Here is a 114,033-nt window from a genome sequence, read left to right as displayed (position 1 = left end):
CGTCGGCGGCAGTGGACGGGATGTTCTCGTTGGGGTTGCCGGAATCGGCCACGAAGCGCCCTTTCTGGCACAGCACAAGCCAAGCCCCCGGCGGTGGCCGGAGCGGCTGCGTCGTTCAGCGATAGTCAGCGTTGCTCGGTGTGTCCCACAAGTGGGGCGGGATTAGCTCTCAGTCTACCGGTAGCGCTGACAGTGATGGGGGTTTGCCGGTACCTGAGTCCTCATGTGCCGCCCTGAACCGGCCTCTGCCGACTCCCCGTATGCGTCCCGGGGCTCCAAGAGGCTTACAGCGGCACTCAGCGCTTCCGAGCGTCAACCGGGTGTCAACCCCCGGCCGGCGTGCCCGCGGTCTCACCCGTAGGTGTCGCCGGGACCCTTGCTTCCGGGGGCGCGCAGGGGGCCGTAGCGGCGGGCGGGACCGCCGGGGCCGAGGACCTTCAGGAGGCGTACGGTGCCGTGCCCCAGGTCCTCGTTGAGCCGCGCCACCAGCTGCGGAGCGAGCAGCCGCAGCTGCGTCGCCCAGGCCGTCGAGTCGCACTGGACGGTCAGGACGCGCTCGTCCTCGTCGTACTTCTGGGGCACACAGTGCTTGGCGAGGTCGTCGCCCACGATCTGCGGCCAGCGGCCCATGACGCCGCCGACGGCGGCCGGGGCCTCCCAGCCGCGCTCGGTGATCAGCCGGTTGATGGCCGCCCCGAGCGCCAGGGGGTCGCGGCCGTCGGCCCGCGCCCCGGACCGCAGCCCGCCGCGCTTGGCCTGCTTCTTTTGCTGGGCGGCCGCCCCGCGCGCGCGTGCCTGCTCCTTCGCCGCGCGCAGGGCCACGCGCGCGAGGTCGACGCCGGACGGCTCGGGCGCCTTCTTCGGGACGTCCCCCGCAGGCGGGTTCTCGCTCACAGCCGCTCCACCGTGCCCTCGGACACCGCGTACCGCGTGCCCGTCAGGATGCCCGGCACGTCGTCGTCGACCGCCGCGGTGACCAGGACCTGCTCGCCGGGAGCGACCAGCTCGGCGAGGCGCTCCCTGCGCCGTGCGTCGAGCTCCGCGAAGACGTCGTCGAGGACGAGCACCGGCTCGTTCCCCTCGGCCCGCAGCAGGTCGTACGAGGCCAGGCGCAGCGCCAGCGCGTACGACCAGGACTCGCCATGGCTGGCGTACCCCTTGGCCGGCAGCTGGCCGAGCTTGAGGACCAGGTCGTCGCGGTGCGGTCCGACGAGGGTCACGCCCCGCTCGATCTCCTGCTTGCGGGCCGCTTCGAGGGCGGTCATCAGCTGCTCGTAGAGCTCTTCGCGCGCGTGCCCGTCGATTTCGGGCGAGGACGGCTTGTACTCCAGGGCGAGCGGGCCGCCGCCGGGTGCCAGCTGCTCGTACGCCTTGTCGGCGAGCGGCTGCAGTGTGGCGATCAGGTCGAACCGCTGCGCGAGCACCTCGGCGCCCACGCGCGCGAGGTGCTGGTCCCACACGTCGAGGGTCGACAGGTCCATGGTCCGGCCGCCGTGCCGGCGCGCGAGCGCTGCCGACTTCAGGAGCGTGTTGCGCTGCTTGAGGACACGGTCGTAGTCGGAGCGGACGCCGGCCATGCGCGGGGAGCGTGCGGTGATCAGTTCGTCGAGGAAGCGGCGGCGCTCGCCGGGGTCGCCCTTGACGAGTGCGAGGTCCTCCGGGGCGAACAGCACGGTCCGGACGATGCCGAGCACGTCACGGGGTCTGACCTGCGAGGACCGGTTGATTCTGGCGCGGTTCGCCTTGCCGGGGTTCAGTTCGAGCTCGATGAGCTGCTGGCGCTCGCCCTGCCGGACGGCGGCCCGGATGACGGCGCGCTCGGCGCCCATGCGGACCAGTGGCGCGTCCGAGGAGACCCGATGGCTGCCGAGGGTGGCGAGATAGCCGACGGCCTCGACGAGGTTGGTCTTCCCCTGCCCGTTCGGGCCCACGAAGGCGGTGACGCCCGGATCGAGAGGGACCTCGACCCGGGCGTACGAGCGGAAGTCGGCCAGCGACAGATGCGTCACATGCATGGTCGTTCGCCGACCTCCCCCAAGGTGTGGAGCGGGTGTGGATTACTGCGGTGCTTCTGTACGGCGGTTTCCGGCCGGATCACTTCTTCTCGACGGCGTGGCCGCCGAACTGGTTACGCAGGGCCGCGATCATCTTCATCTGCGGCGAGTCGTCCTGGCGCGAGGCGAAGCGCGCGAAGAGCGAGGCGGTGATCGCGGGCAGCGGCACCGCGTTGTCGATGGCCGCCTCGACGGTCCAGCGGCCCTCTCCGGAGTCCTCCGCGTAGCCGCGCAGCCTGTCCAGGTGCTCGTCGTCGTCCAGCGCGTTGACCGCGAGGTCGAGCAGCCAGGAACGGATGACCGTGCCCTCCTGCCAGGAGCGGAAGACCTCGCGCACATCCGTGACGGAGTCGACCTTCTCCAGGAGCTCCCAGCCCTCGGCGTAGGCCTGCATCATGGCGTACTCGATGCCGTTGTGGACCATCTTCGCGAAATGGCCCGCACCGACCTTGCCGGCGTGGACGGAACCGAAGTCGCCCTCCGGCTTGAGGGCGTCGAAGATCGGCTGGACCTTGGCGACGTGCTCCTTGGCGCCGCCGTACATCAGCGCGTAGCCGTTCTCCAGGCCCCAGACACCGCCGGAGACGCCGCAGTCGACGAAGCCGATGCCCTTGATGCCCAGCTCGACGGCGTGCTTCTCGTCGTCGGTCCAGCGCGAGTTCCCGCCGTCGACGACGATGTCGCCGGGCTCCAGGAGCTCGGCGAGCTCGTCCACGGTGGCCTGGGTCGGGCCGCCGGCGGGCACCATCACCCACACCACGCGCGGGCCCTTGAGCTTGCCCACAAGCTCTCCGAGGCTGTGGACGTCCGCGAGGTCCGGATTGCGGTCGTATCCGATGACGGTGTGGCCTGCGCGGCGGATGCGCTCGCGCATGTTGCCGCCCATCTTGCCGAGACCGACGAGACCGAGCTCCATCAGGTGGTTCCTTAAGTTGCGACCGGGCGTGAGGTGGTGCGTGAGGCGCTTCCGCACCTGTCTCCGAGCCTAAACCCGGACTCTCACGCACACCTGTGGGCATAGCCGCTCAGGCGAACGCCCGGCGGCCATGCCCGGTGGAGCGTCAGCCCGACAGCCGCACCGGCATGATCAGGTACTTGTACGCGTCGTCCGCCTCGGCGTCCACAGCGGGCCTGCCGCTGAGGAGGGCCGGCTTCGTGGAGGTCGTGAACGAGAGCTGGGCGACCGGGGAGTCGATCGCGCTCAGACCGTCCAGCAGGAACGTCGGGTTGAAGGCGATCGAGATGTCGTCGCCCTCGAGCTGGGCGTCGACCCTCTCCACAGCCTGTGCGTCGTCGCTGGAGCCGGCCTCCAGGATGAGCACACCCTGCTCAAAGCTGAGCCGCACCGGGGTGTTCCGCTCGGCGACGAGGGCCACACGCTTGACGGCCTCCACGAAGGGGGCGGTCTCGATCACGGCCACGGAGTTGAACTCCGTCGGGAACAGCGTGCGGTACTTCGGCAGGTCGCCCTCGAGCAGACGCGTCGTGGTGCGACGGCCGGCGCCCTCGAAGCCGATGAGGCCCTCACCGGCGCCGGAGCCCGACAGGGCCAGCGTCACCGTGTCGCCGCTCGTGAGCGCCTTGGCGGTGTCCAGGAGCGTCTTGGCAGGCACCAGGGCGACCGCGGACGCCTCGGGGTCCTCCGGCTTCCACAGGAACTCGCGGACCGCGAAGCGGTACCGGTCGGTGGATGCCAGGGTGACCGTGTCGCCCTCGATCTCGATACGCACACCCGTGAGCACCGGAAGGGTGTCGTCACGGCCGGCCGCGATGGCCACCTGCGCCGCGGCGGAGGCGAAGACCTCACCCGGGACGGTGCCCGTGGCGGTCGGCATCTGCGGCAGCGCCGGGTACTCCTCCACAGGAAGGGTGTGGAGTGTGAATCGCGAGGAGCCGCAGACCACGGTCGCTCGTACACCGTCTGTGGAAATCTCCACCGGCCGGTTCGGCAGGGCACGGCAGATGTCCGCCAGGAGCCGGCCGGAGACGAGGACGGTGCCCTCCTCGTCGATCTCCGCGTCGACCGAGACCCGCGCCGAGACCTCGTAGTCGAAGCTCGAGAGGCTCAGTGCGCCCTCCTCGGCCTTCAGGAGAAGGCCCGCGAGGACAGGCGCAGGCGGTCGGGCCGGGAGGCTGCGCGCCGCCCAGGCCACTGCCTCCGCGAGTACATCGCGTTCCACCCGGATCTTCACCGTAAGCCGCCTCCTGCTGTTGCTGGCTGCTCTCGCCCTGCGTTGGTCTTCGGTCTTCGTCGTCTGACTCGGTGTCGCTCAGCTGCCACATGGGAAGGACACCGGGGAACAGTCTGACGTACGGCGCTGACAGTCGTTGCCGCTCGGGTCAAGTCGTGCCGGTCCGCAGTCGGGCTCCGAGGACCAAGTTGTGCACAGCCCCCACTTCGATGCGGATTCCCAGCTCTCTCTAGTTGGTCTTAGTAGTAGGGGCTGTGGAAACCGTGGATAACTGCCTTTTCGCAGGTCAGAGTCGGTTTTTTGTCCACCGGGCCTGTGGGCGCGAGCGGTGGACAACCGGGGTTCTCTGTGGACGGGGAAAAGTTCTGCACACCCGATGCACAGGCAGGGGCTACTTCTCCCCAGGGCCGTCCCCAGCTTTACCCCGGTTCCCCACAGCCCAACCACACCCCTTGATGTGACGGCTTTCACTCGGCCCGGTGATCGCGCCCTTCGTGTTGCCGAACAGTGGACAGCCGTGTGGAGAAGCCCCCGATTGCTGTGCACAAGGGCCCCTGACCTGTGGGTTCGCAGTGGACAACTCCCCTCACGTCCTGTGGAGGAAAATCTTGTCCACAGCCTGTGGAGATCTTTTGTCCACGGATCCACAGCCGTCTGACCTGGTCTGATGGTCATTCAGACAAGAGCCCTGTGGATACAGTCTGGACAACTTGGCAGTCCCCAGGGTGTGGACGCAAGAAAGTCGGCACATCTGTGGAGAACACCCGTAACCAGGCGCGGGAATCGAACACCGCCGTCCGGCCACAACGACGAAGGGCGCCCCGGGAGCTCGTCCCGGGGCGCCCTTCGAGGCGTTCAGAGGGGTCTGACGGCCGTGTGAGAGCCGTCTGAGGGGGCAGCCCGGGCCGGCTGAGGGCAGCCGAGGGCAACTGGGCCGGCCTGAGGGCAGCCGAGGGCGGCCTGTGGCCAGGCAAGAGCGACCTGTCAGCCGTTCTTGATGCGGTTCGTGAGCTCGGTGACCTGGTTGTAGATCGACCGCCGCTCGGCCATCAGCGCGCGGATCTTGCGGTCCGCGTGCATGACGGTCGTGTGGTCGCGGCCGCCGAACTGCGCGCCGATCTTCGGCAGCGAGAGATCGGTGAGCTCACGGCACAGGTACATGGCGATCTGGCGTGCAGTCACCAGGACGCGGCTGCGCGACGAGCCACACAGGTCGTCCACGGTCAGGCCGAAGTAGTCGGCGGTCGCCGCCATGATCGCCGTCGCCGTGATCTCTGGTGCCGAGTCCTCGCCGCCGGGGATGAGGTCCTTGAGGACGATCTCCGTCAGACCGAGGTCGACCGGCTGCCGGTTCAGCGACGCGAACGCCGTGACCCGGATCAGCGCGCCCTCCAGCTCGCGGATGTTGCGCGAGATGCGGGACGCGATGAACTCGAGGACCTCCGGCGGAGCGTTCAGCTGCTCCTGCACCGCCTTCTTACGAAGGATGGCGATTCGGGTTTCCAACTCAGGGGGCTGGACGTCCGTGATCAGGCCCCACTCGAACCGGTTGCGCAGCCGGTCCTCCAGGGTCACCAGCTGCTTGGGCGGCCGGTCGCTGGAGAGGACGATCTGCTTGTTCGCGTTGTGGAGCGTGTTGAAGGTGTGGAAGAACTCCTCCTGCGTCGACTCCTTGTCCGCGAGGAACTGGATGTCGTCGACAAGAAGGATGTCCATCTCGCGGTACCGCTTGCGGAAGCTGTCGCCCTTGCCGTCGCGGATCGAGTTGATGAACTCGTTCGTGAACTCCTCCGAGCTCACGTACCGCACGCGCGTGCCGGGGTACAGGCTGCGCGCGTAGTGCCCGATCGCGTGCAGCAGGTGCGTCTTGCCGAGCCCCGACTCCCCATAGATGAAGAGGGGGTTGTACGCCTTCGCCGGCGCCTCGGCGACGGCGACCGCGGCCGCGTGCGCGAAACGGTTCGAGGCACCGATGACGAAGGTGTCGAAGAGGTACTTCGGGTTCAGTCGCGCGGTCGGCTCGCCGGGACCCGACGCGGGCGCGGGCTGCGCGGCCAGTGGTCCGGGGGCGCCACTGGGGACACCGCGTCCGCCGCGGCCGACGTCCTGCCCCGGACGGCCACCCATAGGGCCTTCGGTGAGGTCACGGCGTTCGTGCCGGCCGTGCCGCCCCGGACGCTCGGGCATCTGCTGCTCGTACCCGGACCGCTCGACCTGCTGGTCGTAGCCGTTGCGGTCGGACGGCTGGTCGTATCCCGACCGGTCCGGCTGCTGGTCGTAATTGGCACGCTCGGACTGCTGGTCGTAGGGCGACCGTTCCTGCTGCTCGTAAGGAGAGCGTTCCTGCTGCTCGTAGGGGGAGCGCTCGTTCTGCTGCTCGTACGGGGAGCGTTCCTGCTGCCGGTAGTCGTGCTGCGGCTGGGGCGGGTTCGCGTACGGGTCGCGCTCGGGGAAGCCGAGGCGGGGCTGCTGCCAGCTGTACTCGTCCTGCGACCGCGGCCACGCGCCCGGCTCCGGACGCTGATAGTCCGGGTAGGCGGGGCGAGCGGTGGGGAGCTGATCGGCGCGGCCGGCCTGGGACTGGTCGCCGCGCGGGCCCTGTCCGTGGTCGTCCGCGGCACGCCGCCCGTACGGCTCGTAGGGCTCGTGGGTCTGGCTCTGTCCCTGGGCCGGCGGCAGCTCGGGCTCTTCGTAGCGGTGCTGCTGCACGGGGGGCGCGGACGGGACGGGCTGTTCGCCGACCGAGTCGTCGACGGTGATCGCGATCCGGATCGGGCGGCCGCACTCGCGGCTCAGCGTGTCGGCCACGACCGGCGCGAGCCGTCCCTCGAGTACGCCCTTCGCGAACTCGTTCGGCACGGCGAGAAGGGCGGTGTCGGCGACCAGCGCGAGAGGCTGGCAGCGCCTGATCCAGTGCTCGTCCTTCGTCTCGACGCCCTGCCCGCGGCCCTCCCCGAGGAGCTGCTCCAGGACTCGTGGCCACACTGCGGCAAGATCGGCAGGTACGTCAGCCACAGGGCACGCTCTCTCGCAGGTCCCACGAAGGTGTGGTTCTGGGACGGGTCGGAAGAAAATCGGGGTGGGGCGGTGAGAAGGGAACGAATCGGAGTTCAGCCACGGTAGTCAGGGCAACCGGTGCGGTTCAAGTTGTTGTCCACAGGCTGTGCACAGTGTCCCTCACCCGATGCCGGTTTGACCGGATGGCGTAGCCGCGCGTACCGTGACCAGGTCGAGTTGTCGATGGCTGCTGCCGCCTGCCTCCGATGGGCAAAGATCACGATCTGTGATTGTGAAGCGGTGCACTCGGTGCGTATACGCGAGCTTCTCGTGGGCGCACGGTGACAGCCAGGCGATGTCCCGCCACCACACGATCATTTCTGGAGCCCCCGAGTGAGCAAGCGCACCTTCCAGCCGAACAACCGTCGTCGCGCCAAGACCCACGGCTTCCGCCTGCGGATGCGCACCCGTGCCGGCCGCGCGATTCTCGCGAACCGCCGTGGCAAGGGTCGCGCCAGCCTGTCCGCCTAATCGCGTACAGGTCATGACGTGCTGCCTACCGAGAATCGGCTGAGGCGGCGCGAAGACTTCGCAACCGCGGTACGCCGAGGACGCCGGGCCGGTCGCCCGCTCCTCGTCGTCCATCTACGTAGCGGTGCAACGGACCCGCACGCGCCTGGGGAGAGCGTTCCCCCGACGCGTGCGGGTTTCGTCGTGAGCAAGGCAGTCGGTGGAGCTGTCGTACGTAACGCGGTGAAGCGCAGACTTCGCCACCTCATGCGCGACCGACTCGCACTGTTGTCCCCCGGTAGCCTGGTAGTCGTACGTGCGTTGCCTGGCGCGGGTGACGCCGACCATGCACAGCTGGCCCGAGACCTGGACGCCGCCCTTCAGCGGCTGCTGGGAGGGGGCGCGCGATGAAATACCCGCTGCTCGCTTTGATCAAGCTCTACCAGTGGACCATCAGCCCTCTGCTGGGGCCTGTGTGCAAGTACTACCCGTCGTGTTCCCACTACGGCTTCACAGCGATCGACCGCCACGGTGCGATCAAGGGAACAGCTCTCACCGCCTGGCGCATCCTCCGGTGCAACCCGTGGTCGCTCGGCGGTGTCGACCACGTTCCGCCGCGCAAGCGTCCGCGGTGGCACGAAATGCTGCGTAACGCCTGGCGCGAACGCAAGGGCGGGCCTTCCGCCGCCGGCGCGCCTTCAGAGTGTGGCCGCACCAGCCCCTCGAGCCCCGCCGCCGAGACCCCGTCCCATGCTCAAGGAGCTTGATTAGTGGACACGATTGCCAGTCTCTTCAGCTTTATCACGACACCAGTTTCGTGGGTCATCGTCCAGTTCCACTCGCTGTACGGGGCGATCTTCGGCCCTGACACGGGCTGGGCCTGGGGCCTGTCCATCGTGTCCCTGGTGATCCTGATCCGTATCTGCCTGATCCCGCTCTTCGTGAAGCAGATCAAGGCCACTCGGGCGATGCAGACACTGCAGCCCGAGATGAAGAAGATCCAGGAGCGCTACAAGAACGACAAGCAGCGCCAGTCCGAAGAGATGATGAAGCTGTACAAGGAGACGGGTACCAACCCGCTCTCCTCGTGCCTTCCCATCCTGGCGCAGTCGCCGTTCTTCTTCGCCCTGTACCACGTGCTCAACGGCATCGCCACGGGCACCACGATCGGCGTCATCAACAACGAGCTGCTGGCGAGCGCGCGTAAGGCGCACATCTTCGGCGCCCCGCTCGCGGCGAAGTTCACGGACAGCGCCGACAAGGTCACCTCGCTCGGCGCCACGCTGACCGACGTCCGTGTCGTCACCGCGATCATGATCGTCATGATGTCGGCGTCGCAGTTCTACACGCAGCGCCAGCTGATGACGAAGAACGTCGACATGACGGTGAAGACGCCGTTCATGCAGCAGCAGAAGATGCTGATGTACGTCTTCCCGGTCATGTTCGCCGTCTTCGGTATCAACTTCCCCGTCGGTGTCCTCGTCTACTGGCTGACCACCAACGTGTGGACCATGGGCCAGCAGATGTACGTCATCCGCCAGAACCCGACCCCGGGCAGCAAGGCCCAGGCCGCGTTCCTGGAGCGTCTGCTCAAGCACGTCACGCACGCCGAGAAGACGCGTAACCGCCGCGAGCGTGCCGTCGTGAAGGCGATCGTCGCCAAGGGCCGTGAGCGCAACGAGTTCGAGCGCAAGTTCATCAACGGTCTGACCAAGGTGAACCTCGCCGCGCAGGCCGACGGCACCGTCGTCCAGAGCGCCGTCGGCACCATGACCGAGGACGAGGACGGGACTCAGACCACGGGCGGTGCGCCGAAGCGGCAGCAGCCCAAGCGCCAGTCCAAATCGCAGCGCCAGCACGGCACCGCCCAGGCCACCGGCAAGGCCGAGTCCGAGGCATCGGAGCCCACGTCCCTCGAGAAGAAGGACGACGCGGAAGACGCCGAGCCCGAGGCCAAGCCGGCGGGCGGCAAGCCCGCTTCCGGTACCCCTGCCCGCAGCAAAGCCAAGTCCGGACAGCGCAAGGGTCCGCAGCGGCCCAAGTCCCCGTCCAAGAAGTAAGAAGGAGTCCATCCCGTGACGGAAGGCACCACCTCCGCCGCTCCTGAGGGCAGCGACACCCTGACTCGCCTCGAGCAGGAGGGCGAGATCGCGGCGGACTACCTCGAGGGTCTGCTGGACATCGCCGACCTGGACGGCGACATCGACATGGACGTCGAGGCCGACCGCGCCGCCGTCTCGATCGTCAGCGATGCGAGCAGCCGCGACCTGCAGAAGCTGGTCGGGCGCGACGGTGAGGTCCTCGAGGCCCTCCAGGAGCTGACCCGCCTGGCGGTCCACCGGGAGACCGGGGACCGCAGCCGCCTCATGCTGGACATCGCCGGATACCGCGCGAAGAAGCGTGCCGAGCTCTCCGAGCTGGGCGCCAAGGCCGCGTCCGAGGTGAAGAGCCACGGTGAGCCGGTCAAGCTCGACCCGATGACGCCCTTCGAGCGCAAGGTCGTCCACGACGCCGTCAAGGCCGCCGGCCTGCGCAGCGAGTCCGAGGGCGAGGAGCCGCAGCGCTTCGTCGTCGTGCTCCCTGCCTGAGCGACTCGTCGCTCTACGGCCCCGTCTGTTCGCAGGCGGGGCCGATCTTTGTCAGCCTGATAGTCAGCCACCCAACGGGGTAGCGCGGTACGGAAGGACGGTCCACGTGACGGAGGCAGCAGAGCTTCCCCCGGCTCCTGAAGAGGCCCGAGCGGTATTCGGCGAGCGTTTCACGGACGCGGTCCGGTACGCGGAGCTGCTGGCCGACGCGGGGGTGCAGCGTGGTCTCATCGGTCCCCGGGAAGTCCCCCGGTTGTGGGAGCGGCACATCCTGAACTGCGCCGTGCTGTCCGAGGTCGTGCCGGAAGGCGTGACCGTGTGCGACGTGGGCTCCGGTGCGGGTCTGCCCGGCATCCCGCTCGCTTTGGTCAGGCCGGACCTGAAGATCACCCTCCTGGAGCCGCTGCTGCGGCGCACGAACTTCCTCACGGAGGTCGTCGAGCTCCTCGGGCTCGACCATGTGACCGTGGTGCGCGGGCGTGCCGAGGAGGTCCTCGGCAAGCTGACTCCTGTCCATGTGGTGACGGCGCGCGCTGTCGCCCCGCTGGACCGCCTGGCGGCGTGGGGCGTTCCGCTGCTGCGGCCGTACGGCGAGATGCTGGCCCTCAAGGGCGACACCGCCGAGGAGGAGGTCAAGAGCGCGGGGGCCGCCCTGAGCAAGCTCGGCGCGGTGGCCACCTCGGTGCTGCACGTCGGTGAGGGCGTGGTGGATCCGCTCTCGACGGTGGTCCGTGTCGAGGTCGGCGAGAGCCCCGGCGGCGTGCGCTTCGCGGCGAAGCGCGCCAAGGCGGCTCGCGTGGGACGGGTCCGGCGCCGGCGCTGAGTGTGTTCTGGGCGACAGTTCTTGTCGCGCGACTACGGCCGCTCGAGTCCTCGTGACTCGGGCGGCCGTCGCTTTTGGCGTGATGCTTGTCTCGTAAGAGGGGGCGCTGGAGCTGGTGTGGCGGCCCTTGGTTCTGCGTGAAGGCTGCCGCTGCGCGGTCCTGGGGACCTGTCGCTGATCCGTCCTGGCGACGACCTGTACTCCGTGAAACCTGCCAAACGTATGTATGTCGGGGTGTCGCACGGGTGCCGACCGGGCCGCGGTGCATCGTGTTTCACGTGAAACGTCGCTCACTGTTGCACGGCATCATCAGTCGCGGTCGCGCAGCGGCCGCACCCCGCGACCGTAGGCCTCTTGGATCCCTCGAACCGGGCACGGAGTTGTCCACAGGGGCTGTTTCCTCCACAGAAGACAGGACCTCGCTGGTTCACGACCCCGAAAGCATGGGAGGCTCTGTTCATTGCGAGCCTGAAGTCGAGGAGAGTGAATCCTTGCGGTCCGACGCCAACATCGCGGGACCGATGACCGATCCGGTCCCCGGTCCCCGTACCGAATCGGCGGGGGAGGATGTTTCACGTGAAACACCGCCCCCGATGGACGACACCCCTATCGGTCGTGCTGCCCAACTGGCCGTGGAAGCCCTAGGTCGTGCAGGCGAGGGCCTGCCACGACCCGAGCAGACCCGCGTCATGGTGGTCGCCAACCAGAAGGGCGGGGTCGGCAAGACCACCACGACGGTCAACCTGGCGGCCTCGCTGGCGCTGCACGGCGCCCGGGTCCTGGTGATCGACCTGGACCCGCAGGGCAATGCGTCCACAGCTCTGGGGATCGACCATCACGCCGAAGTCCCCTCGATCTACGACGTGTTGGTCGACAGTAAGCCGCTCTCCGAGGTCGTTCAGCCTGTGGTCGATGTCGAGGGTCTCTTCTGCGCCCCCGCCACCATCGACCTCGCAGGTGCGGAGATCGAGTTGGTGTCGCTCGTGGCGCGTGAGAGCCGACTGCAGCGGGCGATCCAGGCGTATGAGCAGCCGTTGGACTACATCCTCATCGACTGCCCTCCGTCGCTCGGTCTGCTGACGGTCAACGCCATGGTCGCCGGCGCCGAAGTGCTGATCCCGATCCAGTGCGAGTACTACGCACTCGAGGGTCTGGGGCAGCTCCTTCGGAACGTGGATCTGGTACGCGGGCATCTGAACCCTGATCTGCACGTGTCGACGATCCTGCTCACCATGTACGACGGCCGGACCCGGCTGGCGTCCCAGGTCGCCGACGAGGTGCGCAGTCACTTCGGTGAAGAGGTTCTGCGGACGAGCATCCCGCGCTCCGTGCGTATCTCCGAGGCGCCGAGTTACGGGCAGACCGTGCTCACCTACGATCCGGGATCGAGCGGCGCACTCTCCTACCTCGAGGCGGCGCGGGAGATGGCCCTGCGCGGGGTCGGCATCCGCTACGACGCTCAGCACGCCCATGCGGGCACTCAACTTGACCAGCACAGCACGGTGGAGGGTATCCAGTGAGTGAGCGACGGAGGGGACTGGGCCGTGGCCTCGGTGCGCTGATCCCAGCAGCCCCCACCCCTGAGAAGACGGCATCCGCGAGCGTGATGGGCGGGGCCTCCGGCTCGCCTTCCGCCGCGCCTGTTCTGACGGCGGAGCGCGGAGTGGCGGCGGCGAAGGTCGCCTCGCTGCCGCAGCCTCTTGTTTCACATGAAACAGAGGACTTGTTCGGCGGTTCCAAGGATGCTCTGGAGGCGCCGGCGGGAGCGTACTTCGCTGAGCTTCCGATCGACGCCATCGTGCCCAACCCGCGCCAGCCGCGGGAAGTGTTCGACGAGGACGCCCTCGCCGAGCTCGTCACGTCGATCAAGGAAGTCGGCCTGCTCCAGCCCGTCGTCGTGCGGCAGCTGAGCGCGTCGCGCTTTGAACTCATCATGGGAGAGCGTCGCTGGCGCGCCTGCCGTGAGGGCGGTCTGGAGCGCATCCCCGCGATCGTGCGGGCGACGGACGACGAGAAGCTTCTCCTCGACGCGCTTCTGGAGAACCTGCACCGCGCTCAGCTGAACCCGCTGGAGGAGGCTGCCGCCTACGACCAGCTCCTGAAGGACTTCAACTGCACGCATGACCAGTTGGCCGACCGGATCGGTCGTTCGCGGCCGCAGGTGTCCAACACGCTGCGGCTTCTGAAGCTCTCGCCGGCCGTGCAGCGCCGGGTGGCGGCAGGTGTGCTGTCGGCAGGGCACGCGCGCGCCCTGCTCTCCGTGGAGGACTCGGAGGAGCAGGACCGTCTCGCTCACCGGATCGTCGCCGAGGGTCTCTCGGTGCGAGCCGTCGAGGAGATCGTGACCCTGATGGGCTCACATCCCACGAGCACCGCGCGGTCCAAGGGGCCGAGGGCGGGAGGGCGTCTCTCGCCGGCGCTCAGCGAACTCGCCACGCGGCTGTCCGACCGGTTCGAGACGCGGGTGAAGGTCGACCTCGGGCAGAAGAAGGGCAAGATCGTCGTCGAGTTCGCCTCCATGGACGACCTGGAGCGCATCATCGGTCAACTCGCCCCGGGAGAGGGACCTGTGCTTCAGCACGGAGCGCCCGAGGGTGAGGGCCAGGAGGACGAGGGCTAGTCCCGTTCGGCGTAAGTCTCAGCAGAGCAGGCCGTGTCCGGTGTGTACCGGAACACGGCCTGCTCTTTGCTTTCTGTCGGTATCGATGGAATCGCTTCGTGGATACGATGCGACAGGGAAGAGCGCATCCTCCAAAGTCACCTCATTCGGGAGGCTGGTCGTGCAATCGGTGAGTCGTGCCGGGCTGATGACCGCGGGTCTCGGGCTGGGCGCGGTCGGCGGATTCGTCGGCAGCCTGCTCAGGGAACGGAGCGCTCTGACGGCTGCCCGTGACGCGGCGGGCGAAGGAAGTGAGGAACTGCCTTCATGGGGCGTCGGCTCGTACCGCTCACACTGGACAACCTTCCGGACCTTCCCAAGCGCTGCCGGTCGTGTGTCTTCTGGGAGCTGGATCCGGTCAGCGGCCAAGCCGCGATAAAGGCGGGAACTCCAGGGCTGGAGAAGGAAGCCTGGATCTCGGCTGTCCTCCTGGAGTGGGGCTCCTGCGGACGGGTCGTGTACGTGGACGATGTCCCGGTCGGCTTCGTGCTCTACGCCCCGCCGGCGTACGTTCCCCGCGCGACCGCCTTCCCCACGAGCCCGGTCTCACCCGACGCGGTGCAGCTGATGACCGCGTGGATCACCCCCCGCTATCAGGGACAGGGGCTCGGCAGGGTGATGGTGCAGACCGTCGCCAAGGATCTGCTGCGCCGGGGGTTCAAGGCGATCGAGGCGTTCGGTGATGCGCAGTGGAAGGAGCCGGCCTGCATCCTGCCCGCGGACCATCTGCTGGCCGTGGGCTTCAAGACTGTGCGGCCTCACCCTTCCTATCCGCGCCTCCGCCTTGAGCTGCGTACGACGCTCTCCTGGAAGGAAGACGTCGAGCTCGCCCTGGACCGGCTCCTCGGGGCGGTGCAGAAGGAGCCCGCGCTCCGTCCTCTGTGAGCCCCCTTCAGCGACTGCGGTCACGCAAACGGGCCAACCCGGATGGGTTGGCCCGTTCGTGTTTCACGTGAAACATCGCCGCCGCCGTGAAGCCGCGTGTTGATCAGTCGGCGATGAAGTCCTCGAGGTCACGCACGATGGCGGCCTTCGGCTTGGCGCCGACGATGGTCTTGGCGACCTCGCCGCCCTGGTAGACGTTCAGCGTCGGGATCGACATGACGCCGTACTTCGCGGCGGTGTCCGGGTTCTCGTCGATGTTGAGCTTGACGATCTCGATCTTGTCGCCGTACTCGGCGGCGATCGCCTCGAGGGACGGCGCGATCTGACGGCACGGACCGCACCAGGCAGCCCAGAAGTCCACGAGTACGGGCTTGTTGTTCTTGAGGACGTCCTCGTCGAAGGAAGCGTCGGTCACGTTCTTGAGAGTGCCGGCCACGGCGGGCTCCTTAGTTGCTGTGGTGATGCGGTGGGGCGGGGAGGGTTCAGACGGCGGTGGCCGCAGCGGTCTCGCTGTCGGCGAGAGCGGCGAGGAAGCGCTCGGCGTCGAGGGCGGCGGAGCAGCCGGTACCGGCCGCGGTGATCGCCTGCCGATAGGTGTGGTCGACGACGTCGCCGGCACCGAAGACACCGGTCAGGTTCGTCCGCGTCGAGGGGGCCTCGACCTTCAGGTAGCCCTCGTCGTCCAGCTCGAGCTGGCCCTTGAAGAGCTCGGTGCGCGGGTCGTGGCCGATCGCGATGAACAGGCCGGTGACCGGGAGCTCGGAGGTCTCACCCGTCTTGACGTTGCGCAGCGTGAGGTGCGAGAGCTTCTGGTCGCCGTGGACCTCGGCGATCTCGCTGTCCCAGACGAACTTGATCTTCGGGTCGGCGAACGCGCGCTCCTGCATGGCCTTGGAGGCGCGCAGGGTGTCGCGGCGGTGGACGATCGTCACGGACTTGGCGAACCGGCTGAGGAACGTCGCCTCCTCCATCGCGGTGTCGCCGCCGCCGATCACGGCGATGTCCTGGTCCTTGAAGAAGAAGCCGTCGCACGTCGCGCACCAGGAGACGCCACGGCCGGAGAGCGCGTCCTCATTCGGCAGGCCGAGCTTGCGGTGCTGGGAGCCGGTCGTGACGATGACGGCCTTGGCGCGGTGCACGGTGCCCGCCGTGTCGGTGACGGTCTTGATCTCGCCCGTCAGGTCGACGGAGATGACGTCGTCCGGGATCAGCTCGGCGCCGAAGCGCTCGGCCTGGGCACGCATGTTGTCCATGAGCTCGGGGCCCATGATGCCGTCCTGGAAGCCGGGGAAGTTCTCCACCTCGGTGGTGTTCATCAGGGCGCCACCCGCGGTGACTGCGCCCTCGAACACCAGCGGCTTCAGCGACGCGCGCGCGGTGTAGAGCGCCGCCGTATAGCCGGCGGGCCCGGAGCCGATGATGATCACGTTACGGACGTCGCTCACGGCTTGATTCCTCGTCTCTGCGGGACTGCTGCGTACTGCCGGGGGAGTCCGTCTCCGGACTCTCACCCCACCCAACGGATCCTACGGGGCGCGCATTCCCGCCGTGTCCGGGAGCACACGCGAAGTGTGCGCCCGGGAGCCGTCAGCGCCGGGCGTAGGAGTGGGTCAGCAGGAGTTTTCCGGGGGTCGAGGAGGCCTGCTTCACACAGGCCGCGTCGATGACGTAGGCCGAGACCTGTGAGGGATCCGACTCGTGAGGCAGCACGACGAGGTAGGCGGTGGTGCCCTTGTAATCTCCCCGCTCCACGGCGAGGGCGGGGGTCTCACGACCGGTGCCACGCTGTATGCAGTCCGGCACCGTGACGGCCTTCCCCCGCATCGGGGAGTTCGACCGGGGAGTCTTGGGCGCTGTCTGCTGGATGTCCACGGACGGGTTCGATGTCGACGACGTCGACGAGTCGGTGGGGGCCGAGGAGTTCTCCGTCAGAAGGTTCTGTACCTGGTCTTCGAGCGTCTTCTCGGAGAAGGAGAGCGCGGAGCTCGCCCGCCGGGGCACGCCACTCTCGGGGGCGCCGGTGGGCGTGCCGCCGTTCTGGAGGAGTAGCACTCCCAGGCCGATCGCGGCCGCAGTGAAGACTGCCCCGAGAGCGGCACCACGACGACGCCGGGAGCGCGTCCGGCCGCCCCGCCCCGGACCCGTCGCGGCACGGGGACGACCGGAAGGCCGGTCCGCCGAGGTGCTCGGCGAGTCGGCAGACGATGTTTCACGTGAAACGGCCGACACGGACTGAGGCTCATCGATGACGGCGCCCGGCCTCTCGGCGGCTTCCGGTTCGTCGGCGTCCTCGGCGGGGACGGAGGCACTGGTGTCGAGCAGCGCCTCCGCTGCGAGTGCCGCGTCGATGCGGCCCGCGATGTCGGCAGGCATGTGGGGCGGGCCCGGGAGTGTGCCGAGCATGCCGCGGATCTCCTCCAGGGAGGCGTAGACGTCGGCGCACAGCTCGCAGCCGTCCAGATGCTGCCGGACGTCCGCGGTGCGGGACGGGGAGAGCAGGCCCTCGGTGAGTTCGGAGATCTCGGAGACCTCCGGGTGCTCGGCCGTGTCGGTCGTGGATGTCACGCTCGCCCACCTCCGCCCTTCACGGCCGCTGAATCACTTGGTCCCGCTCCGTCCCGGGGCCCTGCTGCCGGTGGGACGGATGTCCCCTGCGTCCGGTTCCTTCCGGGCGGCTCCGGGGACGGGTTCTTTCCACTCGTGCTGTCGTCGCTGTCGGTCCGCAGATGGGTGACCAACGGCAGGAGTCTGGCTCTGCCGCGCGCGCAGCGGCTCTTGACCGTGCCGGTGGGCACGCCGAGCACACGGGCGGCCTCGGCCACCGGGTAGCCCTGCATGTCGACGAGGACGAGCGCGGCACGCTGGTCGGCAGGAAGGGTGCCCAGCGCTTCGAGGAGCTCGCGGTGGAGGGCGTTGCGCTCCGCGGGAGCGGCCGCCGACTCCTGGGGTTCGAGGAGCTGCTCCAGGCGCTCCGTGTCCTCGACGGGAGCGGTCTTCCGGGAGGCGGCCTTGCGCGCCCGGTCGAGGCAGGCATTCACGGTGATGCGGTGCAGCCACGTCGTGACGGCGGACTGCCCGCGGAAGGTGTGTGCCGCGCGGTAGGCGGAGACCAGGGCGTCCTGGACGGCGTCGGCCGCTTCCTCCCGGTCGCCCAGGGTGCGCAGGGCCACGGCCCACAGCCGGTCACGGTGCCGGCGTACGAGCTCACCGAAGGCGTCCTTGTCGCCCGCGACGTGGCGGGCGAGGAGGTCCTGATCGCTTGCTTCGCCGTAGGCGGCGTCGTCCACTTTCGAACCCCCTCCCCCAGGTGGGCCCTCAGCCGGTGAACTTCACGTCGGTGAGAGCCTGCTTGTAACCCGCGCCGTAGTAGCCGTCGGATCCGGACTTCGGCAGGGCGGTCAGCCATAGGAGCACGTACCGCGTCTTTACCGGCTTGCCGGCCTTGATCTTCGCGGTGGTGCCCGACGTGGTGCCCGTACCGATGCTCTTCATGGAGTCGATCGATGCCGAGGGCGACAGCGAATCGGCCGCGTACAGGACGACCGTCGTGTGGTCGCCGCCGTACTGAAGAGCTATCGACGCGGCCGAGACGTCCTTGGCCGAGCCGAGGTCGTAGACGATACCGACGCCGGGCTTGTAGGGCGCCAGCTTCGGGCCGTCGTTGTAGGTCTTGGTGCGCCAGAACGTCTTGCTGTCGCCGTCGTACGTGTTCGCCACGTCCCCCGGGGCCTGCGCCCCGCCCTCGACGACGTACTCCCTGGCGTCCTGGATGGTGATCGGCTTGGCGGGCTTGGTCCCGTTGCCCTTGTCACCGCTGTCCGTGTTGCTCGACGTGTTGGAGTCCCCGGACTTGCCGTGGTCCATCAGGGCGTCCGCCAGCTGCCAGCTGCCGAGACCGAGCGCCACGATGAGCAGTGCCGACACTGCCCACTTGAGTGCCTTGCCCGTCCGGCTCTGCAGCGGCGGCGGAGGCACCGCGGGCATGGGCCTGGCCACGCCGGGATGCGCGGCCTGACGGCCGTACGTGCCCTGCTGGTAGGTCGTCCGCTGGTACTCCGGAGGCGGTGTGAACACGGGCTCCGGCGGACGGATGCGGGGCATCTCGCCGATGGCCTTCACCAGGTCCTCGGTCGTGGTGCACGGAGGATCCTGCCGCGACGCCGTCGCCCCGTCGTTGACGAGCGCGCGCATGGCCAGCTCGGACAGTCCGCGGTGTACGCCGGCCCGCACCTGGTCGGGCGCGATCAGTCCGATGTCCTTGGGCAGCCCGGACAGGCCGTACGCGTCGTCCTCATAGGGCCAGCGCTGTGTCAGTGCGGCGTACAGGAGAGCACCGATCGCCTCGGTGTCCGTGCGCTGAGGTGTTTCAGAGGTGATGCCGCGCAGGGCCGCGTTGACGGCGAGGCCACGGATGCGCCACTGGCCGGTCGAGGTACGCAGCACCGCACTCGGGGTGAGTCGCAGATGCGCGAGGCCCTCACGATGCGCGGCGGCCATCGCCTGCGAGACCTGGTTCACGAGCTGGTACGCCTCGTGCACCTCGAGGGGGCCGGAGGCGAGGAGCGCGGTCAGTTCCGTGGCGTCGGGCAGCCACTCGTGCACGACGTAGACGAGGTCGTTCTCCTCGACCGCGTCCAGGACCTGCACGAAGCGGGGATCGCCGAGCAGCGCCGACGAGCGGGCCGCGGCAAGGACGGATCGCCCTCGCGGGTGGTCCGCGGGGAGCAGGTGCACCCCGACGGCGCGGCGGAGCTTCTCGTCCACCGCGCGCCAGCTGCTGAAGCCGTCGAGCCGGGTGACGCACTCCTCGAGGCGATAGCGTCTGGCGAGCTTGTGACCGCTGTGCAGCTCGGGGGGAGCGGAGGCTTCGGGGCTCTTCGGCCCGTCGGTGTCCTCCGTGTCCTCGTCCGCTGCCGTGTCCTGCTCCCGAGTCTGGGTCACCCCGTCGGCCGTGGCCTGCTCCGCCTGCGCGGCCAGTGGCTCGTCGCCACTGTCGTCTGCCACGTCGACGGCAGCCGTACTCCGTTCCGCCACCGTCGTCCTGCCTCCCCATCCGTTGCGCGCTCTGCGACGCCAAAGCCAATTGTGCCCACAGTCCGGCGCTAAGCACGACACGCGGTGGGCCGCGATGGTTGTGCGGCCTGCCGTGCGGCTATCGGCCGAGGCGCCCGCGGACCATTCCGACCATCGAATTGAGCTCTTCGATCCGCATACGCCGGGCGGCGACGTAGAAGACCCCGAGCAGCACGGCCCCGCCCGCGACCAGCGCTGCGATGGAACCGCCGGCGCCGCTGCCCAGTGCCTTGGTGATCACGAAAGCGACGGCACCACCGGCGACGGCCGCCGGGATCGAGGCCAGGCAGAGACGTGCGTACGTACGGATGACCTGGGCGCCGTCCAGGTCGCCGCCGAGCCGCTTGCGCAGACGCTGCCACGCCACGCCCACACCGATCGCGTACGCGAGACCGTACGCGGCGGCCATGCCGACCACGGCCCACTGGGCGGGCAGGAGCAAGTAGGCGATCCCTGAGGCGGCCGCGTTCACGGCGGCCACGATGACCGTGTTGTAGAAGGGCGTCCTGGTGTCCTCGTACGCGTAGAAGCCGCGCAGCACGACGTACTGCACGGAGTACGGGATCAGACCGAGGCCGAACGCCATCAGGATGTAGCCCATGGACCGGGCGCCGTCGGGGCCGCTGGAACCGAAGAGCAGGGTGCACATCGGGATGCCCAGGGCGACGAACATGAAGGCGACCGGGACGATCGCCACAGCCGAGGTGCGCAGGCCCTGCGAGATGTCGTCCCGGACCGCGCCCGGGTCGCCGTCGTGGGCCGCGCGCGAGATACGCGGCAGCATCGCCGCCATGACGGAGACCGTGATGATGGCCTGCGGCATGCCCCAGATCAGCTGGGCGTTCATGTAGCCCATGATGCCCGCGCCGGGCTTGTCGGCCGCCTTGCCGGCGGCGGTGGCGAGCTGGGTGACGACGAGGACGCCCGCCTGGTTGGCGAGGACGAAGAGTACGGTCCACTTGGCGAGCTTGACCGCCTTGCCGAGGCCGTGGCCCTTCCAGTCGAACCGCAGCCGGAAGCGGAAGCCGGTCTCGCGCAGGTACGGGATCATCGCCAGCGCCTGCACCGTCAGACCGAGCAGGGTGCCGATGCCGAGGAGCCGGACACCGTCCGCCGGGATCGTGCTGACGCGCATGTGAGAGTCCGCGGCCGTGCCGTAGACGTAGATGAACATGCCGAACGTGAAGATCATGACGATGTTGTTCAGGACCGGGGTCCACATCATCGCGCCGAACTTCCCGCGGGCGTTCAGGATCTGGCCCATGACCACGTGCACACCCATGAAGAAGATCGTGGGCAGGCAGTAGCGGGCGAAGGTGACGGCGACGTTGTTGGCGTTTGGATCGTTGGCGATCGGTGTCGACATCAGCCGGATCAGGAGCGGCGACGCGAAGACGGCGATGGCGACGATCACGCCGAGCGCGACCATGACGAGGGTCAGCAGGCGGTTGGCGTAGGCCTCGCCACCGTCCTCGTCCTCCTTCATGGACCGCACGAGCTGCGGAACGAAGACGGAGTTGAGGCCGCCGCCGACGGTCAGGATGTAGATCATCGTCGGCAGGGTGTACGCCACTGTCCAGGTGTCACCGAGCAGCGCGGAACCGAGTGCCGCGGTGATGACGACAGTGCGTACGAAACCGGTGAGGCGGGACACGAGCGTGCCCGCCGCCATGAGGGCGCTCGACTTCATGAGGCTCGACGCACGGCCCCCCTTCTTAGGGGCGGGGGCGGCCACCGGAGCGGGTGCGCCGTCCTGGACGGGCGGCTGCGCGGGTCCGGCCGACGGCGCGGGGACGCCCGGAGCGTCGGCCGTCGGACGGCTGGCGCCGTTGCTCTGCTGGTCGCGGAAGAGGTGAGCGAAGGCGTCGGGCTCGTGCTGCTCCTCGCCGGCCTGCGTCATCAGGTCGTCGACGCCCACGAACTGCGTGGTTCTGGCGTCGTCCCCGTAGGGAAGGTGCTGGCTCGGCCCCTCCGGCTCCGGAGGGGGCGTCTGGGCCCACACGCGCGGGTCCGGGGCGTACTGGGCCGCGGGCGGCGGGGCGTAGAGCGGCTGCGGGGTCTCGTAGGTGCCCGGAGGCGGCGGGGGGTGCGCGGCGCGGTCGTAGAGCGCCTCGGTCACCGGATCCTGGGCGGAGAGGTCCTGGGCCCGGTACGGGTCCTGGTCGTAGGCGTCCTGGAAGTACGCGTCCTGCGGATACGCGTCCGGTGCGGGGTGGGGCGGCGGGACCTGGCCGGCCGCTTCCTGAGGACCGGGGGGCGGTCCCCCGGCCGGGGCAGAGCCGCCCGGGCCCTGGCCACGGTCACCGTCGTACGGCGCGTTCATGGTTACCCCACCTCATAGTCCCCGGGCCCACGGCCACGACATCGCTCAACGGTCCACTCTCTCACCCGTGCCGGACGGGTCACTGCTTTCCGGAGCGGTGTCCGGTGTCGGGTCACTCGGCTGCTCGGGGTCGTCTTCCCCGGACTCAGGGCCCGACTCCCCGTTCGGACCGTCGTCCGGCCCTTCCTCGGCGCGTTGCGCGGCGGCACGCTTGCGCTGCGTGTACATGCGGAACCCGGCGAGGACGAGGAGCAGGACGCCGCCGGCCATGACGAGCATCACTGTCGGGGTGATCTCGGTGACGTTCACGTCGAACCGGACCTCGGGGCCGTAGGGCTGACCGTCGTCCGTGTACAGCTGGGCGAAGACCGGCACCCTGCCGTTGGCGTTGGACGTGGTGGTGAACTTCACCGACTGGCTGTGGCCGCCCGCGATCTTCAAGCGCTGCTCGTCGTACGGGCCGTTACCGATCTTGAGGCGGGTGCCGTTCGTCGACGTGAGGCGCAGTACGAGGTGTTCGACGCCCTGCACCAGATTGTTCTGGACCGTCACGGGGATCGTCGCGCTGCGTCCGGAGAGCTTCGCCTCGGACTTTTCGATGAGCCGGACCCGCTTGGTGAGGGATGTGAGGTAGTCGGCGACGCCGTCGCGGAAGGCTCGCGCCTCGGTGGGGTGACCCCGCCAGGACGTGGACATCTGGCGGTCCATGGCCCGTCCGAACGGCGTCACCACGCGGGACGGGTAGGTAAGGATCACCTGGAAGCTGGTGAGCTTGTTCTGGGTGTCCTGGATGGCCTCGAAGGCCGACCGGGGCAGTTGCTGCTTACGCAGGGACGACGGGTAGTACCGGGAGGAGGGGACGCGGGTCATCGCGCGGGGATCCGGCTTCGCCTTCGTCGCGGCGGCCAGGTCCTGGGACTCCGACCAGCCGCTGTCCTGCTCGGCCTTGATGGCCTGCGCCATGGACTGTGCCTGGCTGGCAGACGGCATGCGCTGCGGCGCGACCACGATGCTGCGCTCGTTGTCCGGCTCCTGAAGGTTGATCATCAGGCTCTGCGCGAGGAACTTCTGGACCGCGAGCGTCGAGTTCTCGGCCCCCGTCATGTCGCCCTCGAAGGCCTCCGACAGTCGCGCGTCGGCCACCACGGCCGTCGTGCCACTGCCGATGGGTCGGGCGGCGGAGGGGGTGTAGGTCAGGCCGCTCCTCTCCTGAAGGCTGTCGCTGCGGGCGATCACGGTGTCGGCGCCGGCGGACGTCGCGACGTTGACGATGCTGGGGTCGATCGCGCCGTCGGCGGGCCAGGCATAGCTGGTGTCCGGCTTGACGTGGAGAACCGTCTCGACCGTCGTGGTGGCCGCATCGGTGGCGTCCTTGAGGTGTCCCAGGGAACCGGTCACCTTCGTGCCGTTGTGGGCCAGCGACGCGAGATCCGGGTCGGCGAAGGGGAGGGCGACGACCTTCTTGTCGGCCACGGCGTTCTTCAGGTCGTTCAGCCACTGCTTGGCGACCGCCTGGTTCTTGCCGGCGACCTCGGTCCCGTCGGGCTGCTTGATCCGGTACGGCCTCGTCATGGCGTCGACCGAGGCCAGAAGGTCGGGGTCGATCACCCAGGTCACATCGAGAGGGGTGCCGAGGGCCAGCATCTGCTGGAGGCGGCCGCCCGGAGCGATCTCCTTGGCGAGGCTGTCGTCATGGAAGACACGCGTCTGCTGCTCGTCGGATCCCGTCTCCGCCGTGAGGTGGGTCTGCGAGATGAGAGGCCACAGGAACGTCGTCTTCGTCTTGGTGCCGGCTGCCTCGGGCTGCCAGGGGAGGAAGGTCCGCTGGATGCCGAGCGTCTGCGGATACGGCCGGATCGCGGTCTGGCCGGTGAGGGCGACGCCCAGCCGGTAGACGCCGTCGGCGCCGAGGTTCAGTTCCTTGACGGGGACGGACAGGCTGAAGGTCTGTGTCGAGCCGGGGGCCAGCTTGGAGATCTTCTCGGCGTACTTGCCGCCGATCTCCCTGCCGTCCGGCAGTCCCCCCGCCGCGTGCCGGGAGGCGGCGTCGATCGACGCCCGCCCGCCGAGGACCGAACCGACGCGGAGTGCGACGTGGGCGTTGTTGACGGTCTGCTTGCCGTCGTTCTTGAGCGTGCCCGTGACAGTGACCGTGTCACCGTCGACCGGTGCGCTCGGCGTGAGCGAGTTCACGGCGACATCGACGGTGCTGGTGCCGATGGCGTCGGCCGCGAGCGTCTGCGGGGCGGCCCCGGCGGGGGAGCCGCCGAACAGGGCCACGGCGGCGAGGACAGGCGCGCCGGCGAGCAGTGCTCCCGTGCGCCGCAGCCTTCGGCGGGCAGGTGAGGGAGTCATCCCGTGGAAGTCTGCCGCCTCGGCCACGCGCTCGCCCGTCCCTCGTCGTCGTCAGTGGTCGTCGGATAGTCCACGCATGGTAACGAGGTGCGCTGTGGCGAAGTGCCGCGGACTGCTCCACATGATCGGAAGCCAGGGTAGGGGGCATCGGGCAGCGCTCGCGCACACCCAGGGAAAACGGGGCGGAACCCCGCGCTCGGGCCACGTACCCTTTTCTGTTGTGCCGAACGCCAATGAAGACAATCCCAGTGCCCTGAGCCAGGTGCAGCGCCGCGCGGTGAGCGAGCTGCTGCGGGTGGCCCCTGTCGCCGACGACCTCGCCCGTCGATTCCAGGAGGCCGGGTTCTCTCTCGCCCTGGTCGGCGGCTCGGTCAGGGATGCGCTCCTCGGCAGGCTCGGCAACGATCTCGACTTCACCACGGACGCGCGTCCGGAAGATGTGCTCAAGATCGTCAGGCCGTGGGCGGATGCGGTGTGGGAAGTCGGGATCGCCTTCGGCACCGTCGGCTGCCAGAAGGACGGCTACCAGGTAGAGGTCACCACGTATCGCTCCGAGGCGTACGACAGGACCTCCCGTAAGCCCGAGGTCTCGTACGGCGAGTCCATCGAGGAAGACCTCGTGCGGCGCGATTTCACGGTGAACGCGATGGCCGTGGCCCTGCCGGAGAAGGAGTTCATCGACCCGCACGGCGGGCTCGACGACCTTGCCGAGCGGGTCCTGCGGACGCCCGGAACGCCCGAGGAGTCCTTCTCCGATGATCCGCTGCGGATGATGCGGGCCGCCCGGTTCGCCGCGCAGCTGGACTTCGAGGTGGCTCCCGAGGTCGTCGCGGCGATGAAGGGCATGGCTGACCGCATCGAGATCGTCTCCGCGGAGCGGGTGCGGGACGAGCTGAACAAGTTGATCCTCTCCGCACACCCACGCGAGGGCCTGACCCTCCTCGTCGACACGGGCCTCGCCGAGCACGTGCTGCCCGAGCTGCCCGCGTTGCGCCTGGAGCGGGATGAGCACCACCGGCACAAGGACGTCTACGACCACACGCTGATCGTTCTCGAGCAGGCGATGGAACTGGAGGAGGACGGTCCGGACCTCGTGCTGCGTCTCGCGGCCCTCCTGCACGACATCGGCAAGCCGAGGACGCGGCGCTTCGAGGACGACGGCCGGGTCTCCTTCCACCACCACGAGGTGGTGGGCGCGAAGATGACGAAGAAGCGCATGACGGCGCTCAAGTACTCGAACGAGCTCGTGAAGGACGTCTCGCGTCTGGTCGAGCTGCACCTGCGCTTCCACGGCTACGGCACCGGCGAGTGGACCGACTCCGCGGTCCGTCGTTACGTGCGTGACGGGGGTCCCCTGCTGGAGCGTCTGCACAAGCTGACCCGCTCCGACTGCACGACGCGTAACAAGCGGAAGGCGAGCGCGCTGGGGCGGGCGTACGACGGCCTGGAGGAGCGCATCGCGCGCCTCAAGGAGCAGGAGGAGCTGGACTCGATCCGGCCCGACCTCGACGGCAACCAGATCCAGGAGGTCCTCGGCATCAAGCCCGGGCCGGCGATCGGGCGGGCGTACAAGTTCCTGCTGGAACTGCGCCTTGAGAACGGGCCGATGGAGCACGACGCGGCGGTCGCGGCACTCAAGGAGTGGTGGGCCGCGCAGCAGGACGCCGAGTAAGTGACCGGGGTCGTTGTTTCACGTGAAACAACGACCCCGGGACGGACATGGCGAAGGGCGCTGTTTCACGTGAAACAGCGCCCTTCGACTATGTGATGCCTGGTCCTACTAGCTCTGCTTCAGGCAGAGGACCACGTCGTGGCTGCCGCCGGTCTGGTAGTAGGAGACCTCGTTGCCCTTGACCGCGTTGCACTTGTTGACATCGCTGGTGCCGTCGAACTTCTCGATGACCTTGTACTGGGAGTCACCCGAGGAGCAGTCGACGGTCTTGAGGTCCGGCGCGGACGTCGAGCCGTCGTTGTGCATGCAGCTGCCGACATTGGTCGTTTCGGCGTCGCTCTGGCCGAGGTACCACTTCACGCCGTAGAGCGCGATGGCGACGACGATCAGCGCGACGATGCGGAGGACCTTCTTGCTGCCGCCACCCGACGGCGCGGCCGGCGGAATCGGGGTGCCCGGGGCGTGCGGCGGGTACGGCTGCTGAGGAACCCCCGGCTGGCCGGCGACCGGAGTGTACGGAGCACCGCCCTGGGGCGGGCCAGAAGGCTGCTGGCCCTGGGCGTACGGATTCTGGCCCTGGGGCGGCGGAGTGGTCACTTTGGGGGTCCCCCTCGAACTTGGGCGCGATGGCGCGGATAAGACGCCCGTAAGTTATCCGGAGGAACTGACAACTCTGAAGCCAGGAGGGGCTCTGTGTCATTGATGTGACACTTACTGGACGTCAAACCGCGTCATAGCGGCCGCAACCGCCGCGTAGATGAACGCCACGGTGACCACCAACAGGACCGACTCCCCGTCAGGCGGCAGCATGAGCGCGGCTACTGCGGCCGCGCCGACGAACGCGACGTTGAACAGCACGTCGTAAACGGAGAAGATCCGGCCACGGAAGCCGTCGTTCACCGAGGACTGTACGACCGTGTCGGTGGAGATCTTCGCGCTCTGGGTCGTCAGCCCCAGGACGAAAGCGGCGGCCATCATGGGGAGGGGTGCGAACGGGAGCCCGAGGGCGGGTTCCAGGACGGCCGCAGCCCCCGCGCAGACGCCGATCCACCGGGCGGGGCCCAGACGTCCCGCCGCCCAGGGCGTGACCACGGCGGCAGCGAAGAATCCGGCCCCCGAGATCGCCACGGCGACTCCCAGCAGGGCCAGTCCGTGGTTCTCCGTGGACGACCAGGCGTAGCGGCAGAGCATGAGCACCATGACCGTCAGCGCCCCGTAGCAGAAGCGCATCAGCGTCATGGCGGCCAGAGCGCGCGCGGCGGGCGGGCGTGCGGCCAGATGACGCACCCCCGCGACGAGCCCCTTCGCCGTGCCGGTGAGTGCGGTCCGCAGGCCAGGGAGCACCAGTTCGGGGTCCGGTCCGAGGAGCTCCGCGGGGATGCGCAGGGAGGCGAGCGCCGCGCACAGGTAGATGGCGGCACCCACGAGCACCACGACGGCGTCGGAGCCCGAACCGATCAGGCGTACGGCGAACGCGAGAACGCCGCCCAGGATCGCGGCGAGGGTGCCCGCCGTCGGGGAGATGGAGTTCGCCATCACGAGCCGCTCGGCATCGACCACCCGCGGCATGGCGGCGGAGAGCCCGGCGAGGATGAAACGGTTGACCGCGGTGACGCACAGGGCGGAGGCGTAGAAGAGCCAGGTCGGCGCGTGGCTGATCATCAGTACCGCCGTCGCGGATGCCAGCAGGGTCCGCAGGAGGTTGCCGTAGAGGAAGACCTGGCGGCGGCGCCAGCGGTCCAGGAGGACGCCCGCGAACGGGCCGACCACCGAGTACGGGAGAAGCAGCACGGCCATGGCCGAGGCGATGGCGCTCGCCGATGCCTGGTTCTCCGGCGAGAACACGACGTAGGTGGCCAGCGCGACTTGGTAGACACCGTCCGCGCCCTGCGAGAGCAGCCGTAGCGCCAGCAGACGCCGGAAGTCCCTCAAGCGCAGGAGTACGCGCAGGTCACGGACGACAGCCATGGGGCACAGCCTCACATACGGGAAAGGTCCCCGGGCGCACGTCAGTGCATCCGGGGACCTCAACAGCCCACAAGGAGAGGCGCGTTACCTCTGGTACGCGCCGCACGGTGTGTGCTTAGCGCTCGACCTCGCCCTTGATGAACTTCTCGACGTTCTCGTAGGCCTCGTCGTCGAAGTACTGGACCGGCGGGGACTTCATGAAGTACGAGGACGCGGAGAGGATCGGGCCGCCGATGCCGCGGTCCTTGGCGATCTTCGCGGCGCGCAGGGCGTCGATGATGACACCCGCGGAGTTCGGGGAGTCCCAGACCTCGAGCTTGTACTCCAGGTTCAGCGGAACGTCACCGAAGGCGCGGCCCTCGAGGCGGACGTACGCCCACTTGCGGTCGTCGAGCCACTGGACATAGTCCGACGGGCCGATGTGGACGTTCTTCTCGCCCAGGTCGCGGTCCGGGATCTGCGAGGTGACGGCCTGCGTCTTCGAGATCTTCTTGGACTCCAGGCGCTCGCGCTCGAGCATGTTCTTGAAGTCCATGTTGCCGCCGACGTTCAGCTGCATCGTGCGCTCGAGACGGACACCGCGGTCCTCGAACAGCTTCGCCATGACGCGGTGCGTGATGGTGGCGCCGACCTGGGACTTGATGTCGTCACCGACGATCGGCACGCCGGCCTCGGTGAACTTGTCCGCCCACTCCTTGGTGCCGGCGATGAAGACCGGGAGGGCGTTGACGAACGCGACCTTGGCGTCGATGGCGCACTGCGCGTAGAACTTCGCGGCGTCCTCGGAACCGACGGGCAGGTAGCAGATCAGAACGTCGACCTGCTTGTCCTTGAGGATCTGGACGACGTCGACCGGGGCCTCGGCGGACTCCTCGATGGTCTGGCGGTAGTACTTGCCCAGGCCGTCGTGGGTGTGGCCGCGCTGCACGGTCACGCCCGTGTTCGGCACGTCGCAGATCTTGATGGTGTTGTTCTCGCTGGCACCGATGGCGTCGGCGAGGTCGAGACCGACCTTCTTCGCGTCGACGTCGAAGGCGGCGACGAAGTCGATGTCACGGACGTGGTAGTCGCCGAACTGGACGTGCATCAGGCCCGGGACCTTGGTGTCCGGGTCAGCGTCCTTGTAGTACTCGACGCCCTGGACCAGCGAGGCGGCGCAGTTGCCCACGCCGACGATGGCTACGCGAACCGAACCCATTCCGGTTGCTCCCTGTGTGTATCGGTGAAACCCCGAATGGGCCTCACGTGGCGGTGTCGTCGGACGGATCCGGCCGGGTGCTGTCCCGGTGCCGGGGCAGGCCGCCCGTCTCTCCAGATGTGTCCTGCTGAGCTGCGCCGGAGGGGTCGGATCGTTGCTGATCCCGCCCCGCCCGCTCGCTCTCGATGAGCTCGTTCAGCCAGCGCACTTCGCGCTCCACGGATTCCATTCCGTGCCGCTGGAGCTCAAGCGTGTAGTCGTCAAGGCGTTCCCGGGTGCGGGCGAAGGAGATGCGCATCTTCTCGAGGCGCTCCTCGAGCCGGCTGCGACGCCCTTCGAGCACGCGCATCCGTACGTCACGCGAGGTCTGCCCGAAGAAGGCGAACCGCGCGGCGAAGTGCTCGTCCTCGTACGCGTCCGGGCCGGTCTGCGAGAGCAGGTCCTCGAAGTGCTCTTTACCTTCTGCCGTCAGCCGGTAGACGATCTTGGCGCGACGCCCTGCGAGTGGTGCGGCGAGGGCGTCCTCGGGTGTGCTCCCCGTTTCCTCGATCAACCAGCCGCTTGTGACCAGCGTCTTGAGGCAGGGGTAGAGGGACCCGTAGCTGAAGGCGCGGAAGACCCCCAGCGATGTATTGAGCCTTTTCCGCAGCTCGTAGCCGTGCATCGGGGACTCGCGGAGCAGTCCGAGGACAGCGAACTCGAGGATGCCGGAACGTCGGCTCACTCGTCGCCTCCTCTCTGCCGCGGTCGGCGTCACGACCACTGTCGACTCTTTATGCCGAGCTGATGTATCGACTCGATACATCACGACGATAGAACGGCCCCGCGGATGCGACAAGTGGGATCACGGTGAACGGCGTCACATCACCGATTCATACCAAGCAAGTTGCCTGATTTGCGGTGAACTTCGGCCCTAGGTGGGTTTTGACGGTGCGTAGTCTGTCCGCCATGCAGACCGCCGGGAACCAAGTGACGCCTGTGGGCGTCGTTGTCCCCGGTGCATTGCGGGTGAGTGCCGGAAGGGGCGCATCCGTATTTCGGGGGGACCGGAAACCAGCCGCCGTTTCCAGGCGCGTATCTCCGCGCCTGCCCGAGGAGTAGTCGTTCGATGAGCGAGCACCGTCGCAAACCGTCGCAGCCACAGGGCGGCGGACGTGCCGCGGCCCGTCGCGGCACGTCCGGCGCATCGCCGGGCCGTCGCGCGGCACCGCGTGAAGCCACCGGATCGCCTTCAGATGCGTACGGAACACCGGGGTCAACAGATTCGTACGGTTCCACGGGCGACGACCGCCCGTACGGAGGCCGTGCGGAAGCGCGCCGCGCCGCGCAGCGCGGCGCGGGAGGAAGTCGCAGGAAGTCCCCCGACGGCGGCGCGGGACGTGGCGGTGGTCGCGGAGGCGGCGGCCGGCGCGGTGGCGGCGGTCCCGAAGGGGCGAGCGGGCCCGGACGTGGCAGGGGTGGCCGTGGGCCGGCCCAGCCGACGAAGAAGAGGTTCATCGACTACCCGCGCGCCGGCAAGTACGGAGTCGGTCGATGGGTGCCGTCCTGGCGCCTGGTGACGGGTCTGTTCGTCGGCATGTGCGGAAGCCTGATGATCGCGGCCGGTATCGGCTACGCCATGGTGAGCATCCCGAACGAGGCAGACGCGGCCAAGGCCCAGAACAACGTCTACTACTGGTCCAACAACAAGCAGATGGTCTCGACCGGTGGCGAGACGAACCGGCAGATCATCAAGTACGAAGAGATCCCCAAGGCCATGCGGTACGCCGTCATGTCCGCCGAGAACAAGACGTTCATGACGGACAAGGGCGTCGACCCCATGGGTATCGCCCGCGCGCTCGTGAACATGGCCAAGGGCGGCCAGACGCAGGGCGGCTCGACCATCACTCAGCAGTACGTGAAGAACGCGATGCTCGACGACCAGTCGCAGACTCTCACGCGCAAGGTCAAGGAGCTGTTCGTCTCCATCAAGGTGGGCCGCACGGAGCCCAAGGAGAAGGTGATGGCCGGATACCTGAACACCGCGTACTACGGGCGCGGTGCATACGGAATTCAGGCCGCGGCCCGCACGTACTTCAACAAGGACGCCTCGAACCTGGACCCGAGCCAGTGCGCGTTCCTCGCGTCGGTGCTCAAGGGCGCCACGTACTTCGACCCCGCCGGCGCGATCGCGATCGACCCGGTCGAGGCGACGCCCGCCAAGAACAAGGCCCGCGCCGAGAAGCGGTGGAGCTGGATCCTCGACGAGGAGGTCAAGGACAAGCGCCTGAGCTCCACGGACCGGAAGAAGTACACGACGTTCCCTGCGCTGCAGAGCCCGCGGTCCAACCCATCACTGAGCGGCCAGGTCGGCTACCTCGTGGACCTCGCCAATGCCTACGTCATCAACAACAGTGACGGCAAGGTGACCGCTCTCGACCTGCAGAAGGGCGGCTACGAGATCCACACCACCTTCGACAAGAGGAAGGTGGACAAGCTCGAAGCGGCCGTGAAGAAGGTCCAGAAGGAGAACATCAACACGAAGCTCCGACCGAAGACGGACAAGTACGTCCAGTTCGGCGGTGCCTCGGTGAACCCCAGCAACGGCGCGATCGAGGCGATCTACGGCGGCGCCGACGCGACGAAGCACTTCACCAACAACGCCGACCAGACGGGTGCCCAGGTCGGATCGACCTTCAAGCCGTTCGTGCTGGCCGCTGCGATGAGGGACGGCATCCGCGACCCCAAGCTGGGCGAAGAACAGGACGACACCACGCGTACGCCGGTCTCTCCGAAGAGCCTCTACAGCGGCAAGAACGAGCTGAAGATCAAGAAGTACGACGGCCAGATCTGGACGAACGAGAAGGGCAAGGAGTGGCTGCAGACCAACGACGGCCACCAGTCCTACAACCCGCCGACCTATCAGATCGACCTTCGTGAGGCGATGCGGGAGTCGGTCAACTCGGCCTATGTCCAGCTGGGCATGGATGTCGGCCTGGACAAGGTGAAGCAGGCCGCGAAGGACGCGGGCATCAAGGACGACAGCTTCGCCAGCGCCAACTACCCCTCGTTCTCCCTCGGCACCTCCGACCCGAGCGCGATTCGCATGGCCGGCGCCTACGGCACCTTCGCTGAGAGCGGTCAGCGGAACGACCCTTACTCGGTGTCTTCGGTCGAACACGAGGGTGTGTCGGTCTACCAGCACCCGAAGAAGCCGGTCAGGGCCTTCGACGCGGCGGTCGCCGACAACGTCACCGACGTCCTGAAGACGGTCGTCGACAAGGGAACGGGTACCAACGCCAAGCTGCCTGGCCGCCAGGTCGCGGGCAAGACCGGTACGACCGACGGCAACAAGTCGGCCTGGTTCGTGGGGTACACGCCGCAGCTGTCGACGGCGATCACGATGTACCGGATGGACGACAACGAGAACAGTAAGCAGCGCAAGTTCCTGGAGATGTACGGCACGGGTAACCAGAAGCAGATCCACGGAGCGTCGTTCCCCTCCGAGATCTGGCACGACTACATGATGGAGGCCCTCAAGGGCCAGCCGTCCGTGCCGTTCCCCACTCCCGAGCCCATCGGTAAGATCGTCGGCGCCACCCCGAGCCCGAGCATCACGCCGTCGCCGACTGCTTCTCCCTCGGAGTCCGCGACGACGGAACCGTCGCCGAGCGATTCCTCGCCCGGCCCCTCGCCGTCGACCAGCGAGACGTGCAGCAGCTGGTCGTGGACCTGCAACAACAACGGCGGGACGTCGAACGGCGGCAATGGTGGGACGCCCACGGGCGGCACCGACGGCGGCGTCACCACCTCGCCGTCGGCACCGGGCGGCGGCAACGGCGGCACCAACGGAAACGGCAACGGAGGACTCTTCGGAGGCCCGACGGGCTAGTCGAGGCGCATTACGCCGCGCTGTTTCACGTGAAACGCTGAGTGTTCCACGTGAAACAGCGCGTGACGCAGGCCAAGTGAGGGCCGCCGCACCGATCAGGTGTGGCGGCCCTCGCCCCGTTCTCAGACGCGTACGGCAGGATGTGCGGCATGCCCAGTGCAGAGACGACGCGCACCCACGTGCAAGAGCCGGATCCGGTACGGCCGACCAAGGAGGACGAGGTCGCCGCGGCGGGGAGCGAGCTGATCGGCGGACCGATCGGACGATGGGCGCTGCTCGGGAGCTCCTGGTGGACCCCCGTGCGTGTCATCGCGCTGGTGATGCTCGGCATGTTCGCGCTGGGCATGGTGCAGAAGTTCTCCTGCTACGACGGCGCGTGGTTCTTCGGCGCCAGTTCGCAGTACACGCACGCCTGCTACTCGGACATCCCGCACCTCTACCAGGGGCGCGGTTTCGCCGACGGCCTGGTGCCGTACTTCGACAAGCTGCCCGGCGACATGGACTACCTCGAATACCCGGTGCTGACCGGTGTGTTCATGGAGGTCGCGTCCTGGCTCACCCTGGGCGGCGGATCCATCCAGCATCTGGAGAAGATCTACTGGATGGTCAACGCCGGGATGCTGATGGTCTGCGCGGTGATCATCGCCGTGTGCGTCGCCCGCACCCACCGGCGGCGCCCCTGGGATGGCCTCCTGGTCGCCCTGGCGCCCGCGTTCGCGCTGACCTCCACCATCAACTGGGACCTGCTCGCCGTGGCCCTCACGGCGGCCGCGATGCTGATGTGGTCGCGGGGCCGGGCGATCGCCTTCGGCGTCCTGCTCGGTCTGGCCACGGCCGCGAAGTTCTATCCGTTCCTCGTGCTCGGACCGCTGCTGTTGCTCTGCTGGCGCGCCGGACGGTGGCGGGACTTCGGGAAGGCTCTGGCGGCCTCGGTGGGGGCGTGGCTCCTCGTGAACCTGCCGGTGATGCTGCTCGCCCCCGAGGGCTGGTCGAAGTTCTACCGCTTCAGCCAGGAGCGCGGCGTCGACTTCGGGTCGGTCTGGCTGATCATCCAGCAGCGCTGGAACGTACAGATCAGCCCCGACGACGCCAACACCTACGCACTGGTGCTGATGGTCCTGGCCTGTCTGGGCATCACCGCACTTGCTCTGACGGCGCCCCGCCGGCCCCGCTTCGCGCAGCTCGCCTTCCTGGTCATCGCCGCGTTCATCCTCACGAACAAGGTCTACTCACCGCAGTACGTCCTGTGGCTGATCCTCTTCGCGGCGCTGGCCAGGCCGCGGTGGCGGGACTTCCTGATCTGGCAGGCGTGCGAGGTCGCGTACTTCCTCGGGATCTGGATGTACCTCGCGTACACCACGAGCGGTGACAAGCACCGGGGGCTGCCCGCGGACGGCTACCACCTCGTCATCCTCGTCCACCTGCTCGGGACGCTCTATCTGTGCGCGGTGATCGTGCGCGACATCCTGATGCCGGAACGGGACGTGGTCAGACGCTCCGGGGACGACGATCCGTCGGGCGGCGTCCTGGACGGATCGCCGGATGTCTTCGTGCTCGGACATGCCGCCCATCCCCCGCGGCACGCGGCGCACAACGAGGAACACCCGCAAGTCAGTTGGGGCTGGGACGCGGACGAGAGACGTTCGCCCTGAGCGAACACGCCGAAGGGCCGGACCCCGTGAGGGTGTCCGGCCCTTCCGTTTACGACCAGGACCCGGCTGTCCGCAGGGTGTGGTCAGCGGTCGACGATCCGGTCGAACTGCGTGGTGGTGTGCCGCAGATGGGCCACCAGCTCCTCGCCCACCCGGGGTTCAGGGGCGTCGGACGGGACGAAGAGGATCGAGACCTGCATGTGCGGGGGCTCCGCGAACCAGCGCTGCTTGCCGCCCCAGACGAACGGCGACAGATTCCGGTTCACGGTCGCGAGGCCCGCTCGGGCCACGCCCTTGGCGCGCGGCATGACACCGTGCAGTGCCTTGGGAGCCTCCAGGCCCACGCCGTGCGACGTGCCGCCGGCGACGACGACGAGCCAGCCGTCCGAGGCGGTCTTCTGCTGGCGGTAACCGAAGCGGTCGCCCTTGGCGACACGGGTGACGTCCAGGATCGCGCCGCGGTACTCGGTCGCCTCGTGGTCGCCGAGCCAGAGCCTGGTGCCGATCCGCGCCCGGAACCGGGTCTGCGGGAACTGCTGCTGCAGGCGCGCGAGTTCCTCGGCCTTGAGGTGGCTGACGAACATCGTGTGCAGCGGCAGCCTGGCCGCGCGCAGGCGGTCCATCCAGCCGATGACCTCCTCGACGGCGTCCGAGCCGTCGGTGCGGTCCAGGGGCAGGTGGATCGCGAAGCCCTCGAGCCGGACATCTTCGATGGCGGCGTGGAGCAGGGGCAGTTCCTGCTCGCTCACGCCGTGCCGCTTCATCGAGGACATCACCTCGACGACGACGCGGGCGCCGACGAGGCCGTGCACGCCGTCGACGGAGGAGACGGAGCGGATCACACGGTCGGGCAGGGGCACGGGCTCCTCGCCCCGCCGGAACGGGGTCAGGACCAGCAGGTCACCGCTGAACCAGTCCTTGATCCGGGCGGCTTCGTAGGTCGTGCCGACGGCGAGGACGTCCGAGCCGAAGCGCGTGGCCTCGTCCGCGAGCCGTTCGTGGCCGAAGCCGTAGCCGTTGCCCTTGCAGACGGGGACGATCCCCGGGAACTGCTCGAGCACGTGCTTGTGGTGTGCCCGCCAGCGCGCGGTGTCGACGTAGAGCGTGAGCGCCATGGCCGGTCCCGGAACCTTTCTCGTGGCTGCGGTGTGTCAGAGGTCTGAAGAAACTTTGGAGCTACGTGAATTGTGCCGGGTCCGCCCGGGCCGGGCGCACCCCGGCCGACCGGGCGGGGATCAGCGCCGCGACATGTAGATGTCGAGGGCCTTGTGCAGCAGCTTGTTGAGCGGGAAGTCCCACTCGCCGAGGTACTCGGCAGCCTGCCCGCCCGTGCCCACCTTGAACTGGATCAGACCGAAGAGATGGTCCGTCTCGTCGAGCGAGTCGCTGATGCCGCGCAGGTCGTAGACCGTCGCGCCGAGCGCGTAGGCGTCGCGGAGCATCCGCCACTGCATCGCGTTCGAGGGCCTGACCTCACGGCCGATGTTGTCCGAGGCGCCGTAGGAGTACCAGACGTGCCCCCCGACGACCAGCATCGTCGCCGCCGACAGGTTCACGCCCTCGTGGCGGGCGAAGTACAGCCGCATGCGGTTGGGGTCCTCGCTGTTGAGGGCCGTCCACATGCGCTCGAAGTAGGACAGCGGGCGCGGCCGGAAGTGGTCGCGAACCGCGGTGATCTCGTAGAGGCGCTGCCACTCGGCGAGGTCCTGGTAGCCGCCCTGGACGACCTCGACGCCGGCCTTCTCGGCCTTCTTGATGTTGCGGCGCCACAGCTGGTTGAAGTTCTTGTGGACCTCTTCCAAGGAGCGGTTCGCCAGCGGCACCTGGTAGACGTAGCGGGGCTGGACGTCGCCGAAACCGGCGCCGCCGTCCTCGCCCTGCTGCCAGCCCATGCGGCGCAGCTTGTCGGCGACCTCGAAGGCGCGCGGCTCGATGAAGTCGGCCTCGACGTCACGCAGACGCTTGACGTCCGGGTCCTGGATGCCCTTCTTGATGGACGTGGCCTCCCAGCGCCGGATGATCACCGGCGGGCCCATCTTCACGGAGAAGGCGCCCTGCTGCTTGAGGTGCGCCAGCATCGGACGCATCCAGTCGTCCAGGTTCGGAGCGAACCAGTTGATGACCGGGCCCTCGGGGAGATACGCGAGATACCGCTTGATCTTGGGCAGTTGGCGGTACAGGACCAGGCCCGCGCCGACCATCTCGCCGGTCTTCTCGTCGAACCATCCCAGGCTCTCGGAGCGCCACTCCGCCTTCACGTCGGCCCATGCCGGGACCTGCATGTGGCTCGCCGAGGGCAGGCTCTGGATGTATGCCAGATGCTGCTCTCGGCTGATGGTCCTCAGGGTCAGGCTCATTCGGGGCGCTCCTCGGGCTGGTGTGTCCCCATGGGTACAGGGGCTCCGGCTCTCGCGCCGAAGCCTACTGCGCCCTGCGAGCGCCCTGACTGGGCCTATGCAAGCTTCGCGGCGCGTCAGCCGATGACACCGCCGAACAGCCCACCGTGGGCCATGCCGATGAAGAGACCGACCGCCGAGGCGCCGAGGCCCAGGATGAGACCGAAGCGCTCCCGTGTCGTCACCGAGATGAACTGGCCGTACAGGCCGGTCAGGACGCCCACGAGCCCAGCCCAGGAGCTGAGGAGGTGGAGGTTGCTGAAGATGGAGGAGATGACGGAGAGCGCCCCGAGCGTCACGGTCACCGCGAGCAGCGTGTCCTGGAGGGGATGGGGCTTCCCGTCCGTGGCGAAGAGAGATGTCGCGGTGTTGGGTCGCATTGCCTGTGCCATGGGGCACCTCCTGCGGAAGGCGGCGCATCGTAGCGCCATACACACCCGATGTGTACAGATTGTGCCCTCCCTCGGGCGGATTTCAACCCGAAGCCGTGGTGCGGGTAGTCTGTTACGTCTGCACCGGTGTCTGCTCATGCCCTGATCAGGGATCCCCGCCAGCGGGGCCCGATTGTCAGTGGCGGCCGATACCGTTGCGTACGCATCACGACCCTCCTGCCACGGAACGACCGTGGCCGCTGAGTCCAAAGGAGGTGGGTTCCACATGCGTCACTACGAAGTGATGGTCATCCTCGACCCCGATCTCGAGGAGCGCGCTGTCTCCCCGCTGATCGAGAACTTCCTCTCCGTTGTCCGCGAGGCCAACGGAAAGGTTGAGAAGGTCGACACCTGGGGCCGTCGTCGTCTCTCGTACGAGATCAAGAAGAAGCCCGAGGGCATCTACTCGGTCATCGACCTGCAGGCCGAGCCTGCGGTCGTCAAGGAGCTCGACCGCCAGATGAACCTGAACGAGTCGGTCCTCCGGACCAAGGTCCTCCGTCCCGAGACCCACTGAGCTTCCTAGCTCAGCGGCACTCGGGTTTCGAGTAGCAGCAAGCAGCCAGCAGCAAACCCGCCGAGAGGTTCCCCCATGGCAGGCGAGACCGTCATCACGGTCGTCGGCAATCTTGTCGACGACCCCGAGCTGCGCTTCACCCCGTCCGGTGCGGCGGTCGCGAAGTTCCGTGTCGCGTCCACCCCCCGCACCTTCGACCGCCAGACCAATGAGTGGAAGGACGGCGAGAGCCTCTTCCTCACCTGCTCGGTCTGGCGTCAGGCGGCGGAGAACGTCGCGGAGTCGCTCCAGCGAGGCATGCGCGTCATCGTGCAGGGCCGGCTGAAGCAGCGGTCCTACGAAGACCGTGAGGGCGTCAAGCGCACGGTCTACGAGCTGGACGTCGAGGAAGTCGGCGCCAGCCTGAAGAACGCCACGGCCAAGGTCACCAAGACCGCGGGCCGGGGCGGCCAGGGTGGATACGGCGGTGGCGGCGGCCAGCAGGGCGGCGGCAACTGGGGCGGTGGCTCCGGTGGCGGTCAGCAGCAGGGCGGCGGCGGTGCTCCCGCCGACGACCCCTGGGCGACCGGTGCGCCGGCCGGCGGCGGCCAGCAGGGCGGCGGCGGTGGCGGCGGCTGGGGCGGAAGCTCCGGCGGCTCCTCCGGCGGCGGCTACTCGGACGAGCCCCCCTTCTAGGCCTCAGGGCCAAGGGTGGGCCGCACCCACACTTCTTGATCACACAGGAGAAACACCATGGCGAAGCCGCCTGTGCGCAAGCCTAAGAAGAAGGTCTGCGCTTTCTGCAAGGACAAGGTCACGTACGTGGACTACAAGGACACGAACATGCTGCGGAAGTTCATTTCCGACCGCGGCAAGATCCGTGCCCGCCGCGTGACCGGCAACTGCACCCAGCACCAGCGTGACGTCGCCACGGCCGTGAAGAACAGCCGTGAGATGGCGCTGCTGCCCTACACGTCCACCGCGCGATAAGGAAAGGGTGACCGACTAATGAAGATCATCCTGACCCACGAGGTCTCTGGCCTCGGCACCGCCGGCGACGTCGTCGACGTCAAGGACGGGTACGCCCGCAACTACCTGGTCCCGCGTGGTTTCGCGATCCGCTGGACCAAGGGTGGCGAGCAGGACGTGGCGCAGATCCGCCGCGCCCGCAAGATCCACGAGATCGCGACCATCGAGCAGGCCAACGAGATCAAGGCCCGCCTCGAGGGTGTCAAGGTCCGTCTGGCCGTCCGCTCCGGCGACGCCGGTCGTCTCTTCGGCTCCGTCACCCAGGCCGACGTCGCTTCGGCGATCGAGACCGCGGGTGGCCCGAAGGTCGACAAGCGTCGTGTCGAGCTTGGTTCGGCGATCAAGACGCTGGGCGCCCACGAGGCGACCGTGCGTCTGCACCCCGAGGTTGCCGCCAAGGTCAGCGTCGAGGTCGTCTCCGCCTAAGCACTGCGCTTGGCAGAGCTGAAGCAAAACGTTGGGCCGCACCCCTCGGGGTGCGGCCCAACGTGTTTCACGGTTCGTGACCTCACGCTTCGGGGTCTCACGGCTTGTTGTTCCACAATTCGCGGTTTCACAGCTCGCGGTTTCACCGTTTCACGTGAAACGGGTCCGCGCGTGTTCGTGAGGAATCGGGTCCGCGCGTGTTCGTGGGGAAACGGGATCAGCGTGTGGCGCCGGTGACGATCCAGCGGCCGGAGCGCGAGCGCAGCCACAGGGTCAGCATCCGTACGGTCATCATCAGCGTCATCGCGCCCCACAGCATGGTCAGCCCTCCGCCGAACACCGGCACCAACAGGGCGACCGGCGTGAAGACCGCCAGGGTGACGAGCATGGCCCCGGCGAGGTACGGACCGTCGCCCGCTCCCATCAGGACTCCGTCGAGGACGAAGACGATGCCGCAGATGGGCTGCGAGAGCGCCACCATCAGGAGCGCGGGGAGTGCCGTGTTCTGTACGGCAGGATCATTCGTGAACAGCGGGACGTAGAGCGGTCGGGAGACGATCACCAGGAGTCCGAGGACGACTCCCGCGGCAATGCCCCACTGGACCATGCGGCGGCAGGCGTCGCGTGCGCCCTGAGCGTCGTCTGCTCCGAGATAGCGCCCGATGATGGCTTGGCCCGCGATGGCGATGGCGTCGAGGGCGAAGGCCAGCAGGCTCCACAGGGAGATGATGATCTGGTGTGCCGCGATGTCCGCGTCTCCGAGCCGTGCGGCGACCGCAGTGGCGATCATGAGGATGGCGCGCAGCGAGAGGGTGCGGACGAGTAGCGGTGCGCCTGCCTGGGCGCAGGCTCGGATGCCGGCGGCGTCGGGTTTGAGGGAAGCGCCGTGGCGGCGGGCGCCGCGGATCACGACGTACAGATAGACCGCGGCCATGCCGACCTGGGCGATGACGGTTCCCCAGGCGGATCCGGCGATTCCCAGGTGGGCGCCGTAGACGAGGCCTGCGTTGAGCGCGCCGTTGGCGACGAAGCCGCCGACCGCGACATAGAGCGGAGTCTTGGTGTCCTGGAGGCCGCGCAGGACACCGGTCGCGGCCAGGACGACGAGCATGGCCGGGATGCCGAGCGACGAGACCCGCAGATAGGTGATCGCGTAGGGGGCCGCGGTGTGCGAGGCGCCGAACAGGTCGACGAGTGCGGGAGCGGTGGGCATGACCATGGCTATGACCGCGGCGCCGAGCAGCAGCGCGAGCCAGATTCCGTCCATGCCCTGGCGGATCGCGGACTGGAGATCGCCGGCTCCGACGCGGCGGGCCACGGCGGCGGTGGTCGCGTAGGCCAGGAAGACGAAGACACTGACCGCGGTCATCAGGAGGGACGAGGCGACAGCGAGACCGGCCAGTTGGGAGGTGCCCAGATGGCCGACGATGGCGCTGTCGGCCATCACGAAAAGCGGCTCGGCGACGAGCGCGCCGAAGGCGGGGACGGCCAGCGCGACGATCTCGCGGTCATGCCGACGCCGGGTGGCCTTGGACGCCGCGGGGGCCTGTGTCATGAGCCCCAATGTAATCTTCCACAGGTAAGAGATGCAACCGCTCTAGGACCCTTACTTCTGAGTCCCTCCGGCGTGGCGCGGAGCACGCTGCGCGACGATCTTGGGCTGTCCGGGAAAGTATTTTTCCTGCACAGCCGGTGGACGGGAAAATTGCAGGTCAGGCACGTTTCTTCGGCGCGCTTGAGTGCTTGTTCACAGGGCTGTCCACCGAGTCGTGCACAGGTTTTGCGGAGTTCTCCACAGCGAGAGGCCCTTCATCCACACCGCCTGTGGATAACCAGATTGGCTGAAGGTGCCGAGGGGCCTACCGTGGTGCGGCGCCCGCCACGACCTCAGGCCTCGGAAACCTCGCAAAACCGACGCGTCAGAACCGGAGTCGGGCCCCGTATTTGTCAGTGTCGTGCCGTAAGAAAGAGGGCACGGCGAGGTCCGCTCGGCGGACTGGAGGAGGTGGCCCGGTGAGTATCTCCGAGCCTTTGGACGACCCCTGGGCCGACAGCGGTCCCAGCGACCGTCTGCCCGCCTCCCGCCAGCGCCGCAACGGTGGGCGGGGGCGCGAGGAGCAGCACGACCGGGGTGGTGACGGCGGCTGGGACGACGGAGCCCCGTCCTTCGAGCGGGTTCCGCCCCAGGATCTCGATGCCGAGCAGTCCGTCCTCGGTGGCATGCTCCTGTCCAAGGACGCGATCGCCGACGTCGTCGAGGTGATCAAGGGGCACGACTTCTACCGCCCCGCGCACGAGACGATCTTCACCGCGATCCTCGATCTGTACGCGAAGGGCGAGCCGGCCGACCCGATCACGGTCGCGGCCGAGCTCACCAAGCGTGGCGAGATCACCAAGGTCGGTGGCGCATCGTATCTGCACACCCTCGTCCAGACGGTTCCGACGGCGGCGAACGCCGAGTACTACGCGGAGATCGTCCACGAGCGTGCGGTGCTGCGGCGGCTCGTCGAGGCGGGCACGCGCATCACGCAGATGGGATACGCGGCCGACGGCGACGTCGACGAGATCGTGAACAGCGCGCAGGCCGAGATCTACGCGGTCACCGAGCAGCGCACCAGCGAGGACTACCTCCCGCTCGGCGACATCATGGAGGGCGCCCTCGACGAGATCGAGGCGATCGGCTCCCGCAGCGGCGAGATGACCGGCGTGCCCACCGGGTTCACGGACTTCGACTCCCTGACCAACGGTCTGCACCCCGGCCAGATGATCGTCATCGCCGCCCGTCCCGCCATGGGTAAGTCGACGCTGGCGCTCGACTTCGCCCGGGCCGCCTCGATCAAGCACAACCTGCCCAGCGTGATCTTCTCCCTGGAAATGGGCCGGAACGAGATCGCGATGCGTCTGCTGTCCGCGGAGGCACGGGTCGCGCTCCACCACATGCGCTCGGGCACCATGACGGACGAGGACTGGACCCGGCTCGCCCGCCGGATGCCCGAGGTCTCGGCGGCCCCCCTCTACATCGACGACTCCCCGAACCTGTCGATGATGGAGATCCGCGCGAAGTGCCGCCGCCTCAAGCAGCGCAATGACATCAAGCTCGTGATCATCGACTACCTGCAGCTGATGCAGGCGGGTGGTTCGAAGCGTTCCGAGAGCCGCCAGCAGGAGGTTTCTGATATGTCGCGAAACCTGAAGCTGCTGGCCAAGGAGCTCGAAGTGCCGGTCATCGCGCTCTCGCAGCTGAACCGTGGCCCCGAACAGCGCACGGACAAGAAGCCGATGGTCTCCGACCTGCGTGAGTCCGGCTCGATCGAGCAGGACGCGGACATGGTCATCCTGCTGCATCGCGAGGATGCCTACGAGAAGGAGTCGCCGCGCGCCGGCGAGGCGGACATCATCGTGGGCAAGCACCGTAACGGTCCGACGGCGACGATCACGGTGGCGTTCCAGGGCCACTACTCACGCTTCGTGGACATGGCGCAGACCTGATCTCGGCCGCCTCCTCGGGACACGCGAAAAGCGGTCGACGCCCGTCGGATGCCGGGGTGGACTGTCACCATGACGACACCCCCTGAAGAACTGCTGCCCGCGACGCGCCGAGCGCTGCTGCACCGTATTGCCACCGCCCAGGCGGAAGGCCGTTCCCCTTCATTGGTGGCCGCGGTCGTCCGCGACGGTGAGCTGGTGTGGAGCGGGGGGCGTACCTGCGTGGACGGGCACGCTCCGGACGAGAGCGTGCAGTACCGGATCGGCTCGATCACCAAGACGTTCACCGCCGTGCTGGTGCTGCGGCTGCGTGACGAAGGGATGCTCGACCTCGGGGATCCGCTCGAGAAGCATCTGCCGGGCACCGGCGCAGGTCAGGTCACCATCGCCGAACTCCTCGCGCACACGGGCGGTTTGGCGGCCGAGACCCCGGGGCCCTGGTGGGAGCGTTCGCCGTCCTCGTTGCGTCCCCAGCTCACCGACGTGCTGGGCGAGCAGCCTTTCAGGCATCCGGTCGGCAAGCAGCACCACTACTCCAACCCCGGCTACACGCTGCTCGGTTCGCTGGTGGAGGAGTTGCGCGGGGCTCCTTGGGAGGACGTCCTGCGCCGCGAGGTTCTGGAGCCGCTCGGCCTGCACCGGACGAGCGGGCAGCCGCTGGCCCCGCACGCCGGCGGCTGGGCCGTGCATCCCTGGGCCGACGTCATGATGCCGGAGCCGGCGGAGGACCTGGGGCTGATGGCTCCTGCGGGACAACTGTGGTCGACGGCAGGGGACTTGGGGCGGTTCGCCGTCTTCCTGATGGAGGGGGACGACCGGGTTCTGAGCGCGCAGTCCGTACGGGAGATGCGTACGCCCGCCGCGCCGACGCTGCCGGGGGACTGGGATTCCTCCTACGGCCTCGGTCTGCAGTTGGCCCGCAGCGGCGGGCGGGTGCTGGCCGGGCACGGCGGTTCGCTGCCCGGGTTCGTGGCCGGGCTGTGGCTGAGCGAGGAGGACGGTCTGGCCGCGGTCACGCTCGCCAACTGCACCTCCGGCGTGCCGGCTTCGACGGTCAGCAAGGACCTTCTCCGGATCGTCGCCGAAGCCGAGCCGCGCATCCCCGAGCCGTGGCGGCCGCTGCCGGAGGTCGATGCGGCGGTGCTGGAGCTCGCGGGACCCTGGTACTGGGGGACGCAGACCACGGTGCTGTGCCTCACGGCCGACGGAGGGGTGTCCCTTGGGCCTCTGACGGGCGGAGCGCGGGACTCACGGTTCCGCCCGAACGGCGACGGCAGCTGGACCGGGCTCGACGGCTACTACGCCGGGGAGCTCCTGCGAGCCGAGCGTCGGCCCGACGGATCCGTGAGCCATCTCGACCTCGGTTCGTTCGTCTTCACACGTGAGCCGTACGAGGAAGCGGCTCCGGTTCCGGGTGGAGTGGACCCGGAGGGCTGGCGAGGACTGCCTCGGGCCTAGGTGATTCCGTTCCTGCCGCAGTCATTCTTGCCGCAGCCGTTTCTGGCCGGCAGGGAGCGGCGGCCGGGGGTGCTGTTTCACGTGAAACAGCACCCCCGGCCGCTTGCCGCTGTCAGAGAGATGCTGCCGGAGTTGCTGTCGGAGGGGTACTGCCCGAGGGCGGCTGTTCAGAGCTGGAGCTTGAAGCCCACGTGCGAGGCCTCGAAGCCCAGCCGTTCGTAGAAGCGATGGGCGTCGGTCCGGGTCGCGTCGGACGTGAGCTGCACCAACTGGCAGTCCAGGCGGCGGGATTCGTCCACGGCCCACTCGATGAGCTGCGTGCCGAGCCCGCTGCCGCGCTCGTCCGCGTGGACCCGGACGCTTTCGATGATCGAGCGCGTGGAGCCCTTCCGTGAGAGCCCGGGAATGACCGTGAGCTGCAGGGTTCCCACGAGGCGCCCCTGGCGCACGGCGACGACCAGGTGCTGATGCGGGTCGGCGGCGATCCGTGTGTGCGCGCGCAGGTACGGCGTGAGGTCGTCGGGGGACTCGCGGCGGGCGCCCAAGGGGTCGTCCGCCAGCATCGCCACGATGGCCGGGACGTCGGCGGCCGTGGCAGGCCGTATCTCAAGATCTCCCATGGCCGCCAGCCTAAGCGGCCGCCCCGTCGTCAGGCCGGGGTCTCACCGACGATCACGAGGCCTGGTCGATCGAGGCGACGGGTCAGGCCGGCAGGTGTATCGACGCGACGGGTCAGGCCGGCACGCGTACGGCTTCCACCGCGCGGACCAGTGGGGCGAGTTCGGGGTTCTTCGCCGCTTCGTCGAGTGCCTCGCGCAGCGCCCCGTCATTGGTGGGCCGCGCCTCGGCGAGCAGGGCCAGACCCGTCTCGCTTACGTCCGTGTAGATGCCGCGCCGGTCGGTCGGGCAGAGATAGCGGGCCAGCAGTCCGCGGTCCTCCAGGCGGGTCACCAGGCGGGTGGTGGCGCTCTGGCTGAGGACGACGGCGTCCGCGACCTGCTTCATCTGCAGATGACCGCCCTCGCCGTCGTGCTGGCGGCTCAGCACGTCGAGCAGCGAGTACTCGCGCACGCTCAGGTCGTGCTTGGTCTGCAGGGCGCGCTCGATGTGCGTCTCGATCCTCCCGTGCAGCAGGGAGAGAGTGCACCAGCCCTGAGCCAGGGCGGTGAGTGCGGGGTCTGTGGCGGTCATGGCCTTTGGTCCTCCGTCCCGATGCGACTGAACCCAGGGTAGTCCACACGCGAAAGTGTCCGCGCTTGCAAGTGATGCGCGTCTGCAAGTATTGTGAACGCACGTAAAGTGCACCTGCAACAGTCTGGGAAGGTGAATCCATGCCTCTCGCGCTTCTGGCTCTCGCGATCGGGGCCTTCGGGATCGGAACCACGGAATTCGTGATCATGGGGTTGCTCCCCGAGGTCGCGGGCGATTTCGGAGTCTCCATCCCCACGGCCGGGCTTCTGGTCACCGGCTACGCCCTCGGCGTCATGTTCGGCGCCCCGCTCATGACCGTTCTGGGTACCCGTATCTCGCGCAAGCGGATGCTGCTGCTCCTGATGGGCCTGTTCATCGTGGGCAATCTGCTGTCCGCGGTGGCGCCCGTATTCGCCGTGATGCTGATCGGCCGGGTCGTCGCCTCACTCGCCCACGGAGCCTTCTTCGGCATCGGCGCGGTCGTCGCGGCCGAACTCGTCGCCCCCGAGAAGAAGGCCGGAGCCATCGCCATGATGTTCACCGGTCTGACCGTGGCCAACGTCGTCGGTGTCCCCTTGGGCACCCTGATCGGCCAGAACATCGGCTGGCGGGTCACCTTCGTGGCCGTCGCCGCGCTCGGAGTCCTCGGACTGCTCGGCATCGCCAAGCTCGTCCCCGACCTGCCCAAGGCCGACGGCGTCCACCTGCGGCACGAGCTCGCGGCCTTCAAGAACGTCCAGGTCCTGCTGGCCATGGCGATGACGGTGCTCGGCTTCGGCGGAGTCTTCGCCGCGATCACCTACATCGCACCGATGATGACGAACGTCGCCGGCTTCGCCGACACGTCGGTGACCTGGCTCCTCGTCCTGTTCGGCCTGGGCATGGTCGCGGGCAACCTGATCGGCGGCAGGTTCGCCGACCGCAAGCTCATGCCGATGCTGTTCGTCGCCCTGAGCGGGCTGGCCGTCGTACTCGCCCTGTTCACGCTGACCGCCCACAACAAGGTCCTGGCCGCGATCTCCGTCGCACTGATCGGGGCCCTCGGCTTCGCGACGGTGCCGCCGCTGCAGAAGCGGGTCCTCGACCACGCCCACGGCGCCCCGACTCTGGCCTCCGCCGTCAACATCGGTGCTTTCAACCTCGGCAACGCCCTCTCGGCCTGGCTCGGCGGACTCGTCATCGCCGCGGGCCTCGGCTACACCGCCCCCAACTGGGTCGGCGCCGCACTCGCCGCCGCCGCGCTGGTCCTGGCGGTCGTGTCCGCCGGCCTGGAGCGCGGATCCTGGGTCTCGAGTCCGGTCATCGCGAGCGCGACGCCGGAAGCGGGCCGCCGGACGGAGCCCGCGCACCGCTGAGCGACCCGCGCCACGTCCGCTCCGAATCCCACCCCGCAGGGCCAGCGCCGTCCCCGCACTCCCCATACCTCAGGCTTCCCCGGCCGCCCCGCAAGGAGACTCCCCTCCCATGAGCACCACCGCCACCGCCGTCGCCCCGCTCACCATTCAGGACGCCGAGATCCTCGTCTCGGCCGCTCGCCGTGCGGCCGAGGCCTCCGGAGTGAGCGTCAGCGTCACCGTCCTCGACGCCGGTGGCCACCTGCTCGCCTTCCGCCGCGACGACCGGGCCGTCCTCATCTCCGGCGAGACGAGCACCCGTAAGGCCTACACCGCGCTCCAGCTCGACGCACCGACTGCGGACCTCGTCGACCTGGTCAAGCCCGAGGGGCCCTTCCACAGCCTGCCCACCGCCCTCGACAAGCCGTTGCTGTTCATCGCGGGCGGCGTCCCCCTTCACCGCGACGGCCGCCTCATCGGCGCCGTCGGTGTCGGTGGCGGCGCACCGGAGCAGGATCACGGATTCGCCGTCGCGGCCCTGTCGGAACTCGTCTGACATTCCACGAGGCGTGACCCGTCGGTCAGCCCGCGGCGACCGTCAGGGGCGCGAAACGGCGGGTCCAGTCTCCAGGGAGATCCGGGGTGCCAAAGGTCATGACGGCGTTGAAGCTCAGCGACTCCACGCCTCGCTCCTTGATCCACGTCAGCAGTTCCTCGTGGCGGACGTCGATGTCGGTACGCAGAGGGCGGTCCGTACCGGCGGCGAGGGAGGTCACGAGAGCCTTCGCCGTCGCGGTGTCGCGAGCGATCAGCGGGCCGACGACGTGGGTGTCCATGTTGGGCCACGCGGCCGCGTAACCGATGAGCTCACCGTCGTCCTCGGCCACTCGCAGCTGGTCGGCAAACGCCGGGAGGCGAGTGAGGATGTGCGTGCGGTCGGTGCCGAAGACCTCTCCGTCCAGCCGCAGGATGGCCGAGAGGTCCTCCGCAGTGGCCGCGCGTGTGGCCACCGACGGCGTGTGCCCGCCGGGAGTGAAGTGTCCGCAGACCATTTCCGCGCGCCCGATGACCTTGAAGCCCAGCTCCTCGTAGAGCGGGCGGCCGTACGGGGTCGCGTGCAGGGTGAGCGGTGTGGCGCCCGCCTGCTCGACGACGTGGTGCATGAGGCGGCGGCCGATGCCGCGACGGGCGTGGCGTTCGGCGACGAGCACCATGCCGATGGCGCTCAGCGTAGGCCTCCTCGGCGGGCCGTAGTCGGTCACCACGCAGGCGGTCACCAGGCCCCCGTCGGGATCGTCGATGCCGTAGCCGGTGCCGGCCGCGAGCAGCAGACCCCACTTGTGTTCCTCGCGGGGCCAGCCGCGGTCCTCGGAGAGGTCGGCGCACGCGGCGAGGTCGCGCGGGGTGAGCCGGCGAATGGGCAGGTCGGGGAGGGGAGGTGTCGACACGCAGGTCAGGCTGTCGGATGCGGCCACTCCGCGTCCACCGCTTTGCGGGCGGCAGGTTGTTGCTTTCGGCCACGTGCGACGAGGGTGGCCCGACGGGTGCGGTGGCGCCGTTTCACGTGAAACACGGCGCCCTTCGATGAGCCCGTCGACCCGGTGGGCGTTCTCACAGTGTCGAGATAAACATGGAGATCACGAATCGGACTTGTGAAGAATTCGAGGTGATCGGCGTCGATGGCACTGGCTATGGCGACCCGCTGTCTGACGTGGGACTTTTCGGTGTGGTGCCTGTATCGGTCGCGGTCCAAGCGGATCAGCACGTCGCAGGTCTGACGACGCACTCGTCTACCGGACGTGATCTGAGTGAGGCGTACGAATTGGTGCGGCACGCCCGCTAATTGAGGGATTGCAGCGGCATATCGCATGTCGAATTCCCCGCCGGGTCAGGGGGACTTGTGCGTTCGTCGGCTGCCGGTAGGGTCGACCCCGGTTCACGGCAGGGGCGCAGGGCGCGCAACCCAGGTCACGCACGCAGGCCAGACAGCCTAACCGGACGGAGAGATCGAAGACCTGCACTTTCGGCTAAGCGGCCCGCGCGGTCACGGCGGATGGCACCCTGCGAGAAGGAACTGCGGGCAATGTCACATTCCTTCCTTACTTGTCCGTAGCCGTCGCGAATGCGGGTTCACTTGGGCCGCCGCATTCTGGCGCGGCAGAACGGGGAAAGATCGACTTCCGAGCGCGGAAGTACGCAGACCGACCGATTGATGTTCGAGGCGAGGCACAGCATGGACGCTCCGACCACTACGTCGGCCGACTCCGGCGGCGGGGGCGGTTGGTTCACGCCGCGCAAGACGCCGCCCCCCGGCACGAGCACGGACCAGGAGGCGCCGTCCGAGGGGCGCAAGGTCACCCCGATACGGCCCGTCGGCCGCTCCGAGCGCATAGCCGACGACCGATCCGAGACGGTGCCCGCGCAGAGCGCCGCCCCAGCAGCGGAAGCAGCCCCCCAGGCGAGGCCCACGCCGGCCCCCGCCGCTCAGACCGCGACGGTCCCCGGCCCGCGCCCGCGGCAGGCCACTCAGGACGGGAACGCGCGCCCCTCCCAGCCGTCACCGGCCCCGACGGCGCGTCCCCACGCCGATCAGCAGGCACCGAGCGGGAACGCCGATCACGCACCCCGGGCCGCACAGCAGGCCCCCAGGGCGGAGGCCCCCGCCCGCCCCGAGCCCGAGGCTTCCCCCGACACCCGGCTCATCCGGCGCACGCTGCAGGAAGTCGGCCCGGACGCGGACAAGGTCACCTCGTACTTCTACGCGCTGCTCTTCGTGAGGCACCCCGAACTGCGGCCGCTGTTCCCCGCCTCGATGGACACCCAGCGCGACCGGCTCCTCAAGGCGCTGCTGACGGCGGCCGAGCACGCCGACAACAAGGACGTCCTCGTCCCGTACCTGAAGAACCTCGGCCGCGGGCATCGCAAGTACGGCACGCAGCCCGAGCACTACCCCGCGGTCGGCGAGTGCCTGATCGGCGCTCTGAGCCGGTACGCGTCGACGACCTGGGACGGGGAGACGGAGGCGGCCTGGGTCCGCACGTACACGACGATCTCCCAGGTCATGATCGACGCCGCGGCGGAGGACGAGCTGCGCGCGCCCGCGTGGTGGTACGCGGAGGTGGTCTCGCACGACCTGAGGACCCCGGACATCGCCGTGGTCACGGTCCGGCCCGACCAGCCGTACCCGTTCCTCGCCGGGCAGTACACAAGCCTGGAGACGCCGTGGTGGCCGCGGATCTGGCGGCATTACTCCTTCGCCTCGTCGCCCCGCTCCGACGGGCTGCTCTCGTTCCATGTGAAGGCGGTTCCGGCCGGCTGGGTCTCCAACGCGCTCGTGCACCGCGCCCGCCCCGGTGACGTGCTCCGCCTCGGACCGCCCGCCGGTTCGATGACGGTGGACCACAACTCCGACAGCGGCCTGCTCTGCCTGGGTGGAGGCACCGGGATAGCGCCCATCAAGGCCCTCGTCGAGGATGTCGCCGAGCACGGTCATCGGCGCCCGGTCGAGGTGTTCTACGGCGCCCGCACCGACCACGACCTGTACGACATCGACACGATGCTGCGCCTCCAGCAGAGCCACCCATGGCTGGCGGTCCGCCCGATCATCGACCAGAGGGCCCACCTGCAACTGCCCGACGCGGTGCGCGAGTACGGCCCGTGGAACGAGTACGACGCCTATCTGTCAGGCCCGCCCGGCATGATCCGCAACGGGGTCGACGCCCTGCGGGACATCGGGATCCCGCGGTCCCGGATTCGCCACGACTCCGTGGAGGAACTGGTCGCGACCGGCAGCTGAGTGCGGCGGCGGAGAGCCGCCACGCTCACCGGGCACCAGCTCGCTCGGGCCCGGCGCCAGTCGCCTCGCTGAGCCTCGCCCGGCCCGCCCCCTCAGCCCAGATCCGGCGCGTGCATCGCCCGTACACCCTCGATGTTGCCGTCCAGGTAGTGCCGCAGTGAGAGCGGTACGAGGTGGACCGAGGCGATGCCGACGCGGGTGAACGGGACCCGCACGATCTCGTACTCGCCGCACGGCTCCTCGATCTCGGGGCCGTGCCGCTGGCTCAGGTCCATGGATTCGAGCCGGCAGACGAAGAAGTGCTGGACCTTCACGCCGGTGGCACCGCCGTCCTCGCCGATGTGCTCGATGGTGTCCACGAAACAGGGCACCACATCGAGGATCTTGGCGCCGAGTTCCTCGTGGACCTCGCGATGCAGGGCGTCGACGACGGTCTCGTCCTCGGGCTCGACCCCGCCACCGGGCGTCAGCCAGTACGGATCCATGCCGGGCTTGGTCCGCTTGATCAGGATCAGGTCGTCGCCGTCGAGCAGGACGGCGCGTGCGGTGCGCTTGACCACGGGTCGGACGGTCATGGGAGAAATGTGGCCCCGCCAGTTCCACGTGAAACATTCCGTACCGTCCTGGCCCCGGGTCAGCACCAGTCGACGGCCGTGCGCAGCAGCCACTCGTGCGCCCGCGCGATGTGCGGCATGGCCAGCGTGCCGGTCCGTACGACGAGGAAGTACGTGCGCAGCGGAGGCACCGCGGGATCGAGCAGCGCCACCACCTCGCCGCGCTCCAGAGCCGGCGCGCAGAGGTAGCGCGGCAGCACCGAGAAGCCCGCGCCCGCGATCGTGCAGGCGAGCACCGCGCGGAGGTCGGGCACGATGACCGTGCCCGACGCGGCAGGGCGGGAGTCGAAGACGGCGGCCCAGTAGCGGGCGACGAACGGCAGCGACTCGTGCGCCTCGACCAGCGGCAGATCCTCCAGGGCGGCCGCGCCGTTGCGGCGCAGGGTGCCGGGCCCTATGCGGGCGGCCCACTGGGGCGACGCGAGCAGGACGTGCTCCTCGTCGCAGAGCGCAGTCGCCGTGAGCAGTGCGCCGCGTGGGCGGGCCGTCGTGATGGCCAGATCATGGTGTCCGGCGCTCAGCCCCTCCAGGACCTCCTCCGCGTTGCCGAACGAGGCGCGCAGCGCGAAGCCCTGGCCGTCGTCGTGGGTGAGGGCGGTGAGGGCGGGCAGCGCGCGCTCGGCGGTGAACTCCGGGGGCCCCGCGAGATGCAGCGTTCGGACCGGCGACTCCTCGTCGATCCCGGTCTCGGTGATCTCCACGAGGGCGTCGAGGTGAGGAGCGGCCTTGTGGGCGAGTTCGTCACCGATGGAGGTGGGAGTCACGCCCCGCGCCTGGCGCAGGAAGAGGGGGCGGCCCAACTGCCGCTCCAGGGTGCGGATCTGGGAGGTGACGGCGGGCTGCGAGAGGCCGAGCAGCGCCGCGGCCCGTGTGAAGGAGCCCGCCCGGTGCACGGTCACGAACGTGCGCAGCAGGGCGAGATCCATGGCGGTGTCCTCCCCTCGCGGCCCCCCGGGTCGGCCCCAACTATAAATATGTCGATAGGTCTCTGTCGCTACCGTGATTGGACACTGACACAGAGTCAACTAGCCTTATGCGCGCGGTTCTTAGTGCGTAGAACCGGGACGGTCCGAGCCACGAGGGGGGAGGCTCGGGCCGTCCGTTGCGTGTGGCCGGGAGGTGTCGCGGGGCCACGGCGGGCGGGGAGAGGCCCGTGAAAGCCCCTAGGCGGCCGCCTCGTCGAGTGCGCGCAGCACATCGGCCACCAGGTCCTCCGAGTCCTCGGCGCCTGCGGAGAAGCGAATGAATCCCTCCGGGACGTCGTCGCCGCCCCATCGTCGACGGCGCTCGGCCGTGGACCGGACCCCGCCGAAACTCGTCGCGTCGTCCACCAGTGTCAGGGCCGCCATGAAGCGCTCGGCACGCGCGCGCGTGGGCAGCGTGAAGGAGACCACGCATCCGAAGCGCCGCATCTGGCGCGCGGCGACCGGGTGTGAGGGATCGTCGGGCAGACCCGGGTAGCGCAGATCCCGGACGTCGTCGCGGTCGCGCAGGGCGCGGGCGAGGGTGAGCGCGTTGGCGTTCTGCCGCTCGGCCCTGAGCTGGAGCGTGGCGAGCGAGCGATGGGCGAGCCAGGCCTCCATCGGGCCCGGAATCGCTCCGACGATCTTGCGCCATCTCCGCACCGAGGCGGTCAGCTCCGCGTCACGGCAGGTCACGTAGCCGAGCAGGATGTCCCCGTGGCCGGTGAGCTGCTTGGTGCCGCTGGCCACGGAGAAGTCGGCCCCGAGCTCCAGGGGGCGCTGCCCGAGCGGTGTGGCCAGGGTGTTGTCCACCGCGACCAGGGCGCCACGCGCGCGTGCCGCTTCGGCGAGCCGGCGCACGTCGCACACGTCGAGGCCGGGGTTCGACGGCGTCTCGATCCACAGGAGTCTCGCGCCGTCCAGGACGTCGAGCTGGGCGTCGCCCGCCGTGGGAGCGGTGCGGACCTCGATGCCGTACGCCGTGAGCTGTTCGCGGACGAGCGGGAACACCTGGTAGCCGTCGCTCGGCAGCACGACCGTGTCGCCGGCCCTGAGTTGTGAGAACAGCACGGCCGAGATGGCGGCCATCCCCGACGCGAAGACGAGGGTCTCGACGTCCTCGTGGCCCGGCGCCTCCAACTCGCCGATGGCCCGCTCGAGGTGGGTCCACGTCGGGTTGTCGTCCCGGCCGTAGGTGTAGGGCCCCGAGACATCACCTGGCAGGTGGAAGTGTGCGGCGAAGACAGGGCCCGGGAGCGTCGGCTCGTTCTTGTGAGCCTCGGGGAGTCCCGCCCGCACGGCGCGCGTGCCGTCGCCCACCTGTGCCGATTCCGTCATGCCGGTTGTCCCTCCGCCGCCGCGCGCACCGCGTCGAGCAGGCCCTCGCTCGCATTCTCGACCATGCGCAGGCACTCCTCGAAGCCGTCGATGCCTCCGTAGTACGGGTCCGGCACATCCGGATCCGCCCCCGCCGACGGATCGTACGAGCGCAGCAGCCGCACTTTCTCCGCGTCCTCGGGTGTCGGTGCCAGGCGGCGCAGGATACGGAGATGGCCGGAGTCGAGTGCGATCACGAGGTCGAGGCCGGCGAACCACGAGGCGCGGAACTGGCGGGCCGTGTGGTCCGACTCGTAGCCGCCGTCCTCGAGCACCGAGACGGTGCGCGGGTCGGCGCCGTGGCCCTCGTGCCAGCCGTCGGTGCCCGCGCTGTCCACCTCCACGAGGCCGTCGAGACCCGCCTCCTCGACCCGCGCGCGGAAGACCGACTCGGCCATGGGCGAACGGCAGATGTTGCCGGTGCAGACGAAGCACACACGGAAGGACATCGGCCGGGCTCAGTCCTCTTCGGGCAGGACGACGTTCAGCGCCCAGGAGACGACCGAGATGATCAGGCCGCCGAGGACGGCGGTCCAGAAGCCGTCGACGTGGAAGCTCAGGTCGAGCTGGTCGGCCACCCACGAGGTCAGCAGCAGCATCAGGGCGTTGACCACGAGCGTGATCAGGCCGAGCGTCAGTATGAACAGCGGGAACGTGAGGACCTTCACGATCGGCTTCACCAGGAAGTTCACGAGGCCGAAGATCAGCGCCACCACGAGCAGCGTGCCGGCCTTCTTGCCGGTGCTGTCACCGGTCAGCGTGATCTTGTCCAGCACCCACACCGCGACGGCCAGGGCCCCCGCGTTGGCGATCGTCTTGACTACGAAATTCTTCATGTGTGTGATCGTGGCAGACGAGACGGGATCGCGAGAGTGGCCGAGCGAGGTCGCTCACGGGTAAGGGGCGGACAAGAGGGATGAAGGCATTCCGGCTGGACGAACTGGAAGCGGAGCGCGCCGCGAACGACGGCGCCTATCTGCAGTTCCTGCGCGAACGGAACATGTCGGTCGGGCTGTACGCGCTCGACGCGGGGGACCAGGACCCGCAGCGGCCCCATGAGCAGGACGAGGTGTACCTCGTGGTCAGCGGCCGCGCGTCGATCACCGTCGGTATGGAGACGACCCAGGTGGCGCGCGGCAGCGTCGTGTACGTGCCGGCCGGGGTCACGCACAAGTTCCATCACATCAGCGAGGACCTGCGGGTTCTGGTGGTGTTCTCTCCGCCTGAGAGCTGAGGGCGCGTCTCGGGGTTCCCTAGGGGGTCGCTCAGGGAACGACAAGGGGTCCGCGGCCCCCACAGGGCCCCTCGGCATGCCAGCATCGAATGCAGAAGCCGTATCGAAGCGGTGCGGCTCGGGAGAGAGGCAAGGACGATGGCGGTGCGAGAGATTTTCGCGGGTATGCCGTGGTGGGTTAAGTGGGTCGCGGTGCCGGTCATCGCCCTGGTCGTCTTCGGCGGGCTGATAGCCAGCGTCGTGGGCTTCGTGATCGGTCTGCTCTTCAAGGTGCTGGTCTTCGTGGCTCTGGTGGGTGGACTCATCTACGTCGTACGGAAGTTCATGGCCGGCTCGTCCTCGCGCAGCGACTGGTAGCACCGGGCACCCGCACCCGGCAACAACGGTTCGCTCGCGCGGGGGAAGTTTCCCCGCACGGCCTTCTTGAAGCGGTGGCCAGGGCTAGAGTCCGGAACTCGACAGCCGCACCCCCGTGATTCCCGAGAAGCGGGGGGACCCCACGCGCTTCGGGAGTGAATCTTGGTCACGGCTGAACCGCTTTCCGCCGCCCCGTTGTCCGCCGGTACCGCATCCTCCGACATCGCATCCCCGAACACCAGGATCCCCGACCCGGCGCGCCCCTCCCTGGGCTGTCGCCCGCACGCCTACGACGAGGCTCACGCCGAGGGCCCGACGGGCGCGCCCACCCTCATCGGCTCCGTCCAGCGCGCGATGCGCCTGCTCGAGGCCGTCGCCTCGCACGACGACGGCGCGCCCGCCAAGCAGCTCGCCCGGGAGGCCGGCCTCGCGCTCCCCACGGCGTACCACCTGCTGCGCACGCTCGCCCACGAGGGTTATCTCCGCAAGGAGAAGGGCCTGTTCATGCTCGGTGCGGCGGCCGAGCGGCTGAGTAGCAGCGGAGCGCAGCAGAATCGTCGCGGCATGATCACCGATGCCCTGCAGCACTGGCGCGACGCCATCGGCGTCCCCGTGTACTTCGCCGTCTACCGCGAGGGCGAGATCGAGGTCGTGGCCGTCGCCGACACGCCCGGGAATCCCGCGGTCGCGGAATGGGCCGACTTTCGCGAGACGGGACACGCGCACGCGATCGGCCAGTGCCTGCTCGCCCAGCTCGACGACGAGGGCCGGCGCGACCACCTCGACCGCTACCCCGCGTATTCGATCACCCCGTACTCGGTGCGCGACGGCCGCACGCTGCTGCGCCGCCTTGACGGACTTGGGCGGATGCAGCCTGTGGTGGAGCGTCAGGAGTACGCGCTGGGCACGGTCTGCGCCGCGTTTCCCATCACCGTGGGGTCCACCGCGGCGACGATGGCGGTCTCGCTCCCCTCCCATCAGGCCGGTCGTCTGCTGCCCGTGGCGCGGCAGTTGCAGACCGAAGTGGGCAAGCTCGTCGGGACACTCGCCTTCTCTATCAGCATCTGAAAACTCACTCCTTGTGATCTCGCATGTACGTTAAGCAAGATGCGAAGAGTGCCGGGATGGTTGGTCCCGGCCGATCGACGGCAAATTGACGGGGTAGGCGATGCGCGAGTCGGTACAGGCAGTACAAGCAGAGGTCATGATGAGCTTCCTCGTCTCCGAGGAGCTCTCCTTCCGCATCCCGGTGGAGCTGCGCTACGCCGCCGCTGATCCCTACGCCGTGCGGCTGACCTTCCACCTGCCCGGGGACGCCCCGGTGACCTGGGCCTTCGGCAGGGAGCTCCTGGTGGACGGGATCGCGCTCCCCTGCGGCGACGGCGATGTGCGTATCGAGCCGGTGGAGCTGACGGGCAGTCCGGGCGAGATGCCGGGCGAGGTGCACATCCGGCTCCAGGTTGGCGGTGACCAGGCGCTGTTCCGAGCGGGCGTCGCCCCCCTCATCGCGTTCCTCGACCGCACCGACAGGCTCGTCCCGCTCGGCCAGGAGCGGGCGCTCGCCGACTTCGAGACCCACCTCGACGAGGCACTCGACCGGATCCTCGCCGAGGAGCAGAGCGCGGGCTGACCCCACCGGGATTCCCCGAACGATCAACTGATGTAACGCTTCAGCAGACCGGCGCGCCCCTGGGGTGCCCGCGGGGTTCAGCGCTTGCGGCGCCGGCCCCTTCCTCCGCGTGCCGGACCGGCCGCGGCAGGAGCCGGGGATCCCGGTCGGTCGGCGGAGACCACCAGAGCCGCGAGCGCGGTCGTCACCGGCACCGAGGCGACCAGACCGATCGAGCCGACCAGGGTCCGGACGATCTCCTCCGCCACCAGCTCACTGTTGGCGACGGCGCCCACACTGCTCTGCGCGATCGAGAAGAGCAGCAGCAGCGGCAGCGCCGCGCCCGCGTATGCCAGGACCAGCGTGTTGACCACGGACGCGATGTGGTCGCGGCCGATGCGGATGCCCGCGCGGTACAGCCCGCGCCGGCCCATCGTCGGGTCCGCCTGATGCAGCTCCCACACGGCCGACGTCTGCGTGACCGTCACGTCGTCCAGTACACCGAGCGAGCCGATGATGACGCCGGCGAGCAGCAGACCGCTCATGTCGATGGACGGGTAAAGGCCGTGGATCAGGCCCGTGTTGTCGTCGGTGTTGCCCGTCAGCGCGGCCCAGCCGATGAACAGTGAGCCCAGCAGGCCGATCAGGAGCAGCGACACGAGCGTGCCGAGCACCGCCACCGACGTGCGCGCCGTCAGACCGTGGCATGTGTAGAGCGCGATCAGCATGATGGCGCTCGCCCCGACCACCGCCACCACCAGCGGATTCGAGCCCTGGAGGATGGCGGGCAGGATGAAGAAGGTCAGCACCATGAAGCTGACGGCCAGGGCGACGAGCGCCATGAGGCCCCGCAGCCGCCCCACGACGACGACGGCCAGCGCGAAGATCCCGGCCAGCAGAGCCATCGGGAACCTGCGGTTCACATCGGTGACCGAGTACTGGAGTTCCTTGGGCGCGTCGGGCGCGTAGGCCACGATCACCTTCTGCCCGTCGTGGAACTGCCGCGGTGAGTCCGGCTGCACGATCTCCGTGAACGTTCGGCCCGTGTCCTTGCCGCCGTCGACGCGGACCGTCGCCTTCTCGCACATGCCCTTCGCCTGCTGCGTGGCCGAGCGGCCCTCGGCGGTCGACGTGTCGCCGGTGGGGGTGTCGCCCGAGGCGTTCACGGACTTGCAGTCGACCTTGTCGACGCGCGTGACGGTGGCTTGCTGCGTCTGCCGGTCGAAGCCGACGCCCGTACGGGCATGGGGTGGGGCGCCGCCCGGCCAGAGCACCACGAGGCCGACGACGACCGCCACGGAGAACGGGATGAGCACCGCGGCGATGACCTTGCGCAGATGCTTGGAGACGGGCGCGGCGGGGCCGTGGCTGTGGCTGTGTCCATGGCCTGAGTGCCCCTGATTCTGCGGGGGATGAGGCGGCGGATGCGGAGGCTGCTGCGTGCTGGTCACCGCCCGATCATCGCAAGAACGACAGGGGCGCTCTGGTCAGCACGCCAGAATTGGCGCTAGCGTGGGGGCACCTTTGCACACGCGGGAGCTCGGAGCACCGGGCTGAGAGGGCGCTGACCTCCGCTTCGGCGATGTTTCACGTGGAACATCGTCCGACGGAAGCCGCTGCGTCGACCGCCGAACCTGTTACCGGGTAATGCCGGCGTAGGGAGTAGGTCTCATGACCACATCGGACGCACGCACGCCTGCCTCCAACCTGTCCGCAGAGACGGGCGAGGCCGGGAAGTCCATCGGCTGGCACAAGGGGTACGTCACGGGCTCACGCCCCGACCTCCAGGTGCCGGTCCGCCAGGTGCACCTCACCAACGGCAAGGCGGTCACGCTCTACGACACGTCCGGGCCGTACACCGATCCGACCATCGACACCGATGTCCGCAGGGGTCTCGCGCCGCTGCGGGAGAACTGGATCATCGGCCGCGGCGACACCGAGGAGTACGCGGGCCGCCCGGTCCGTCCCGAGGACGACGGGATCAAGCACACCGCGCCGCGCGGCGGTCTGCGTAACCTCGACGCGGTCTTCCCCGGCCGCCCCCGGCAGCCGCGCCGCAGCCGGGACGGTCAGGCGGTGACGCAGCTCGCGTACGCCAGGCGCGGGGAGATCACGCCCGAGATGGAGTACGTGGCCATCCGGGAGAACGTGGAGGCAGAGGTCGTCCGCGAGGAGATCGCCGCGGGCCGGGCCGTCCTGCCGGCCAACGTCAATCACCCGGAGATCGAGCCGATGATCATCGGCAAGCGGTTCCTGGTGAAGGTCAACGCCAACATCGGCAACTCCGCGGTCACTTCGTCCATCGAAGAAGAGGTGGAGAAGATGACCTGGGCGACCCGCTGGGGCGCCGACACGGTCATGGACCTCTCCACCGGCCGCAACATCCACACCACCCGCGAATGGGTCCTGCGCAACTCCCCCGTCCCGATCGGGACCGTCCCTCTCTACCAGGCGCTGGAGAAGGTCGACGGCCGCGCCGAGGAGCTGACCTGGGAGATCTACAAGGACACGGTCATCGAGCAGGCCGAACAGGGCGTCGACTACATGACCGTCCACGCGGGCGTGCGGCTGCCGTACGTCCCGCTCACCGCGAACCGCAAGACGGGCATCGTCTCGCGCGGCGGCTCGATCATGGCGGCCTGGTGCCTCGCGCACCACAAGGAGAGCTTCCTCTACGAGAACTTCGCGGAGCTCTGCGAGATCCTCGCGGCGTACGACGTCACGTACTCGCTGGGCGACGGCCTGCGGCCTGGTTCGATCGCCGACGCCAACGACGAGGCGCAGTTCGCCGAGTTGAAGACGCTCGGGGAGCTCAACACCATCGCGAAGAGCTTCAACGTGCAGACGATGATCGAGGGCCCCGGGCACGTCCCGATGCACAAGATCAAGGAGAACATCGACCTTCAGCAGGAGGTGTGCGAGGAGGCCCCCTTCTACACACTCGGCCCGCTGACCACCGACATCGCACCGGCCTACGACCACATCACCTCCGGCATCGGAGCCGCGATGATCGCGTGGTGGGGCACGGCGATGCTCTGCTACGTCACGCCCAAGGAGCACCTGGGCCTGCCGAACCGCGACGACGTCAAGACCGGCGTCATCACCTACAAGATCGCGGCCCACGCGGCGGACCTCGCCAAGGGGCACCCGGGCGCCCAGGACTGGGACGACGCGCTGTCCGACGCGCGGTTCGAGTTCCGCTGGGAGGACCAGTTCAACCTGGCCCTCGACCCGGACACGGCACGGGAGTTCCACGACGAGACCCTCCCGGCCGAGCCCGCGAAGACCGCCCACTTCTGCTCCATGTGCGGGCCGAAGTTCTGTTCCATGAAGATCTCCCAGGACATCCGCCGCGAGCACGGCGGGACGAAGAGGGAGATCGAGGAGGGCATGGCGGAGAAGTCCAAGGAGTTCGCCGCCGCCGGCAACCGGGTCTATCTGCCGCTCGCGGACTGACCGCGACCGCACACGCCTGAGCGGGGCGCTCATACTTGAGCGCCCCGCCTTGGCGGAAGTACCCCGCGCCCTGATCCGGCCTGATGCGACCCATCCGGCCTGATCCGAACGAAAGACCCTAGTCCGGCTGGTGGTCCGGGCCTCCGAAGTCGGGACTCGTGAAGTCCGGGCTCGAGTAGCTCGGGCGCGGGCCGCCGGTTGACCCTCCGTCGGAGGACGGGCTACTGAACCCGGGCCTGTTGTAACCGAGGTGCGGCATACGGCCCGCGGCCGAGGGAGGACCCCCGCGGGTCGCGGGTGCCGCCGGTGGATCCGCGAGCGCCTCTCGGAGGAACGGCAGGATGCCGCGCTCCAGGAGCACCAGGCACCAGGCTTCTCTGGCCCTGTCGACCTCCTCGCTCGACTCGCTGTGCGCGCCGGCCTGCAGGGAGGTCGCGCCGTTGCGCAGCGCGGTGAGCAGCAGGCCGACGCCGGCGACGAGGATGCCCGCCGCCGTGAGCGCGCCGAACACCCAGCCGGCCGTCAACAGGGTCTGGGCGAAGGCCGGCTGAGGATTGAGCATCTTCAGGACGTAGCCGACCAGCAGGAAGATCACGGCGGCCGTGCCGGCGAGCACGGGAGCGAGCACCGCGACCACCGCTATGGCGCCGGCCCCGGCGGGCTCGGCCACCTCTCCCAGGGTGGCGGCCAGGCCGATCGCGCCTCCGCCGGACTCGGCCGGACCGCCTTCCTCGCCCGGCGTGTGCACGGGCCGCGGCGAGGCGCGCAGTTCCGCGCGGACCTTCACGTAGTGCTCGTACTCGGTCGCGGCCGCGGCCGCGATCAGCGCGGTGGCGTTGAGCGCCATGGTGCGTAGTTGTTCGGGGTTGAGCCGCTGACCCACTGCGGCGAGTTCAGGTCGGTCGGGTGCGGTACGCAGCGCCTCATCGAGGATCCGCTCGAACTCGGGGCGGTCCTCGTTCAGCAGGTGCGGAGCGCTGTTCATGTGCATCCCCCGATGCTCCGTAGGGCTTGGGGGCTCGCATGGTTACGAGCCGTCGGGCAGAAACGGAGGGGAGCCTGCTACGGATAAGCCGATGGTAGAGCGGCGACGGCACGCGGTGACAGGGGGTTTCCCGAATTCGGCCCGGTGGCCGACCTGTGCCCCCGTGCCTGGCGCCTGCCCGGGGAACTGCTAGCTATCCATGGGCAGTTGCTGGACCAGCAGCTTTCCGGCCATGGTCACGCCGCCGTCCATCGCGAGCGCGAGTCCGCCCGCGTACAGGTGCGGGCCCTCGACCAGGGGCCGGCTGTCCTCGGAGCCGTCCGCCGCGTCCTCGGTGCCGACCTCGCCGAGGAGGTAGGGGATGGGGCTGTGGCCGTGGACGACGCGTGTGCCGCCGTAGGTGCCGAGGAGTTCGCGCACGGCGTCCGGTCCGGATTCGTCGCGGAAAGCGAAGCGCTTGGTGAACTTGCGGAAGAGGTCCCAGCACTCGTCCGCGTCGTTACGCGTGAGGGTCTCGCGGACCGTGTCGTTGACCGCCTCGATGGAGTCGCCGTAGTCGAGGTACGTGGTGGTGTCGGAGTGCATCAGGAGGTGGTCGTCCTCGAGCTCGATCGCGTCGAGCCGGGACATCCACTGCAGATGGACGTCCTGGAGGCGGTCCATGTCCGACTTCTGCCCGCCGTTGAGCAGCCAGGCCGCCTGGAAGGTGGCGGTGCCCGCGCCCGAGTTGACCGGGGTGTCGCCGAAGCGCTTGGCGCCCAGGAGGAGCAGTTCGTGGTTGCCCATGAGGGCCTTGCAGTAGCCGCCGGCGGCCGCGGCCTCCGCGGACAGCCGCATCACGAGGTCGATGACGCCGATGCCGTCGGGCCCGCGGTCGGTGAAGTCGCCGAGGAACCACAGCCGGGCGGTGCCCGCCGACCAGTTGCCCTCGGCGTCGATGAGGCCCTTCTCGTGCAGGGCCGTGGTCAGCTCGTCGAGGTAGCCGTGCACGTCGCCGACGACGTACAGCGGACCGGGCCCCGCCGGGTCGCCGCCCGGCCGGGGCGCGGGCTCGGTGTCGAGCTGCACCTGGACCGTGTCACCGCGCTTGATGACCGGCAGGTCGCGCTGGGTGGGCGTGTACCCCTCGGGCTCGTCGGTCATGGGGACCTGGGCGGCCGGCTCCGCGAAAGAGGACTCCGCGAAAGAGGGCTCTGCGTAGGAGGGCTCGGCGTAAGAAGGTTCCGCGTACGAGGGCTCCGGGTACGGGCCGTCCTCGTACGAGGCGTCCTTCCGCCTGGGATCCGACGACGCCTGAACCGGCGCCGAAAGGACGGGCGCCTCCAGGTCGGGGCCGGGCTCCTGGACGTATGCCGGTACGTCGTGGACGTACGCGGGAACGCGGAAGTCGCGCAGCGTCGCCGTGCGCACCTCGGGTCCCTGACCGGCCCCCTGAGTCATCGACCCCTCCACCACCATTGCGCCGCCTCTGCACCCGATCCGCCTGCCTGGTCGCAGCGGCCCGCGGTGTCGTGCGCCCATCATAGGAATGCGGCTCGCGCTGTGTGATGCACCAGGGGTGGTGAATCGGATCCGGTCGGCAGTTCACCATGCTTTTCTCCCGAATTGGTACGGGCTTTTCCGGGTGGCCTTCGGGAAGGACCACCCGGAAGCCGTCGTTCAGCCCTTGCCCGGGGAGCGGGGCGGGCTGACCGTGGTGCGCGGCGGACGGCGCTGGGACGAGGTCCTGACGATGAGTTCCGTCGGTATCACCTGCTCGACCGGCCGGTCCGATGCGACGCCTTCGATGGCGTCGATCAGAAGCTGGACGACCGCGGTGCCGATCCGGCGCGGTTTGAGGGAGAGGGTGGTGATGGGCGGTTCTGTGGTGGCGTACACGGTCGATTCACTGCAGCAGACGAGCAGCAGATCGTCGGGGACACGCAGGCCGTACCGGCGGGCGGCGGCGAGCAGGTCCGTGCCGTTGGGGTCGAAGAGTCCGTACACGGCGTCGGGCCGGTCGGGGCGGGCCAGCAGCCGGTCGGCGGCGACGGCTCCCGCGCACGGGTCGTGCGCGGGATAGGACTCGTACACGGGTTCCTGTCCGATCCGTTCGCACCAGTGCAGGTACGCGGAGGTGGACAGATGGGTGTACGTGTCCGTCGTCGTGCCGGTGAGCAGTCCGATGCGGCGGGCCCCCGCGGCGGCGAGGTGGTCGAGGATGCCGAGGACGGCGGCCTCATGGTCGTTGTCGACCCAGGCGGTGACGGGGAGGGTGCCGGCGGGGCGCCCGTCCGAGACAACGGGCAGGCCCTGGCGGACCAGCTCGGTGACGACCGGGTCATGGTCGGAGGGGTCGATGACGACGGTGCCGTCGAGGGCAACGTTCGACCAGACGTCATGGCGTGAGGTGGCGGGCAGGATGACTAGGGCGTAGCCGCGGGCGAGCGCCGCCGAGGTGGCGGCTCTCGCCATTTCCGCGAAATACGCGAATTCTGTGAAGGTGAAAGGTTCGTCCCCGTAGGTCGTCACGGTCAGGCCGATGAGGCCCGACTTGCCGGTACGGAGCGTTCGGGCCGCCGCGGAGGGGCGATAGCCCAACCGGTCGGCGACCTCGCGGACATGGCGTCGGGTGGCGTCCGGGAGCCGGCCCTTACCGTTGAGCGCATCGGAGACAGTCGTGATGGAGACCCCGGCGGCGGCGGCAACGTCTCTGATGCCTGCCCGTCCTGGCCGGGTGCCCCGGCGGGTGGTCTCGGCCCGGCTCACCTGGTGCTTCCCTGCTGCTGTCATGGCGAGCCGATAGTAGGGCTCATGCGGCGGGGTGGCGGGAATGCATATGCACACGTTGACAGGCACGTTTCTGCAAGGCTTATCGGGGTCAAAAGCCTTGGAAATCAAGGGAGTTGGGCGATTCCGCGCTAGGACGTCCTTTGTTGGTGCGTATGGGCCTGCCAAGTCGGCGATGTTGCGAGTAGGTCTCAACTCACCTTCACGGGGGACGCGCGCCACGGCGCGAGCCACCGGCGCGCGACGATTCAGGGAGCGCTCCCCCTTCTCTGTACGCCTTCGCCGGGTCCGCCTCCGTACGCCTTCGCCGGGTCCGCGGCCGTCGTCACGGGTCGGGCCGGTCGACGGGCCCGATGTCGCTGGCCCTGGACCATTGGGGTCTGCCGCGAATCCTCTTAAGGTGAGCAGTATTGAAATGGTGGTCGCGAGGAGGACTGCGGTGAGCGAGACGAGCCCCAAGCTGCGTGCCGAGCTGGAAGGCATCCCCACCTACAAGCCGGGCAAGCCTGCCGCGGCCGGTGGCCCGGTGGCGTACAAGCTGTCCTCGAACGAGAACCCCTATCCGCCGCTGCCCGGGGTCATGGAGAGCACCGTCGCGGCGGCCGGCTCCTTCAACCGCTACCCGGACATGGCCTGCACCGGGCTGATGAACGAGCTGGCGGAACGGTTCGCGGTGCCGGTCACGCACCTGGCCACGGGCACCGGCTCGGTCGGTGTCGCGCAGCAGCTGCTCCAGGCGACGAGCGGACCCGGCGACGAGGTCATGTACGCCTGGCGGTCCTTCGAGGCGTACCCGATCATCACGCAGATCTCCGGCGCCACGGCGGTGCAGGTGCCGCTGACGCCGGGCGAGGTCCACGACCTCGACGCCATGGCCGACGCGATCACCGACCGCACGCGTCTGATCTTCGTGTGCAACCCGAACAACCCGACGGGCACCGTGGTGCGCCGGGCCGAGCTGGAGCGGTTCCTGGACCGGGTGCCGAGCGATGTCCTGGTCGTGCTCGACGAGGCGTACCGCGAGTTCATCCGTGACGCCGAGGTGCCGGACGGCGTCGAGATCTACCGGAACCGTCCGAACGTGGCGGTGCTGCGGACGTTCTCCAAGGCGTACGGCCTCGCGGGTCTGCGTGTCGGCTTCGCCATCGCCCACGAGCCGGTGGCGGCCGCGCTGCGCAAGACGGCCGTGCCCTTCGGCGTGAGCCAGCTCGCCCAGGACGCGGCCGTCGCCTCGCTGCGGGCCGAGGACGAGCTGCTCGGCCGGGTCGGCTCGCTGGTGTGCGAGCGCACGCGCGTGGTCGAGGCGCTGCGGTCGCAGGGCTGGACCGTGCCGGAGACGCAGGCGAACTTCGTGTGGCTGCGGCTCGGGGAGCGCACGATGGACTTCGCGGCGGCGTGCGAGCGGGCTGGTGTGGTCGTGCGGCCGTTCGCCGGCGAGGGCATGCGGGCCACGATCGCGGAGACCGAGGCCAACGACGTCTTCCTGAACACGGCGGCGGCGTTCCTCAAAGAGCTGTAGTCCCAAGGACCTGTAGTCCCAGGGAGCCGTAGTCCCAAGGGCCGCAGCCCGGGGGTCGCGGTCCAGGGGCCGCAGCCACGGGGGTTTGTGGCTCAAGAGACTTTGGTTCCAAGGGCTGTGGCCCGGGTGGCCTTGGTTTCGTGCTCAGGATGAGGTGGGGGTTCCCTGAAGTAAGGGGGACCCCCCTTCTGCTGTCCGGGGGCTGTAGTACATAATGCTTGTGAATGTGAACGCGTTCACAAGCGTGTCCCGGTTATCCGTAGATCAGTGGATTTAAGGGGCAGACTGCCGCTGTGACCACGGCGACGTAAGGAGATGACGCAGTGGACTCCACCATGGTGATGGCCCTTGCGCCGGAAACTCTGGCGCGATGGCAGTTCGGCATCACGACCGTCTATCACTTCTTGTTCGTCCCCCTGACGATCTCCCTCGCCGCCGTGACGGCGATCCTGGAGACGGCCTGGGTGCGTACGGGCAAGGAGCACTACCTCAGGGCGACCAAGTTCTGGGGGAAGCTGTTCCTGATCAACATCGCCATGGGTGTCGTGACCGGCATCGTGCAGGAGTTCCAGTTCGGCATGAACTGGTCCGACTACTCGCGCTTCGTCGGCGACATCTTCGGCGCCCCGCTCGCGTTCGAGGCGCTGATCGCCTTCTTCTTCGAGTCGACCTTCATCGGTCTGTGGATCTTCGGCTGGGACAAGCTCCCGAAGAAGCTGCACTGCGCCACGATCTGGATGGTGTCCATCGGCACGATCCTGTCGGCGTACTTCATCATGGCCGCCAACTCGTTCATGCAGCATCCGGTCGGTTACCGGATCGTGGAGCGGGACGGCGTCAAGCGTGCCGAACTGACCGACTTCGTCGCCGTGCTCACGCAGGAGACGGTGCTCGTCAACTTCTGGCACGTCATCAGCGCGTCCATCCTGGTCGGCGGCGCGTTCCTGACCGGCATCGCGATCTTCCACCTGCGCAAGAAGCAGCACATCCGCACCATGCGGATGTCGCTGCGCCTCGGCCTGGTCACGGCCATGGTCGGCACGCTCCTCACCGTCGTCAGCGCGGACACGCTCGGCAAGGTGATGTACGAGCAGCAGCCGATGAAGATGTCGGCCGCGGAGGCGCTGTGGGACAACGAGAAGCCCGCGCCGTTCTCGCTCTTCGCGTACGGCGATGTCTCCAAGGGCCACAACACCGTGGCCATCGAGATCCCCGGAATACTGTCCTTCCTGGCCAAGAACAACTTCAACGCCGAGATCCCCGGCATCAACGACATCAACAAGGCGGAGCAGGACAGCTTCGGACCCGGCGACTACCGGCCCAACATCCCCACCGCCTACTGGTCGTACCGCTGGATGATCGGCTTCGGCGGGGTCTCGATGGCCCTGTGCACGGCGGGTCTGTGGCTCACCCGGCGCAAGTTCTGGCTGGCGCCGGCGCACCGCACCGGTGAGGACGACGTCCCCAAGCTGATGCTCACCAAGAACAAGGAGCTGACGCCGAAGCTGGGCAACTGGTGGTGGCGCCTCTCGCAGTGGACGCTGATCTTCCCGCTCATCGGCATCTCCTGGGGCTGGATCTTCACCGAGACCGGGCGCCAGCCCTGGGTGGTCTACGGCGTGCTCAGGACCCGGGACGCGGTCTCCCCCGGGGTCTCGCAGGGCGAGGTCATCACCTCCCTGATCGTGTTCACGCTCATCTACGCGATCCTCGCCGTCATCGAGGTGAAGCTGATGGTCAAGTACGTCAAGCAGGGTCCGCCCGAGCTCACCGAGGCCGACCTCAACCCGCCCACCAAGATCGGCGGCCCGGGATCCGGAGCGGATTCCGGCGACGCTTCCGATGCCGACCGGCCCATGGCCTTCTCGTACTGAGACTGAGGAGCTGCTGAGGCATGGAACTTCACGACGTCTGGTTCGTACTCATCGCGATCCTCTGGATCGGCTACTTCTTCCTGGAGGGCTTCGACTTCGGGATCGGCATCCTGACCAAGGGGCTCGCCCGTGGCCGGACCGAGCGCCGCGTCCTGATCAACACCATCGGACCCGTCTGGGACGGCAACGAGGTGTGGCTGCTCTCGGCGGGCGGCGCGACCTTCGCCGCCTTCCCCGAGTGGTACGCGACGCTCTTCTCGGGCTTCTACCTGCCGCTGCTGATCATCCTGCTCTGCCTCATCGTGCGCGGTGTCGCCTTCGAGTACCGGGCGAAGAGGCCCGAGGAGCGGTGGCAGACCAACTGGGAGCACGCCATCTTCTGGACCTCGCTGGTCCCGGCGGTGCTGTGGGGCGTGGCCTTCGGCAACATCGTGCGCGGAGTGAAGATCGACGCGCACAAGGAGTACGTGGGCAACTTCTGGGACCTGCTCAACCCGTACGCGATCCTCGGCGGTCTGGTGACGCTGACGCTGTTCACCTTCCACGGTGCGGTGTTCGCCTCGCTCAAGACAGTCGGCGACGTCCGGGTGCGGGCGCGGAAGGCGGCGCTGGGCCTCGGTCTCGTGGCCGCGGCCTTCGCGCTCGGCTTCCTGATCTGGACCCAGGCCGACAAGGGTGACGGCTCGTCGCTGGTCGCGATGATCGTCGCTGTGGTCGCCCTGGTGGGAGCCATCGGCGCCATAAAGGTCGGGCGCGAGGGCTGGTCGTTCGCCCTGTCCGGCATCACGATCGCGGCCGCCGTCGCGATGCTCTTCCTGACGATGTTCCCGAACGTCATGCCGTCGTCGCTCAACGCGGACTGGAGCCTCACGGTCTCGAATGCCTCGTCGAGCCCCTACACCCTGAAGATCATGACCTGGTGCGCGGCGGTCGCGACGCCCATCGTGCTGCTCTACCAGTCGTGGACGTACTGGGTGTTCCGCAAGCGGATCGGCACGCAGCACATCGCCGACGCCGCGCACTGAACCCCGCTGACACGAGGGTGTGTTTCACGTGAAACCGATCGACCAGCGTCTGCTCCGGTACGCCAGGGCCACTCGCCTCTTCCTGATCGCGGTGGTGGTGCTCGGCGTCGCCGGGGCGGCTCTGGTCATCGCTCAGGCGATGCTCATCGCCGAGGTGGTGGTGGGCGCCTTCGAGCACGGCCTCGATGTCTCCGCGCTACGCACACCTCTCGTGCTGCTGGCCCTGGTGGCGGCCGGGCGCGGCCTGGTCTCCTGGCTGACCGAGCTGGCCGCTCACCGGGCCAGCGCGGCGGTCAAGTCGGAGTTGCGCGGACGGCTCCTGGAGCGCGCGGCTCAACTGGGCCCGGGGTGGCTCAGCGGGCAGCGGACCGGGTCCCTGGTGGCGCTCGCGACGCGCGGTGTCGACGCGCTCGACGACTACTTCTCCCGCTATCTGCCGCAGTTGGGGCTCGCCGTGGTGGTGCCCGTGGCGGTGCTCGCCCGCATCGTCACCGAGGACTGGGTGTCCGCGGTGATCATCGTCGTCACCCTGCCGCTGATCCCCGTCTTCATGATCCTCATCGGCTGGGCCACCCAGTCCCGGATGGACCGTCAGTGGCGGCTCCTGTCCCGCCTGTCCGGGCACTTCCTGGACGTGGTCGCGGGCCTGCCGACGCTGAAGGTGTTCGGCCGGGCCAAGGCGCAGGCCGAGTCGATCCGCAGGATCACCGGCGAGTACCGGCAGGCCACGATGCGGACCCTGCGCATCGCCTTCCTGTCCTCGTTCGCCCTCGAACTTCTCGCGACCCTGTCGGTCGCCCTGGTCGCCGTGACCATCGGCATGCGCCTGGTGCACGGCGACATGGACCTCTACGTGGGGCTCGTCATCCTCGTCCTCGCGCCCGAGGCCTATCTGCCGCTGCGGCAGGTCGGGGCGCAGTTCCACGCGGCGGCCGAGGGGCTCGCCGCCGCGGAGGAGATCTTCGCCGTCCTGGAGACTCCGGTGCCGTCGTCCGGCGCCGGCGCGCTGCCGGACGGCGGCACCGGGCTGGGGATCGCCTTCGACGGAGTGACTGTCCGCTACCCCGGTCGCTCCGATGCCGCTGTCCGCGACGTCAGCTTCGAGGTCGCGCCCGGGGAGACGGTGGCACTCGTCGGCCCCAGCGGCGTGGGCAAGTCGACGCTCCTCAGCGCCGCGCTCGGGTTCGTCCGCCCCGAGGCGGGGCGGGTCCTCGTCGGGGGCGCCGACCTCGCCGGTCTCGACCGTGAGGCGTGGCACGCGCGCGTGGCCTGGGTGCCGCAGCGGCCACAGCTGTACGCCGGGTCGATCGCGGACAACGTGCGGCTCGCGCGGCCCGACGCGTCGCCCGCGGAGGTCGAGGCGGCGCTGCGTGAGGCGGGGGCCCAGGAGTTCGTGCGCGCGCTGCCCGACGGCGCGGGCACTCTCCTCGGCGAGGACGGGGCCGGGCTCTCCGCCGGGCAGCGGCAACGGCTCGCTCTGGCACGGGCGTTCCTCGCCGACCGGCCCGTGGTGCTGCTCGACGAGCCGACCGCCGCGCTCGACGGCGGGACCGAGGCGGGGATCGTCGAGGCGGTGCGGAGACTCGCCGTCGGGCGGACCGTGCTTCTTGTCGTGCACCGGCCCGCGCTGCTGGCGGTTGCCGACCGGGTGGTGCGGCTGGCCCCGTCCTCGCCGAGTGGGGTGCCTGCGGCGCGGGCTGCGGCGGAACGTGCACCTGAGCGGCGGGGCGACGCGGTCGGAACGGGTCTCTACGTAGAGGGCGGTCAGGGGGCGGGCGCTTTCGGGGAGGGTGGTCAGGGGCCGGTCGACTACGTAGAGGGTGGTTATGAGTCGGCCGTCTACGTAGAGGACGGCCAGGAGTCGGTCGCCTACGTAGAAGGCAAGCAGGAGTCGGCTGTCTACGGAGAGGGCAATCGGGAGTCGGCTGTCTACGGAGAGGGCGGTCACGCATCCGTTGCCTCCGGGGTGCGTGCGGAGGGGCACCGGAGTGTGCTCGCGCGGGTGCGTGGTGTCGCCCGGGCGCGGCGGGGGCGGCTCGCTCTCGCGCTGCTGCTCGGAGCGCTCGCCCTCGGCAGTGCCGTGGGACTCATGGCGACGTCCGGGTGGCTCATCTCGCGGGCCTCGCAGCAGCCGCCCGTGATGTACCTGATGGTCGCCGTCACGGCGACCCGCGCTTTCGGGATCGGCCGCGCCTGCTTCCGGTACGCCGAGCGGCTCGTGTCGCACGACGCCGTGCTGCGCATGCTGGCGGACACCCGCGTCGCCGTGTTCCGGCGTCTGGAGCGGCTCGCGCCCGCGGGCCTGCGCACGACGCGCCGCGGTGATCTGCTCTCCCGCCTCGTCGCCGACGTGGACGCCCTCCAGGACTACTGGCTGCGCTGGCTGCTCCCCGCGTCGGCCGCCGCGGTGGTCGGTGCCACGTCCGTCGCGTTCACCGCCTGGATGCTGCCGGCCGCCGGTGCGGTGCTCGCCGCGGGACTGCTCCTCGCGGGAGTCGGCGTACCGCTGCTCTCCGGAGCGGTCGCCCGACGGGCCGAGCGCCGGCTGGCCCCCACGCGCGGGACGCTCGCCACCCGCGTGGCCGAACTCCTCACCGGCACCGCCGAACTGACCGTCTCCGGAGCCCTGCCCGCACGCACCGCCGAGGCGAAGGCCGCCGACTCCGTGTTGACGCGGATCGCCTCGCGCGCCGCCACCGCCACCGCGCTCGGCGACGGTCTGACCGCGCTGATCACCGGCCTCACGGTGGCCGGCGCCGCGCTCGCCGGGGTGCAGGGCGTGCGGGAGGGCCGCCTCGACGGCGTCGCACTCGCTGTGGTCGTCCTGACGCCGCTGGCCGCCTTCGAGGCCGTCATGGGCCTGCCGCTCGCGGTCCAGTACCGCCAGCGGGTCAAGAAGAGCGCCGAGCGCGTCCACGAGGTCCTGGACGCCCCGGACCCCGTACGGGAGCCGGAGACGCCCGCGCAGGCGCCGCAGACGCCCTTCCCGCTCCGCGTGCGCGGTCTCGCCGCTCGTCACGACGGGCAGGGCCGGGACGCGCTCCACGGGGTCGACCTGACGCTCGAGCGTGGCCGGCGGGTCGCCGTCGTCGGTCCGTCCGGGTCCGGCAAGACGACGCTCGCGCAAGTCCTGCTGCGGTTCCTGGACGCGAGTGAGGGGACGTACACGATGGCCGGTGCCGACGCGTACGGGCTCGAAGGGGACGCTGTGCGGAGGCTCGTCGGGCTCTGCGCGCAGGACGCGCACCTCTTCGACAGCTCGGTGCGCGAGAATCTGCTGCTCGCGAAGAAGGACGCCACCGACGACGAACTGCGCGACGCCCTGGCCGCGGCCCGCCTCCTGGAGTGGGCCGATTCGCTGCCCGACGGGCTCGACACCCTCGTCGGAGAACATGGCGCGCGCCTGTCCGGAGGGCAGCGGCAGCGGCTCGCCCTGTCGCGTGCGCTGCTCGCCGACTTCCCCGTTCTCGTGCTCGACGAGCCCGCCGAGCACCTCGACCTGCCGACGGCGGACGCGCTCACCGCGGACCTGCTGTCCGCGACCGAGGGCAGGACGACGCTCCTGATCACGCACCGTCTGGCAGGGCTTGAGGCCGTGGACGAGGTGATCGTCCTCGACGAGGGCCGGGTGGTGCAGCGCGGCGCGTACGCGGAGCTCGTGGCCGTGGACGGGCCGTTGCGGGCGATGCGGGAACGCGAACAGGAGGCGGAGCTGCTGGTGGCGGCAGCGGGTCAGCCACCTGTGAAGCCCTGCGCCGGTGGGCGACGAGTAAGCCTGACTTTCCTCGCCAAATAGGACTAACTAGTCTCAAGGCATGTCAGCAGCCCCGGCACCCGGCGCCGTTCCCCCGCCCGACGGCGCCCGGGACTCGTCCCCCGCGGCCGCCACCTCCCCCTCCTCCGGCGATTCCTCCGACGCCCTGGAGGTGGCGACGCGGGCGACGCGTGGGCTCCAGGGGCTGTCCGCCGAGCTGACCGCGCGGGTGCCGCAACTGCTCGAAGCGATGCGCTCCGTAGGGACCGGTCCGGAACTCCACTCCACCCTCGACCGCATCTGTGAGACGGCCGCCGAGCTCGCTGACGCCCGGTACGCGGCCATCGGCGTCGTCGCCGAGGACGGGGAGGGGCTCTCCGACTTCGTCTATCACGGGGTGCACGAGGAGACGGCGACGCGCATCGGACGGCTGCCCGACGGCCATCGCGGACTCCTCGGCGCGCTCATCCACGAACCGGACCCGCTGCGTCTCGCCGACCTGGCCGACGACCCCCGCTCCTGCGGTTTTCCCGCCCACCACCCGCCGATGCGGACCTTCCTGGGCGTCCCCATCCGCGTCCAGGGCGAGATTTTCGGCAACCTCTATCTGACGGAGAAGCGTGGCGGGGCCGAGTTCAGCGACTACGACCTGAACATGGTCCGCGTCCTCGCCACGGAAGCCGGGATCGCCATCGGCAACGCGCGCCTGTACGAGGCAGCCAGGCAGCGCGAGCGGTGGATCGACGGATCGGTGGCCGTCACCACCGCCCTGCTGTCGGGCGGCGACGCGGAGGAGGCCCTCCAGGTCGTCGCCGAGCAGGCCAGGCACCTGTCCGGCTCGGCGGCCGGCATCGTGCTGCTGCCCGCGGAGGAGGGCGGCATGGAGATCGTGGCCGTGTCGTCGGACAAGCCGTCGCAGGCCATGGGCGTGATCATCCCGGCCGAGAGCGAGATCGTCGCCGAACTCCTGGGCGGCGCGGCGGTGTTCGTCGACGACGCGTCCACCGACCCGCGCATCATGACCCGCCTCGCACGTGACTTCGGGCCGGCCATGATGCTGCCCCTGCAGAGCGACGGCCGTGTCCTCGGCACCCTCGTGACACCACGCGCGCGTGGCGAACGGCCCTTCACCGACACGGAGCGGACGCTCGCCGCCCAGTTCGCCTCGCAGGCCGCGCTCGCGCTGATGATGGCGGAGGCGCAGCGCGACCGGGAGAGGCTCGCGGTGTACGAGGACCGTGACCGGATCGCCCGTGACCTGCACGACCTCGTCATCCAACGCCTGTTCGCCACCGGGATGATGCTGGAGAGCGCCCAGCGCAGGTCCGTCGTGCCCGAGGTGCGGCTCGGGGTCGGCAAGGCCGTGGACGAGCTGGACGTCACCATCCAGGAGATCCGCACGGCCATCTTCGCGCTCCAACAGGGGCCCGCCGAAGCCCCGTCGGGGCTGCGCACGCGCGTGCTGCGCGAGATCAACATGGCGGCCGTGCCGCTCGGCTTCAAGCCCACGCACCACTTCGTCGGCGCCGTGGACAGCCTGGTCGGCGAACTCACCGGCAAGAACCTCATCGCAGCCCTGAGGGAGGCCCTGTCCAACGCGTTCCGGCACGCGGAGGCCGCCCGTATCGACGTGGTCGTCGACGCGACCGCCCCGCTTGCCGACGGGCAGCACGGGGTCCGCCTCACGGTCGCCGACGACGGTGTGGGCATCCCCGAGGGCGGCCGGCGCAGCGGCCTGAAGAACCTCAAGCGGCGGGCCGAGTCCCTGGGCGGCGACAGCTGGTACGGGCCGGGCATCGGCGAGGACGGGGGCGGCACGACAGTGGTCTGGCAGGCACCACACTGAGGGCGCCTGGCAAGCACGACACTGAGGGCGTCCGGCAAGTACGACGCTGAGGTGGTGGCGCCTGGCAAGCGCCACACCGAGGGAGCCCGGCAAGCACCTCAATGAGCGTCCCTACGAAGGCCGCCCTGTTCGGCGGTACGGGTCTGCGCCGTCCGGGGCACCGGCTCCCCCAGGCGTACGAGTTCAACAGGCCGCCTCCGTAGGCATGCGACAACGATCCCAGACATGCGCCAACGCCGTATTCGTCCTCTTGTCGTACCGGCCGTCCTGCTGTGCACGCTCGCCGCGTTCGCCGGCCCCCGTACCGAGGCCTCCGAAGGTTCCGAGGGGGCCGAGGGAGCCGGTACGAGCGCCGAGGTGGCGCAGCTCTACGAGGAGGCGTCCGCGGCCACCCAGCGCTACGAGGAGGGGCAGCGCAAGGCCGCGGTACAACAGGCCAGGGCGGACAGGCTGGAGCAGCTCCTCGTCCGCGAGCGCCGGCAGATCTCCGCGCTCCATGACGATCTGGGCCGGATCGCGCGGGCCCAGTACCGCAGCGGCGGCGACGTCCCGCTTGCCGCCCAGATGCTGCTCGCCGACAGCCCGGAGGACCTGATGCGAGGTCAGCGCGTCCTGTGGCAGGCAGATCTGGCCGTGAACAACGCGGTCGCCAAGAGCAGCCGGGCAGAGCGCAAGCTCGCCGCCGACCAGCGAGCGGCGGACGCCACCCGTCGTTCCGTGGAGGCGCACAACGTCCGACTCGCCTTCCTGAAGCAGGGGATCGAGGACAAGCTCAAGGCGGCCCAGTGGCAGCTGCAGGGCGAGGCCGACCAGTCCGTGGCCGCCGGAAAGTGCCGGGGCGCGGCGCGTCTGGACCAGCCCGAAACGCCCTCTACGCGCGCGTGGGTGCCGCCCGTGGAGCACTACGAGTTGTCGGCGGGCTTCGACAGCGCGGGTGAACACTGGGCGCACCGGCACACCGGGCAGGACTTCGCGGTCGACATCGGGACGCCGGTACGGGCGGTCGGGGAGGGCCGCGTGGTGAGCGTGTCCTGCGGCGGCGCCTTCGGCATCGAGATCGTCGTGAGCCACCCGGGCGGCTACTACACGCAGTACGCGCACCTGGCCGCCGTCACGGTCGACCAGGGCGAGCAGGTGCGTACCGGGCAGTGGATCGGCCAGTCGGGGACGAGCGGTAACTCGACGGGACCGCACCTGCACTTCGAGGTCCGCCTCACGCCGTACCTCGGGTCGGGGATCGACCCGGTGCCGTGGCTCGCCGAGCGGGGCGCTCTATAGGAGGCGGACGGCGTGAGGGACTGTCCACGCGGCGGCGTGAGGGAGCGTCCGAAGGACCGTTTCTTCTACTTCGATTCAGGCGTACCCGGAGTGCGGTCGCCGGGGTCCGGGGAGTCCTCACCGGAGGGCCCCCGCGCCGCCAGGATCTGCTCGATGACCGCGGCCACGCCGTCCTCGTTGTTGGCCACGGTGTGGCCCGACGCGGCGGCCAGGACATCGGGGTGCGCGTTGCCCATCGCGAACGAGGTGCCCGCCCAGGCGAGCATCTCCATGTCGTTGGGCATGTCCCCGAAGGCGACGACCTCGGCCGCGTCGATGCCCCGCTCGGCGCAGCACAGCGCGAGGGTGCTGGCCTTGGAGACGCCGGGGCCGCTGATCTCCAGGAGCGCGCTGGGGCTGGAGCGGGTGATGGACGCGCGGTCGCCCACGGCCGCGCGGGCCAGGGCCAGGAACTCGTCGGGGGCGAGTTCGGCGTGGTGCGCGAGCAGCTTGAGTACGGGCTGGTCGGCACAGGGCGAACCGTCGGCGAGAAGCTTCTCGGCGGCGGCGACGCTCTCGCCGGGCTCCACGTGCAGCGGCGGATACGTCGGCTCGTGGTGGAGGCCTCCGGTCCGCTCGACCGCGAAGGACGTGCCGGGCGCGGCAGCGCGCAGGATGTGCACGACGTCCAGGGCGGTCTCGGGAGTGAGCTCCCTGACCTTGACGAACCGGTGGCGGCCGGGGCCTCCGTGCAGGTCCACGACGGCCGCGCCGTTCCCGCAGATCGCCAGGCCGTGGCCGTGCACGTGGTCGCTGACGACGTCCATCCAGCGGGCGGGCCGGCCGGTCACGAAGAACACCTCGATGCCCGCCTTCTCGGCCGCGGCGAGCGCGGCGACCGTCCGCGGTGAGACGGACTTGTCGTCGCGCAGCAGCGTGCCGTCCAGATCCGTGGCGACGAGCCGGGGCGCGGGGGCGTTGGCGGCCGGGGTCCAGGGCCGAGGAGTGGGTGAGGTCACCGCCCTATTGTCCCGCATATGCGCGCACGGGCGTGCGGCGGGGCGCGCAGATGAGTACGGTCCCGGCGCCCGCGTGCGTACGGTCCCGGCTCCCGCGCCCCGCCGTTTTCGCCGGGTTGATCCGGGCTCAGCCGAGCTGGGCGAGGGCCTCCGTGGCGATGCTCTCGAAGACCTTCTGGTCAGCGGCGAACTCCGAGTCGGGGACGGGCCAGTGGATCACGATCTCGGTGATGCCCAAGGCGGCGTGCTTGCCGGCGAAGTCGACGAAGGCGTCCACGGACTCCAGCGGACGGCCGCGGTCCGGGGTGAACCCGGTGAGGAGGATCTTGTCGAGCCCGGCGGCGTCCCGGCCGATCTCGGCGCAGGCGTCGGCGAGCTTCCCGGCCTGTCCGCGAATGGCCTGAATCGATTCCTCGGGGGTGCCCGACTCGAAGAGCTTCGGGTCACCCGTCGTCACCCACGCCTGTCCGTGCCGGGCGGCCAGCTTCAGCCCGCGCGGTCCCGTGGCCGCCACCGCGAAGGGCAGCCGGGGCCGCTGCACGCAGCCAGGAATGTTCCGCGCCTCCCGCGCCGAGTAGAACGTGCCTTCGTGCGTCACCGAGTCCTCGCTCAGCAGCCGGTCGAGGAGCGGTACGAACTCGGCGAAGTGGTCGGCGCGTTCGCGCGGGGTCCACGGCTCCTCGCCGGCCCTGAGGAGCGTCGTCGCGTCGAAGCCGTTGCCTCCCGCGCCGATGCCGAGGGTGATGCGGCCGCCCGAGATGTCGTCGAGGGAGATCAGTTCCTTGGCGAGGGTGACGGGATGCCGGAAGTTCGGCGAGGTGACGAGCGTGCCGAGGCGCATCCGTTCCGTGACGGACGCGGCGGCGGTCAGCGTCGGTACGGCGCCGAACCACGGGCCGTCGCGGAAGGTCCGCCAGGCCAGGTGGTCGTAGGTGTACGCGGTGTGGAAGCCCAGCTCCTCGGCGCGCTGCCACGCGGCACGGCTGCCCTCGTGCCAGCGGCGGTAGGGCAGGATCACGGTGCTCAGACGCAGGGTGGGAGTGGACTGACGGGGCTGATCGCTCATGTCCCCGAGCCTAAGCGCCGCCCGGCGCGGCACGGGGCGGCTCCGTGACGAGGCCGGGAGATGAGGGCGGGGGATGAGGCCGGGGGACGAGGCTGGGCTTGAGGCGGGGGTGGCCGGTCCTCAGTCGCGAAACCGCAGGTAGCGGGGTGGGACGGCGTCCGTGAGCCAGACTCCGTTGGCGCTGACGCGGAACGTGTGGCCGTCGCGGTGCATCGCGGCCGCGTCGACGGTCAGGACGACATGGCGGCCGCGCCGCGCGCCGACGCGGGTGGCGGTCTCGCGGTCGGGCGAGAGATGGACGGCGTGCCGGCTCATGGGCCGCAGGCCCTCGGCGCGGATGGAGTCGAGGGCCGCGGGGACGGTGCCGTGGTACAGGTGCGCGGGCGGGGTCGCCTCGGGCAGCCCGAGGTCGACGGAGACGGTGTGGCCCTGGCTGGCGCGGATCCGGGTCCCCTCGATCGCGAAGCGCCGCTTGTCGTTGGTGGCCACGACCTGGTCGAGCTCGGCCCGGGTGATGCGGAAGCCGTGGGCCGCGGCCGCGGCGAGCAGCGTCGCGATCTCGACCCAGCCGCCCTCGTCGAGGGTCAGCCCGATCCGCTCCGGCTGGTGGCGCAGGTGCTTCGAGAGGTACTTCGACACCTTGATGGTGCGTCGTTCATCCATCCCGTCAGAGTGGCGCGCGTCTCACTCCTCGTGCACGTGATTTTTCTGTTCGTAGGTTTGATCCACAGCCAAGTCCGGTTATCCACAGGGGATTTGGCGATTCTGTGGACAACTCACCGTCTTTATACACCCTTTGGGCAAGTCAGTCTGTATCGCGGTGTTTTGAGGTCATTGCGTCCAATGACCGTGCTTGTACTTCGCGTTCGGCGGCCGCAGTGATGAACGCGGCGACGCTCTCGGGGCCAACAAGACGCTGTACGGCCCGGATCGTGTCGGCAGGCAGGGCGACCGAATGGGCCTCTTCGGCGGGAGTCGCAACCGGGCCCTCCGCCAGATGCCGGTGGAGGTGCCGAGTGGCGAACAGCTTCATGGCACGGGCCAGTTCGGCGTCGACAGACTGCTGCGCGAGCGGCCGGAGCCTGCGCACCAGTGAGGCCGCCTCGGCCGCCTCCGCGTCCGTCGGCGGCAACGGACCGAGATAGCGGGCGAAGACGTGCTCGGTCGTGAACTCCAGGAAACGCGTGGCGATGTGCTCGATCTGGCCCCTCAACTCCCGTAGGTGAGTGGAGATGGCGGCCAGCGGTACGCCGGACGCGTGCAACTCGGCCGCCACAGCGAGCTCTTGGGGGCTCGGTACCAGGAACTCGTCGTCGATGCCGGGGATCTGCTCCAGGATGCCGAGCGCGACGGCGTCGGTGATCGCCGCCTCGTCCCGGCTGCCGCCGAAGCGCGCCGCGAGTTCGGCTCGGGTGATCCGGTCGGCCTTCTCGTCGGTCCACGGCCCGTCGACCTCCGCGACCAGACCGAGCACGCCCCCGAGTCCGCGTCCCGCGTCCCACGCCTCGAGCAGTTCCTTGATCGAGGCGAGCGTGTACCCGCGGTCGAGGAGGTCGGCGATCTGCCGCAGCCTGGCCAGGTGCGTGTCCCCGTACACGTTGGCCCTGCCGCGCCGCTCGGGGCGGGGAAGCAGACCGCGGTCCTGATAGGCGCGGATAGTGCGGACCGTGGCGCCGCTGTGGTGCGCCAGGTCCTCGATCCGGTACTCGGCGACAGCCTGCTCCGTCACCCTTCACACCCCTCTGCCGTGCCGTGTGGGACGGCCGGTCACCGCCCCCTGACCGCGTACGGCCCACGGATGAGTGGCCCGGCCGACCGCGCTCGCTGTCGCCCCGGCCACCGGCGACCGTGCCGGACACCGGACGGCCCCGCGCGGCGCCCCCTCCTGCGAGGGATGGTACGACCGTCGCGGCCGGCGCGGGATGCCCACCTCAGGCTCCCGCCGGCGCGGGATGCCCTACCCGGGTCCCGACGGACGGGGGACGGCCGCACCCAGGCCCCGCACCAAGGCTGCGCACTCAGACCCCGCACCGAGGCCCCGTACTCACGCCCCGTCGCCGGCGGCCCCGTCCGGCCTCTCCGTGATCACAACGGCGGCTCCATCCGTGCGATGGCGCGCAGGGCCCGGGGAGTGAAGCGGGACATCAGGTGGGCGCCGCGCGCCTCGGGCGTGACGGGGACGACCGCCTGGTTGCGGACGACGGCCGTGAGGATCGCGTCGGCGACCTTCTCCGGCGGGTAGTTGCGCAGGCCGTACAGACGGGTGGACTTCTTCTGGCGGCGCTTCTCCTCCTCGGCGTCGACCCCGGCGAAGCGGGCGGTCGCCGTGATGTTCGTGTTCACGAGGCCGGGGCAGATCGCCGAGACCCCGATCCCCTGGCCCGCCAGCTCGGCCCGCAGGCACTCGCTGAGCATGAGGACGGCCGCCTTAGACGTGCTGTAGGCGGGCAGCGCCTTGGACGGCTGGAACGCGGCGGCGGACGCCGTGTTCACGATGTGGCCGCCCTGGCCGCGCTCGGCCATCTGCTTGCCGAAGAGACGGCAACCGTGGATGACGCCCCACAGATTGACGTCGAGGACCTTCTTCCAGTCCTCCGCCGAGGTGTCGAAGAACGACCCGGACAGGCCGATGCCCGCGTTGTTCACCAGGACGTCGACGACCCCGTACTCCGCGGCGACCTTCTCGGCGAGCTTCTCCATGGCCTGCTCGTCCGAGACGTCGACGGTCTCGGCCCACGCCTGAGGGGCACCGATGAGCTGGGCCATCTCGGCGGTGCGGGCCGCGCTCTCGGCGTCCCGGTCGACGGCCACCACGCGCGCGCCGGCCTCGGCGAACGCGAAGGCCGTGGCCCGCCCGATCCCGCTGCCCGCGCCCGTGACCAGGACGAGCTGGCCGCCGAACCGGTCGGCGTGCTTGCCAGTGGCCGCCGTGCGCTGTACGGGCAGGCCCGCCTCCCGCTCCTCGTTCGCCAGGACGAACTCGGTGATCCACGCGGCCAGTTGGTCGGGCCGCGTGCGCGGCACCCAGTGCTTGGCCGGCAGCGTGCGGCGCACCAACTGCGGTGCCCACAGCTCCAGTTCGTCGTAGAGGTGCTCGGACAGGAAGATGTCGCCGAGCGGCAGGACGAGCTGTACGGGCACGTGCGCGTACGCGTCCGCGCGGGGCCTGCTCAGCCGCGAGCGCACGTTGTCCCGGTAGAGCCAGGCGCCGTGGGCGGCGTCCGAGGGGAGGGAGGGCGTCGGATAGTCGCCCGCCGGGACCTTCTCCACGCGCTCCAGGATCTTCGGCCAGCGCTTGCCGAGCGGCCCCCGCCAGGCGAGCTCGGGCAGTACGGGCGTGTGCAGCATGTACACGTACCAGGACTTGGCGCCCTGGCCGAGCAGCTGGCCGACCCTGCGGGGCGTGGGCCGGGCCATGCGCTTCTTGATCCAGTGCCCGAAGTGGTCGAGGGACGGGCCGGACATCGACGTGAAAGAGGCGATCCTGCCCTCGGTGCGCTTGACCGTGGCGAACTCCCAGGACTGCACCGAACCCCAGTCGTGGCCGACCAGATGGACCGGCCGGTCGGGGCTCACCGCGTCGGCGACCGCGAGGAAGTCGTCCGTGAGCTTCTCCAGCGTGAACCCGCCGCGCAGCGGTGTCGGCGCCGTCGATCTGCCGTGCCCCCGCACGTCGTACAGGACCACATGGAACTGGTCCGCGAGCCGCTCGGCGACCTCCGACCAGACCTCCTTGGAGTCCGGGTAACCGTGCACGAGCAGCACGGTCGGCCGGGACGGGTCGCCCAGCTCGGCCACGCACAGCTCGATCCCGCCCGTGCTCACCCAGCGCTCCCGCGCGCCGGCCAGCCCCTTGAGTCCCGCCATCAGATGCCCTCCGCCCAGCGCCGCACGTGCGGCAGATCGTCGTCCAGCCAGAACGCGCTCTGCTCGGGGTCCTTGGAGTCGGTGACGACCAGGATCTCCTCGAACTTCGCGCCCGTACCCCGGAAGCCGAGGTGCGGCTCCACCGCCCACAGGCCCGGCTTCGGGGGGTGGTCGGAGAACTTGTACGGCGACCACAGCGGGGACCAGCCGTCCCGGTGCCCGTGGATCGCGTCGCTCGCCAGCCCCTTCAGGGACTGCGTGCCGAAGCCGAACAGTGTCGGGGTCAGCCGGCGCTCCTTGACCCGGTCCACCTTGTGCGCGATGACCCCGAACGGGTACGCGCGATGCCGGTTCGCATACCCCTGGCGGACCATGAGCCGGTCCACGTCCTCGTAGATCTCCCGCAGGGAGCGGCGCTCGCGCACCTCCCGGACGATCAGCTCGCGGTGCGCCTCGAGGTCGGCGAGCAGCTTGTCCTGCACGGGATTGGGGCCGAGGGAGCCGGAGTAGCCGATGTCCGCCGTGTATCCCTTATAGACCGGGGCCATGTCGAGGATGAACGGCATCCCCGCCTCCAGCTTCCGGTTCGTCGGGAAGAACTGGAGCGGGATCCGGAAGCCGGCGAACGCCGTGCGGTCGCCGAACCAGGCGAACGGCAGATGGAACCAGTCGCGCACGCCGCGCTCCCGCAGCCACTCCCGCTGCATGCGGGCGGCCTCCCGCTCCGTCACGCCCGGTTCGAGCCGCGCCGCGACCGCCTCCGCGCACTCGTACGCGAGGGACTGGACTTCTCTGAACCCCCGCAGCTCCGCGGAGAGTTCACGTACCACTGCTGAGGTCATGCCACCGTCCGTCCGTGTCCGGTCCGTTGCCGTACGCGCTCGTAACTTGACACTGATGAATGTGACAATGGTTGGCGGCTGCGTCAAGGGGTGTGCGGGGACGCCTGTGGAAAACTCCGGGAAGTCACGGAGGGCGACCTGGGGACGAACCCCTAGGGACCCGTAGTACTCCAGTCTGAGACCGGTCCAACCCCCTGGTCTGACGACTGGTGTGGTCTGCGCCACTACCTTCGAAACGTGACTGTGATCGCGACCGAAAGCCTGAGCAAGCGGTTCCCCCGGGTGACCGCGCTTGACCGGCTCTCCATGGACATCGGGCCCGGTGTGACGGGACTCGTCGGAGCCAATGGAGCCGGCAAGTCCACACTGATCAAGATCCTGCTGGGTCTGTCCCCCGCCACCGAGGGCCGCGCCGCCGTGCTCGGCCTCGACGTGGCCACCGAGGGCGCCGCCATCCGCGAGCGCGTCGGGTACATGCCGGAGCACGACTGCCTGCCGCCCGACGTCTCGGCCACCGAGTTCGTCGTCCACATGGCGCGCATGTCGGGCCTGCCGCCCACCGCGGCCCGCGAGCGCACCGCCGACACCCTCCGCCACGTCGGCCTCTACGAAGAGCGCTACCGGCCGATCGGCGGCTACTCGACGGGCATGAAGCAGCGCGTGAAGCTCGCGCAGGCGCTCGTCCACGACCCGCAGCTCGTCTTCCTCGACGAGCCGACGAACGGTCTGGACCCGGTCGGCCGCGACGACATGCTCGACCTGATCCGCCGCGTCCACTCCGACTTCGGCATCTCGGTCCTCGTCACCTCGCATCTCCTCGGTGAGCTGGAGCGCACCTGCGACCACGTCGTCGTGGTCGACGGCGGAAAGCTCCTGCGCTCCAGCTCCACCACGGACTTCACGCAGACGACGACGACCCTGGCCATCGAGGTCACGGACTCCGACGAACACCCGGACGGCACGCGCGCGTTGCGTGAGGCGTTCGCCGGGCGCGGCATCGAGACCACGACCGGCGGCGAGCTGCCCGGCGCCGGCCACACGGTGCTGATCACCACCCAGAGGAACGACACCTACGACCTGGTGCGCGACATCGTGGCCGACCTCGGCCTCGGACTCGTCCGCATGGAGCAGCGCAGACACCACATCGCGGAGGTCTTCCGCTCAGAGACGGACATCGAGCGGAAGGAGGCGGTCACCCATGGCGGTTGAGCAGTCCCTCACCCCCGCCGGTGAGCAGACCCGGATCCACAACATCGGCTATCGCCACTACGACGGCCCGCGCCTGGGCCGCGCCTACGCCCGCCGCTCGCTCTTCTCCCAGAGCCTGCGCGGCGCCTACGGCCTCGGCCGCTCGGCCAAGTCCAAAGTGCTGCCGATGCTGCTCTTCGTAGTGATGTGCGTGCCCGCCCTGATCATGGTCGCGGTCGCCGTCACCACCAAGATGAAGGACCTGCCCGTCGACTACACGCGCTACGCGATCCTCCTCCAGGCCGTCGTCGGGCTCTATCTCGCCTCCCAGGCACCCCAGTCCGTCTCGCGCGACCTGCGCTTCAAGTCGATCCCCCTGTACTTCTCGCGCCCCATCGAGCGCGGTGACTACGTACTGGCGAAGTACGCGGCCATGACGTCCGCCCTCTTCGCCCTCACGGCCGCCCCGCTGATCGTGCTCTACGTGGGCGCGCTCCTCGCCAAGCTCGACTTCGCCGAACAGACCAAGGGATTCGCCCAGGGACTGGTTTCCGTGGCTCTGCTCTCGCTGCTCTTCGCCGGTATCGGGCTCGTCGTCTCGGCGGTCACGCCGCGCCGCGGATTCGGTATCGCCGCCGTCATCGCCGTCATGACCATCTCCTACGGAGCGGTCTCCACCGTCCAGGCCATCGCGGACGCGCAGGACAACAGCGGCGCGATCACCTGGCTCGGCCTCTTCTCACCGGTCACCCTCATCGACGGCGTGCAGACCGCCTTCCTGGGCGCCACCTCCGCCTTCCCCGGCGGACACGGCCCCTCCACCGGCCAGGGCGTCGTCTACCTGCTCGTCGTGCTCGGCCTCATCGCGGGCTCCTACGCGCTCCTGATGCGCCGCTACCGGAAGGTCGGACTGTGACCACGATCAACATCGACCACGTATCGCGCTGGTTCGGCAACGTGGTGGCGGTCAACGACATCACGATGACGATCGGCCCCGGCGTCACCGGCCTCCTCGGTCCGAACGGCGCGGGAAAGTCCACCCTCATCAACATGATGGGCGGCTTCCTGTCCCCGTCGAACGGGACCGTCACCCTCGACGGCGAGCCGATCTGGCGCAACGAACAGATCTACCGCCACATCGGCATCGTCCCCGAGCGCGAGGCGATGTACGACTTCCTCACCGGCCGCGAATTCGTCATCGCCAACGCCGAGTTGCAGGGCCTCGGCCCGCGCGAGGCGCAGAAGGCGCTGGCCACGGTCGAGATGGAGTACGCGCAGGACCGCAAGATCTCGACGTACTCCAAGGGCATGCGGCAGCGCGTGAAGATGGCGTCCGCCCTCGTGCACGAGCCGTCCGTGCTGCTGCTCGACGAGCCGTTCAACGGCATGGACCCGCGTCAGCGTATGCAGCTCATGGACCTCCTGCGCCGCATGGGCGCCGAGGGCCGCACCGTCCTCTTCTCGTCCCACATCCTTGAAGAGGTCGAGCAACTCGCCTCCCACATCGAGGTGATCGTCGCCGGGCGCCACGCGGCGGGCGGCGACTTCCGCAAGATCCGCCGCCTGATGACCGACCGCCCGCACCGCTACCTCATCCGCTCCAGCGACGACCGCGCCCTCGCAGCCGCGCTGATCGCGGACCCGTCCACCGCGGGCATCGAGGTCGACCTCAAGGAGGACGCGCTGCGCGTCCAGGCCGTCGACTTCGGCCGGTTCACCACCCTGCTGCCCCGGGTCGCCAAGGCCCACGGCATCAGACTGCTCACGGTCTCGCCGTCCGACGAGTCCCTCGAGTCCGTGTTCTCGTACCTGGTCGCGGCGTAGGAGGCCCTGATGTACGACCCCACTGTCGCCCGGCTCACCTACCGGGCCCTGCTCGGCCGCCGCCGGGCCCTCATCCTGTGCGCCCTGCCCGTCCTGCTCATCGCGATCTCCGCGCTCGTGCGCGGCCTGACCGGGGCGGACGACCAGATCGCCGCGGACGTCCTGGGCGGGTTCGCGCTCGCCACGATGGTGCCGATCATCGGCGTCATCGCGGGCACGGGCGCGATCGGACCCGAGATCGACGACGGTTCCGTCGTCTACCTCCTCGCGAAGCCGATCAAGCGCCCGACGATCATCTTCACCAAGCTGATCGTCGCCGTCGCCGTGACCATGGCCTTCTCCGCGGTCCCCACGCTCATCGCGGGCCTGATCCTGAACGGGAACGGGCAGCAGATCGCCGTCGCCTACACGATCGCGGCCCTGGTCGCCTCCATCGCGTACGCCGCGCTCTTCCTGCTCCTCGGCACGATCACGCGCCATGCCGTGGTCTTCGGCCTCGTCTACGCCCTCGTCTGGGAGGCGCTCTTCGGGTCGCTCGTGGCCGGTGCGCGCACCCTCAGCGTGCAGCAGTGGTCCCTCGCGGTCGCCCACAAGGTGGCGGGCGGCGACCTCATCACCTCGGACGTAGGCCTCCCGCTCGCCACGGTCCTGCTCGCCGGGGTCACCGTCCTGGCCACCTGGTACGCGGGCCAGAAGCTGCGCACGCTGAAGATCGCCGGCGAGGAGTGACGGTTCTTGACACCGGCTTCACCCTCCCGTCCGGACACTGGTCGGGAGGGTGACCCGTTCCAGGGGTGGCCTGTTCCCGGGGCGATCCGTTGCAGGGTCGGCCTGTTCCAGGAGGAGTGGAGATGGCGGCGGAGCCGGAGCGCGAGCGGGACGAGACCTGGGAGGACGTGATCCTCGACGAGGACTTCATACGGGCCGCCGGGACCACGGAGCCTTCCGCGCGGGCCCGGATGCTCGCCGCACGCTGGCGCAACGAGACCCCCGAGCCGCAGCCCTGGCGCTCCGACGAGCCGCCCGCGGGCTGGTTCTTCAGCCGTGCAAGGCGCCGCAAGTGGCGCCGCCGCTAGCGGGACGCCCGCCCCGCTTTTAATCGGTGGCGCCCAACTCCTCGTAGGCGCACAGTAGTTCTGTGACCGCGCCACTCATGGCGCCCGCCTGCTGGGAGAGGAGCGAGACGATGCCGACCGGCAGTCCGTCGCGCTCCCGGCAGGGCAGCCCACGGCAGGCTCCGGAGTAGTTACTCACTCCGTCCGAGCCCGCTCACGGGGAGGCTGCCCGGGGCGGCCGCTTCGAGCGCGCACCTTCCGGGTGCGCGAGGCCGCCCACCCAGACGTTCCGGTGCCGCACACGCACGGCACCGGCTGATGGCCCGGCGAGGCCGGGCCATCAGCCCAGCAGACGTTCCAGGACCACCGCGATGCCGTCGTCGGCGTTCGACGTCGTGACCTCGTCCGCGACGGCCTTGAGCTCCGCGTGGGCGTTGGCCATCGCCACACCGTGCGCGGCCCAGGAGAACATCGGGATGTCGTTGGGCATGTCGCCGAAGGCGATCGTGTCGGCCGCCTTCGCGCCAAGGCGACGCGCGGCGAGCGAGAGACCGGTCGCCTTGGACAGGCCGAGCGGCAGCAGCTCGACGATGCCCTCGCCGGCCACCGTGACGCCCACCAGATCACCGGCCACGGCCAGCGCCACGGACGCCAGCTCGTCGTCGGTCATACCCGGGTGCTGCACGTACACCTTGTTCAGCGGCGCGGCCCACAGCGCGGCGACGTCCGTGAACGGCGTGACCGGCAGGGGACCCTCCTGCACCTGGTAGCCGGGCCCCACGATGACCTCGCCGTCCATGCCGTCACGGCTCGCGGCCAGCGCCAGCGGCCCGGTCTCCGCCTCGATCTTGGAGAGCGCGAGACCGGCCAGCTGCCGGTCGAGCGTCACCGACGTCAGCAGCCGGTGCTCACCCGCGTGATAGACCTGCGCGCCCTGCCCGCACACCGCGAGGCCCTCGTAGCCGAGGTCGTCGAGGATGTGGCGGGTCCAGGGCACGGCCCGCCCGGTCACGATGATGTGCGCGGCACCCGCGGCGGTGACCGCCGCGAGCGCCTCCCGCGTCCGCTCGGAGACCGTGTCGTCGGGCCGCAGCAGCGTCCCGTCGAGATCGGTCGCGACGAGCTTGTACGGGAACGGGTGATCGAGCGGAGCAGGGTGGCTCACTTGTTGATCGGCTCCAGAGTGCGGTTACTTCGGGTCAAGAGTGGTTCGTCCGCCGAGGTACGGACGCAGCATCTCGGGCACCCTCACGGAGCCGTCGGCCTGCTGGTGATTCTCCAGGATGGCCACGATCGTGCGGGGAACGGCGCACAGCGTGCCGTTCAGCGTCGCGAGCGGCTGGACCTTCTTGCCGTCGCGCATCCGGATGGAGAGCCGACGGGCCTGGAAGCCGTCACAGTTCGACGCCGAGGTCAGCTCGCGGTACTTGCCCTGCGTCGGGATCCACGCCTCGCAGTCGAACTTGCGCGAGGCCGAGGAGCCGAGGTCGCCCGTCGCCACGTCGATGACCTGGAAGGGCAGTTCGAGGCCGGTCAGCCACTGCTTCTCCCACTCCAGGAGCCGCTTGTGCTCGGCCTCGGCGTCCTCGGGAGCGACGTACGAGAACATCTCGACCTTGTCGAACTGGTGCACGCGGAAGATGCCCCGGGTGTCCTTGCCGTACGTACCGGCCTCGCGGCGGAAGCACGGCGAGAAGCCCGCGTAGCGCAGCGGCAGCTGGTCCGCGTCAAGGATCTCGTCCATGTGGTAGCCGGCGAGCGCGACCTCGGAGGTGCCGACCAGGTAGTAGTCGTCCTTCTCCAGGTGGTACACGTTCTCCGCGGCCTGGCCGAGGAAGCCCGTGCCCTCCATGGCGCGCGGGCGCACCAGCGCCGGCGTCAGCATGGGGATGAAGCCGGCCTCGGTGGCCTGCGCGATCGCCGCGTTCACGAGCGCGAGTTCGAGGAGCGCGCCGACGCCCGTCAGGTAGTAGAAGCGTGAGCCCGACACCTTGGCGCCGCGCTCGACGTCGATGGCGCCGAGCGCCTCGCCGAGCTCCAGGTGGTCCTTGGGCTCGAAGCCCTCGGCGCCGAAGTCGCGGATCGTGCCGTGCGTCTCGAGGACGACGAAGTCCTCCTCGCCGCCGACCGGGACGTCGGAGTGCACGATGTTGCCGAGCTGGAGGGCGAGGCGGTGGGTCTCCTCGTCGGCCTCCCGCTGCTCGGCCTCGGCGCTCTTGACGGCGGCGGAGAGCTCGCCGGCCTTCTTCAGGAGCTCCTGCTTCTCGTCGCCGGAGGCCTTGGGGATCAGCTTGCCGAGCGACTTCTGCTCGGAACGGAGCTCGTCGAAGCGGAGCCCGGACGACCTGCGCCGCTCGTCGGCGGAGAGCAGGGCGTCGACGAGCTCGACGTCCTCTCCACGGGCGCGCTGGGAGGCGCGAACACGGTCGGGGTCCTCACGGAGCAGGCGAAGGTCAATCACCCCTCAAGGCTACCGGTGCGCGGTTCCGCCACACGAACCGATATCCCGTGCGTTGCCTTATGCCCGATTTGCCGGAATATGAATTCCGTGCGGCTCCGACCTGGAGCGCGGCCGAAATGGATCTTCTCGGGATCGGTCGGACGCTGTGGACGCCGGTCAATGAAAAGGGTTCCATTCCCCGGAACGGGGCAGATGCGGCACGGTCGATTGACCGAATCTCCTTGCGCGGGAGGGGACTTGAGAGTCGGGTTGTCCACAGGATTGTGACCCCTCCGAGAGTTATCCACAGGCTGTGCGAAAGATCTGTGGATGCCGGAAGAGATCGTTCCGAAAGCCGCATGCCCGGCGAAGGATTCCCGATCGAAACCCCTGTCACACTCACTTTCGAGTGGAAATGGTTCGCTCTATAGGATTGATCAAAGGAAAAGAGTGGACGAGGGGTGACGTGGGCCCCTGTGGAGGGACTTGCGGGCTGTAGGGCGATTTGTCGACCATGTAGGGAGATGGTGTCGACTTGTCCCCAGGTCGAGACGCCCGCCTGTGGATAACTTCTGTGGATGACGAAAATCAGCAGGTAGGACCGGCTCTCAAGACAGAGGAAAAGGCGCCCGAAGGCGCCCTTCCGGCCGTCCCGCAGGCGTCAGAAACGCCCGTCCTGGCACCGCGCGAGCCAGTCGGACGCCGCCATGAAGTCGCCGTCGGTCGTCCCCGCCCGCGGAGCCCGTACGTCCGCCACGGTGACGCCCGCCCGCGGATACGAGCCCAGGAAGCGCACCTCGGGGCAGACCCGCTTGAGCCCCATCAGCGCCTCACCGACACGGCGGTCCGAGATGTGCCCCTCCGCGTCGATGGCGAAGCAGTAGTTCCCGATGCCCTCACCGGTCGGCCGGGACTGCAGCAGCATCAGGTTGACGCCGCGTACCGCGAACTCCTGGAGCAGTTCGAGCAGGGCGCCCGGGTGGTCGTCGCGCTGCCAGATGACCACCGACGTCTTGTCCGCGCCCGTCGGCGCCGCGGGCCGGGCCGGCTTGCCGACGAGGACGAAGCGCGTCTGCGCGTTCTCCGCGTCGTGGATCTCGGTGACCAGCGGCACCAAGCCGTAGCGCTCCGCCGCGAACTCGCCCGCGAACGCGGCGTCGTACCGGCCCTCCTGCACCAGGCGCGCACCGTCCGCGTTCGACGCGGCCGACTCCCACGTCACGTCCGGGTCCAGATGCGCCTTCATCCAGTTGCGGACCTGCGGCTGTGCGGCCGGGTGGGCCGTCACGGTCTTGATGTCCGTCAGCTTCGTGCCCGGCCGGACGAGCAGCGCGAAGGTGATGGAGAGCAGCACCTCGCGGTAGATCATCAGCGGCTCGCCGGCCACCAGCTCGTCGAGGGTGGTCGTGATGCCGCCCTCGACGGAGTTCTCGATCGGCACGAACGCGGCCTCGGCCTCACCGGTGCGCACGGCGTCGAGTGCGGCGGGCACGGACACCATCGGGACGAGTTCCCGGGTGGCGGTCTCCGGGAGCGTGCGCAGGGCAACCTCGGTGAAGGTTCCCTGAGGGCCGAGATACGCGTAGCTGGCTGGCATGAGGTCACCCTAATGGGCCTCGAGCAGCGCCTGCCCCACGTACTCGCCCTCCGCCGCCCCGCCGGGCACCGCGAACAGGCCGCTCGACTCGTGGCGGATGAAGTCCGACAGGGCGTCCCCCCGGTCGAGCTTGCGCTGCACCGGGACGAAGCCGCGCAGCGGGTCCGCCTGCCAGCAGACGAACAGCAGCCCGGCGTCCGGGACCCCGTCGTGGCCGATCCCGTCGTGGTACGAGAACGGGCGGCGGACCATCGCCGCGCCGCCGTTCTGGTCGGGCCGGGAGATGCGGGCGTGGGCGTTGATCGGGATGACGAGATTGCCGTCGGCGCCCGTCTTCTCCAGGTCCGGCTTCGTGGTCTCCGTACCCCCGGTCAGGGGCGCGCCGTCGGACTTCCTGCGGCCGATGACGTCCTCCTGGGCCTTGGTCGTCAGCTTCTCCCAGTCGTCGAGGAGCATGCGGATGCGCCGTACGACGGCGTACGAACCGCCGGCCATCCACGAGGGGTCGCCCGACGCGGGCACGAAGATCCGCTGGTCGAAGTCGTGGTCGGACGGCTTCGGGTTGTCGGTGCCGTCGATCTGGCCCATGAGGTTGCGGCTGGTCATGGGGTGCGAGGTGGCGCCGGGCGAGCGGTTGAAGCCGTTCATCTGCCAGCGCACGCGGGCCGCCTCGCCGGCGTCCCGCTGGACGGCACGCAGCGCGTTGAAGGCGACCAGGGCGTCGTCCGCACCGATCTGCACCCACAGGTCACCGTTGCTGCGGGCCTTGTCGAGGTGGTCGGAGAAGAAGTCCGGCAGCGGGTCGAGGGCCGTCGGCCGCTGCTTCTCCAGCCCCGTACGGGAGAAGAAGCTGTGGCCGAAGCCGAAGGTGAGGGTCAGCGAGGACGGGCCCGCGTCACGGGCGATGTCGGTGTCGGAGCCACCCGGCGCCTCGCCGGCCATCAGCCGCCGGGCGGTGGCCGACCAGCGGCGCATCAGCGCGGCCGCTTCCTTACGCCCCGCGCCAGGCGCGAGATCGAAGGCGATCAGATGGCCCCGGGCCTGCATCGGGGTCGTGATGCCGGGCTGATGTTTCCCGTGAAACATCACCCGGCCCGAGCCCAGGGAGGTCAAGGCCGCGGCGCTCTCGGACGAGTTCGACGACGCTGTCGCGTACCCGGCGGTCGCGCCCACGGCGCCCAGGGCGAGGCCGGTCGCGCCCGCGGTGCCGAGCAGCCGCCGTCGGGAGATGCCGGAGTCGGTCCCGTTCGCGGAGGCGGTCGGGTTCGCGGAGCCGGTCCCGTTCGTGGAGGCGGTCGGGTTCTCGGAGTCAGCCATGGTGTGGTTCAGCCGATCTTCACGTTCTTGGAGACGGTCACTTGGTCGATGTCGGAGGTGCGCACGGTGACCGCGATCTTCCACTCGCCGGCACCGGGGATCTGAACCCCGCTCGCGCTCCAGTGTCCGGTGGCGATGTGGTCGGGTACGACCGGGAGAGGGCCGATCTTCCGCGCGGGCAGCGTGAAGGCGACCTTCACCTCGGGGATGTCGAACGCCTTTCCGTTGGGGCGCTCTACGTAGACGTGCATGTCGTTCCTGCCGGTGCGCCCGGGATCCACGTCCAGGAGCACCCGGCCCTTGCCGTCCTGACCGCCCGTGTCGAACGGCAGCTTCAGGGCGATGGGACCCGACCGCTGGGAGGCCGCCGCGGTGGCCGCCCTGGCCTGCTCCTCGGTGCGGCCCGGCTCGGTGGATGTGAGCACGGTCGTGACGACGAGCAGGACGACGGCCACGCCGGCCTCGGTGAGTACTGAGCGGCGCAGTCCTGAGCGGCCGGGGTCGGCGTCGCGGATGCGCTTCTCGCGGGCGGTGGCGAGGGCGGCCCGCTGCCGCGCGAGCTGGGCGGCCCGCTTGTCGTCGTCGCCGGCACCGGGGGCGGAGGGCTTCGTGCCGTCGCTGGTGCGGGAGGTCTTCGGCTCGCCGGTCGGGCGAGAGGTCTTCGGTCCGTCGCTCGTGCCGGAGGCCGAAGTGTTCGTCTCGTCGCCCGCCGCAGGAACCGTGACCGGCTTCTCCGTAGTGGTGCCCTGTGTCAGGACAGTGGCTCCGGTGGCCTCCGCGGTGAGGGACTCGGCGAGACGGCCCGTCCACTTCCGCGAGATCCAGGCGACGCCCACCAGGAGGGCGACGAGGCCGAGCTTCACGAGCAGCAGCTGCCCGTACCGGGTGCCGGTGAGCGCCGACCAGGAACCGACCTGGCGCCACGACTGGTAGAGCCCGGTCGCGGCCAGCGTGGCGACGGAGCAGAACGCCACCCGCGAGAACCGCCGGACGGCCGACGCCTCGATCGAGGGCGCCCGGTAGAGCGCGACGAGCAGGGTGGTGAGTCCTCCGAGCCACGCCGCCACCGCGAGCAGGTGCAGTACGTCGACGGGCATCGCGAGCCCGGCCTGGATGCCGGTCGAGGCGTGCTCGGCCATCGCCCACGTCGCGGCGAGGCCCGCGGCGACGACCGTGCCGCCGATGGCGAGACCGAAGGTCAGGTCCTTCTTCTCCTTGGGGTCGGTTCGCTTTTCGTACGCACCGAAGAGCACCGCGATGAAGAGGGCGGCGGCGGCCACGAGCAGGAGGCGTGACACGAGGGCCGCGCCCGGCTTCGTCTGCAGGACCTGCGCGAGGAGGGAGAGGTCGAAGATGTCACCGACGGCGCCGGATCCCGTATAGGAGCCGCGCATCAGGAGGAGCGCGAGAGTCGCGCCGGTGAGGGTGATCCAGCCGCCCACCACGACCCGCTGTACAGGGCGCACCCCCGCTCCGCGCGGCCAGCAGGCGAGTACGAAGGCGGCGCCGCCGACGGTGAGGATGAAGCCGGCGTAGGAGAGGTACCGGGCGACTCCGTAGAGCGCGCCGACGACACCGCCGCCCGCGGCCTGGTCGGGCAGGGCGGCGCTCGTCTTGGAGGGGGCGCCGATGGAGAAGGTGAACGCCCCGGAGACGGGATGGCTGTCGGCCGAGACGACCTGGTAGGCGACGGTGAAGGTGCCGTCGGGGAGCCCCGAGTGGAGGCGGACGCCGTACGTCGTGCCGCCCAGGTCGGTCGTCCTGCCGGTGTCGACGCGCTTTCCGGCCGGGTCGAGGACCCGTACGGAACCGTCGGACATCGCGACTTGTTCGGAGAAGGTCAGGGACACCCGGGTGGGGGCCTGGTCGACCACCGCGCCCTGCTTCGGGTCGCTCCCGGTCAGCGCGGCATGCGCGGAGACGGGCGCGGCGCCGGCGAGCAGCGCGCCGGTGACGGCGAGGAGCAGCAGCAACAGCTGCCGGAAGCGGGGAGCGATGGTCTTCACGAACGGTCAGCCCCTCAGTGCGACGTGTGCGACGAGTGCGACGGCGCCGACGGCATGGACGACATCGACATGGACGACGCCGACGTGTGGCCCGACTTCGCCGTCGGGTTGTACGTGGCGGCCTTCACCGGGAACGTCACCCTGACGGTGCCGGACTTGGCGAAGTGCAGCTGCACGGACACCTTGTCGCCCTCCTTCGGCGTGTGCTTCAGGTTTTCGAACATGAGGTGGTTGCCACCGCGTTCGAAGTCGAGCTCGCCGTCGGCGGGGACGGGGAAGGACTTCTGCTCCCTCATCACCCCGCCCTTGGTGGTGTGGAGGGTGACCTGCTCGGCGATCGAACTGCTCACGGAGGTGAGCGTGTCGGCGCCGCCGCTGTTGTGGACGATGAAGAACCCGGCCGCCATGTCGCCGCCCGCGGGCGCCGGGATGAACGCCTCGCCGACCTTCACGGCGGGCTTGCCGCCGTTCGAGGACGCCGAGGCCGACGGGTCGCCGGAGCCGCAGGCGGTGAGGGCGAGACCGGCCGAGAGCGCTATGGCGCCGAGGGCGAGCGGTGCGCGCCTCACGGCTGTTCCCCCTTGATGATCTTGGGGAGGTCCTTGGTGTAGTCGTCGACGGTGGCGTCCTCGCCGTACAGGACATAACCGGCGTCGGTCTTCGGCGAGAAGGCGATGACCTGGGTGCCGTGCATCGAGACGAGCTTGCCGTTCTTGTCCTTCTGCGTCGGCTCGATGGAGATGCCGATCGTCCGGGCGGCGCCCTGGATGGTGGCGAAGTCGCCCGTCAGGCCGATGAAGTCGGGGTCCTGGGCCTTGAGCCACTTGCCCAGGACGGCCGGGGTGTCGCGGTCCGGGTCGGTGGTGACGAAGACGACCTGGAGCTTGTCCTGCTCGGCCTTGGGCAGGGCCTTCTTGGCGACGGCGATGTTGCTCATCGTCAGGGGGCACACGTCGGGGCAGTGCGTGTAGCCGAAGTAGATCAGCGTCGGCTTGCCCTTGGTCTGCTCGCGCAGGTCGAACTTCTTGCCGTGCGTGTCCGTGAGGACGAGGTCCGGCTTCTTGAAGGGCGAGTCGAGCACGGTCGCGGCCTTGTTCGAGCCGGCCTCGGCGGACACCTCGGCGACGGGCTTGTTGCTTCCGTCGCCGCTGCCGCAGGCGGAGAGGGTCAGCGACACGGTGGCGACGAGTCCGGCGGCGAGCAGGGCCTTGCCGCGCAGCGCGCGCCGAGGAGCTGTGTGCGGGGTCGTGCCGTGCGAGGTCTTACGGGGAGAGCGCATAGAAAAATGTCCCAGATGTGAGGCGGGCGGATGGGCACCGGGGTCGGCCGGCGGCCGTCGGGGCCGGCGGTGGTGCCGACCCCGGTGCCTGTCCGCGGCTGGTTCAGCTGTTGGTGCGACGGCGTCCGGCGAGCACGCCGAAGGCCACGCCGGCCGCGCCGACGACGATGCCGACGACGCCGAGAACGCGTGCGGTGGTGTCGCTGTCGGAGGAGCCGTCGGAGGAGCTGCCGGACGAGGCGGCGGCCGGGGCTGCCTTGTCGTCACCCGACGTGGCGCCGTCGGCGCCGGCACCCCCGTGGTGGTCGGCCGTCGCGGCCGTGAGCTCCAGGGTGGGCGCCGGGTTCTCCGGCTCCGCCTGGCCCTTCTCCTGCGGCTCGATCCAGCGGACGACCTGCTTGTTGTCGTACGTCTGGATCGCCTTGAACACGAGCTGGTCGGTGTCCTCGGGGAGGGCGCCGATGGAGAGCGGGAACTTCTGGAAGTAGCCGGGCTGGATGCCCTTGTCCTTGCCGGAGCCGTCGGCGGTCCAGGTGACCTTGGAGACGGCGTGGTCGATCTTCTCGCCGTGCATCTCGAGCGGCTTGGCGAGCTTGGACTTGGTGACCTCGGCCGTCCAGCCGGGGACGGGCTCGGGCATGACCGACGCCAGCGGGTGGTCGGTCGGGAAGTTGACCTCGACCTTGGTGGTCGCGGCGTCGTCGCGCTCGTTCGGCACCTTGAAGTCCACGACGGCGTATCCGCCCTTGGCGGCGGCGCCCTCCGGCTGCACGGTGACGTGCGCGAACGCGGGGACGGAGAGTGCCAGGACGGCGGACGCGGCGATGCCGCCGACGACGGAGACGCGGGAAATCTTCTTCATGGCAGAAAGCACTCCACTTTGGCTTTTCAGCGGAACAGCGAACGGTGAGGTGTGCGCACGCCTGTCGACGGGCACGCGCGCGTGCCGCACGACACCGCTCCGCCCCGCGGGAACCGGCGAACTGGAGATGCCGGGAGACCGGAGAACCGTGAGCTCGGAAAACCGTGAGCTCGTGAGCTCGGAAAACCGAGAACCGGCGCAAGGCCCGCGTGGAGTACTGGAGTACGTGTGCCGTGTCAGGCGGCGAGACGGAACGCGTCGCCGGCGGGCGGACCGCGCCTGATCACCGAGTGCTGAAGTGCCGTCGTGCGCAGGGGAAGCGGCGCGAGGAGCGCCGTGGGCACCACGTGCGGCGCCACATCCGCCCCGCCCGGCAGCCCCGCCCTGAGCGCGCGTACGAGAGCGAGAGCGGCGCGCAGGGAGCGGACGAGCGCCCCCTGGGCGACTCCCTGCGCCGAGTTCGCCGAGAGGCGGACGAGCCGGCCGAGCGCGAGGTCCCCGTGCCGCAGCAGCCAGCCCGCCACGACCGCGGCGAGCAGGTGCCCGAGCAGCATCGGCAGGGACGGCAGCATCGGCATGGAGGCGGCCGTGTCGGCGGTCATGTGAGCGTGCGCGGCCTGCCCGGAAGCGGGTTCGACCCCGGCGTCCGAGAGGATCCGCTGCGCCTGCACGGGGCTGATCGCCGCCATGCCCGTACCGCACATGAGGCGTGCCGCCCGCTCCACGACCGAGGGTTCCTGCGCGGTCTGCGCCATCGTCATGGTGCCGTGCTGGCCCACTCCGAAGAGCGTGTGCAGACCGGTCTGGCCGAGGGCGAGAGCGGCGGCGATGCCCGGCAGCGAGCGCTCGCGCCCGGCGAGCGGAGCCGCGACCGAGAACACCGCGAGGAACCCGGCGCCCAGCGTCCACAGGGGGACGGTGGCGCACGAGGCGAGCACATGTCCTGCCGCGGACAACGCGACGCAGACCGCGGTGAACACCGCGGCCCTCAGCAGCCGGACATCCGTTCCGGTGCGCGCCTCGCGCGGGTGGGGGGCAGACATGGCGGCCTCATCATCGCACTGGGCTTACCCGCCCCATACGGCAGGTCCACAAGGTCCGGAATCTGCCAGCGTGCCCCATGGGACCGCCTCTGTACACCGCCGCCACCGGTCCGCGCGTCCGCCGTATGGGCGATATCACGTGATCCGTGCGATTGCACAGGGGCCGTCGCGGCAATACGTATCGGTATGTCGAGCCGCGGCCAGGAGGCTGGAGCATGAGCATCTGGTGGTCTCTCCACTTGCGGCGCGAGGCCGCGAGCGTCCCGCTCGCCCGACGCCTTCTGATCGGCACGATGGAGACCGCGGGGGTGGACCCCGACGTGTCGTACGACCTGTCCGTCGCCCTCAGCGAGGCCTGTGCCAACGCCGTCGAGCACGGCGGCGACCCGGCCCCCGGCGACCCCGCGGGCGCGTACCGGGTCACGGCCTACCTCGAGGGCGAGACCTGTCGCATCGAGGTCGCCGACTCCGGTCCCGGCTTCCCGGCGCTTTCCGGCCGTGGCACGGCGATGCTCAAGGCGGCGCCCGACCACGCCGAGCATGGCCGCGGACTCTGCCTCATCCGGGAGCTCGCGGACCACGTCCACTTCGTCAACAGACCCGGCAGGGGCGGCGCGGTGGTCAGCTTCGACAAGGTCCTCAAGTGGCGCGCGGACGCGCCCCTCGTCTCCGCCTGACCCCCGCCCGCCCTCAGCCGGTTCGCTGAGCTCCTGAGCTTCGATCAGCCCTCTAGCTTCGATCAGCCCTTGAGCTTCTATCAGCCCTTGGGTTTCGATCAGCCCTTGAGCCGGGCCATCCACGCCTCGACGTCGTCCGAGCGGCGCGGCAGACCGGCGGAGAGGTTCCGGTTGCCGTCCTCCGTCACGAGGATGTCGTCCTCGATCCGGACGCCGATGCCGCGGTACTCCTCCGGCACGGTCAGGTCGTCGGCCTGGAAGTACAGACCGGGCTCGACGGTCAGGCACATGCCGGGCTCAAGGGTGCCGTCCACGTACGTCTCGGTGCGCGCGACGGCGCAGTCGTGGACGTCGAGGCCGAGCATGTGACCGGTGCCGTGCAGGGTCCAGCGGCGCTGGAGGCCGAGCTCCAGGACGCGCTCGACCGGGCCCTCGACGAGACCCCACTCGACGAGCTTCTCGGCGAGCACGTGCTGCGCGGCGTCGTGGAAGTCGCGGTACTTGGCGCCCGGCTTCACGGCCGCGATGCCGGCCTCCTGGGCCTCGTACACGGCGTCGTAGATCTTCTTCTGGAGTTCGGTGTAGCGGCCGTTGACCGGCAGGGTCCGGGTAACGTCGGCCGTGTAGAGGCTGTGCGTCTCCACGCCCGCGTCCAGGAGGAGCAGGTCGCCGGAGCGGACCGGGCCGTCGTTGCGGACCCAGTGCAGGGTGCAGGCGTGCGGACCGGAGGCGCAGATCGAGCCGTAGCCGATGTCGTTGCCCTCGACGCGGGCGCGCAGGAAGAACGTGCCCTCGATGTAGCGCTCGCTGGTGGCCTCGGCCTTGTCGAGGATCTTCACGACGTCCTCGAAGCCGCGGACGGTGGAGTCGACGGCCTTCTGCAGCTCGCCGACCTCGAAGGCGTCCTTCACGAGGCGGGCCTCGGAGAGGAAGACGCGCAGCTCTTCGTCGCGCTCGCGGGTGACCTTGTCGGTCAGGGCGGACTCGATGCCGGCGTCGTGGCCGCGCACGACGCGGACGGGGCCGGTCGCCTCGGCCAGCTGGCCGGCGAGCTCGCGGACGTCGGCGGCGGGGATGCCGTAGACCTGCTCGGCCTCGGCGAGGGAGTGGCGGCGGCCGACCCACAGCTCGCCCTGGCCGTCGAGCCAGAACTCGCCGTTCTCGCGGTCGGAGCGCGGCAGCAGGTAGATCGTCGCGTCGTGCCCGGTGGCCGTCGGCTCCAGGACGAGGACGCCGTCCTCGGTCAGGTTGCCGGTCAGGTACGCGTACTCGGTGGAGGCGCGGAAGGCGTACTCGGTGTCGTTCGAGCGGGTCTTGAGGTTGCCCGCGGGGACGACGATGCGCTCGCCGGGGAAGCGTGCGGAGAGGGCGGCGCGGCGGGCGGCCGTCTCGGACACCTGCGCGATCGGCTCGAGGCCGTGCAGCTCGGTGTCGGCCCAGCCGGACTTCATGCTCTCGGCGAGCTCGTCGGACACGCCCGGGTACAGGCCGTTCTTGCGCTGCTTGATCGGCTCGTCGGCCTCGGTCGCCGAGATCTCCGGGTTCTCCGGGTTGAGCTCCTCCGACACGTCTTCCTCCTAGATAAGGCCCTAGATAAGGCCCTGGGTAAAAGGCCCTGGACAAGACCCTGCATGCGGCCCTGGGATCGGCCATGGGTGCGGCCTGGGTACAACGATGGACCCCGTCCATCGTACGGTCGCGCGGAAGGGGTCCCAGGGTCGGAAGGCCTGTTACACCGGGGCTACGGGGCGTGCCTGAACGGTCACCGTGGTCACTCGAAGCGCGCGGCGAGCAGGACGACGTCCTCGTCGCTGTCGGCGGCGTCGAGTCCGTCCGGCAGGACGGTGTGCAGAACGTGGTCGGCGATCGCGCCGGGGTCGTCGCGGATCGTCCGGGGGACGCCGGCCGCCGCCGCGTGCAGACGGGCGAAGGCGCGGTCCATGGCATCGCCGGTGCGGTGCAGGAGGCCGTCCGTGTACAGCAGCACGGTCTCGCCGGGCTCCGGGCTGAACTCGACGCTGGGCGCCTCCCAGCAGGCCAGCATGCCGAGCGGCGCGGACAGCGACGTCTCGATGAACTCCGTCCGTCTCTCGCCGATCACCAGCGGGGGACTGTGCCCGGCCCCGGCCAGGACGATCTTGCGCAGGGCGGGTTCGCAGTACGCGAAGAGGGCGGTGGCGCTGCGCGCGGGCTCGGTCAGCCGGAGCAGCAGCTCCAGGTCGGAGAGGACGGCGACCGGGTCCTCGCCCTCCATGACCGCGTACGCCCGCAGGCTGGCCCGGAGCCGGCCCATCGCGGCGACGGCGCTCGCGCCGGATCCGGTGACGGAGCCCACGGCGAGGCCGAGCGCTCCCTCGGGCAGCGGCAGCGCGTCGTACCAGTCGCCTCCGCCGCGCGGGCCCGTGCGGTGCCGGGCGGCGAGCTGGACACCCGCGACCCGCGGGAGCCGCGACGGCAGCAACTCCTCGGCGATGGTGCGGGACTTGGCGCGCGTCCGCTCCAGTTCGAGCAGGCGGGCGAGGTGTTCGGTGGCGTAGCGCGTGTAGAGGCCGACCAGGTGGCGCTGGCGTTCGACGGGTTCGGCGGGCTCGTCGTAGAGCCAGACCGCGGCGCCGAGCAGGCCCGCCGCGGTGGTCGCGAGGGGCAGCGCGAAGCTCGCCGCGTAGCCGAGCCGCGCGGCGACCTCGCGGTGGCGCGGATCGAGCCCGTCCTCGGCCAGCAGGTCCGCGTGCACCTCGGGTTCGTCGCCCGGGTCCGCACGGTCGAGGATCTTCCCGTACGAGGTGGCGCCGCGCGGCACCGTCTCCAGGTGGCCGAGGTCGGCGCGGGCGAGGCCGAGCCCCACGACGGTGTCGGGTCCCAGGCCGTCGGCGGGCTCCAGTGCGAGCAGGCCGCGGCGGGCGCCGACGAGGGCCGCACCGGCGCGGAGCACCTCGTGCAGCGCGTCGTCGAGGGTGGCCGTCCTGGCCAGCCGTTCCGTGAGTTCGTGCAGCGTGGTGAGGTCGGAGACCCAGCCGGCGAGCCGGTCCTGGATCAGCGCTCCGGGGGCCGCGGGGGAGGAAGGAGGCGCGGGCGCGGGTGACGCGGGCGCGACAGTGTGTGCGGGTGGGGGAACCGTTGAATCGATTCCAGCCACTTTCGGAAAGTGCGGGGCGGTCATAGCGTTCGGCTTTCCGACCGGTGCGTATTGCTCGATAGCATCGCAAACCCCCAGGTGATTCTGCGCCGCCAGCAGTGTCTCCACATCTACACGCACTGGTGAGGGGATGTCCAGCATTGTCCTGCTGGGATTCCTGGTGTCCAGGAGGCTCGTGCGGTATTTGTGATCTCTGACCGAGCTTGGCCGAAAAATGCCTCGGGTAACGGCATATTGCGGTCGACTGGGATTGTTCGACAGAGCGTCACAGCGGTCGGGATGGGTACGTACTCGGTGAAGGCCAGGGGTAGTTGCGATCGACCCGGAACCTGGCGACGGACCCGGGCGTCCTAACCACCGACGACCGTGCCCCATCCTCCCGTGGTGGAGGCGGCGAGTAACACGCGCGACGGTAAACGCCAGGCACCGCCACCCCGCGCCAGGCTTTTCAAGTACGCGGCCGGCGCTCGGACTATAGGGGTTCCCCCAGATCGAGGCCGGGGCGCGACGCTCCCCGGTACGCACGCTCAGTGAAGTGATCGACACATGGTGTGATGTGGCCCATAGCGTTCTCTTCGGTCAACGGAAAGGAACGAGCGCTCATGCGCGAGATCCCCGGAAGGCGACGCAGGCTCCTGTCCAGGCGGAACAACGGGAAGTCTGATCAGTTCAGCGCGGCCCTGACCTTCGCGACCGCATGGCAGTGGCCCGTGCTCCCGGGCGTAGGACTCGAGAGGACGGGGCGCCGCGACGGTGTCAGCTGCGCCTGCCCCGACCCGGAGTGCACGGTGCCGGGCGCGCACCCCTTCGACCCGGGGCTGCTCGCCGCGACCACCGACGAGCGCATGGTCAGCTGGTGGTGGACGAACCGTCCGACCGCGCCGATCGTGCTCGCCACGGGGGCCGGTGCGGGCGCGAGCGGCGGACGCGCACCCTGCGCCGTGAGCCTCCCCGCGGCCGCCGGTGCCCGCGCCCTCGCGGCACTCGACCGCGCGGACATCAGGCTCGGCCCGGTCGTCGCCACCACGGACCGCGTCTTCATCCTCGTGGCGCCGTACTCGATGGAGCAGCTCGGCGAACTCCTCTACGCCCAGGACTGGGTGCCGGGGTCGCTGCGCTTCCACGGCGAGGGCGGCTATCTCGCTCTGCCCCCGTCCGACACCGGCTTCGGCCAGGTCCGCTGGGAGCGCGCACCACTGCCCGGCTCCGCGGCACCCTGGGTGCCCGACGTCGAGGCCGTGGTGGACGTGGTCGTGGACGCCCTCACTCGTACGGGTGTGAGCGCCCCCGAGTTGTAGGGGATCGGGCGCGCGGCGCGGGGTGTGAAGGGGCGGCGCCGATATCTTCGGCGCATGCCCTCCTTCCCCAAGCTCTCGAACAGCCTCGAGCAGGGGAGACCCCACTCGCGCCTCCGTCTGCTCGGTCTTCTCGCGGTCGTGATCCTCACCGTCCTCCTCCCGCTGGCCGGCGCCTCCGCGGGGCCCGTCGGCAACACCGCCGAGGACAGCCTCAACTCCGGCGGCGAGCCTGCCGACAGAGCGGGGCACGCCGCGGGAACCGCCGGCGCCGACAAGATCGATGACAAGCCCGGGACGGCGCGGCGGGCCGGGGCGACCGCCGGTGACACGTCCGGCTCTCCTACGTCCGACGGCTCCGCGAACGGGCAGCCCGCAGGCACCTCGCTGCTCGCCGGACTCGGGATCGGCACGGCGGCCCGGTGCGGACCCGAGCTCTCCTCCCCCGACGGCATCGAGGCACAGACCTGCGTCCTGACCCAGGGGCGGGAGACATGGGCGAGGACCTACTACCGCAACGCGACGGGGAGCCCGCTGAGTTCCGTACTGACCCTGATGGCTCCGGCCGGGCGCACCGTGCAGATGCACTGTGCGGTGGGTGCTCAGGACGAACCGGGGACGTGTGACACCCCGCGGGAGCGGACGGCGGGTGAGGCGGGCGACTACTCGGCGGTGGCGGAGTTCGCGGGGGCCGGGGACGAGGGTCCGCTGCTTCTCAGGTCGGGGAGCAACGCGGCGGCGCCGACCGGCAGCTGACCGGACAGGTGCCCGGAAACAGAAGGACCCGGTTGCTGGCGACGGGGGATGCACCAGCAACCGGGCTACTCGAACGGTAACAAGAGATCGGCCGTTAGCAAATTCGATCTCGGCTATTCGTCTGCGGATTTACCTGCCACTACGGGGAGTTGTGACAGGAGTCACCCGTTCCGCCACCGCTTCTGTGCCTGACCGGTCGGTCAGCTGAGAGTCACCTGTCGGTTGGTGAGACCACCGCGCGCCCGACGCTCGTCCACGGTCAGCGGGGCGTCGGAGGCGAGGGCCGCGGTGAGCCGCTCGGCGAACTCGGCGGCCGGCTTCTCGATGTCCTCGGCGCCCATGCCCGTGGGCAGGTCCCAGACCGGAACGGTCAGACCGTGCGCCCGGAAGGACCCGACCAGACGCGTGCCCTCGCCGAGGGAGGACGAACCGGCGGCGTGCAGCCGGGCCAGCGCGTCGAGCAGCTTCTCCTCGGCGTACGGCATGACCCACCGCAGGTGGTTCTTCTCGGGGGTCTCGCACCAGTACGCGGCGTCGACACCCGAGAGCTTCACGGTCGGGATCGCGGCCGCGTTGGCCCGCTCCAGGGACGCGGAGACCTCCGTGGTGGCGTTCTCCGAGTCGGGCACCCAGAACTCGAAGCCCGTGTGCACGACCGGCTCGAACGTGGCCTCCGGGTCCAGCAGGTCCTGGAGGCGCGGTGCGTCGGCGGGCGCGCGGCGCGCCTGAACCGGCGTACCGGGCTCGGCGGTGAGCGCGCGCTGAAGGGTGTCGGCCAGATCGCGGCTCAGGTCGCCCGACGAGGTGTCGTTCTGCAGGCCGAGCAGGACCGAGCCGTCGTCGCGGCGCAGCGCGGGCCACGCCATGGGCAGCACCGTCGCGAGCGTGACCGAGGGGACGTCGTCCGGCAGGCTCTCCTTGAGCGTCAGCTCCGCCGTCGCGGCGGGCACCAGTTCGCGCAGGGCGACCCAGTCGCCCTCACCCGCGAGACCCTCGAACGGGCGCTGCACCAGCTCGGTCACCGCGTGCGCGGCGGCGCGGCCGTGGCAGGCCTTGTAGCGGCGGCCACTCCCGCAGGGGCAGGGTTCCCGGGCGCCGACGACCGGGATCTCCCCGCTGCTGACGTGCGACTTGCCCTTGGTCTGGGGGCGCTTCTTGGCCATCTTGGGTGTCTCCCGGTTACGGCTCTCGTACGTACGGGCGCGAGCCTAGCCCCTCGTACGGCCAGGGGCGGGGATCAGGCCGGGGCGTGCGGCCGGGGCGGGATCCGGCCGGGGCCGGCGGGGCGGGAATCAGCCCAAGTCGTCGAAGGCGTCCGCGAGATCGAGGCCGGACAGCGGCGCGGGCGAGGGGCTGTTCACGCGCGTGGTGAACCCGTCGCGGCGTGGTGCCTGACTGTCGGAGCGGACGTCCTTGTGCACGACCACCCAGACGGTGACCTCACCGGGTGCGTCGTCCCGTACGCCCCAGTCGTCGGCCAGTGCCGTGATGATGTTGAGCCCGCGGCCGCCGTGTGCGGTGACCGAGGGCGTGGCCGGAACCGGACGGGTCGGACCACCACCGTCCGTCACCTCGACGGTGAGACAGCCCCGCGCGTCGACCCTCCAGGCGGCCCGGACGTCGCCGTCCCCGGCCAGTTCGTCGCCGAGGGGCCTGCCGTGCCGGCAGGCGTTGCTCAGCAACTCGGAAAGGATCAGTACGGCATCGTCGATGACCGCTTCCGGGACCCCGCCGACGCGCAGCTGGTCGCGCATCCGGTGTCTCGCCTCGCCCACGCCCGCAGGGCCATGGGGTACGGCCATGCTCGACGACGCGGGCACTTCCTGTGCCACCACCAACGCCACCCCCGAGACCTCCTTCGCCCCACGCCACGGTGTGAATGCCCCGCTGGATTGGACCGGAAACCGGCCAATCCACGCTCAGTGACGCACTCGTGACGATCGAATACGGAGCGAACGCGCCGGAGCACTCCCTGTGATGGGCGCGTGGCTGGTTCTAGCCCCTGCCGAGCTGGCGGAGAACCGCGCGGGGCCGGTTGGTGATGATCGCGTCGACGCCGAGCCCGACGCACAGGTCGACGTCCTCCGGCTCGTTCACCGTCCACACGTGCACCTGATGGCCCGCCCGCTTGAGTTTCTCCACGTAGCCGGGGTGGCCGCGCACGATGCGGACGCCCGGGCCGGCGATGGTGACCCCTCGGGGGAGGCGGCCGTCGCGGTGCCGGGGCGACACGAACTGCATCAGGTAGACCGTCGGCAGGGTGGGGGCCGCGGCCTGGATGCGGTACAGGGAGCGGGCCGAGAAGCTCATGACGCGTACCGGGGACGGTTCGCCGGGTGCCCCGGACGGCGAGTCGAGGCCGAACCGCTTGAGCAGGACCAGCAGGCGGTCCTCGACCTGGCCGGCCCAGCGGGTGGGGTGCTTGGTCTCGATGGCGAGCTCCACGGGGCGGCCGGCGTCGTGGACCAGTTCGAGCAGGCGCTCAAGGGTCAGGACGGAGGTGTCCTCCCCGGCGGAGGCTTCCCAGTCGGGGCCCTCCGCGCTGGTGCGGCCCGCCTCGCTGTTCTTCCAGGAGCCGAAGTCGAGGGCGGCGAGGTCCGCGAGTTCCAGCGCCGACACCGCTCCGCGCCCGTTCGACGTACGGTTGACGCGACGGTCGTGCACGCAGACGAGATGGCCGTCCGCCGTGAGGCGCACATCGCATTCGAGGGCGTCGGCGCCGTCCTCGATGGCCCTTCTGTAGGCGGCCAGCGTGTGCTCGGGGGCCTCGTCGGAGGCTCCGCGGTGGGCGACGACCTGGATCTGCTGCTGTCGTGCGAGGGTCACCGCGTCATGGTGCCACCGCCAGGCGCCGGGCCGCCCAGCGGATGCGTCCGTTTCGCCCGGAGTAAAGGATGGCAGCGGACGCACAGGAACGCCTTATGGTGCCCTGACGTCCCGTGGGAAAAGCTGACCGCATACAAACAGCAGTGCCGATGGAATCAGCTGGTACAGCCGTGGATCGAGGAGAAGAGCTGTGAGCACCGAGAACGAGGGCACTTCGGTACCCCCGGCCCCGTCCGCACCTCCCGTGCCGGTGGAATCTCCCGCTACTCCCGCACCCGCCCCCGCACCCGCCGGTTCCGCGCCCCCTCCGGAGCCTGCGGCCACGCCGGCCGACGGTGTGCCGGGCGACGCGGCCGCGGGCGCGCACGAAGGTCCGGGCGCGTTCGAAGGTCAGGGCGGGCACGAAGGTCCTGGCGCGGCCTCGGGGGCCGCACCGGGAGCCGGCGGGACGCACGAGGCGGCGGCCGCGGGTGGCTGGCCGCCGCCCCCGCCCGCCGTTCCGTCGTACGCGGACGGTGGCGGCGGCGGGCACACGTGGGGCGCCTCCTACCAGCCCCCGGAGCCCAAGCCGGGCGGCCGGCGGGGCGGTCTGCTGGCCGCGGTGATCGTGGCGGCCCTGATCGCGGGCGGTGTCGGCGGCGGCATCGGCTACTGGGCGGCGGAGCGTGGCGACGACAGCGGCACGAGTTCGACGACGGTCGCCGCCTCGGACAGCCCGGGCGGCCTCAAGCGTGACCCGGCCTCGGTCGCCGGCATCGCGGCGAACGCGCTGCCGAGCACCGTCACCATCGAGGCCCAGGGCAGCAACGGCGAGGGCGGCACGGGCAGCGGCTTCGTCTACGACACCCAGGGCCACATCCTCACCAACAACCACGTCGTGGCCTCGGCCGCCGACGGAGGAAAGCTTTCGGCCACGTTCTCGAACGGCAAGAAGTACGACGCCGTGGTGATCGGCCGTGCCCAGGGCTACGACGTCGCGGTCATCAAACTGAAGAACGCCCCGGCGCACCTGAAGCCGCTCCAGCTCGCCAACTCGGACAAGGTCGCCGTCGGCGACTCGACCATCGCGATCGGCGCGCCCTTCGGCCTGTCGAACACGGTGACGACGGGCATCGTCTCGGCGAAGAACCGCCCGGTGGCCTCCAGCGACAGCTCGGGCAGCAGCAAGGCGTCGTACATGAACGCGCTGCAGACCGACGCGTCGATCAACCCGGGCAACTCGGGTGGTCCGCTGCTGGACGCGCGGGGCGCGGTCATCGGCATCAACTCGGCGATCCAGCCCGGCAGCAGCGGCGGCATCGGAGGTTCCGGCCAGTCCGGCTCGGTCGGCCTCGGCTTCGCCATCCCGATCAACCAGGCGAAGAACGTCGCCAACCAGCTGATCAAGACCGGCCAGCCGGTCTACCCGGTGATCGGTGCCTCGGTCGCGCTCGATGAGCAGGGCAACGGCGCGAAGATCACCGAGCAGGGCGCGGGCGGCTCGTCCGCGGTCACGCCGAACGGCCCGGCGGACAAGGCGGGTCTGAAGCCCGGCGACGTCATCACCAAGCTCGACGACACGGTGATCGACAGTGGTCCGACCCTGATCGGCCAGATCTGGACGCACAAGCCGGGCGACACGGTCAAGATCACGTACAAGCGCGGCGGCTCGGAGCACACGGTCAACGTGGTCCTGGGCCAGCGCAAGGGCGACAGCTGACCGAGTCCCCGGCCGAACCCGCTACCCTGGTGCTCGCTCCGCCGGTCCCCGGCGGGGCGAGGGTGGGTTGCCCGAGCGGCCTAAGGGAACGGTCTTGAAAACCGTCGTGGCGCGAGTCACCGTGGGTTCAAATCCCACACCCACCGCGCAGGTTGAAGGCCCCTGACCAGGAACATCGGTCGGGGGCCTTCGTCGTGCGTGCTGCCCGGTCGTGACCGTGGTTCCCCGTGAGTTCCCGGTCTATCGGGCACGGGAGGGGCACGGATGCCTTCTGGCACGCAACATGGCGGCGAGCTGTAGAGAGGCCTACAGCTTGTCGTCGCGTTCGAGGATCAGGCTGATTGAGCCGTCTTCGAGGTTGATGCCGCTCTCAAGATGCTCGTGATAGCCGTCCCGGAGTTCGGGAGCAGCGAGATCGACGAGTCGTTCGGCCAAGTCCCGCAGCCCGGCAGCGTTGGCCGCCACAGTGATTTCGGTGGCTGAGCCGTACACCTTGATCCGGGGTTCATCCATGCGGTCACGCTACAACCGGGCTTCGCACTCTCACCTCAACCCACCACTCTCCCCAGCTCCCATCCCGTCCGCCGTCGACCCACACACCGTGGAGCGGGCGTGGTTCATGGCGTCCAGGTGGAGCGCGCCACTGTACGAACGACCTGGACGCCATGGGCCGCGTCTGCTCGGCTCTGCCTGGGTCGATGGCGGACGGGATGGGAGCTCCCCCGCGCACGCCACGACGGGCCGGCACTCGCGTACGGCGCCCCCTCCATCCCAGAGTCTGAGCGCCCCCGCCGGAGGCATGTCCTGGCCTGGGTCCGCTTCATGCGGTGATCGCCGATTGGCCTCCGGCCCTATCCATGTGTGGGCGCGCGTCGGCGGGAGCGCGCGCGGAGCGGGCCGAAGGCAGGAGCGTCGCGCGGAGCGGGAGCCGGGAAGCGCGCCCGGCGGAGCGGAGCGCAGCCGGGTGCCTTGATGAGGTAGAGAAACCTGTAACAGCTCGCCTAGAGGGGCCGTGGGCTATGCGTCTCGTCGGCGAATCGGTGATCGGCCGGTCGGGCGGGTCGTTGGGCAAGCCATCCGGAAACCCTTGGCCCTCCGTTGACTGCGCCGCCTTCGCGAACTGTCCGCACGTACTCGAAGCCCTGTTGCAAGTAGTAGCGCTGAAGCGCTTCGTTGGTGGTCCACGCGTCGAGCCGAAGCCACTTGGCCCCTGACCTGTAGGCCCTATCTCCTGCCCAATCCAAGAGCCTGCCTCCAAGATCCTGGCCGGCATACTCGCGAGACACCGTCAGTTTGTTGACGAAGATGGACGGCTCCCCCAACTCCTCGGCGGACCACAGCCCGTCCTCGGCCTCCGGTGTGAGCGTGATCGTGCCTGCAGTACGAGAACCGTCACGGAGCATGAACACCGTTCCAGCCTCGATCGTCGCCAACAAGCGGTCGGCGGGGTAGGGGCGGCTCCATTGATCGCTGCCGAGTTTGCTGATCCAGGAAGCCGCTTCGGTCCGGAACGAGAGAAGCTGAGGAAGATCGGCGGGTGCAGCCGGGGTGATTTTCACTGAGGCTCGTTCTCGCTTCGGGCGGACAGATCGCCGATCTCGTAGTTCATCCGGTTCAGGTCGCCCCGGAACGTGGTGATGGTGCAGCGGATGGGGCGCTCGGGGGAGTAGCCGGTTCGGGTCCAGAGCAGGACGGGGACGCCAGCGCCGATCTCCAACAGCCGAGCCTCCTCAGGCGTCGGCATGCGGGTCGCGATCTCGTCGGCGTATCCCACTTGCTCGATCCCAAGACCCGCGAGATACCGGGTCGTGCCTTCTGCAATGTCGCCGGGTTCTGTCAGACGAGGGGCGCGCTCAACTAGCCAATCCGGGTAGTGGGTGGCCTGCGTCGACCATGGAACGTCGTCCACGAACCGGTGACAGAAACGCAGGACGGCTCGCGAGCCAGCATCAACGGTGAGCCGTTCAGCGATGTACTCGGGAGCAGTGGTCAGCTCCACTCGGAACGTCTGGTGTGGCCGGCGTCCGGCGTTGGTCACGTCGGTTGAGTAGGCGTCGCCGTTCTGCGGGAAGCTCAGGTTTTCGAACTTGGAGGCGTTCAGGACGAACACTTCGTGCTTCCGAACCTCGTACCCGAGTCCCTGGCTCGACGAGATCAACCCCTCACTGACCAGCAAGCTCAGGCCGGACCGGATGGTGTTCCGCGAGGCGTCGAAGCGAGTAGACAGCTCGGCTTCCGAAGGGAGACGGGCACCGGGCCCATAGGTCCCGCTGTCGATCTCGCGACGCAGGGCGTCGGCCACCTGTCGGTACTTCGGCTGCTTACTCATACCCCCCATCATGACGCACTCAGTCAACTTGTTGGTACATGTGGCGCCGAAGTGCTTGACGACTCACTCACGGTGATGCACTCTCTACACATCAGCTTGTACCAACAAGTTGAGCAAGCGGTCCAATGGGCCTCATTCGAAACAAGGAGAAGCAATGTCGTCCTTCAAGATCGACCTTTCGACCGCCGTCGTGTTCGTCGCGACTGCGCCCACGCCGAAGATGGCCAACAAGGCGACGGGCGAGCGGGCCGTGGATCGGGAGACGAACGCGGGCCTGTCGACGGTGGGCCTGCTGATCTCGGATGAGGGTGAGGGGAACCTCTACCAGGTGACGGTTCCGGAGACGGGCCTCCCGGAGAACCTCGTTCCGGGTACGCCGGTCTCGGTGATCGGCCTCAAGGCCCGTGACTGGGAGAACGAGTTCAACGGGCAGAAGCGCCATGGCATCGCGTTCCGCGCCGTCGCCATCACGCCGGGGGTCTGATCATGACCGACGTGTCCACGTGGCTGGAGGCCTCGGGCGCCATAGCGGGCGTGGGTGGTGTCGGCTACATGAAGGTTCGCGCTCCGCGCGCTTACTGGGCGACGATCGGTATGCCGGCCGCGTGGGCCCGGTTCACCGTGCAGTACCGGACCACGATGGATGTGTGTGGCCTGACGGTTCAGCCGTCCGGGTTGCGGGCGTTCATGGCTCGTAGTGTCGCTCGCCGCGAGGTTCAGCCGGTCCCGCCGAAGGTCCGTCGGGTGCGGGGAACGTCGACCGGTCTTCGGGTCACGCTCCGGCTGCCCGCCGGTCTGGAGCCGGCCGACATTGCCGCCGCGTCCGAGCGTCTGCGCCACGCCTGGGGAGTGCACGCGGTGCACGTGCTCGCGACCAAGCCCGGTTTCGTCGAGCTCCGGATGACCGGATATGACGTGCTGCGCCGGGTCCGGATGCCGCGCAAGGCACAGGCTCACGATCTCGTGGTGCCGGTCGCGTTGAAGGATGACGGGACCGCGTACGAGCGGGACTACCGCAAGATCCCGCACGCGCTGACCCTGGGCGCGAACCAGTCGGGCAAGTCCATGTACCAGCGGAACCTGATCAAGGGGCTTGCCGGGCTGCCGGTTGCCCTGGTCGGGGTCGACTGCAAGCGCGGCGTCGAACAGTCCCGCTACGCGGCCCGGCTGTCCGCTCTCGCGACGAACCCGGACGATGCTGCCTCGCTGATTGATGTGCTGGTGGCGGAGATGGAAGACCGCTTCGATCTGCTCGCCAAGCATGGCGCCTCGGACCTGTGGGCTCTGCCGGAGCGTCTTCGGCCGGCGCCGGTGGTGGTCCTGGTCGACGAGATCGCGGAACTGTTCCTGATCTCCTCCAAGAAGGATGAGGAACGCCGCGAACGGATCGTCACCGGCCTGATCCGACTGGCCCAGCTGTCCCGCGCAGTCGGCATCTATCTGGAGATCTGCGGACAGCGCTTCGGTTCCGAACTCGGCAAGGGCGCGACCATGCTTCGCGCTCAGCTCACCGGCCGGGTCGTGCACCGGGTCAACGACAAGCAGACCGCAGAGATGGGGCTGAACGACGTGGCCCCGGAATCCGTGCCCGCCGCGTGCACGATCCCTGCCGACCGACCTGGTCAGGCGGTGGCGGCGGACTCCTCCGGCGGCTGGTCCCGCATCCGCACCCCGGAGACCTCGGAGAGCGAAACCGTGGCGGTCTGCCGCGAGTTCGCGCACCTGGCCCCGGACCTTCCGGCCCTGGAGCCGTTCCGCCCCGTCGCTCCGCTGGACCCGACGCTGATCATCCCGCCTATGCCCACTGAGGCTCCGGCGATTCCCTGACACCCCTGCTCCACACGGTCGGCGTGACCGCCTTCGCGCCAGGTCCCTACCCGAGCCATGCCCGAAACAGGAGGAAATCCCATGTATGAGCAGTCCGACTTCTTCCGCACCCTGCGCCTGCTCAGTGACCTGATCGGCTACTCCCACGGCCGCGACGTGGACCGCGCCTTCCTCAAAGCCGTGGGCCCCTCGCTCGCGGCCTCGCTGCCCGCCGGCACCTTCCCGCCCGGCTACGACCCCACCAGCGGCCCCCGCTACCCGCGCTCGGAGTGGTGAGCATGGCCGCGAAGAAGACCCCGCTCCGTCCGCCGGCCGCGAAGCAGTGCGACCCGTGCAAGGGCACCGGAGAGGTCGCCACCTCGGTCCGCATCGGCCGCAAACGCCGCGTCGTCGGCCAACAGAACGGCCTGTGCCTGAACTGCCTGGGCACCGGCGAAGCGCCTCAGGACTGACCCCTCGCTCACAAGAAAGGAGCCGGTGATGGCTCTGTTCGGAAATCCGCGTACCGCTCACTCGTCCATGTCGACGCCCGAGGGCGAGTGCCCGCAGTGCTGGAGGCACGCCTACGACCGCGCGATCCACCGGAGGCTCGGTCCCCGAGAGGACTGCCCGCAGTGCGTGGACCACATGGTCAATGGCTGCCCCGGCTTCAACCGCCGCTGACCGCACCGGGGCCGGGCGGCTGGACCCTGATCCCCGCCCCGCCCCGGCCCAACTCCCCTGAAAGGAGGACGCGATGACCAAGGCGAAAGCGGAACGCACCGCGATCCTCGTAGCCGGTGCCGTGATCACGGCGCTGACGATCGCCGCGTTCTGGCTCTCCTACGCACATCTCGCCTCGGTCGCCCAAGCTCATGGCCTGGCCGGTTCCCCGCAGCGCCGGTGGGCCTGGCCGGGAACGATCGACCTGTTCATCCTGGCCGGCGAGGTCCTGATGTTCCGCGCCGCTCTGCGACACGTCACGGACTGGTGGGCGATCGGCCTCACCGTCGCGGGCTCCCTCGGCAGCATCGGCCTCAACGTCGCCGGCGTCGGAGACCACGCCCCATTCCTCGACTACGTGGTCGCGGCCGTGCCCCCGTCCGCCGCGCTGCTGGCCTTCGGCGCTCTCATGCGGCAGGTCCACACCCTCGTCACCGACCCAGAGCCGGAGCCCGTCGCGGTCCCGGAGCCGGTCACCGTGGAACGGGCCCCGGAGCCACCCCCGGCCGAGCTGCCAACCGCCGAACCCGCCCCCGTGCCGGAGCCCGCTCCCGAGCTGACCGCCCCCGAACCGCTCCCGGCACCCGCACTCAGTGCCCCGGCCGTTCCCCCGGCGCTCCTCGACCACGCACAGAAGATCGCGGACACGCACAAGGCGTCGACCGGCAACCCGATCGCCCCCGACGTGCTCCGCACCCGCCTCGGCCTGCCCGCCCCGATGGCCGACGCGATCGCCGCGCAACTCCAACTCGCCTGACCAGAAAGGAAGATCCGACATGACCGCTCACCGCCGCTTCCGCGAGGTGCGCAAGTTAGGCCCCGTCCAGGTCGCCACGTTCTTCGACGGACGCGGACGTGACCGCCACGTCGCCGCCTGCACCGCCCCGCGCTGCGACTTCTCCGGCGAGTACAACAACCGCTCCGCCGCCGAACTCGCCGCCCGTACCCACCGCTGCTCGGCCTAGGAGATCTCGTGGACGTCCCGCTCTGGCTCGCCGTGATCGTCGTCGGAGTCCTCGGCATCAAGCTCGCCCGCCCGCCGTGGTGGCTCGTGGCCCTGCTTCTGCTCGGCGGCTACCTCATCGCTGGCAGCTTCCTCGGCCCGGCCCTCGGGTCCCTCATCAACTGACCCAACTCGCAAGGGAGATACAGACCGTGTTCACGCCCAAGATTCCGGTCAACGTCCAGCCGACCGGCGAGACCATCCCGCTCACCGGCACCGTCGTCGAACACCACGACCCCGCTGCGACCGCCATCCACTACGTGAGCCCGCCGCCAGCACCCGCCGCGCCGGCTCGGCCCACGGTCCAGCTCACCCCCGGCGCGCTGCTCCTCGCCGTCGGCGGCGGAACCGCTGCGGTCCTCGTGGTCGGTGCCGTGCTGGTCTCCATGCTCCTCGCGGTCGCGATCACCGCCGGTTCGCTCGCGATCGTCGCTCTCGTCACCCGTTCGATCCTCACCCAGGAAAGGAAGCGCTGACATGGGCTTCTTCAGCCGCAAGACCGACAACAGCGAGCCGTCGACCCCGAGCAACCCGGCCATGGCCGAACTCGGACGCGACTACGCCATTGCCAAGCGCCACGGCGACCGCAAGGCCATGAACCGCATCACCCGCGAGATCGGCAAGAGCCGGGTCACGGACGCCGACGGCGAATCCTTCAGGCGCGGACAGCAGGCGTACGAGGACGTGCCGCCGGCGTACTCCAAGCCCCGCCGCAACCGCCGTCGCTGAACGGCCCCCGGGGCGGCCTCGGTCGCCAAACTTCCGCCGCCCCGGGCGCCTGCACCTCTTCCTGATCCATCGGACCCGAAAGGGAAGCCCCATCATGCCTGAGCACACCCCTGCCCGCGTTCGGCTCTGCTCCCACTGCGACGGCTTC

General features: G+C 69.5%; 109 protein-coding genes and 1 tRNA gene (2 of these 110 only partly in view). 53 read left to right on the top strand and 57 right to left on the bottom strand.

The features are described from left to right. From gyrB to dnaA, 6 genes are all read right to left on the bottom strand, one after another. On the bottom strand, positions 1-76 hold the beginning of the coding sequence (gene gyrB, locus EOT10_RS08940; RefSeq protein WP_127827548.1) for a DNA topoisomerase (ATP-hydrolyzing) subunit B. It extends 2,021 nt beyond the left edge of the window; the window shows 76 of its 2,097 coding nt (coding positions 1-76); the start codon lies at positions 74-76; the stop codon falls past the left edge of the window. A gap of 275 nt (positions 77-351) precedes the next feature. Beyond that, positions 352-894 carry a DciA family protein gene (locus EOT10_RS08935; protein WP_127827547.1) on the bottom strand — a complete coding sequence of 181 codons (543 nt, stop codon included), beginning with the start codon at positions 892-894 and terminating at the stop codon, positions 352-354. After that, positions 891-2,015: a DNA replication/repair protein RecF gene (gene recF, locus EOT10_RS08930; protein WP_127827546.1), complete on the bottom strand. Its 1,125-nt coding sequence runs from the start codon at positions 2,013-2,015 to the stop codon at positions 891-893. Before recF ends, EOT10_RS08935 begins: the two co-directional genes overlap by 4 nt. A 79-nt stretch (positions 2,016-2,094) precedes the next feature. Then, positions 2,095-2,970, bottom strand: a complete 876-nt coding sequence (gnd, locus tag EOT10_RS08925; protein ID WP_127827545.1) for a phosphogluconate dehydrogenase (NAD(+)-dependent, decarboxylating) — start codon at positions 2,968-2,970, stop codon at positions 2,095-2,097. 145 nt (positions 2,971-3,115) lie between these two features. Continuing rightward, the gene (gene dnaN / locus EOT10_RS08920) at positions 3,116-4,246 is read right to left on the bottom strand and encodes a DNA polymerase III subunit beta (protein ID WP_100597232.1); all 1,131 of its coding nucleotides are present in this window, start codon (positions 4,244-4,246) and stop codon (positions 3,116-3,118) included. A 984-nt stretch (positions 4,247-5,230) separates the two neighbouring features. Further along, positions 5,231-7,261 carry a chromosomal replication initiator protein DnaA gene (gene dnaA, locus EOT10_RS08910; RefSeq protein ID WP_127827544.1) on the bottom strand — a complete coding sequence of 677 codons (2,031 nt, stop codon included), beginning with the start codon at positions 7,259-7,261 and terminating at the stop codon, positions 5,231-5,233. A 375-nt stretch (positions 7,262-7,636) separates the two neighbouring features. On the opposite strand from dnaA, the gene rpmH reads away from it, so the two are divergent. The 9 genes from rpmH (at position 7,637) to EOT10_RS08865 (ending at position 14,708) form a co-directional block, all read left to right on the top strand. Next, on the top strand, positions 7,637-7,774 hold the full coding sequence (rpmH, locus tag EOT10_RS08905; protein ID WP_006381191.1) for a 50S ribosomal protein L34: 138 nt from the start codon (positions 7,637-7,639) through the stop codon (positions 7,772-7,774). A gap of 18 nt (positions 7,775-7,792) precedes the next feature. Beyond that, positions 7,793-8,164: a ribonuclease P protein component gene (gene rnpA / locus EOT10_RS08900; protein ID WP_116512076.1), complete on the top strand. Its 372-nt coding sequence runs from the start codon at positions 7,793-7,795 to the stop codon at positions 8,162-8,164. Then, positions 8,161-8,520, top strand: a complete 360-nt coding sequence (gene yidD, locus EOT10_RS08895; protein ID WP_127827543.1) for a membrane protein insertion efficiency factor YidD — start codon at positions 8,161-8,163, stop codon at positions 8,518-8,520. The genes rnpA and yidD overlap by 4 nt, the downstream gene beginning before the upstream one ends. A 3-nt stretch (positions 8,521-8,523) precedes the next feature. Further along, the gene (yidC, locus tag EOT10_RS08890) at positions 8,524-9,813 is read left to right on the top strand and encodes a membrane protein insertase YidC (RefSeq protein WP_127827542.1); all 1,290 of its coding nucleotides are present in this window, start codon (positions 8,524-8,526) and stop codon (positions 9,811-9,813) included. A 15-nt stretch (positions 9,814-9,828) separates the two neighbouring features. Continuing rightward, a complete protein-coding gene (locus EOT10_RS08885; RefSeq protein ID WP_127827541.1) occupies positions 9,829-10,341 on the top strand; it encodes a Jag family protein in 513 nt (170 codons plus the stop codon). Positions 10,342-10,447: 106 nt separating this feature from the next. Continuing rightward, positions 10,448-11,164: a 16S rRNA (guanine(527)-N(7))-methyltransferase RsmG gene (gene rsmG / locus EOT10_RS08880; RefSeq protein WP_127827540.1), complete on the top strand. Its 717-nt coding sequence runs from the start codon at positions 10,448-10,450 to the stop codon at positions 11,162-11,164. 443 nt (positions 11,165-11,607) lie between these two features. Beyond that, positions 11,608-12,684, top strand: a complete 1,077-nt coding sequence (locus EOT10_RS08875) for a ParA family protein (protein ID WP_127827539.1) — start codon at positions 11,608-11,610, stop codon at positions 12,682-12,684. Further along, a complete protein-coding gene (locus tag EOT10_RS08870) occupies positions 12,681-13,784 on the top strand; it encodes a ParB/RepB/Spo0J family partition protein (RefSeq protein WP_127827538.1) in 1,104 nt (367 codons plus the stop codon). The genes EOT10_RS08875 and EOT10_RS08870 overlap by 4 nt, the downstream gene beginning before the upstream one ends. Positions 13,785-14,090: 306 nt before the next feature. Further along, positions 14,091-14,708 (top strand): GNAT family N-acetyltransferase, encoded by a 618-nt coding sequence (locus EOT10_RS08865; RefSeq protein WP_127827537.1) that lies wholly within the window; start codon positions 14,091-14,093, stop codon positions 14,706-14,708. 103 nt (positions 14,709-14,811) lie between these two features. On the opposite strand, the gene trxA is transcribed toward EOT10_RS08865, so the two are convergent. From trxA to EOT10_RS08830, 7 genes are all read right to left on the bottom strand, one after another. Continuing rightward, on the bottom strand, positions 14,812-15,144 hold the full coding sequence (trxA, locus tag EOT10_RS08860) for a thioredoxin (protein WP_127827536.1): 333 nt from the start codon (positions 15,142-15,144) through the stop codon (positions 14,812-14,814). A gap of 46 nt (positions 15,145-15,190) precedes the next feature. After that, positions 15,191-16,153 carry a thioredoxin-disulfide reductase gene (gene trxB, locus EOT10_RS08855; protein WP_127827535.1) on the bottom strand — a complete coding sequence of 321 codons (963 nt, stop codon included), beginning with the start codon at positions 16,151-16,153 and terminating at the stop codon, positions 15,191-15,193. 142 nt (positions 16,154-16,295) lie between these two features. Further along, a complete protein-coding gene (locus tag EOT10_RS08850; RefSeq protein ID WP_127827534.1) occupies positions 16,296-17,273 on the bottom strand; it encodes an anti-sigma factor family protein in 978 nt (325 codons plus the stop codon). Continuing rightward, complete coding sequence (sigM, locus tag EOT10_RS08845) at positions 17,270-17,995, bottom strand: RNA polymerase sigma factor SigM (RefSeq protein ID WP_127827533.1); 726 nt, start codon at positions 17,993-17,995, stop codon at positions 17,270-17,272. Before sigM ends, EOT10_RS08850 begins: the two co-directional genes overlap by 4 nt. A gap of 28 nt (positions 17,996-18,023) precedes the next feature. Beyond that, positions 18,024-19,742 carry a protein kinase family protein gene (locus EOT10_RS08840; protein WP_127827532.1) on the bottom strand — a complete coding sequence of 573 codons (1,719 nt, stop codon included), beginning with the start codon at positions 19,740-19,742 and terminating at the stop codon, positions 18,024-18,026. 118 nt (positions 19,743-19,860) lie between these two features. Next, positions 19,861-22,104: a murein biosynthesis integral membrane protein MurJ gene (murJ, locus tag EOT10_RS08835; RefSeq protein WP_127827531.1), complete on the bottom strand. Its 2,244-nt coding sequence runs from the start codon at positions 22,102-22,104 to the stop codon at positions 19,861-19,863. A 45-nt stretch (positions 22,105-22,149) separates the two neighbouring features. Further along, the gene (locus EOT10_RS08830; RefSeq protein ID WP_127827530.1) at positions 22,150-24,486 is read right to left on the bottom strand and encodes a DUF6049 family protein; all 2,337 of its coding nucleotides are present in this window, start codon (positions 24,484-24,486) and stop codon (positions 22,150-22,152) included. Between the two features lie 193 nt (positions 24,487-24,679). On the opposite strand from EOT10_RS08830, the gene EOT10_RS08825 reads away from it, so the two are divergent. Continuing rightward, the gene (locus EOT10_RS08825) at positions 24,680-26,131 is read left to right on the top strand and encodes a CCA tRNA nucleotidyltransferase (protein WP_127827529.1); all 1,452 of its coding nucleotides are present in this window, start codon (positions 24,680-24,682) and stop codon (positions 26,129-26,131) included. Between the two features lie 108 nt (positions 26,132-26,239). Here EOT10_RS08825 and EOT10_RS08820 read toward each other — a convergent pair whose 3' ends face one another. From EOT10_RS08820 to EOT10_RS08805, 4 genes are all read right to left on the bottom strand, one after another. Beyond that, a complete protein-coding gene (locus EOT10_RS08820) occupies positions 26,240-26,728 on the bottom strand; it encodes an LppU/SCO3897 family protein (RefSeq protein ID WP_127827528.1) in 489 nt (162 codons plus the stop codon). A gap of 114 nt (positions 26,729-26,842) precedes the next feature. Then, positions 26,843-28,099, bottom strand: a complete 1,257-nt coding sequence (locus tag EOT10_RS08815) for an MFS transporter (RefSeq protein ID WP_127827527.1) — start codon at positions 28,097-28,099, stop codon at positions 26,843-26,845. Positions 28,100-28,214: 115 nt separating this feature from the next. After that, a complete protein-coding gene (locus EOT10_RS08810) occupies positions 28,215-29,297 on the bottom strand; it encodes an inositol-3-phosphate synthase (protein WP_127827526.1) in 1,083 nt (360 codons plus the stop codon). A 43-nt stretch (positions 29,298-29,340) separates the two neighbouring features. Next, positions 29,341-30,021, bottom strand: coding sequence for a PadR family transcriptional regulator (locus EOT10_RS08805; protein WP_127827525.1), 681 nt, complete (start codon positions 30,019-30,021; stop codon positions 29,341-29,343). Between the two features lie 384 nt (positions 30,022-30,405). Here EOT10_RS08805 and EOT10_RS08800 point away from each other — a divergent pair, with 384 nt between their 5' ends. Both EOT10_RS08800 and EOT10_RS08795 read left to right on the top strand, forming a co-directional pair. Then, the gene (locus tag EOT10_RS08800) at positions 30,406-33,168 is read left to right on the top strand and encodes a transglycosylase domain-containing protein (protein ID WP_127827524.1); all 2,763 of its coding nucleotides are present in this window, start codon (positions 30,406-30,408) and stop codon (positions 33,166-33,168) included. A gap of 149 nt (positions 33,169-33,317) precedes the next feature. Continuing rightward, positions 33,318-34,820 carry a glycosyltransferase family 87 protein gene (locus tag EOT10_RS08795; RefSeq protein WP_127827523.1) on the top strand — a complete coding sequence of 501 codons (1,503 nt, stop codon included), beginning with the start codon at positions 33,318-33,320 and terminating at the stop codon, positions 34,818-34,820. A gap of 83 nt (positions 34,821-34,903) precedes the next feature. Here the strand turns inward: EOT10_RS08795 and EOT10_RS08790 are convergent, their stop codons facing one another. The 3 genes from EOT10_RS08790 to EOT10_RS08780 all read right to left on the bottom strand — a co-directional run bounded on the left by EOT10_RS08790 (position 34,904) and on the right by EOT10_RS08780 (position 37,608). Beyond that, positions 34,904-35,935 (bottom strand): alanine racemase, encoded by a 1,032-nt coding sequence (locus EOT10_RS08790; protein ID WP_127827522.1) that lies wholly within the window; start codon positions 35,933-35,935, stop codon positions 34,904-34,906. A 120-nt stretch (positions 35,936-36,055) separates the two neighbouring features. Then, positions 36,056-37,177, bottom strand: a complete 1,122-nt coding sequence (gene femX, locus EOT10_RS08785) for a peptidoglycan bridge formation glycyltransferase FemX (RefSeq protein ID WP_127827521.1) — start codon at positions 37,175-37,177, stop codon at positions 36,056-36,058. A 116-nt stretch (positions 37,178-37,293) separates the two neighbouring features. Continuing rightward, positions 37,294-37,608 carry a hypothetical protein gene (locus EOT10_RS08780; RefSeq protein ID WP_127827520.1) on the bottom strand — a complete coding sequence of 105 codons (315 nt, stop codon included), beginning with the start codon at positions 37,606-37,608 and terminating at the stop codon, positions 37,294-37,296. Positions 37,609-37,873: 265 nt separating this feature from the next. On the opposite strand from EOT10_RS08780, the gene rpsF reads away from it, so the two are divergent. From rpsF to rplI, 4 genes are all read left to right on the top strand, one after another. Next, positions 37,874-38,164 carry a 30S ribosomal protein S6 gene (rpsF, locus tag EOT10_RS08775; protein WP_052578287.1) on the top strand — a complete coding sequence of 97 codons (291 nt, stop codon included), beginning with the start codon at positions 37,874-37,876 and terminating at the stop codon, positions 38,162-38,164. A 75-nt stretch (positions 38,165-38,239) separates the two neighbouring features. After that, complete coding sequence (locus EOT10_RS08770) at positions 38,240-38,839, top strand: single-stranded DNA-binding protein (RefSeq protein WP_127827519.1); 600 nt, start codon at positions 38,240-38,242, stop codon at positions 38,837-38,839. A gap of 57 nt (positions 38,840-38,896) precedes the next feature. Continuing rightward, positions 38,897-39,133 carry a 30S ribosomal protein S18 gene (rpsR, locus tag EOT10_RS08765; protein WP_003949403.1) on the top strand — a complete coding sequence of 79 codons (237 nt, stop codon included), beginning with the start codon at positions 38,897-38,899 and terminating at the stop codon, positions 39,131-39,133. A gap of 18 nt (positions 39,134-39,151) precedes the next feature. Further along, positions 39,152-39,598, top strand: coding sequence for a 50S ribosomal protein L9 (gene rplI / locus EOT10_RS08760; protein ID WP_127827518.1), 447 nt, complete (start codon positions 39,152-39,154; stop codon positions 39,596-39,598). Between the two features lie 217 nt (positions 39,599-39,815). On the opposite strand, the gene EOT10_RS08755 is transcribed toward rplI, so the two are convergent. Beyond that, positions 39,816-41,153: an MATE family efflux transporter gene (locus EOT10_RS08755; protein WP_127827517.1), complete on the bottom strand. Its 1,338-nt coding sequence runs from the start codon at positions 41,151-41,153 to the stop codon at positions 39,816-39,818. A gap of 458 nt (positions 41,154-41,611) precedes the next feature. Here EOT10_RS08755 and dnaB point away from each other — a divergent pair, with 458 nt between their 5' ends. Both dnaB and EOT10_RS08745 read left to right on the top strand, forming a co-directional pair. Then, positions 41,612-43,087 (top strand): replicative DNA helicase, encoded by a 1,476-nt coding sequence (gene dnaB, locus EOT10_RS08750; protein ID WP_127827516.1) that lies wholly within the window; start codon positions 41,612-41,614, stop codon positions 43,085-43,087. Between the two features lie 69 nt (positions 43,088-43,156). Beyond that, positions 43,157-44,542 (top strand): serine hydrolase domain-containing protein, encoded by a 1,386-nt coding sequence (locus EOT10_RS08745; RefSeq protein ID WP_127827515.1) that lies wholly within the window; start codon positions 43,157-43,159, stop codon positions 44,540-44,542. Between the two features lie 167 nt (positions 44,543-44,709). On the opposite strand, the gene EOT10_RS08740 is transcribed toward EOT10_RS08745, so the two are convergent. Both EOT10_RS08740 and EOT10_RS08735 read right to left on the bottom strand, forming a co-directional pair. Further along, positions 44,710-45,162 (bottom strand): GNAT family N-acetyltransferase, encoded by a 453-nt coding sequence (locus EOT10_RS08740; RefSeq protein ID WP_127827514.1) that lies wholly within the window; start codon positions 45,160-45,162, stop codon positions 44,710-44,712. Positions 45,163-45,274: 112 nt separating this feature from the next. Continuing rightward, positions 45,275-45,733: a MarR family winged helix-turn-helix transcriptional regulator gene (locus EOT10_RS08735; protein ID WP_127827513.1), complete on the bottom strand. Its 459-nt coding sequence runs from the start codon at positions 45,731-45,733 to the stop codon at positions 45,275-45,277. 140 nt (positions 45,734-45,873) lie between these two features. On the opposite strand from EOT10_RS08735, the gene EOT10_RS08730 reads away from it, so the two are divergent. Together EOT10_RS08730 and EOT10_RS08725 are read left to right on the top strand one after the other, a co-directional pair. Beyond that, positions 45,874-47,088, top strand: coding sequence for an MFS transporter (locus tag EOT10_RS08730; protein ID WP_127827512.1), 1,215 nt, complete (start codon positions 45,874-45,876; stop codon positions 47,086-47,088). Between the two features lie 109 nt (positions 47,089-47,197). Beyond that, positions 47,198-47,623, top strand: coding sequence for a GlcG/HbpS family heme-binding protein (locus EOT10_RS08725; RefSeq protein WP_127827511.1), 426 nt, complete (start codon positions 47,198-47,200; stop codon positions 47,621-47,623). A gap of 25 nt (positions 47,624-47,648) precedes the next feature. On the opposite strand, the gene EOT10_RS08720 is transcribed toward EOT10_RS08725, so the two are convergent. Then, positions 47,649-48,515 (bottom strand): GNAT family N-acetyltransferase, encoded by an 867-nt coding sequence (locus EOT10_RS08720; protein WP_127827510.1) that lies wholly within the window; start codon positions 48,513-48,515, stop codon positions 47,649-47,651. A gap of 785 nt (positions 48,516-49,300) precedes the next feature. Here EOT10_RS08720 and EOT10_RS08715 point away from each other — a divergent pair. Next, positions 49,301-50,863: a globin domain-containing protein gene (locus EOT10_RS08715; protein WP_189491348.1), complete on the top strand. Its 1,563-nt coding sequence runs from the start codon at positions 49,301-49,303 to the stop codon at positions 50,861-50,863. Positions 50,864-50,955: 92 nt separating this feature from the next. On the opposite strand, the gene EOT10_RS08710 is transcribed toward EOT10_RS08715, so the two are convergent. The 5 genes from EOT10_RS08710 to EOT10_RS08690 all read right to left on the bottom strand — a co-directional run bounded on the left by EOT10_RS08710 (position 50,956) and on the right by EOT10_RS08690 (position 54,652). Continuing rightward, entirely contained in the window at positions 50,956-51,438 is a 483-nt protein-coding gene (locus tag EOT10_RS08710) for an NUDIX domain-containing protein (RefSeq protein ID WP_127827508.1), read from the bottom strand. A 59-nt stretch (positions 51,439-51,497) separates the two neighbouring features. Beyond that, positions 51,498-52,403 carry a LysR family transcriptional regulator gene (locus EOT10_RS08705; RefSeq protein ID WP_127827507.1) on the bottom strand — a complete coding sequence of 302 codons (906 nt, stop codon included), beginning with the start codon at positions 52,401-52,403 and terminating at the stop codon, positions 51,498-51,500. A gap of 237 nt (positions 52,404-52,640) precedes the next feature. Next, a complete protein-coding gene (locus tag EOT10_RS08700; RefSeq protein WP_127827506.1) occupies positions 52,641-53,777 on the bottom strand; it encodes a cystathionine gamma-lyase in 1,137 nt (378 codons plus the stop codon). Beyond that, the gene (locus EOT10_RS08695; RefSeq protein WP_127827505.1) at positions 53,774-54,265 is read right to left on the bottom strand and encodes a low molecular weight protein-tyrosine-phosphatase; all 492 of its coding nucleotides are present in this window, start codon (positions 54,263-54,265) and stop codon (positions 53,774-53,776) included. Before EOT10_RS08695 ends, EOT10_RS08700 begins: the two co-directional genes overlap by 4 nt. A gap of 9 nt (positions 54,266-54,274) precedes the next feature. Beyond that, entirely contained in the window at positions 54,275-54,652 is a 378-nt protein-coding gene (locus tag EOT10_RS08690) for a phage holin family protein (RefSeq protein ID WP_127827504.1), read from the bottom strand. 80 nt (positions 54,653-54,732) lie between these two features. Between EOT10_RS08690 and EOT10_RS08685 the strand changes: the two genes are divergently transcribed. From EOT10_RS08685 to EOT10_RS08670, 4 genes are all read left to right on the top strand, one after another. Next, complete coding sequence (locus EOT10_RS08685; protein ID WP_127827503.1) at positions 54,733-55,050, top strand: cupin domain-containing protein; 318 nt, start codon at positions 54,733-54,735, stop codon at positions 55,048-55,050. A 144-nt stretch (positions 55,051-55,194) separates the two neighbouring features. Continuing rightward, the gene (locus EOT10_RS08680) at positions 55,195-55,407 is read left to right on the top strand and encodes a DUF5326 family protein (RefSeq protein ID WP_127827502.1); all 213 of its coding nucleotides are present in this window, start codon (positions 55,195-55,197) and stop codon (positions 55,405-55,407) included. A gap of 354 nt (positions 55,408-55,761) precedes the next feature. Continuing rightward, complete coding sequence (locus EOT10_RS08675; RefSeq protein ID WP_127827820.1) at positions 55,762-56,475, top strand: IclR family transcriptional regulator; 714 nt, start codon at positions 55,762-55,764, stop codon at positions 56,473-56,475. A 100-nt stretch (positions 56,476-56,575) separates the two neighbouring features. Then, positions 56,576-57,037: an SsgA family sporulation/cell division regulator gene (locus EOT10_RS08670; protein ID WP_127827501.1), complete on the top strand. Its 462-nt coding sequence runs from the start codon at positions 56,576-56,578 to the stop codon at positions 57,035-57,037. Positions 57,038-57,114: 77 nt separating this feature from the next. Here EOT10_RS08670 and EOT10_RS08665 read toward each other — a convergent pair whose 3' ends face one another. Beyond that, positions 57,115-58,467, bottom strand: coding sequence for a YibE/F family protein (locus tag EOT10_RS08665; protein ID WP_127827500.1), 1,353 nt, complete (start codon positions 58,465-58,467; stop codon positions 57,115-57,117). Positions 58,468-58,687: 220 nt separating this feature from the next. Here EOT10_RS08665 and thiC point away from each other — a divergent pair, with 220 nt between their 5' ends. After that, a complete protein-coding gene (gene thiC / locus EOT10_RS08660) occupies positions 58,688-60,472 on the top strand; it encodes a phosphomethylpyrimidine synthase ThiC (protein ID WP_127827499.1) in 1,785 nt (594 codons plus the stop codon). A 118-nt stretch (positions 60,473-60,590) separates the two neighbouring features. Here the strand turns inward: thiC and EOT10_RS08655 are convergent, their stop codons facing one another. From EOT10_RS08655 to EOT10_RS08645, 3 genes are all read right to left on the bottom strand, one after another. After that, entirely contained in the window at positions 60,591-61,463 is an 873-nt protein-coding gene (locus EOT10_RS08655; RefSeq protein ID WP_127827498.1) for a hypothetical protein, read from the bottom strand. A gap of 183 nt (positions 61,464-61,646) precedes the next feature. Next, complete coding sequence (locus tag EOT10_RS08650) at positions 61,647-62,912, bottom strand: metallophosphoesterase family protein (RefSeq protein ID WP_223280909.1); 1,266 nt, start codon at positions 62,910-62,912, stop codon at positions 61,647-61,649. A 204-nt stretch (positions 62,913-63,116) separates the two neighbouring features. After that, complete coding sequence (locus tag EOT10_RS08645) at positions 63,117-64,229, bottom strand: LacI family DNA-binding transcriptional regulator (protein ID WP_127827496.1); 1,113 nt, start codon at positions 64,227-64,229, stop codon at positions 63,117-63,119. A 436-nt stretch (positions 64,230-64,665) separates the two neighbouring features. On the opposite strand from EOT10_RS08645, the gene hisC reads away from it, so the two are divergent. From hisC to EOT10_RS08615, 6 genes are all read left to right on the top strand, one after another. Next, a complete protein-coding gene (hisC, locus tag EOT10_RS08640) occupies positions 64,666-65,745 on the top strand; it encodes a histidinol-phosphate transaminase (RefSeq protein WP_127827495.1) in 1,080 nt (359 codons plus the stop codon). 335 nt (positions 65,746-66,080) lie between these two features. Further along, entirely contained in the window at positions 66,081-67,619 is a 1,539-nt protein-coding gene (locus EOT10_RS08635; protein ID WP_127827819.1) for a cytochrome ubiquinol oxidase subunit I, read from the top strand. A 20-nt stretch (positions 67,620-67,639) separates the two neighbouring features. Then, positions 67,640-68,644, top strand: a complete 1,005-nt coding sequence (gene cydB, locus EOT10_RS08630; RefSeq protein ID WP_127827494.1) for a cytochrome d ubiquinol oxidase subunit II — start codon at positions 67,640-67,642, stop codon at positions 68,642-68,644. A 28-nt stretch (positions 68,645-68,672) separates the two neighbouring features. Beyond that, complete coding sequence (gene cydD, locus EOT10_RS08625) at positions 68,673-72,440, top strand: thiol reductant ABC exporter subunit CydD (protein ID WP_127827493.1); 3,768 nt, start codon at positions 68,673-68,675, stop codon at positions 72,438-72,440. 19 nt (positions 72,441-72,459) lie between these two features. After that, on the top strand, positions 72,460-74,244 hold the full coding sequence (locus tag EOT10_RS08620; protein ID WP_127827492.1) for a sensor histidine kinase: 1,785 nt from the start codon (positions 72,460-72,462) through the stop codon (positions 74,242-74,244). Between the two features lie 225 nt (positions 74,245-74,469). Beyond that, on the top strand, positions 74,470-75,522 hold the full coding sequence (locus EOT10_RS08615) for a M23 family metallopeptidase (protein WP_127827491.1): 1,053 nt from the start codon (positions 74,470-74,472) through the stop codon (positions 75,520-75,522). A 65-nt stretch (positions 75,523-75,587) separates the two neighbouring features. Here the strand turns inward: EOT10_RS08615 and EOT10_RS08610 are convergent, their stop codons facing one another. The 6 genes from EOT10_RS08610 to EOT10_RS08580 all read right to left on the bottom strand — a co-directional run bounded on the left by EOT10_RS08610 (position 75,588) and on the right by EOT10_RS08580 (position 82,295). Further along, a complete protein-coding gene (locus EOT10_RS08610; protein WP_127827490.1) occupies positions 75,588-76,538 on the bottom strand; it encodes a Cof-type HAD-IIB family hydrolase in 951 nt (316 codons plus the stop codon). Between the two features lie 109 nt (positions 76,539-76,647). Then, positions 76,648-77,586: an LLM class flavin-dependent oxidoreductase gene (locus tag EOT10_RS08605; RefSeq protein WP_127827489.1), complete on the bottom strand. Its 939-nt coding sequence runs from the start codon at positions 77,584-77,586 to the stop codon at positions 76,648-76,650. A 120-nt stretch (positions 77,587-77,706) separates the two neighbouring features. After that, a complete protein-coding gene (locus EOT10_RS08600) occupies positions 77,707-78,249 on the bottom strand; it encodes an RNA 2'-phosphotransferase (protein WP_127827488.1) in 543 nt (180 codons plus the stop codon). Between the two features lie 142 nt (positions 78,250-78,391). Continuing rightward, complete coding sequence (locus tag EOT10_RS08595; protein WP_127827487.1) at positions 78,392-79,315, bottom strand: MerR family transcriptional regulator; 924 nt, start codon at positions 79,313-79,315, stop codon at positions 78,392-78,394. Positions 79,316-79,671: 356 nt separating this feature from the next. Continuing rightward, on the bottom strand, positions 79,672-81,453 hold the full coding sequence (locus tag EOT10_RS08585) for an SDR family oxidoreductase (protein ID WP_127827485.1): 1,782 nt from the start codon (positions 81,451-81,453) through the stop codon (positions 79,672-79,674). Further along, entirely contained in the window at positions 81,453-82,295 is an 843-nt protein-coding gene (locus EOT10_RS08580; RefSeq protein WP_127827484.1) for a M24 family metallopeptidase, read from the bottom strand. Before EOT10_RS08580 ends, EOT10_RS08585 begins: the two co-directional genes overlap by 1 nt. A gap of 243 nt (positions 82,296-82,538) precedes the next feature. Between EOT10_RS08580 and EOT10_RS08575 the strand changes: the two genes are divergently transcribed. The 5 genes from EOT10_RS08575 (at position 82,539) to EOT10_RS08555 (ending at position 86,383) form a co-directional block, all read left to right on the top strand. After that, complete coding sequence (locus EOT10_RS08575) at positions 82,539-83,504, top strand: ABC transporter ATP-binding protein (protein WP_127827818.1); 966 nt, start codon at positions 82,539-82,541, stop codon at positions 83,502-83,504. After that, complete coding sequence (locus EOT10_RS08570; RefSeq protein ID WP_127827483.1) at positions 83,494-84,399, top strand: ABC transporter permease; 906 nt, start codon at positions 83,494-83,496, stop codon at positions 84,397-84,399. Before EOT10_RS08575 ends, EOT10_RS08570 begins: the two co-directional genes overlap by 11 nt. Continuing rightward, entirely contained in the window at positions 84,396-85,307 is a 912-nt protein-coding gene (locus EOT10_RS08565) for an ABC transporter ATP-binding protein (RefSeq protein WP_127827482.1), read from the top strand. The genes EOT10_RS08570 and EOT10_RS08565 overlap by 4 nt, the downstream gene beginning before the upstream one ends. A gap of 9 nt (positions 85,308-85,316) precedes the next feature. Next, positions 85,317-86,036: an ABC transporter permease gene (locus tag EOT10_RS08560; RefSeq protein ID WP_127827481.1), complete on the top strand. Its 720-nt coding sequence runs from the start codon at positions 85,317-85,319 to the stop codon at positions 86,034-86,036. Between the two features lie 122 nt (positions 86,037-86,158). Beyond that, on the top strand, positions 86,159-86,383 hold the full coding sequence (locus EOT10_RS08555; protein ID WP_127827480.1) for an SGM_3592 family protein: 225 nt from the start codon (positions 86,159-86,161) through the stop codon (positions 86,381-86,383). Between the two features lie 19 nt (positions 86,384-86,402). On the opposite strand, the gene EOT10_RS41220 is transcribed toward EOT10_RS08555, so the two are convergent. From EOT10_RS41220 to EOT10_RS08510, 10 genes are all read right to left on the bottom strand, one after another. Beyond that, positions 86,403-86,561, bottom strand: a complete 159-nt coding sequence (locus tag EOT10_RS41220; RefSeq protein ID WP_189491346.1) for a hypothetical protein — start codon at positions 86,559-86,561, stop codon at positions 86,403-86,405. Positions 86,562-86,702: 141 nt separating this feature from the next. Continuing rightward, entirely contained in the window at positions 86,703-87,527 is an 825-nt protein-coding gene (locus tag EOT10_RS08550; RefSeq protein ID WP_127827479.1) for an HAD family hydrolase, read from the bottom strand. 24 nt (positions 87,528-87,551) lie between these two features. Then, positions 87,552-88,823 (bottom strand): serine--tRNA ligase, encoded by a 1,272-nt coding sequence (gene serS / locus EOT10_RS08545; protein ID WP_127827478.1) that lies wholly within the window; start codon positions 88,821-88,823, stop codon positions 87,552-87,554. Between the two features lie 640 nt (positions 88,824-89,463). Further along, positions 89,464-90,399, bottom strand: a complete 936-nt coding sequence (gene pheA, locus EOT10_RS08540) for a prephenate dehydratase (protein ID WP_127827477.1) — start codon at positions 90,397-90,399, stop codon at positions 89,464-89,466. A gap of 9 nt (positions 90,400-90,408) precedes the next feature. Continuing rightward, entirely contained in the window at positions 90,409-91,716 is a 1,308-nt protein-coding gene (gene efeB, locus EOT10_RS08535) for an iron uptake transporter deferrochelatase/peroxidase subunit (RefSeq protein ID WP_127827476.1), read from the bottom strand. An 8-nt stretch (positions 91,717-91,724) separates the two neighbouring features. After that, positions 91,725-93,722 carry a copper resistance CopC/CopD family protein gene (locus tag EOT10_RS08530; RefSeq protein WP_127827475.1) on the bottom strand — a complete coding sequence of 666 codons (1,998 nt, stop codon included), beginning with the start codon at positions 93,720-93,722 and terminating at the stop codon, positions 91,725-91,727. Positions 93,723-93,736: 14 nt separating this feature from the next. Further along, on the bottom strand, positions 93,737-94,291 hold the full coding sequence (locus tag EOT10_RS08525) for a copper chaperone PCu(A)C (RefSeq protein ID WP_127827474.1): 555 nt from the start codon (positions 94,289-94,291) through the stop codon (positions 93,737-93,739). Beyond that, on the bottom strand, positions 94,288-95,001 hold the full coding sequence (locus tag EOT10_RS08520) for an SCO family protein (RefSeq protein ID WP_223280886.1): 714 nt from the start codon (positions 94,999-95,001) through the stop codon (positions 94,288-94,290). Before EOT10_RS08520 ends, EOT10_RS08525 begins: the two co-directional genes overlap by 4 nt. A 103-nt stretch (positions 95,002-95,104) precedes the next feature. Beyond that, the gene (locus tag EOT10_RS08515; protein WP_127827473.1) at positions 95,105-95,863 is read right to left on the bottom strand and encodes a YcnI family copper-binding membrane protein; all 759 of its coding nucleotides are present in this window, start codon (positions 95,861-95,863) and stop codon (positions 95,105-95,107) included. 236 nt (positions 95,864-96,099) lie between these two features. Continuing rightward, positions 96,100-96,906, bottom strand: a complete 807-nt coding sequence (locus EOT10_RS08510; RefSeq protein ID WP_127827472.1) for a hypothetical protein — start codon at positions 96,904-96,906, stop codon at positions 96,100-96,102. Positions 96,907-97,121: 215 nt separating this feature from the next. Here EOT10_RS08510 and EOT10_RS08505 point away from each other — a divergent pair, with 215 nt between their 5' ends. Beyond that, positions 97,122-97,583: an ATP-binding protein gene (locus EOT10_RS08505; protein WP_127827471.1), complete on the top strand. Its 462-nt coding sequence runs from the start codon at positions 97,122-97,124 to the stop codon at positions 97,581-97,583. A gap of 98 nt (positions 97,584-97,681) precedes the next feature. Here the strand turns inward: EOT10_RS08505 and EOT10_RS08500 are convergent, their stop codons facing one another. Both EOT10_RS08500 and EOT10_RS08495 read right to left on the bottom strand, forming a co-directional pair. After that, on the bottom strand, positions 97,682-99,151 hold the full coding sequence (locus EOT10_RS08500; RefSeq protein WP_127827470.1) for an aminopeptidase P family protein: 1,470 nt from the start codon (positions 99,149-99,151) through the stop codon (positions 97,682-97,684). Positions 99,152-99,354: 203 nt separating this feature from the next. After that, on the bottom strand, positions 99,355-100,860 hold the full coding sequence (locus EOT10_RS08495) for a PP2C family protein-serine/threonine phosphatase (RefSeq protein ID WP_189491344.1): 1,506 nt from the start codon (positions 100,858-100,860) through the stop codon (positions 99,355-99,357). A gap of 461 nt (positions 100,861-101,321) precedes the next feature. Here EOT10_RS08495 and EOT10_RS08490 point away from each other — a divergent pair, with 461 nt between their 5' ends. Both EOT10_RS08490 and EOT10_RS08485 read left to right on the top strand, forming a co-directional pair. Further along, positions 101,322-102,017, top strand: coding sequence for a bifunctional DNA primase/polymerase (locus EOT10_RS08490; RefSeq protein WP_127827468.1), 696 nt, complete (start codon positions 101,322-101,324; stop codon positions 102,015-102,017). Between the two features lie 54 nt (positions 102,018-102,071). Continuing rightward, positions 102,072-102,770 (top strand): hypothetical protein, encoded by a 699-nt coding sequence (locus EOT10_RS08485; protein WP_127827467.1) that lies wholly within the window; start codon positions 102,072-102,074, stop codon positions 102,768-102,770. A 200-nt stretch (positions 102,771-102,970) separates the two neighbouring features. On the opposite strand, the gene EOT10_RS08480 is transcribed toward EOT10_RS08485, so the two are convergent. The 3 genes from EOT10_RS08480 to EOT10_RS08470 form a co-directional block, all read right to left on the bottom strand. Then, positions 102,971-103,933: a DUF5926 family protein gene (locus EOT10_RS08480; RefSeq protein ID WP_127827466.1), complete on the bottom strand. Its 963-nt coding sequence runs from the start codon at positions 103,931-103,933 to the stop codon at positions 102,971-102,973. 129 nt (positions 103,934-104,062) lie between these two features. Next, entirely contained in the window at positions 104,063-104,614 is a 552-nt protein-coding gene (locus EOT10_RS08475) for an ATP-binding protein (RefSeq protein ID WP_431313266.1), read from the bottom strand. A 151-nt stretch (positions 104,615-104,765) separates the two neighbouring features. Further along, positions 104,766-105,596 carry a glycerophosphodiester phosphodiesterase gene (locus EOT10_RS08470; protein WP_127827464.1) on the bottom strand — a complete coding sequence of 277 codons (831 nt, stop codon included), beginning with the start codon at positions 105,594-105,596 and terminating at the stop codon, positions 104,766-104,768. 190 nt (positions 105,597-105,786) lie between these two features. On the opposite strand from EOT10_RS08470, the gene EOT10_RS08465 reads away from it, so the two are divergent. Together EOT10_RS08465 and EOT10_RS08460 are read left to right on the top strand one after the other, a co-directional pair. After that, positions 105,787-107,295 (top strand): S1C family serine protease, encoded by a 1,509-nt coding sequence (locus tag EOT10_RS08465; RefSeq protein WP_127827463.1) that lies wholly within the window; start codon positions 105,787-105,789, stop codon positions 107,293-107,295. 61 nt (positions 107,296-107,356) lie between these two features. Continuing rightward, positions 107,357-107,441 (top strand) — tRNA-Ser (locus tag EOT10_RS08460). Between the two features lie 160 nt (positions 107,442-107,601). Here EOT10_RS08460 and EOT10_RS08455 read toward each other — a convergent pair. The 3 genes from EOT10_RS08455 to EOT10_RS08445 all read right to left on the bottom strand — a co-directional run bounded on the left by EOT10_RS08455 (position 107,602) and on the right by EOT10_RS08445 (position 109,624). Then, positions 107,602-107,808, bottom strand: coding sequence for an Imm32 family immunity protein (locus tag EOT10_RS08455; protein ID WP_127827462.1), 207 nt, complete (start codon positions 107,806-107,808; stop codon positions 107,602-107,604). 488 nt (positions 107,809-108,296) lie between these two features. Then, positions 108,297-108,854 (bottom strand): GNAT family N-acetyltransferase, encoded by a 558-nt coding sequence (locus tag EOT10_RS08450; protein WP_127827461.1) that lies wholly within the window; start codon positions 108,852-108,854, stop codon positions 108,297-108,299. Then, positions 108,851-109,624 (bottom strand): GntR family transcriptional regulator, encoded by a 774-nt coding sequence (locus EOT10_RS08445; RefSeq protein WP_127827460.1) that lies wholly within the window; start codon positions 109,622-109,624, stop codon positions 108,851-108,853. The genes EOT10_RS08450 and EOT10_RS08445 overlap by 4 nt, the downstream gene beginning before the upstream one ends. Positions 109,625-109,778: 154 nt before the next feature. On the opposite strand from EOT10_RS08445, the gene EOT10_RS08440 reads away from it, so the two are divergent. The 11 genes from EOT10_RS08440 to EOT10_RS08400 all read left to right on the top strand — a co-directional run. Next, on the top strand, positions 109,779-110,108 hold the full coding sequence (locus tag EOT10_RS08440) for an SCO3933 family regulatory protein (RefSeq protein ID WP_127827459.1): 330 nt from the start codon (positions 109,779-109,781) through the stop codon (positions 110,106-110,108). 2 nt (positions 110,109-110,110) lie between these two features. Next, a complete protein-coding gene (locus EOT10_RS08435; RefSeq protein WP_127827458.1) occupies positions 110,111-111,451 on the top strand; it encodes an FtsK/SpoIIIE domain-containing protein in 1,341 nt (446 codons plus the stop codon). A gap of 81 nt (positions 111,452-111,532) precedes the next feature. Further along, complete coding sequence (locus tag EOT10_RS08430; RefSeq protein ID WP_127827457.1) at positions 111,533-111,727, top strand: hypothetical protein; 195 nt, start codon at positions 111,533-111,535, stop codon at positions 111,725-111,727. Positions 111,728-111,729: 2 nt separating this feature from the next. Then, the gene (locus EOT10_RS41215; protein ID WP_189491343.1) at positions 111,730-111,903 is read left to right on the top strand and encodes a hypothetical protein; all 174 of its coding nucleotides are present in this window, start codon (positions 111,730-111,732) and stop codon (positions 111,901-111,903) included. A 28-nt stretch (positions 111,904-111,931) separates the two neighbouring features. Further along, the gene (locus EOT10_RS08425; RefSeq protein ID WP_127827456.1) at positions 111,932-112,114 is read left to right on the top strand and encodes a pRL2-8; all 183 of its coding nucleotides are present in this window, start codon (positions 111,932-111,934) and stop codon (positions 112,112-112,114) included. Positions 112,115-112,187: 73 nt separating this feature from the next. Continuing rightward, positions 112,188-112,910 carry a DUF2637 domain-containing protein gene (locus EOT10_RS08420; protein ID WP_127827455.1) on the top strand — a complete coding sequence of 241 codons (723 nt, stop codon included), beginning with the start codon at positions 112,188-112,190 and terminating at the stop codon, positions 112,908-112,910. Positions 112,911-112,929: 19 nt separating this feature from the next. Beyond that, entirely contained in the window at positions 112,930-113,118 is a 189-nt protein-coding gene (locus tag EOT10_RS08415; RefSeq protein WP_127827454.1) for a mobile element transfer protein, read from the top strand. An 8-nt stretch (positions 113,119-113,126) separates the two neighbouring features. Continuing rightward, a complete protein-coding gene (locus EOT10_RS41015) occupies positions 113,127-113,282 on the top strand; it encodes a DUF4175 domain-containing protein (protein WP_146003134.1) in 156 nt (51 codons plus the stop codon). Between the two features lie 26 nt (positions 113,283-113,308). Continuing rightward, entirely contained in the window at positions 113,309-113,632 is a 324-nt protein-coding gene (locus EOT10_RS08410; RefSeq protein WP_127827453.1) for a SpdD-like protein, read from the top strand. Between the two features lies 1 nt (position 113,633). Beyond that, positions 113,634-113,885, top strand: a complete 252-nt coding sequence (locus EOT10_RS08405; RefSeq protein WP_127827452.1) for a hypothetical protein — start codon at positions 113,634-113,636, stop codon at positions 113,883-113,885. 94 nt (positions 113,886-113,979) lie between these two features. After that, positions 113,980-114,033: the 5' portion of a hypothetical protein gene (locus tag EOT10_RS08400; protein WP_127827451.1), read on the top strand. It continues 138 nt past the right edge of the window; only the first 54 of its 192 coding nucleotides appear in the window; its start codon is at positions 113,980-113,982; the stop codon falls past the right edge of the window.

The sequence above is a fragment of the Streptomyces antnestii genome (assembly GCF_004005495.1).
Classification (GTDB): Bacteria; Actinomycetota; Actinomycetes; order Streptomycetales; family Streptomycetaceae; genus Streptomyces; species Streptomyces antnestii.
Note: the sequence above shows the minus strand (reverse complement) of the source record. Positions and strands in the feature narration are given on the sequence as shown.

Coding starts and splice junctions, on each gene's coding strand:
- recF (WP_127827546.1), bottom strand. CDS start 2,015: ATGCATGTGACGCATCTGTCGCTGGCCGACTTCCGCTCGTACGCCCGG.
- gnd (WP_127827545.1), bottom strand. CDS start 2,970: ATGGAGCTCGGTCTCGTCGGTCTCGGCAAGATGGGCGGCAACATGCGC.
- yidD (WP_127827543.1), top strand. CDS start 8,161: ATGAAATACCCGCTGCTCGCTTTGATCAAGCTCTACCAGTGGACCATC.
- EOT10_RS08875 (WP_127827539.1), top strand. CDS start 11,608: ATGGGAGGCTCTGTTCATTGCGAGCCTGAAGTCGAGGAGAGTGAATCC.
- EOT10_RS08865 (WP_127827537.1), top strand. CDS start 14,091: ATGGGGCGTCGGCTCGTACCGCTCACACTGGACAACCTTCCGGACCTT.
- murJ (WP_127827531.1), bottom strand. CDS start 22,104: ATGAACGCGCCGTACGACGGTGACCGTGGCCAGGGCCCGGGCGGCTCT.
- EOT10_RS08815 (WP_127827527.1), bottom strand. CDS start 28,099: ATGGCTGTCGTCCGTGACCTGCGCGTACTCCTGCGCTTGAGGGACTTC.
- EOT10_RS08810 (WP_127827526.1), bottom strand. CDS start 29,297: ATGGGTTCGGTTCGCGTAGCCATCGTCGGCGTGGGCAACTGCGCCGCC.
- EOT10_RS08800 (WP_127827524.1), top strand. CDS start 30,406: ATGAGCGAGCACCGTCGCAAACCGTCGCAGCCACAGGGCGGCGGACGT.
- EOT10_RS08795 (WP_127827523.1), top strand. CDS start 33,318: ATGCCCAGTGCAGAGACGACGCGCACCCACGTGCAAGAGCCGGATCCG.
- EOT10_RS08790 (WP_127827522.1), bottom strand. CDS start 35,935: ATGGCGCTCACGCTCTACGTCGACACCGCGCGCTGGCGGGCACACCAC.
- femX (WP_127827521.1), bottom strand. CDS start 37,177: ATGAGCCTGACCCTGAGGACCATCAGCCGAGAGCAGCATCTGGCATAC.
- EOT10_RS08780 (WP_127827520.1), bottom strand. CDS start 37,608: ATGGCACAGGCAATGCGACCCAACACCGCGACATCTCTCTTCGCCACG.
- rpsF (WP_052578287.1), top strand. CDS start 37,874: ATGCGTCACTACGAAGTGATGGTCATCCTCGACCCCGATCTCGAGGAG.
- EOT10_RS08770 (WP_127827519.1), top strand. CDS start 38,240: ATGGCAGGCGAGACCGTCATCACGGTCGTCGGCAATCTTGTCGACGAC.
- rpsR (WP_003949403.1), top strand. CDS start 38,897: ATGGCGAAGCCGCCTGTGCGCAAGCCTAAGAAGAAGGTCTGCGCTTTC.
- rplI (WP_127827518.1), top strand. CDS start 39,152: ATGAAGATCATCCTGACCCACGAGGTCTCTGGCCTCGGCACCGCCGGC.
- EOT10_RS08755 (WP_127827517.1), bottom strand. CDS start 41,153: ATGACACAGGCCCCCGCGGCGTCCAAGGCCACCCGGCGTCGGCATGAC.
- EOT10_RS08745 (WP_127827515.1), top strand. CDS start 43,157: ATGACGACACCCCCTGAAGAACTGCTGCCCGCGACGCGCCGAGCGCTG.
- EOT10_RS08740 (WP_127827514.1), bottom strand. CDS start 45,162: ATGGGAGATCTTGAGATACGGCCTGCCACGGCCGCCGACGTCCCGGCC.
- EOT10_RS08735 (WP_127827513.1), bottom strand. CDS start 45,733: ATGACCGCCACAGACCCCGCACTCACCGCCCTGGCTCAGGGCTGGTGC.
- EOT10_RS08730 (WP_127827512.1), top strand. CDS start 45,874: ATGCCTCTCGCGCTTCTGGCTCTCGCGATCGGGGCCTTCGGGATCGGA.
- EOT10_RS08725 (WP_127827511.1), top strand. CDS start 47,198: ATGAGCACCACCGCCACCGCCGTCGCCCCGCTCACCATTCAGGACGCC.
- EOT10_RS08715 (WP_189491348.1), top strand. CDS start 49,301: ATGGACGCTCCGACCACTACGTCGGCCGACTCCGGCGGCGGGGGCGGT.
- EOT10_RS08710 (WP_127827508.1), bottom strand. CDS start 51,438: ATGACCGTCCGACCCGTGGTCAAGCGCACCGCACGCGCCGTCCTGCTC.
- EOT10_RS08705 (WP_127827507.1), bottom strand. CDS start 52,403: ATGGATCTCGCCCTGCTGCGCACGTTCGTGACCGTGCACCGGGCGGGC.
- EOT10_RS08700 (WP_127827506.1), bottom strand. CDS start 53,777: ATGACGGAATCGGCACAGGTGGGCGACGGCACGCGCGCCGTGCGGGCG.
- EOT10_RS08695 (WP_127827505.1), bottom strand. CDS start 54,265: ATGTCCTTCCGTGTGTGCTTCGTCTGCACCGGCAACATCTGCCGTTCG.
- EOT10_RS08690 (WP_127827504.1), bottom strand. CDS start 54,652: ATGAAGAATTTCGTAGTCAAGACGATCGCCAACGCGGGGGCCCTGGCC.
- EOT10_RS08685 (WP_127827503.1), top strand. CDS start 54,733: ATGAAGGCATTCCGGCTGGACGAACTGGAAGCGGAGCGCGCCGCGAAC.
- EOT10_RS08675 (WP_127827820.1), top strand. CDS start 55,762: ATGCGCCTGCTCGAGGCCGTCGCCTCGCACGACGACGGCGCGCCCGCC.
- EOT10_RS08670 (WP_127827501.1), top strand. CDS start 56,576: ATGCGCGAGTCGGTACAGGCAGTACAAGCAGAGGTCATGATGAGCTTC.
- thiC (WP_127827499.1), top strand. CDS start 58,688: ATGACCACATCGGACGCACGCACGCCTGCCTCCAACCTGTCCGCAGAG.
- EOT10_RS08655 (WP_127827498.1), bottom strand. CDS start 61,463: ATGCACATGAACAGCGCTCCGCACCTGCTGAACGAGGACCGCCCCGAG.
- EOT10_RS08645 (WP_127827496.1), bottom strand. CDS start 64,229: ATGACAGCAGCAGGGAAGCACCAGGTGAGCCGGGCCGAGACCACCCGC.
- EOT10_RS08635 (WP_127827819.1), top strand. CDS start 66,081: ATGGTGATGGCCCTTGCGCCGGAAACTCTGGCGCGATGGCAGTTCGGC.
- cydB (WP_127827494.1), top strand. CDS start 67,640: ATGGAACTTCACGACGTCTGGTTCGTACTCATCGCGATCCTCTGGATC.
- EOT10_RS08620 (WP_127827492.1), top strand. CDS start 72,460: ATGTCAGCAGCCCCGGCACCCGGCGCCGTTCCCCCGCCCGACGGCGCC.
- EOT10_RS08615 (WP_127827491.1), top strand. CDS start 74,470: ATGCGCCAACGCCGTATTCGTCCTCTTGTCGTACCGGCCGTCCTGCTG.
- EOT10_RS08610 (WP_127827490.1), bottom strand. CDS start 76,538: ATGCGGGACAATAGGGCGGTGACCTCACCCACTCCTCGGCCCTGGACC.
- EOT10_RS08605 (WP_127827489.1), bottom strand. CDS start 77,586: ATGAGCGATCAGCCCCGTCAGTCCACTCCCACCCTGCGTCTGAGCACC.
- EOT10_RS08600 (WP_127827488.1), bottom strand. CDS start 78,249: ATGGATGAACGACGCACCATCAAGGTGTCGAAGTACCTCTCGAAGCAC.
- EOT10_RS08585 (WP_127827485.1), bottom strand. CDS start 81,453: ATGGCGGGACTCAAGGGGCTGGCCGGCGCGCGGGAGCGCTGGGTGAGC.
- EOT10_RS08580 (WP_127827484.1), bottom strand. CDS start 82,295: ATGACCTCAGCAGTGGTACGTGAACTCTCCGCGGAGCTGCGGGGGTTC.
- EOT10_RS08570 (WP_127827483.1), top strand. CDS start 83,494: ATGGCGGTTGAGCAGTCCCTCACCCCCGCCGGTGAGCAGACCCGGATC.
- EOT10_RS08560 (WP_127827481.1), top strand. CDS start 85,317: ATGTACGACCCCACTGTCGCCCGGCTCACCTACCGGGCCCTGCTCGGC.
- EOT10_RS08555 (WP_127827480.1), top strand. CDS start 86,159: ATGGCGGCGGAGCCGGAGCGCGAGCGGGACGAGACCTGGGAGGACGTG.
- pheA (WP_127827477.1), bottom strand. CDS start 90,399: ATGCCAGCCAGCTACGCGTATCTCGGCCCTCAGGGAACCTTCACCGAG.
- efeB (WP_127827476.1), bottom strand. CDS start 91,716: ATGGCTGACTCCGAGAACCCGACCGCCTCCACGAACGGGACCGGCTCC.
- EOT10_RS08520 (WP_223280886.1), bottom strand. CDS start 95,001: ATGCGCTCTCCCCGTAAGACCTCGCACGGCACGACCCCGCACACAGCT.
- EOT10_RS08515 (WP_127827473.1), bottom strand. CDS start 95,863: ATGAAGAAGATTTCCCGCGTCTCCGTCGTCGGCGGCATCGCCGCGTCC.
- EOT10_RS08510 (WP_127827472.1), bottom strand. CDS start 96,906: ATGTCTGCCCCCCACCCGCGCGAGGCGCGCACCGGAACGGATGTCCGG.
- EOT10_RS08505 (WP_127827471.1), top strand. CDS start 97,122: ATGAGCATCTGGTGGTCTCTCCACTTGCGGCGCGAGGCCGCGAGCGTC.
- EOT10_RS08495 (WP_189491344.1), bottom strand. CDS start 100,860: ATGCTGGACATCCCCTCACCAGTGCGTGTAGATGTGGAGACACTGCTG.
- EOT10_RS08490 (WP_127827468.1), top strand. CDS start 101,322: ATGCGCGAGATCCCCGGAAGGCGACGCAGGCTCCTGTCCAGGCGGAAC.
- EOT10_RS08485 (WP_127827467.1), top strand. CDS start 102,072: ATGCCCTCCTTCCCCAAGCTCTCGAACAGCCTCGAGCAGGGGAGACCC.
- EOT10_RS08480 (WP_127827466.1), bottom strand. CDS start 103,933: ATGGCCAAGAAGCGCCCCCAGACCAAGGGCAAGTCGCACGTCAGCAGC.
- EOT10_RS08455 (WP_127827462.1), bottom strand. CDS start 107,808: ATGGATGAACCCCGGATCAAGGTGTACGGCTCAGCCACCGAAATCACT.
- EOT10_RS08445 (WP_127827460.1), bottom strand. CDS start 109,624: ATGAGTAAGCAGCCGAAGTACCGACAGGTGGCCGACGCCCTGCGTCGC.
- EOT10_RS08440 (WP_127827459.1), top strand. CDS start 109,779: ATGTCGTCCTTCAAGATCGACCTTTCGACCGCCGTCGTGTTCGTCGCG.
- EOT10_RS08435 (WP_127827458.1), top strand. CDS start 110,111: ATGACCGACGTGTCCACGTGGCTGGAGGCCTCGGGCGCCATAGCGGGC.
- EOT10_RS08430 (WP_127827457.1), top strand. CDS start 111,533: ATGTATGAGCAGTCCGACTTCTTCCGCACCCTGCGCCTGCTCAGTGAC.
- EOT10_RS41215 (WP_189491343.1), top strand. CDS start 111,730: ATGGCCGCGAAGAAGACCCCGCTCCGTCCGCCGGCCGCGAAGCAGTGC.
- EOT10_RS08425 (WP_127827456.1), top strand. CDS start 111,932: ATGGCTCTGTTCGGAAATCCGCGTACCGCTCACTCGTCCATGTCGACG.
- EOT10_RS08420 (WP_127827455.1), top strand. CDS start 112,188: ATGACCAAGGCGAAAGCGGAACGCACCGCGATCCTCGTAGCCGGTGCC.
- EOT10_RS08415 (WP_127827454.1), top strand. CDS start 112,930: ATGACCGCTCACCGCCGCTTCCGCGAGGTGCGCAAGTTAGGCCCCGTC.
- EOT10_RS08405 (WP_127827452.1), top strand. CDS start 113,634: ATGGGCTTCTTCAGCCGCAAGACCGACAACAGCGAGCCGTCGACCCCG.